The organism is Fibrobacter sp. UBA3629 (assembly GCF_002374005.1).
In the GTDB taxonomy this organism is placed as follows: Bacteria; Fibrobacterota; Fibrobacteria; order Fibrobacterales; family Fibrobacteraceae; genus Fibrobacter.
Window position 1 is genome coordinate 1 of the sequence record NZ_DFLC01000010.1, and the last position, 108,062, is coordinate 108,062.

General features: G+C 55.2%; 78 protein-coding genes and 1 tRNA gene. 20 read left to right on the forward strand and 59 right to left on the reverse strand.

Annotated elements, in window-relative coordinates; all coding sequences use genetic code 11:
* Positions 1 to 159 precede the first annotated feature (159 nt).
* From B2310_RS03065 to B2310_RS03080, 4 genes are all read right to left on the reverse strand, one after another.
* Positions 160 to 1,665 (reverse strand): LTA synthase family protein, encoded by a 1,506-nt coding sequence (locus B2310_RS03065; RefSeq protein ID WP_290728582.1) that lies wholly within the window; start codon positions 1,663 to 1,665, stop codon positions 160 to 162.
* A gap of 15 nt (positions 1,666 to 1,680) precedes the next feature.
* Positions 1,681 to 3,786, reverse strand: coding sequence for a hypothetical protein (locus tag B2310_RS03070; protein ID WP_290728584.1), 2,106 nt, complete (start codon positions 3,784 to 3,786; stop codon positions 1,681 to 1,683).
* Between the two features lie 94 nt (positions 3,787 to 3,880).
* Entirely contained in the window at positions 3,881 to 4,375 is a 495-nt protein-coding gene (locus B2310_RS03075; protein WP_290728586.1) for a type IV pilin protein, read from the reverse strand.
* A gap of 385 nt (positions 4,376 to 4,760) precedes the next feature.
* A complete protein-coding gene (locus B2310_RS03080) occupies positions 4,761 to 5,117 on the reverse strand; it encodes an integrase core domain-containing protein (protein ID WP_290728588.1) in 357 nt (118 codons plus the stop codon).
* Positions 5,118 to 5,120: 3 nt separating this feature from the next.
* Between B2310_RS03080 and B2310_RS03085 the strand changes: the two genes are divergently transcribed.
* Positions 5,121 to 5,303 carry a hypothetical protein gene (locus B2310_RS03085; RefSeq protein WP_290728590.1) on the forward strand — a complete coding sequence of 61 codons (183 nt, stop codon included), beginning with the start codon at positions 5,121 to 5,123 and terminating at the stop codon, positions 5,301 to 5,303.
* A 5-nt stretch (positions 5,304 to 5,308) separates the two neighbouring features.
* Here B2310_RS03085 and B2310_RS03090 read toward each other — a convergent pair whose 3' ends face one another.
* The 9 genes from B2310_RS03090 to B2310_RS03130 form a co-directional block, all read right to left on the reverse strand.
* A complete protein-coding gene (locus B2310_RS03090) occupies positions 5,309 to 5,740 on the reverse strand; it encodes a transposase (protein WP_290728592.1) in 432 nt (143 codons plus the stop codon).
* A 207-nt stretch (positions 5,741 to 5,947) separates the two neighbouring features.
* The gene (locus tag B2310_RS03095) at positions 5,948 to 6,922 is read right to left on the reverse strand and encodes an Rpn family recombination-promoting nuclease/putative transposase (protein ID WP_290728594.1); all 975 of its coding nucleotides are present in this window, start codon (positions 6,920 to 6,922) and stop codon (positions 5,948 to 5,950) included.
* 233 nt (positions 6,923 to 7,155) lie between these two features.
* On the reverse strand, positions 7,156 to 7,347 hold the full coding sequence (locus tag B2310_RS03100; protein WP_290728596.1) for a hypothetical protein: 192 nt from the start codon (positions 7,345 to 7,347) through the stop codon (positions 7,156 to 7,158).
* Positions 7,348 to 7,388: 41 nt separating this feature from the next.
* On the reverse strand, positions 7,389 to 8,336 hold the full coding sequence (locus B2310_RS03105; protein ID WP_290728599.1) for an Rpn family recombination-promoting nuclease/putative transposase: 948 nt from the start codon (positions 8,334 to 8,336) through the stop codon (positions 7,389 to 7,391).
* A gap of 242 nt (positions 8,337 to 8,578) precedes the next feature.
* Positions 8,579 to 12,076, reverse strand: coding sequence for a glycoside hydrolase family 2 TIM barrel-domain containing protein (locus B2310_RS03110; RefSeq protein WP_290728601.1), 3,498 nt, complete (start codon positions 12,074 to 12,076; stop codon positions 8,579 to 8,581).
* A gap of 112 nt (positions 12,077 to 12,188) precedes the next feature.
* Positions 12,189 to 14,210: a M6 family metalloprotease domain-containing protein gene (locus tag B2310_RS03115; RefSeq protein ID WP_290728603.1), complete on the reverse strand. Its 2,022-nt coding sequence runs from the start codon at positions 14,208 to 14,210 to the stop codon at positions 12,189 to 12,191.
* Positions 14,207 to 16,258 (reverse strand): hypothetical protein, encoded by a 2,052-nt coding sequence (locus B2310_RS03120; RefSeq protein WP_290728605.1) that lies wholly within the window; start codon positions 16,256 to 16,258, stop codon positions 14,207 to 14,209. Before B2310_RS03120 ends, B2310_RS03115 begins: the two co-directional genes overlap by 4 nt.
* A gap of 210 nt (positions 16,259 to 16,468) precedes the next feature.
* A complete protein-coding gene (locus B2310_RS03125; protein WP_290728607.1) occupies positions 16,469 to 18,511 on the reverse strand; it encodes a hypothetical protein in 2,043 nt (680 codons plus the stop codon).
* Between the two features lie 24 nt (positions 18,512 to 18,535).
* Complete coding sequence (locus B2310_RS03130; RefSeq protein WP_290728609.1) at positions 18,536 to 20,680, reverse strand: glycoside hydrolase family 9 protein; 2,145 nt, start codon at positions 20,678 to 20,680, stop codon at positions 18,536 to 18,538.
* A 368-nt stretch (positions 20,681 to 21,048) separates the two neighbouring features.
* Between B2310_RS03130 and B2310_RS03135 the strand changes: the two genes are divergently transcribed.
* On the forward strand, positions 21,049 to 21,990 hold the full coding sequence (locus B2310_RS03135) for an aldolase catalytic domain-containing protein (protein ID WP_290724934.1): 942 nt from the start codon (positions 21,049 to 21,051) through the stop codon (positions 21,988 to 21,990).
* A 96-nt stretch (positions 21,991 to 22,086) separates the two neighbouring features.
* On the opposite strand, the gene B2310_RS03140 is transcribed toward B2310_RS03135, so the two are convergent.
* On the reverse strand, positions 22,087 to 23,562 hold the full coding sequence (locus B2310_RS03140; protein WP_290728611.1) for a M16 family metallopeptidase: 1,476 nt from the start codon (positions 23,560 to 23,562) through the stop codon (positions 22,087 to 22,089).
* 50 nt (positions 23,563 to 23,612) lie between these two features.
* Entirely contained in the window at positions 23,613 to 24,542 is a 930-nt protein-coding gene (locus tag B2310_RS03145; RefSeq protein WP_290724930.1) for a cation diffusion facilitator family transporter, read from the reverse strand.
* A 130-nt stretch (positions 24,543 to 24,672) separates the two neighbouring features.
* Between B2310_RS03145 and B2310_RS03150 the strand changes: the two genes are divergently transcribed.
* Positions 24,673 to 26,031, forward strand: a complete 1,359-nt coding sequence (locus B2310_RS03150; protein WP_290728613.1) for an efflux RND transporter periplasmic adaptor subunit — start codon at positions 24,673 to 24,675, stop codon at positions 26,029 to 26,031.
* A gap of 2 nt (positions 26,032 to 26,033) precedes the next feature.
* Here the strand turns inward: B2310_RS03150 and B2310_RS03155 are convergent, their stop codons facing one another.
* From B2310_RS03155 to B2310_RS03200, 10 genes are all read right to left on the reverse strand, one after another.
* On the reverse strand, positions 26,034 to 28,862 hold the full coding sequence (locus B2310_RS03155) for a CotH kinase family protein (protein WP_290728615.1): 2,829 nt from the start codon (positions 28,860 to 28,862) through the stop codon (positions 26,034 to 26,036).
* Positions 28,863 to 28,949: 87 nt separating this feature from the next.
* A complete protein-coding gene (locus B2310_RS03160; RefSeq protein WP_290728617.1) occupies positions 28,950 to 29,786 on the reverse strand; it encodes an EamA family transporter in 837 nt (278 codons plus the stop codon).
* Between the two features lie 3 nt (positions 29,787 to 29,789).
* A complete protein-coding gene (locus tag B2310_RS03165) occupies positions 29,790 to 32,144 on the reverse strand; it encodes a lytic transglycosylase domain-containing protein (protein WP_173381656.1) in 2,355 nt (784 codons plus the stop codon).
* Positions 32,145 to 32,158: 14 nt separating this feature from the next.
* Positions 32,159 to 34,006, reverse strand: a complete 1,848-nt coding sequence (gene ptsP / locus B2310_RS03170; RefSeq protein WP_290728620.1) for a phosphoenolpyruvate--protein phosphotransferase — start codon at positions 34,004 to 34,006, stop codon at positions 32,159 to 32,161.
* Positions 33,978 to 34,250 (reverse strand): HPr family phosphocarrier protein, encoded by a 273-nt coding sequence (locus B2310_RS03175; RefSeq protein WP_173381654.1) that lies wholly within the window; start codon positions 34,248 to 34,250, stop codon positions 33,978 to 33,980. Before B2310_RS03175 ends, ptsP begins: the two co-directional genes overlap by 29 nt.
* Before the next feature lie 7 nt (positions 34,251 to 34,257).
* Positions 34,258 to 35,166 carry an MlaD family protein gene (locus B2310_RS03180; RefSeq protein WP_173365856.1) on the reverse strand — a complete coding sequence of 303 codons (909 nt, stop codon included), beginning with the start codon at positions 35,164 to 35,166 and terminating at the stop codon, positions 34,258 to 34,260.
* 84 nt (positions 35,167 to 35,250) lie between these two features.
* A complete protein-coding gene (locus B2310_RS03185) occupies positions 35,251 to 35,913 on the reverse strand; it encodes a TrmH family RNA methyltransferase (protein WP_290724918.1) in 663 nt (220 codons plus the stop codon).
* Positions 35,910 to 36,953 carry a hypothetical protein gene (locus B2310_RS03190; protein ID WP_173381653.1) on the reverse strand — a complete coding sequence of 348 codons (1,044 nt, stop codon included), beginning with the start codon at positions 36,951 to 36,953 and terminating at the stop codon, positions 35,910 to 35,912. The genes B2310_RS03185 and B2310_RS03190 overlap by 4 nt, the downstream gene beginning before the upstream one ends.
* A 3-nt stretch (positions 36,954 to 36,956) precedes the next feature.
* Positions 36,957 to 38,489 carry a M16 family metallopeptidase gene (locus tag B2310_RS03195; RefSeq protein WP_173365858.1) on the reverse strand — a complete coding sequence of 511 codons (1,533 nt, stop codon included), beginning with the start codon at positions 38,487 to 38,489 and terminating at the stop codon, positions 36,957 to 36,959.
* A gap of 305 nt (positions 38,490 to 38,794) precedes the next feature.
* Positions 38,795 to 39,823 (reverse strand): vWA domain-containing protein, encoded by a 1,029-nt coding sequence (locus B2310_RS03200; RefSeq protein ID WP_290728623.1) that lies wholly within the window; start codon positions 39,821 to 39,823, stop codon positions 38,795 to 38,797.
* 134 nt (positions 39,824 to 39,957) lie between these two features.
* Here B2310_RS03200 and B2310_RS03205 point away from each other — a divergent pair, with 134 nt between their 5' ends.
* On the forward strand, positions 39,958 to 41,076 hold the full coding sequence (locus tag B2310_RS03205) for a GGDEF domain-containing protein (RefSeq protein WP_290728625.1): 1,119 nt from the start codon (positions 39,958 to 39,960) through the stop codon (positions 41,074 to 41,076).
* Positions 41,077 to 41,078: 2 nt separating this feature from the next.
* Here the strand turns inward: B2310_RS03205 and B2310_RS03210 are convergent, their stop codons facing one another.
* The 5 genes from B2310_RS03210 to B2310_RS03230 form a co-directional block, all read right to left on the reverse strand.
* Positions 41,079 to 42,182, reverse strand: coding sequence for a vWA domain-containing protein (locus tag B2310_RS03210; RefSeq protein ID WP_173381649.1), 1,104 nt, complete (start codon positions 42,180 to 42,182; stop codon positions 41,079 to 41,081).
* Between the two features lie 152 nt (positions 42,183 to 42,334).
* The gene (locus B2310_RS03215; protein WP_290728627.1) at positions 42,335 to 44,602 is read right to left on the reverse strand and encodes a glycosyl hydrolase family 8; all 2,268 of its coding nucleotides are present in this window, start codon (positions 44,600 to 44,602) and stop codon (positions 42,335 to 42,337) included.
* Between the two features lie 172 nt (positions 44,603 to 44,774).
* The gene (locus B2310_RS03220) at positions 44,775 to 46,646 is read right to left on the reverse strand and encodes a cellulase family glycosylhydrolase (RefSeq protein ID WP_290728629.1); all 1,872 of its coding nucleotides are present in this window, start codon (positions 46,644 to 46,646) and stop codon (positions 44,775 to 44,777) included.
* A gap of 184 nt (positions 46,647 to 46,830) precedes the next feature.
* Positions 46,831 to 48,531: an endo-1,4-beta-xylanase gene (locus B2310_RS03225; protein ID WP_290728631.1), complete on the reverse strand. Its 1,701-nt coding sequence runs from the start codon at positions 48,529 to 48,531 to the stop codon at positions 46,831 to 46,833.
* Between the two features lie 255 nt (positions 48,532 to 48,786).
* Positions 48,787 to 50,664, reverse strand: coding sequence for an endo-1,4-beta-xylanase (locus B2310_RS03230; protein WP_290728633.1), 1,878 nt, complete (start codon positions 50,662 to 50,664; stop codon positions 48,787 to 48,789).
* Positions 50,665 to 51,036: 372 nt separating this feature from the next.
* Between B2310_RS03230 and B2310_RS03235 the strand changes: the two genes are divergently transcribed.
* Positions 51,037 to 52,518, forward strand: coding sequence for a PHB depolymerase family esterase (locus B2310_RS03235; RefSeq protein WP_290728635.1), 1,482 nt, complete (start codon positions 51,037 to 51,039; stop codon positions 52,516 to 52,518).
* A 26-nt stretch (positions 52,519 to 52,544) separates the two neighbouring features.
* Here the strand turns inward: B2310_RS03235 and B2310_RS03240 are convergent, their stop codons facing one another.
* On the reverse strand, positions 52,545 to 52,763 hold the full coding sequence (locus B2310_RS03240) for a hypothetical protein (RefSeq protein WP_290728637.1): 219 nt from the start codon (positions 52,761 to 52,763) through the stop codon (positions 52,545 to 52,547).
* A 260-nt stretch (positions 52,764 to 53,023) separates the two neighbouring features.
* Here B2310_RS03240 and B2310_RS03245 point away from each other — a divergent pair, with 260 nt between their 5' ends.
* Positions 53,024 to 53,479, forward strand: coding sequence for a hypothetical protein (locus B2310_RS03245; protein ID WP_173365235.1), 456 nt, complete (start codon positions 53,024 to 53,026; stop codon positions 53,477 to 53,479).
* 6 nt (positions 53,480 to 53,485) lie between these two features.
* Here B2310_RS03245 and dacB read toward each other — a convergent pair whose 3' ends face one another.
* The 3 genes from dacB to aroA are packed head-to-tail and all read right to left on the reverse strand — an operon-like array spanning position 53,486 to position 58,586.
* On the reverse strand, positions 53,486 to 55,627 hold the full coding sequence (gene dacB, locus B2310_RS03250) for a D-alanyl-D-alanine carboxypeptidase/D-alanyl-D-alanine endopeptidase (protein WP_290728639.1): 2,142 nt from the start codon (positions 55,625 to 55,627) through the stop codon (positions 53,486 to 53,488).
* 23 nt (positions 55,628 to 55,650) lie between these two features.
* Positions 55,651 to 57,246 carry an extracellular solute-binding protein gene (locus B2310_RS03255; protein WP_290728641.1) on the reverse strand — a complete coding sequence of 532 codons (1,596 nt, stop codon included), beginning with the start codon at positions 57,244 to 57,246 and terminating at the stop codon, positions 55,651 to 55,653.
* Positions 57,243 to 58,586 carry a 3-phosphoshikimate 1-carboxyvinyltransferase gene (gene aroA / locus B2310_RS03260; protein WP_290728643.1) on the reverse strand — a complete coding sequence of 448 codons (1,344 nt, stop codon included), beginning with the start codon at positions 58,584 to 58,586 and terminating at the stop codon, positions 57,243 to 57,245. Before aroA ends, B2310_RS03255 begins: the two co-directional genes overlap by 4 nt.
* Positions 58,587 to 58,634: 48 nt before the next feature.
* Here aroA and B2310_RS03265 point away from each other — a divergent pair, with 48 nt between their 5' ends.
* Positions 58,635 to 59,381 (forward strand): acyl-[acyl-carrier-protein] thioesterase, encoded by a 747-nt coding sequence (locus B2310_RS03265; RefSeq protein WP_290724890.1) that lies wholly within the window; start codon positions 58,635 to 58,637, stop codon positions 59,379 to 59,381.
* Here B2310_RS03265 and B2310_RS03270 read toward each other — a convergent pair.
* The gene (locus B2310_RS03270; protein ID WP_290728645.1) at positions 59,378 to 60,301 is read right to left on the reverse strand and encodes a ComEC/Rec2 family competence protein; all 924 of its coding nucleotides are present in this window, start codon (positions 60,299 to 60,301) and stop codon (positions 59,378 to 59,380) included. The genes B2310_RS03265 and B2310_RS03270 overlap by 4 nt on opposite strands.
* A gap of 66 nt (positions 60,302 to 60,367) precedes the next feature.
* Here B2310_RS03270 and B2310_RS03275 point away from each other — a divergent pair, with 66 nt between their 5' ends.
* Entirely contained in the window at positions 60,368 to 60,730 is a 363-nt protein-coding gene (locus B2310_RS03275; protein ID WP_173365230.1) for a hypothetical protein, read from the forward strand.
* Positions 60,731 to 60,817: 87 nt separating this feature from the next.
* Positions 60,818 to 60,891 (forward strand) — tRNA-His (locus B2310_RS03280).
* Positions 60,892 to 60,952: 61 nt separating this feature from the next.
* Here the strand turns inward: B2310_RS03280 and B2310_RS03285 are convergent.
* The 4 genes from B2310_RS03285 to rpsB form a co-directional block, all read right to left on the reverse strand.
* Positions 60,953 to 61,396 carry a hypothetical protein gene (locus tag B2310_RS03285; RefSeq protein WP_290728647.1) on the reverse strand — a complete coding sequence of 148 codons (444 nt, stop codon included), beginning with the start codon at positions 61,394 to 61,396 and terminating at the stop codon, positions 60,953 to 60,955.
* 34 nt (positions 61,397 to 61,430) lie between these two features.
* On the reverse strand, positions 61,431 to 65,003 hold the full coding sequence (locus tag B2310_RS03290; protein WP_290728649.1) for an EAL domain-containing protein: 3,573 nt from the start codon (positions 65,001 to 65,003) through the stop codon (positions 61,431 to 61,433).
* Between the two features lie 325 nt (positions 65,004 to 65,328).
* Complete coding sequence (gene tsf / locus B2310_RS03295) at positions 65,329 to 66,210, reverse strand: translation elongation factor Ts (protein ID WP_290728650.1); 882 nt, start codon at positions 66,208 to 66,210, stop codon at positions 65,329 to 65,331.
* Position 66,211: 1 nt separating this feature from the next.
* Positions 66,212 to 66,952, reverse strand: a complete 741-nt coding sequence (gene rpsB, locus B2310_RS03300) for a 30S ribosomal protein S2 (protein ID WP_088636615.1) — start codon at positions 66,950 to 66,952, stop codon at positions 66,212 to 66,214.
* Positions 66,953 to 67,179: 227 nt separating this feature from the next.
* On the opposite strand from rpsB, the gene B2310_RS03305 reads away from it, so the two are divergent.
* The gene (locus B2310_RS03305; RefSeq protein ID WP_290728652.1) at positions 67,180 to 68,916 is read left to right on the forward strand and encodes a nuclease-related domain-containing DEAD/DEAH box helicase; all 1,737 of its coding nucleotides are present in this window, start codon (positions 67,180 to 67,182) and stop codon (positions 68,914 to 68,916) included.
* An 18-nt stretch (positions 68,917 to 68,934) separates the two neighbouring features.
* Here B2310_RS03305 and B2310_RS03310 read toward each other — a convergent pair whose 3' ends face one another.
* Complete coding sequence (locus B2310_RS03310) at positions 68,935 to 72,051, reverse strand: SbcC/MukB-like Walker B domain-containing protein (RefSeq protein WP_290728654.1); 3,117 nt, start codon at positions 72,049 to 72,051, stop codon at positions 68,935 to 68,937.
* Positions 72,052 to 72,054: 3 nt separating this feature from the next.
* Positions 72,055 to 73,329, reverse strand: a complete 1,275-nt coding sequence (gene sbcD / locus B2310_RS03315; RefSeq protein WP_290728656.1) for an exonuclease subunit SbcD — start codon at positions 73,327 to 73,329, stop codon at positions 72,055 to 72,057.
* 168 nt (positions 73,330 to 73,497) lie between these two features.
* Here sbcD and B2310_RS03320 point away from each other — a divergent pair, with 168 nt between their 5' ends.
* Both B2310_RS03320 and B2310_RS03325 read left to right on the forward strand, forming a co-directional pair.
* Positions 73,498 to 74,253, forward strand: a complete 756-nt coding sequence (locus B2310_RS03320) for a flavodoxin family protein (RefSeq protein ID WP_173365218.1) — start codon at positions 73,498 to 73,500, stop codon at positions 74,251 to 74,253.
* An 18-nt stretch (positions 74,254 to 74,271) separates the two neighbouring features.
* Positions 74,272 to 76,020 (forward strand): LTA synthase family protein, encoded by a 1,749-nt coding sequence (locus B2310_RS03325; protein ID WP_290728659.1) that lies wholly within the window; start codon positions 74,272 to 74,274, stop codon positions 76,018 to 76,020.
* Positions 76,021 to 76,129: 109 nt separating this feature from the next.
* Here B2310_RS03325 and rpsI read toward each other — a convergent pair whose 3' ends face one another.
* From rpsI to sppA, 4 genes are all read right to left on the reverse strand, one after another.
* The gene (gene rpsI, locus B2310_RS03330; RefSeq protein ID WP_088636612.1) at positions 76,130 to 76,534 is read right to left on the reverse strand and encodes a 30S ribosomal protein S9; all 405 of its coding nucleotides are present in this window, start codon (positions 76,532 to 76,534) and stop codon (positions 76,130 to 76,132) included.
* Positions 76,535 to 76,557: 23 nt separating this feature from the next.
* Positions 76,558 to 76,986 (reverse strand): 50S ribosomal protein L13, encoded by a 429-nt coding sequence (gene rplM / locus B2310_RS03335; protein ID WP_173380878.1) that lies wholly within the window; start codon positions 76,984 to 76,986, stop codon positions 76,558 to 76,560.
* Between the two features lie 192 nt (positions 76,987 to 77,178).
* Positions 77,179 to 78,237, reverse strand: coding sequence for a hemolysin family protein (locus B2310_RS03340; RefSeq protein WP_290728661.1), 1,059 nt, complete (start codon positions 78,235 to 78,237; stop codon positions 77,179 to 77,181).
* Between the two features lie 15 nt (positions 78,238 to 78,252).
* Positions 78,253 to 80,565, reverse strand: a complete 2,313-nt coding sequence (gene sppA / locus B2310_RS03345) for a signal peptide peptidase SppA (protein ID WP_290728663.1) — start codon at positions 80,563 to 80,565, stop codon at positions 78,253 to 78,255.
* 65 nt (positions 80,566 to 80,630) lie between these two features.
* Here sppA and B2310_RS03350 point away from each other — a divergent pair, with 65 nt between their 5' ends.
* From B2310_RS03350 to B2310_RS03365, 4 genes are read left to right on the forward strand one after another with little or no spacing between them, the layout of a single operon-like run.
* Positions 80,631 to 82,727 carry a polysaccharide biosynthesis tyrosine autokinase gene (locus B2310_RS03350; protein ID WP_290728665.1) on the forward strand — a complete coding sequence of 699 codons (2,097 nt, stop codon included), beginning with the start codon at positions 80,631 to 80,633 and terminating at the stop codon, positions 82,725 to 82,727.
* 2 nt (positions 82,728 to 82,729) lie between these two features.
* A complete protein-coding gene (locus B2310_RS03355) occupies positions 82,730 to 83,455 on the forward strand; it encodes an IspD/TarI family cytidylyltransferase (protein ID WP_173366360.1) in 726 nt (241 codons plus the stop codon).
* Positions 83,456 to 84,766 (forward strand): CDP-glycerol glycerophosphotransferase family protein, encoded by a 1,311-nt coding sequence (locus B2310_RS03360; RefSeq protein WP_290728668.1) that lies wholly within the window; start codon positions 83,456 to 83,458, stop codon positions 84,764 to 84,766.
* Positions 84,759 to 85,505, forward strand: a complete 747-nt coding sequence (locus B2310_RS03365; protein WP_290728670.1) for a glycosyltransferase domain-containing protein — start codon at positions 84,759 to 84,761, stop codon at positions 85,503 to 85,505. Before B2310_RS03360 ends, B2310_RS03365 begins: the two co-directional genes overlap by 8 nt.
* A gap of 3 nt (positions 85,506 to 85,508) precedes the next feature.
* On the opposite strand, the gene B2310_RS03370 is transcribed toward B2310_RS03365, so the two are convergent.
* The gene (locus B2310_RS03370; RefSeq protein WP_290728672.1) at positions 85,509 to 86,423 is read right to left on the reverse strand and encodes an ATP-grasp fold amidoligase family protein; all 915 of its coding nucleotides are present in this window, start codon (positions 86,421 to 86,423) and stop codon (positions 85,509 to 85,511) included.
* A 12-nt stretch (positions 86,424 to 86,435) separates the two neighbouring features.
* Positions 86,436 to 87,515 carry an NAD-dependent epimerase/dehydratase family protein gene (locus B2310_RS03375; RefSeq protein WP_290728674.1) on the reverse strand — a complete coding sequence of 360 codons (1,080 nt, stop codon included), beginning with the start codon at positions 87,513 to 87,515 and terminating at the stop codon, positions 86,436 to 86,438.
* A gap of 100 nt (positions 87,516 to 87,615) precedes the next feature.
* Here B2310_RS03375 and B2310_RS03380 point away from each other — a divergent pair, with 100 nt between their 5' ends.
* Complete coding sequence (locus B2310_RS03380; protein ID WP_290728676.1) at positions 87,616 to 89,163, forward strand: lipopolysaccharide biosynthesis protein; 1,548 nt, start codon at positions 87,616 to 87,618, stop codon at positions 89,161 to 89,163.
* A gap of 55 nt (positions 89,164 to 89,218) precedes the next feature.
* On the opposite strand, the gene B2310_RS03385 is transcribed toward B2310_RS03380, so the two are convergent.
* On the reverse strand, positions 89,219 to 91,117 hold the full coding sequence (locus B2310_RS03385; protein ID WP_290728678.1) for an LTA synthase family protein: 1,899 nt from the start codon (positions 91,115 to 91,117) through the stop codon (positions 89,219 to 89,221).
* Between the two features lie 82 nt (positions 91,118 to 91,199).
* Here B2310_RS03385 and B2310_RS03390 point away from each other — a divergent pair, with 82 nt between their 5' ends.
* On the forward strand, positions 91,200 to 92,102 hold the full coding sequence (locus tag B2310_RS03390) for a glycosyltransferase family 2 protein (protein ID WP_290728679.1): 903 nt from the start codon (positions 91,200 to 91,202) through the stop codon (positions 92,100 to 92,102).
* Between the two features lie 29 nt (positions 92,103 to 92,131).
* On the opposite strand, the gene B2310_RS03395 is transcribed toward B2310_RS03390, so the two are convergent.
* Positions 92,132 to 92,971, reverse strand: coding sequence for an endonuclease/exonuclease/phosphatase family protein (locus tag B2310_RS03395; RefSeq protein WP_290728681.1), 840 nt, complete (start codon positions 92,969 to 92,971; stop codon positions 92,132 to 92,134).
* Positions 92,972 to 93,021: 50 nt separating this feature from the next.
* On the opposite strand from B2310_RS03395, the gene B2310_RS03400 reads away from it, so the two are divergent.
* Positions 93,022 to 94,326 carry a hypothetical protein gene (locus B2310_RS03400; RefSeq protein ID WP_290728683.1) on the forward strand — a complete coding sequence of 435 codons (1,305 nt, stop codon included), beginning with the start codon at positions 93,022 to 93,024 and terminating at the stop codon, positions 94,324 to 94,326.
* A 1-nt stretch (position 94,327) separates the two neighbouring features.
* Here the strand turns inward: B2310_RS03400 and B2310_RS03405 are convergent, their stop codons facing one another.
* Genes B2310_RS03405 through B2310_RS03440 form a run of 7 tightly spaced genes read right to left on the reverse strand, consistent with a single transcriptional unit; the run spans position 94,328 to position 102,490 of the window.
* Positions 94,328 to 95,110 carry a LicD family protein gene (locus B2310_RS03405; RefSeq protein WP_290724828.1) on the reverse strand — a complete coding sequence of 261 codons (783 nt, stop codon included), beginning with the start codon at positions 95,108 to 95,110 and terminating at the stop codon, positions 94,328 to 94,330.
* A 2-nt stretch (positions 95,111 to 95,112) separates the two neighbouring features.
* The gene (locus B2310_RS03410; protein WP_290728685.1) at positions 95,113 to 96,105 is read right to left on the reverse strand and encodes a stealth family protein; all 993 of its coding nucleotides are present in this window, start codon (positions 96,103 to 96,105) and stop codon (positions 95,113 to 95,115) included.
* A complete protein-coding gene (locus tag B2310_RS03415) occupies positions 96,105 to 97,178 on the reverse strand; it encodes a pyridoxal-phosphate-dependent aminotransferase family protein (protein ID WP_290728687.1) in 1,074 nt (357 codons plus the stop codon). Before B2310_RS03415 ends, B2310_RS03410 begins: the two co-directional genes overlap by 1 nt.
* A gap of 3 nt (positions 97,179 to 97,181) precedes the next feature.
* Positions 97,182 to 98,528, reverse strand: a complete 1,347-nt coding sequence (locus B2310_RS03420; protein ID WP_349678231.1) for a Gfo/Idh/MocA family oxidoreductase — start codon at positions 98,526 to 98,528, stop codon at positions 97,182 to 97,184.
* On the reverse strand, positions 98,525 to 99,349 hold the full coding sequence (locus B2310_RS03430; RefSeq protein ID WP_290728689.1) for a LicD family protein: 825 nt from the start codon (positions 99,347 to 99,349) through the stop codon (positions 98,525 to 98,527). The genes B2310_RS03420 and B2310_RS03430 overlap by 4 nt, the downstream gene beginning before the upstream one ends.
* Before the next feature lie 34 nt (positions 99,350 to 99,383).
* Complete coding sequence (locus B2310_RS03435; protein WP_290728691.1) at positions 99,384 to 100,454, reverse strand: glycosyltransferase family 4 protein; 1,071 nt, start codon at positions 100,452 to 100,454, stop codon at positions 99,384 to 99,386.
* Positions 100,451 to 102,490: a heparinase II/III family protein gene (locus B2310_RS03440; RefSeq protein WP_290728692.1), complete on the reverse strand. Its 2,040-nt coding sequence runs from the start codon at positions 102,488 to 102,490 to the stop codon at positions 100,451 to 100,453. Before B2310_RS03440 ends, B2310_RS03435 begins: the two co-directional genes overlap by 4 nt.
* On the opposite strand from B2310_RS03440, the gene B2310_RS03445 reads away from it, so the two are divergent.
* The gene (locus B2310_RS03445; protein ID WP_290728694.1) at positions 102,372 to 105,221 is read left to right on the forward strand and encodes a TIGR02171 family lipoprotein; all 2,850 of its coding nucleotides are present in this window, start codon (positions 102,372 to 102,374) and stop codon (positions 105,219 to 105,221) included. The two genes, B2310_RS03440 and B2310_RS03445, sit on opposite strands and share 119 nt — an antisense overlap.
* Before the next feature lie 2 nt (positions 105,222 to 105,223).
* Here the strand turns inward: B2310_RS03445 and B2310_RS03450 are convergent, their stop codons facing one another.
* The 3 genes from B2310_RS03450 to B2310_RS03460 all read right to left on the reverse strand — a co-directional run.
* Complete coding sequence (locus B2310_RS03450; protein WP_290728696.1) at positions 105,224 to 106,420, reverse strand: glycosyltransferase family 4 protein; 1,197 nt, start codon at positions 106,418 to 106,420, stop codon at positions 105,224 to 105,226.
* Between the two features lie 7 nt (positions 106,421 to 106,427).
* Complete coding sequence (locus B2310_RS03455) at positions 106,428 to 107,741, reverse strand: nucleotide sugar dehydrogenase (RefSeq protein ID WP_173380866.1); 1,314 nt, start codon at positions 107,739 to 107,741, stop codon at positions 106,428 to 106,430.
* 21 nt (positions 107,742 to 107,762) lie between these two features.
* Positions 107,763 to 108,062: UDP binding domain-containing protein (locus B2310_RS03460; protein ID WP_290728698.1), on the reverse strand; the 300-nt coding region annotated here is incomplete at its 5' end.

Consider the following 108,062-nt stretch of genomic DNA (forward strand, 5'->3'; position numbering starts at 1 on the left):
GGCTCAAAGTACGCCGGAATAATCACCAAACGTTATCTTTGAAACAAAAATACCTCTAATAATATTCATTGCATTACTTGGAGAATCTTTTGCCATTTCATTTTTGTTGGAATACGTAAAGAAAAAACTCAGATTTTACTCCCTACAAGACCTAATTCGTCATTTCCTTCGATAATAAAGAAAATAATCGTACTCTACGCTACGTTTACCCAGCGCTTTGTTCAGGGAATCTGCTCCATATTTCTCCAAAAGAGTCGGTTCTTTTGAATATAGCGAACGTCCCAGGCCAAGGGCTCCATTAGGTATTTCTGCGCCCATTGACTCCAAAATAGTAGGAAACATATCAAGCGAGGTAAATTCTCGGTTATAACTTTCTGCATTCCGCGACGAATTAATAAAGAAATCTAACCAATAATGCGTAATATTCGCATCTTTAAAGCCAATAAGTTCCGGCGCAGCCATCATCGCATGGTCTCCCATAACGGCAATCACAGTATTGTCATACCATTCCTGCATCTTTGCCCACTTAATAAATGAGTCTATCTGGCGAGACGCACAACGTATTGCAAAGGGCATTTCGTCTTTCTTTTCCACAATGGCATCTGCAAAGCATCTTGCATCAAGGAATCCAGGTGTATGCGTATCAATAGTAAAAAACCATATTGCCCACGGCTCTCCGCTATTAGACAATTTTTCAATATGCTCCTTTACCAATTCATATAACATCACATCCTTGACCCCCCAATGAGATGTAGAATCTTGTCGCACACGTTCATCTCCCAAATAGCTCATCATATCATAATACATCGAAACACTATGCGTTCTTAAGAAGCCCTCCATAGAAGCAAACTTCATATTTGAGCCTTGCGAAACAACAATATCATATCCATTTTCAGCAAGAATGTCGGTTAAGCACGTCACTCCCGGCAAAAAAGACTTTAATGGAACAAAGCTATTTGATATACTCGGGGGGAACATCAACGGGATTCCACATGTCTTAGCAACAGCATCGGCCATAGTCCACCCCATCCCCGTAACTTGAGTCCCTCCCGGCATAAAACTTTGTTCACTTTTTAAATACTCTGTTACTTCGGGAATAAGATTCTTAGAAAGATTCCCTCCATTTACAGAGTCCTGGAAATTGTATTCGATGGACTCAAGAAAAACTAGTATCAAATTTTTCTTTTCTCCAAATTCTATACGTACAGAATCCGGATTAACATACTCTTTCCCGTAAAAATCCGAATGTTTTGGAGTCGCAAGAGAGTCTTTCCAAACAACATAATAATCAGCAATGGGAATATTCGAATAAGCACTGCACGCAAGTATGCAAAAACAAACCATGTTTGTGAGGATTATCAGCCTTCCGTATGTCACACGAATTCTTCGTAGCAATCCTATTTTTTTTTGAAAATAGCGAACAACCCAAAGAAGCGCGGCAACACCGACAAGAACAAGCAAGAATACAATCAACGATTGCTTCAAAACCTCTACTGTCAACATTATTGCAAAATCGCGAGAGCCATCAACATTTTGGGTTAACGTGAACATTACAGCATCTGCATTTTCCAGCGGGAACGTCCGTCTTAACACAGGAATCATCTTAATAAAAACAATTCCCACACCAAGCAAAACTGTAAAAAGAACAGAACTATTTTTTTTCATAGCCAAAAAATCCTTCTAGTCAGAAGGACACGCATATAAATATATTTTTTCATCATCCACAGTCATCGTAGAATCTTCTAAAGCATAAGGCAACGCGACCTTATCCGTAACAAGATGCGAAATTTCTTCTTCTGCGCAAAGAAACGTAACACGGTCCATTAATGTATCTACATCCGCCAACTTATTTATTATCTCCGTAAAGGTATAGAATTTTTCCGATTGCAAATCACGTTCTTTTTTATAAAGCAAATGAGACCGTTCCAATGCTGTTCTATAATGATTTCTATTGAAAATTCCTCCTATATCAATGGATGCTGTAAAATAGCTGCCAGTCATAAATTGCAATCTGGGTTCACTCACATAGTCACCTGATACATAAAAAAGCATCTTGCCCCTTTCTTTTACTTGAGGGAATATTGTTTCATGTAAATAGTCATCCAAATGTAATTCTCTCCCTAAACACTGGTTAATCGAAGACGAATAATTCCAAGTGGCCACAATGCTACATATCAAAAGCCATACCACTATTCCAAAATATGACCACCGCTTTGACAAATAAATTACTACAAAAGAAATGGTTGTAGCAAAGCAAATCCAAGGAAAACTCAACGGCATCCCTCCAAGCATAGTTTGTCGTCTTGTTTCAACATCAATTAACCCATCAAACAGCGAAAGGACAAAAATAATGGAAGCACCGCCCCAATATCTGAGCTTATTCTGACGTGGAACGAAATACAAAAATAAAGGGAGCAATGGGAGCAACATAAAACGCGACATAACAACAGAAACGACTAGGAACAAAGCATACATTATCTTTCGTTGTTTCAAGAAAAGCACTATAAAACCTAATGAAAAAACAAACTGATACACCAGGAGAGAATCTCTAAGACGATAGATTTCTTGATAGTCATAACCAATAAACTGAGAAAAACCTTGCAAGCACCACGTATGGTACTGTTGTACAAGATACCCTCCTAGCAAAAAAACGGCAAATGCCAACGCAAGGCCTTTTAAATCCACCGTCCTTTTCTCTTTCAACAGCAACAAGCCCGCAACAACAGATACAAGGACAACATTACGCGGAGCAACAAAAGAAACAATCAACAGAATCAAGGCCAAATCATGCGTCGTTATTTCTTTTTTCCTTTTTACTTTTCTAATAACATCTTTTGCCAAAGACATCGCCAAGGGGACCGCAACAAGCGATGGAAGCCAGACAGCACGCCATGGTTGCACTTGATACAAAAGTACATGTTCTCCATATCCACCCCATACATCCCAATAAAAAGCGATTATCGACACCAGGAACAACGATATGGATATTCTTCTCACCTGTCCATTCAATGAACGCCAAGCCAAGACTCCCCAGAAAACAACCAACTGCACAAAACGGGAAATAGTTTCGTAGTTTGGAGCAAACGCCAAAGGTCGAGGCAGCCAATCTTCCGACAAGAGGTCGAATCTGCCAAAATGCAGCAGAAACGAAAAAGGAAACAAAAGCGAAGATAATAAAATAGGAATTCTTGTTTTAGGAAAGAAATAGAACAACCAAAAAGGCAAACACCATCCAGCTGTAATAGGATGAATTGAAGTGCCAACTAAAATAAGCAGCAAGCTCAGTACCCTTTTTTGAGCAAAAAGAAGAGCCAAGGCGCCCACCCCAAAAACAGCGGAAAGAGAACGAGAACATGCATATAACGGCACATACTGGAACCAGCGAATATGCGAAAACGGCATTCCATTAGCCAAAAGAGCAACAAACAAAATCGTTATCGGAAGAAACCATAGTCGTTGAGATGTTAAACGCAACAACTGTTTTATCATAAGCACGGCAATTAGCATCCATGCAAATTGAGCCACAAACGTATAGACCAAGCAACCCTTGGCAACACCAAAATACTCTATAAATATTCCAAAAATCGGTGAAAAAAAACCAAAAGAGTCTTGATTACCGAACTCAAAAGCAGGATCCCCCACAAAACGGGCTGGATCAACAGAATACACATACTGTGTCACATATAAAATCGCATCCATCACAATTCCGCTATAACAATACACACAAAAAAATAACGGCATTGCGAACAAAAAAGGCGAACTACCATTTTTTAGAATTTTTTCCATATTCAAAATCGATCCCAACTTCTATTCTTGTAAAAATAAAAAAAGTCGATTTCCATAAAAGGAAACCGACTTCAAAAAGAGACCTGTCAACTAATTAGAGAGACTTAGCCAACTTGTCGAATGCAGGGGTCAAGCCTGCACATTCCGCAGAGCCGTTAGCACCCACGGTATATTGGACATTCCCCTGGTTATTGCCCGTGCCAATCTGAATCGTCAGGTTCCAGGAACCTTCCTTTGCGTCGCAATCATCAAGCTTGTTGATGTTCACGGCCTTCCAGGCATCCGCAACAGCCGTTGTCTTTTTCTGCGGATCTGCACCAGTATATTCAAATTCCGAAGAAGCATACTTAGAAGCATGGCTCTTCTTACCCGGAGCAGAGTAACCGATTTCGGTCCAGTTACCAACAGTGTTGCGTTCGAGAGCGAAGGCATCCTGCATGTTGATGTAAGAACCGGCGGCGGTCGGGATTTCAGAGGCCTTGGACTTGGCGATCATGCCGAACAGCTTAGGCACTGCGACGGCGGCGAGGATGCCCATGATCACGATCACGACCATCAATTCGATAAGGGTAAAACCTTGTTTCTTCATAGTGTACTCCTTGTTGTTTGTGACACACTTGTTTGAGTCCTGGCCCGGAATTGAGCGTTCGACTCGTTTACTTCCCTAATATACACAATTTTTTTCGGAAAAGCAATAGTTTTGTCAAACTTTTGTCATTTTTGTGTCATAACAACCTGGAGCAGACGCAAAAATTGCTTTTTTCGACCAAAATCGCCGTTTTAGGGGTGTTTCGGATGCTTACAATTATAGATTTTTTTCGCAAAAAAGGGGACTTCCGCCGAATTTTTTTATTCCAATGTGGAATATATCACACCCCTTTTGTCACGGTTTTGTCATTTAAAAGGGAGATCCCTGACCATCACTGAAAAAGGTTGACACTTTTTAGGTGATTTTACTGACCGGGTTGACAGTTTCACTGTTTTGGTTTACACCATTTTGCCTCCCGTCTTTCGCGGTATGTCTTCCAGCACCGTTTCTGTGGCCCTTCCTGCCCGTGAACCTCGTCTGGAGTCTGCATCCCGATACTCATGTGCGGGCGCTGGCTGTTGTAGAACTGGATGATCCGCTCCAGTTCGGAGCGGCATTTTTCGCGTGTGGGGATGACGCCCTTTACAAGGTTCGGGTACTTCCTGTAGTTGTGCTCCGAGTACGTTGTCCTGTAGTGCTTGCGCCGCCGCATGCGTACCATCAGGTCGTTCTGCCGGAGCAGTTCGATGAACGTGTCGCGGCCGGGCATCCCGCCGCAGTCGCCCAGGCTATCCGATATCATCCGGTGCAGCTTCGTGCATCCTATGCCCGGATTGTCCCTGCGCAGTTCGCGTGCGGCCTCGATGACGATACCCTCGACGGCATCGTCGGCGAAGTCATGGTCGCCGCGCTTGTAGAACGCCTGCCTGCTATAACCAAACAGCCCGCAGAGGGCATCCAGGGACGCGCCCGGGAGCCGGCTGCGTAGCAGGCCTACCGTTTGGTGCCAGATTTTTTTCTGATGGGTATGTTAAACTTGCTCTCGGCAAGCTCTATCATTGTGTCGAAGGCCTTCGCGCGCAGCGTCTCCGTGTTCAGAGCCTTCTGCAGGCGCCGGTTCTCGAGTTCGAGCTCGCGTATCCTTTCTTCGGGGTCCTTGGCCATGCTGTTAGCCTCGCTTGCCCCCAAAGATAGCGATTCTTCGCGCAGGTAGCGGTCCATCCAGCTGAACAGCACCTGCTTGCTGCTCAGGCGGTATTTCTTCACGATCTCTGCCGCGGTCATCTTGCCCGCCTGGTATTCCGCGACGATTCCCGTCCTGTCCTCGTCCGTAAAGACGGTTCTCTCCTTGACGATTTTCTTCCAGTAGATTGACCCGTTTGTGTCACGGGCCGGGACGGTTCTTACGACCTGTTTTGTCTCCATTTGCACTGTACCTGCCTTTTTGTACAGTGCCAACTTTTTTCAGTATAAGACACGGGGATGACAGAGGAGACCCATTTCTTAGACGCGTTATACCTAATTCGTCCCGCCATTCTGAGACTGGAATAGCGCATTATGGATAAAATAATTCTTAAAAGAAACGCGGCGACCGCTCAGCGGCCGCCTTATGTTAGTTTGAGTAGTCCTTGATTACTTTTTCGAAAGCGCAGACAACCTAGCTTTCGCTTCGGCAATCTTCTCCGGAGAAACACCCAGTTCCTCGAAGACGCTGATAGCATTAGACACTCCCTTCGCCTCGCCGGCATTGAAGAAATGCTCGCCGAAGGTCTCGTAACCCTTGTTCGCGATAATTTCAGGCCTATCCATCTTGATTACCTCGCTCTTGTAGGGCCACTTCCAGAAAAAGTACGAAAGCGACTGTTTGATGAAATCTCTCCCTTCCTCGGTGTTCTGCATCTTAAGCAGGTGCATCGCCGCCTCACGGAAGGACACGGAGAACTTCTCCATATCCCAAATATACTTCATTGCGGTCAAGGCGACAAGGGTAATGGGCGAAAGGCCCTTCAACTCCACATCATTGATACCATGGCCGACATCCAAATAAATCGCCTTGAAAGGGTAACCGATGTCATGGTAGAACTCGGGATATTCCGCAAAATGAACATCAGCAAGCGGATCCCACCCCTTCTCGCCATTATAGACAATGAAGGCGACCACGGGAACATCCTTCTTGCGCTCCAGGAACAGGTGATGGTAATATTCCGAAATTTGGTTCATGACCAGATCGTCCTCATCAGACTTATGCTCGGCAATAATACCCACGTAGAGTCCGGTGACTCCGCCATTCTTGAGATTCGCCTCGAAAACAAGGTCCGCAGAGCCGGCATGCTTATCATTGGAGTGGTTTTCGCTGGCCCCGCGCAAGCTCGCAAGGTCAATGGTATCAAGGAACGCCTTGAGCGAGGGGTTGTGGCGCGAGAACAGCGTCAAGAGTTCCGCCATACGGGAGGGTTTCGCAAAGGCGAACCTAAAGTAACGATCGTGAACGAATTTACTATCGCCTTCGTTCACAGAGTCCACAATTACGTTGAATTCGTGAGCAATATCGCGAACAGCCGTTTCAACAAGGTTTTCATTTTCAGGGTATTTTTCTTTTTCAGTCATTTTTCCGTTTTATGGCGGGAACGCCCCCGCAAAGGCGGATAGAGATGGCCCTATCTATACTATAAAACGGTTTCGCGAGGAAAATGAGCCAAATGGGGCGTGAAAATTTTGTTTACACAAAAAGATCCCCGGTCAAGCCGGGGATGACGAGAAGAGTCGCGAGGATGATAAAAAGACCCTCGCCTGCGCGAGGGTGACGAGAATGGTCGCGGGGGTGACGATTGTTGCGCGGGTCATGTATCCGGCGAATCGATTTCCTTCTTGAGTTCAAGGACGGTTGACTGGGGGAGCCCCGTATAGTAGACAACCTTTTCGACGGGATACCCCTCTCGAAGGAGATTCCTCGCGATTTCCTTGGCCTTTTTCCGGGCTGCGCCGTACTCCCAGTACGACTTGTCGATGTCCTTCATCATGTTGCTAAGCATATGAATTATTTTGCCGAATAAGGACGAGACGGTTCGTTTTGTCATTTGATGGCGAGAGCCGCATCCACTTTTTCGGCGGGAACGCCAATGGAACGGAGGTATTCCGCAATCCTAGCCTCACGGGCGGCGTTCTTTTCGCGCTCTTTCTGGGCTCCGAGCTTTTTACCGCGACGAAGGCCGTTGCGCTCCGCAGCACGGCGGCGGTCGCCGGCAGTAACAATACCCAGTGCCTGTCCTATACTCATGCGCATACGCAACTCCTCTACGACGTTTTCGTCGATGTACTCTCCTAAATATAGTTCAATTTTTTCGACAAGGGTAGCCCTCGATTCATTTTCCATCTTCGAGAGCATCCGAACAATTTGTTTTACGACACCTTTCAACTTTTCACCATTGAACGCGTACTTCATCACCAGTGCACCAACGGCTGCTTCAATGTTCTTTTCGGCAAAACACTTGCTGTCGGGAATATCGGCAAGGTTCACAAGGACGCATTCAAAAGGCAATTCGCGACCGTTGAACTCACCCCTGAACTTCGCACGAAATTCTGCCATAGGGTCCCAGTCCTTCTGGCCGTTGTAGATGATGATAGCCTTCGTCGGATACCAGCCGAAATCGGACGAGCCCTTGTTCACCATGATCTCGAATACATAGCGGTAGATTTGCGAGAGCACGTCCTTCTTGCGGTAGGACTTATGTTCAAGAAGAATACCCACGAAGATTTCGGGACCGTTCTTGAGACTCGCCTTGAAGGCGAGATCGGCCTCGCCCCACTCCTTCACATTGCTGTAGTTACCGGGAATGAGTTCAAGGGTCTGCATATCAACTGACGCAAGCATCCTGCGGAGTTCGGGGTTCCGGTACTGCGCAAGCCGCAGGAGGGTACGAGCATTCTCAGGAACAGCATAGATGTAACGGAAGAAGGGATCGTGCTTACGACGCACGGGCGCCTTCGGTTCTTTTTTCAAATCGGCTTTGTTCTCAGCCATTTTATAGTCCTTTTGCGCGGCAATGCGACCGCTTCGCGGATAGAGACACCCCTATCTATACTATAAAACGGTTTCGCGGCGAAAATGAGCCAAACGGGGCGTGAAAATTTTGTTTACATAAAAAGATCCTCGCCTACGCGAGGATGACGAGAATGGGCGCGGGGGTGACGAGAATGGGCGCGGGGATGACGACAAACGCCCCGGCAAAACCGGAGCGTTTATGCTTTGGGGTGTGGAATTCCCTATTTCACGATAATGCGGAACACGGAGCCTGCATTGCCGCGGACGAGGTAGGAGCCTGCGCGCTTGACGGAGTTCTTGGTGAGCGCGCGGAGGTCTTCGACGCCGTGGGTCGTGAATTTCGCCACGAGGCGGCCCTGCATGTCGAACACGCTGTAGTTGCGTTCGTTCTCGGGGAGCAACACCATGGGGCGGCGCGGAATGTCGGTCTTGTCGCTCGGGCCGATATCGGCCGTTTCCGTCACGTCCTTCTCGGGCTGGTTCTCGTAAATCTCCTTAATTTCCTTCTGGCCATACGGTGCTGGCGGAAGGTCGTTCGTGCCAAAGTTGCGGAAACCGAGCAGCGAGTATTCGGTCGGGTCGTTCAGTTGCTTGCGGATAGGCGCAATGCGGAACTTGTGAGAGTATTCGCGGTTCGCATTCAGGCGGTATTCGTTGAGCGGTTCCGCACCCCAGCTGTTGATGCCGCCGAGGCCCATCTGACGCAGGTCGACACGCATCGTGATATCCTTGTTGCGCTTGAGTTCCCACGGAAGCTTGGTATCGGAAAGCTGTTCCGGAGTGTAGTGCTGCGCGTTGAATTCCATGCGCGGGGAGCCCACGACCATCACGCCCTTGCCCGATTTTTCGTTGGTGAGCGTCGCCCACTTCACGTCGGTGCGCTGGCCCGTTTCGCCGATTTCCATGTACATGACCGTCATGGAATCCACGAGAGTCGAGTAGATGCCCATGAAGCTGCCGCGGTTACGACCGATGTAGTTCTCGTCGGGGCCGCGACCGAAGTAGCGAACCTTTTCGTAGCCGCCCGGCACGGTGAATAGCGTACCCACGTTCGGGATGTAGCTCCTGGAGCCGTCCGGAGTAAATGAGTATTCCACCACGATATCGCCGCTGCCGTACACGTAGTAGGTCATCTTCATCTTGGAACTGCCCACGTCCGGGAAACTGAAGTTGAATGTCACCCGGGTTTCCTGCGGAGAGACTTCGTCGACTTCGGAGGTCACGTTGCGGCTCTTGCTCGCCTTGCGCCATTCGCCATGGCCACGTTCCATGTTGTAGCCCTTGTCGTTGTCGGTCGGGGCGCGCCAGAAGTTCGGGATACCGCCATTCTTGATGATGGTATCGCCATCGAGAACATAGCTCGCAAGCGTACCCGCCTTCTCGTCGAAGGTAATCTTGAAGTCGGTTCCTTCGATGGTGAGGCCGCTCCCCCTAGAAACCCTGTGACCATCCAGAGTGCTGATATCCACTTCGGTAGACCAGAGCTGGCCCAGGTTGATGCCGAACTGTTCATGGGCGACGCTGTGACCCGCCTTGGCCCAGAGTTCATCCTTCTTCAGGCGGAAATCGATATCCAGGAAGTACTCGGCACCGATTGTCGTCTCGATATCCGGCATTTCGATGGTCACTTCCTTCTTCTGCAGAGGCCCGATATTCATCTGCGAGCCGCTCAGCTTGCCGTCCTTGATAACCTTGCCGTTCTCGCGAATCTGCCAATAGGCATCGAGGAAGTCGCCGAGGTTCTTGAACAGGTAGCGGCTCTCGATTTCGATCTTGCCCTTCGCGGCGTCGACGTTCTTCACGCGAAGCTGGCTATACTGGTACTTGACCTCCCACATTTCGGGCTGAATCTTTCTATCCGGGAACACGAGGCCGTTCGCGCAGAAGTTGTCGTCGTTCTGCCAGTCGCCCCACATGCCGCCGAATTCCCAGTACGGAGTACCCTTGTGGTGCAGTCCCTGGTCGATGAAATCCCAGATGAAGCCGCCAAAAGCCCGCGGGTTGCCGTAGAAGGCGTTCATGTATTCCTGGAGGTCGCCCACGGAGTTGCCCATGGCGTGTTCGTATTCGCAGAGCATTACCGGCTTGTTCGCATCCTTGTAACCGGCGATGTAGTCGTAGCCCCAGTACATCTGGCTCGTCACGTCGGCATTGTTGTTGTCGCCTTCGTAATGCACGTAGCGGGTAGAGTCGATTTCGTGGGCACGCTGGCGTTCGGAGGCAAACACATTGCCGTTACCGGCCTCGTTGCCGAGCGACCACAGGATGATACTCGGGTGGTTCTTGTCGCGCTGCACCATGCTGTTCAGGCGGTCCACCACCGGAGCGCGCCAGTCGTCGCTGCTCTTGGGCAGGTCGCCGTTTGCGCCGTGGCTTTCCACGTTCGCCTCGTCAATCACGTAAATACCGTACTTGTCGCAAAGATCGTACATTACCGGGTTGTTCGGGTAGTGCGACATGCGGAGAGCGTTGATATTGAACTGCTTCATCAGGATGATATCCTGTTCCATGCGCTCGTAGTTCACTGCGCGTCCGTTATCCGGGTCGAGCTCGTGGCGGTTCACGCCGTGGAACTTGACCGGCATGCCGTTCACCAGCAGGCGCGGGGCTCCGTTGTCCTTCTTGATTTCGACCGTGCGGAAACCGATCTTGTTGCTTTCGACCTGGATGATCTTGCCCGCGTTATCCTTGATGGTGAGCACCGCCGTGTAGAGGTACGGAGTTTCTGCAGACCAGCGGTTCGGCTTGGCATACGGGATTTCGAAATGCACGCTCTTTTCGCCACCGTTCGCGCCGATACCCGAGACCTTCTGCGCCGTCGGGGCAATCACTTCGCTGCCGGCATCGTTGTAGAGCGAAAGTTCGACGGTATATTCGCCCGAAGAGGAACCCGTGGAATTGTAAATCCAGGCAGTCGTCTTCAGCAAGCCATCGGTATAGTTGTTCGTGAGCGTTGCGTCAATCTGGAAGTCCTGAATATGGACCTCGGGCACGGCGTAGATGTACACGTCACGCATGATGCCCGAAAGGCGGATGAAGTCCTGGTCTTCGAGCCAGGAGCCGTCGCACCAGCGGAACACCTGCACCGAAATGTTGTTCTCGCCCTTGCGCAGGTACTTGTTGATATCGAACTCGTGACCCGTGAAGGAGTCTTCGGAATAGCCCACGTAGTTGCCGTTCACCCACACGTAGTATGCGGATTCCACGCCCTCGAAATGCAGGCGGATGCGCTTGCCGGCCCACTTGTCGGGCACGGTGAAGGTGCGGCGGTAGTGGCCCACCGGGTTAAAATCGGTCGGGGCGCCCGGAGCGGACACGCGGTTGTTCTGCGCCCACGGGTAAACCACGTTGGTGTAAATCGGGTGGTCGTAGCCGAGAATCTGCCAGGAACTCGGCACAGGAATCTCGTCCCAGCCGGACACGTCGTAGTTGTCCTTGTAGAAGTCGTTGTTGCGCTGGCTCGGCTTGTCTACGTGGTAGAATTTCCACTTGCCCGAAAGCGTCTGGTACCATTCGGATGCATGGCGGTCGCCCTTGATGGCCTCCTGCACCGTAGTGTAGGGCATCGAGGTCACGTGCGGGTTAAGCCGGTTCACACCGAAAACGCGCGGTTTGCCGTTCCATTCGTCGTTCGGGCCGCTCTGCGCAAAAGCGGAGCCCGCAAGCGCGGCAAAAATGGCCGCACACGAAACAACCTTGGCTATTTGGGAATTCTTCATAACATCCTCTTTGTTTATTCTACACCATAAAGAAAAATACCCCTTTTTGAGGGGCATTTAAATGTCATTTCGGCAAGTTCCGTGGATATTTTATCAAGAGGGGATGGGCTTTTTAATCAAAATTCAGCCGCAAAGTCCGGATTCCGAGCGATTTTCCCCGAACCGAAACCATGATAGCGAAATGCCCCCTGCCGAGTCCGGAAAGGTCCATCACGGCCGATTCCCCGGCAAACGCGGAGCGCATCACCTCGTTTCCCTGCATGTCGAATATGCGGACCGTCTTTGTCCCGCCCGTTCGGGCATTCACGGCCAGGCGGCGGCCATCTAGTGACATGGAGAATTGCGGAGGCACCTGCGTCTGCACGGCAAACGTGGCCGACGAAACCGCTTCTGCCGAGCTACTGGACTTGGCCGTCTCAGAACTGCTGGAGACGGCCTCCACCGAGCTGCTGGACTGCGACGACGAAGATCCCGCAGACGAAGCCGGGACCGGCGATTCGCATTTTGCGACCTTGACGGATGCGTCCAGAGTAAAACATACAAACGAATCATCCGCCTTCACGAAGTTGAATACGCCCGGAACCGGAGAGGCCGTTCCCGACTTGTAGACCAGCGGCGAATAGGAAGTCTTGGAGCCCCACGAACCACTCAACAGCGACGCCTTGATATCGACGCGGTTAAAATTGCCCATCCCGTTGATATTGTTGTTTTCCCAGGCCTCCAGCTCGTACTTGATATACCAGACCCAGACCCCGTTGTAGGCGTAGTCCTGCCCATGCGTAATGCCGGTATCGTATCCCTTTGCCGGGCGGTATTCCACGATAAAGTATTCATCCTTGTCGGACGGGTTCGTGACCGAATACGCCTGGCCCTGGTCGATATCGCCAAGCATGATTACGCCCGTATCCGCGGTCGTGAGTTCCGAAAGCGTCATCCAGCCCATCGTCTCGCGTTCGAACGCATTGAACTTTGCAGGGATCCGCCCGTTTTCATTATACATTCCCAACGACATCAGGTCGTAGGAGGCGGCGCCCAGTTCATCTTCGCCCGAATCCCTTACCCCGTAATGGTCCATAAGCCCAAGCACATGCGCAAACTCATGGACAAAGATGCCGAACTTGTTCAAGTTGCCCGCCCTGTACAAATCGTTGTCGGCGTCTTCGAGCTGGGCGATCAGGAGATACTTGTCAAAGACATAGCCGAAGTTGTTCGGCTTGTATCCGAAAGGAGCACGGAACACGTTGTTCGAACCATTGGCCTGCATCCAGAACTGGTGCGCCCAGAAGTCCTCGCTGTAGACCAGGACATCCTCTTCGCGTCCGGGGAACAGGAAAATAAAGCCGTCCACCAGCTTCTTGTTCCTGTTCGACACGTACTTGTCCACGTCGAAATCCGCACGCTTCACGAGCAGGTCAACCCCCTCCTTCGTCAATTCGTTTTCGTAGAGCGAGTCATTTGCCGAATTCACATACTGCACAAGCTCTTTCGAAATCGTGATGGGGAAAATGTCGAAATGCGGGCTGAAGTTCCCGTTGGAAGATTCCAGATAGAAATCGCGCACGCTGCCGATGTTCCCTTCGCTATCGGAATAGCCTTCCTCGTTAAAAAAACGCCACATCCTTGCAGAATCGACGGCAGCCTGTTTCGGGGTCGAGACCAGCAGCACGGGGAACCACCTCTCGCCCATCACCCAGTTTTCGGCACGCGGGCGCTTGCGCTTGACGGCGGTACCCGTCGCATCGTAGGAATAGTCAGCCGCGACAGCGTCGTATGCCACGTTCTGATTCCGGAAGCGTTCTCCCTTTTTTGCCCTGTAGGCCTCGCGGGCGGCCGCCTGGTCAATACCGGCGACAAAAGCCGTTTCGCGGGAATCGCGGAGCGCAGGGTCCTTCGCCTTCACTCCCGAACGCAGGCCGTCATTGCCGACGTAGACGAAATCCCCCGCAGAATCGCGTTCCACGAGCAGCCCGTCGGCGGTCTGCACAAAATGATAATGTTCATCGCCCAAGGTGCGCACGCTCAGCGTCGAGCCGTCGGACTGCACATGCTTTTTTACAAAGGGGTTTGCCGGATGCGCGAGAGCACCCGTCACGCACAAAGCGGATACAAGCAACGTTGTCTCAAGCAGTTTCATCGGATACCTACCATTCTATAGCCCAGCGATTTCCCTGCCGCATCCACGCGCACAATCAAGAAACCGCTCCGTGAAACAAGCGAACGCGACTTACGGAGGTTTACGCCATGCGACATTCCATCAAACGATTCCGCAAAGACCAGGTGCCCCTGCATGTCAAAAAACCGCACCGTTTTCGCTCCCGCCACCGGGGCAAGCACATTCAGCATTCCGCCTTCGTAGCGCACCTCGAAACCCACGTGCGGCACGGCGTCCGCGGCAATCCGTTCCGTAGCCGAAGAAGAAGCCACGTCCGTCGACGAACTGCTGCGCCACGGCCACCGGAAAGAAGAACTCGACGAGGAACTCATTACGGCGCTGCTGGAACTCTCCACAGAACTGCTCGAAGCTATGGAGCTGCTAGAAACCACGAAACTGCTCGAGCTTTTTGCAAGTTCGCAGTTGCCGACAGCGACGGATCCGTCTACGGCAAAGCACACTAGGTCGTCCTGTTCCTTTATATTGAAGAGTCCCGGAAGCACTTCCACATTCTTCCACGAAAGCACGGGCGAAAGTTTCGTCACGTTCTGGCTTCCGGGGAACGGGTCATCCTTCAAGTGCGACCCGCCGTAGGATGAAGAGGCAAAGCCGTCGTAGTAGTCCGTCACGCGCTGGTTTCCCGCTTCCACGACATCCACGCGCTGGTGCCTCGGCACATCGTTGAGGTTGTCATCGGTCCACGAATTCGCATCGTAGTCGATATGCCACACGAGCAATCCATGGTTCGGGAGGGCGGCGTCCCACTTGACCTTCTGGCGGTTCTCGAACACGAACCACTCGTTTTGGCTCGCACCCGCATGGTAGGCAAAGTTGCTCGTACCGAGCGGCGGGAGCGTTTTCACTTCGGAATCTTTTTCGAGAGTCGTGTATTCGAGCCAGCCCATGAAATTCCGTTCGAAAGCGCTATAGTTCGGAGGATTGTTCTGCCCGTTATACATGCCGGTCGCCATCACGTCCCACGCGTGCGCACCCGGAGCCTGGGTATCGGAATTGGAATAACTTATGTAGCAACTGTCGCTCCATACGCAGTAATGGTCCCTGAGTCCCATGGTATGGCTGAACTCGTGGATAAACCTCTCGAAGATATCACCGACCTGGTTCAAAATAAAGTAATTGTTAAATCGTTTCCCGTTTCCGGCATTCAGCCTTCCGCAAGCGTTCCACCGAAGTTCATACTGGAACCCGCCCAGGTGAGAATCGCCCGACTCGACGATGTTCCCCGCATACAGGACCGCAAAGGCATCGACCTCGCCATCATTATCGGAATCGTAGGCACCCGCATCGAACGACGGATATTTCGACAAGACCGCGGCAATCGTCTTTTGGATCAGCTGATATTCCACGCCGATATAATTCCGGAAAGAATCGCCGACCTTGACGATATAGAGGTCGAAAGACGGAACGAATAGTCCTCCCGACTGGTCTATGAAGTAATCGCGGATCGAGCCGACGTAGTTCTTCGCCTTGTAATTTTCCTGGTTCATGTAGGCATACATACTGGCGGAATCCGCATTCTTCGTGTTGTTGTCTTCTACCAGGAATACGGGAAAGCGGTTCGTGCCATTCGCATGCGAATATGCCGCCGGAAGCCTCAGGACAGGCGGGACATCTTCTGCGGCGGAAGCGGATGCATTAGCACCCCCAGCGGCGTCCGGACTTTTCGCCGTGGGCACCCAGGAAGCGCGTTTCGATTTCTGCTTGGAATCGGGCCGTTTGTACCTGTCGGGGTGCTTTTCCCTGTGCCTGTCGCGGACCTTCTGGTTGTCGAGGCCGTTCAGGAACGCCTTTTCTTCGGCAGTGCGCTTTCCAGGATTTTTCGCCTTGAACCGGGAACGTTCGGCATTCTCGTCCGCAAAGAAGAACACTCCGTTCGAATCGCGCATCACGAGGAAGCCGTCTTCTGTCTGCGTGAAACGGTAATGTTCGTCGCCGAGCGTACGGACAGAAAGGGAATCGCCATCGTTATCGATAGTCCTGAGCACGGGATTCGAGGGATAGGCAAACGACATGGCCGTCAGCCCAGCGCACAAAGCCGAGCAAAAGAAAAACTTGTCAAGAGAATGGGTTCCCATTACCAAACCGCTCCTTTACATTCATCAAACAGCATTATAAATATATCCTCGGATACGTGCAAAAACAATCGCACGAAATGATTTTTTCGTGTAAAACTTGTGTTTGTCGCCTGTTTTTTACGATTTTCGAGCGGGATGGTCCCGTTTTTAGCGCACTGCGGGTGTCACCCTGAAATACCCGGCAAGCCGGCCGCCCAACTCGAGACGCACCACGAGGGGAGAGCCATGAGCCACGCGGCCGAGGTCAAGTCGATGCAATTGGCCCGCGAACGAAGCCGAAGCGAGCGCATTGCCCTGCATGTCGAAGACGCGGACAATTTTCATTCCGGATTCGGACACACGGATTTCGAGCGTGCGACCATCCATCGCGATATGGAAGCCAGCCGCTCCCGGAACGTCGCGCCCCGCGAATGTCGTCGAGAAGCTGGACTCCGGTTCGAATGACGAACTCGACTGGACGCTGCTGGAGGATTCCACGCTCGAGCTGGATTCGAATTGCGCGCTGCTGGAGCTTTCCTCGCTGGAACTCGACCCAAGCAACGAACTGCTCGATTCGGGCGCAGAACTGCTCGACGAGACACGGACAAATTCGCAGTTTTCCACGGCAACCGTCGAATCGAGAACGAAACACACGTTCGTATCGGGCTCGACAATGCCGAAGAGACCGGCAAGCACCACGGAACTGTCCCACGCGAGCACCGGCGAAAGCTTCGTCACGTCCAGGCTTCCGGGGAACGGATCGTCCTTCTGCCGCGCACCACCGCCCTGGCTCATGTAACCGCCCGTCTGGCTGAGAACGCGGATATCGCCCGCTTCGACTATGTCCACGCGCTGGTGCTCCGGGACATCGTTCATGGCATCGAGAGTCCATGCGCCGGAATTAAATTCGATATGCCACACAAGCATCCCGTGATTCGGGAGACCGCTATCCCACTTGACATGCTGGCGGTTCTCGAAAACATACCATTCCTTGTCATTTACGTTCACGTAGTATGCAAAGTTGTTCGTACCGAGCGGGGGGAGCGCCTTCACCTGCGAATCCACTTCAAGGGTCGTGTAATCGAGCCAGCCCATGAAATTTCGCTCGAACGCGCTGTAGTTGGGCGGCTTACGGTAGTTCCCGTTATACATGCCGGTCGCCATCACGTCCCACGCATGTGCTCCCGGAGCCTGGTAGGCGCTGTCGGCATAGTAGGCGCTGCAACCGCTCATCCTCACGCAATAATGATCCTTGAGACCCATCGTATGGCTGAATTCATGGATTAGCTGCACGACATGGCTTGCACCTTGGTCTATGATAAAGCAGGTGTTGAATTTTTTCCCGTCCGGCGTCTCGACAACCGAACTGTATTTTTTGAGTGTAGTCTGGAAGCCGCCCAGGTGCTTGGTCCCCAGCTTGTAGCGGGAACCCGCATACATCACGCCGAACGCATCTATCTCGCCATCGTTATCGTAGTCATAGAGCGAGGCATCGAATGACGGGTACTTTTCGAGCATCGAGAGGACGGCGCGCTTCATGAATTCCGCCTCCTTCCCGATGTATCCGCTGAAGGGTTCACTCTCGCTCACCAGGAAGATATCGAATTGCGGTTCGAATACGCCCGACGACTGATCGACAAAGTAATCCCTCGCCGACCCCAAATAGCCATCCTCGTTATAGCCTGCAACATTCAGCCGCGCATACATTCCCGCAGAATCTAGATTTTGCAATCCATTCGCTTCGCCTGCCACAAGGATTATCGGGAATCGAAGTTTCCCTGCCGAATGGTGCGACTTCGGGAGTACCTTGGGAACCCACGGTGCAGGCGCCACCCGATGTTCCATATCACGGTCCGCAAACCGGTCCGGAGTCCGGCGGCGATGTTCCCTGAACGTTTTTTCACGGTTGAGCCCGTTCAGAAACGCCCTTTCTGCGCTCTTGCGCCTGTGCGGATTCCGCGCCTTGAACTTGGAGGGTTCGCCATTTTCGTCGGCGTAGTAGAAGACATTCTTTTCGTCGGCAACCACGAGGTAGCCGTCTTCCGTACGCGTGACGCTGTAATGTTCGTCGCCCAGGTCCTGGAGCGTTAGCGTATCGCCATCGTTGATGACACTGCGACGTTCGCTAGGGTCCAGCGGCGACGCAAGCACTGCAGCCGGCAACAATGCGCATAGCAAGGCCATCCCAGCAGTCAGGCGAAATTCACCCATCAAACACTCCCTACAAATAATCTACTAGTGGACAAGCACCTTCTTCGCGCCGTAGCCGTCGACCTTCACCAGGTAGGCACCGCTCTTCACGGATTCCAGATTCAGCGTCGCGCGGCCCGCATTCAAAGTACCCGAGGCGACCTTCGAGCCGTCAAGCCCGAGCACCGTCACCGTAACGCCGTTCCTTGCGCCGGCAGCGTTCACCGTGAGCATACGGCCGGAAAGGTGCACGCCAAACCCTGCGGCAACGACATTCACCTTCGGAACAGAGACCTTTTCCGGAACTGCGATAAACGGTTTGTTCTCGTCGTAACGGGCGACAAGCGCATTCATGAACCACGTGGTATGCGGGAGCCACTGTTCGTCCCAGCGCCACACCTGCCACGATTCTTTCATCGCATCGAAGCCCACCGCGGCGACACCGTCATCGGTCCAGGCGATTCCCGAACCGTCGTTGTTCTTGCCGGTAATGCCGTTCGCGATACCGCCCTTGAGCGTCGCATCGTAATTCGACTGGCCGTCATAAATATTGGGATTCTTCTTGCCGATACCGTACATCATGCAAGTTGCGTAAGGGTTCTTGCCCAGAATCCAGTCGAGCTGGTCGGCAGCGTATTTGTTCACGCCGTCATCAAGCGACTTGAGAGCATTTGCAGCATACACCGCAGCAGCGGCAAGGCTTGCAATTCGCGCATCTTCACCCTGCCACCAGTAGTTGCTCTCGTTGTCGTGCGGAATAAAGAAACCGTCCTTGATGGCATTGTTCGTCTTGTAGGTCTGGCGAGCATAACCGAACGGGTTTTCTACCTTGTTCGTAATGGTGACAAGCCATTTCAGGTGCTTTTCGATGGCAGTCTTCGCGGCTCTCATGATATCTGCCCCAGGAATAACGCACTCTACGTCAGGCGGACACGGTTCGTAATCCACCATGGCTTCCGCTTCCAAGTAGCGCACCAACGCCATCAGCGGGAGGCCAGCATCGCTCGCATGCCAGAACGGGCGCGTCTTCGCGTCGTCGCTCCAGAAATACCCGTCATCGCTCAAGCGACCGACAAGGTGCTCCGCACGCGCCTGCATATCCTTCTGGTACTGGCTATTGCCTGTAGCCACATAGAGTTCCGTCGCTGCGAGGAGAGCCGTGTAGTCGTCGATGATGTTTTCCTTGCCGTCGTCACAGTAGGCGCAGTTGCCGCCCATGCTCTGCTTCGAGGTCAAATGTTCGTAAGCCTTCTTCGCCGCATCCAGGTACTGCGCCGCAGTGTAGTCTCCCTTGGCCGCAATGTTCATCCCTTCGAGATGCGCCACGCGGGCAAGGCCGGCAATCGCCATGCCACCGCCTTCACGGAACGCCGTCTGGTAATCGGCACTCTTTATGCCGTCGGAACCCTTGAACGCACAGAGTTCGCGCTTGCCCATCGGGCTTCCCCAGTTGTCGAACACCGTCATGTAGAAGAATCCCTGGTCGTCGAGCATGCGCACCAGGAAATCCGCACCGAACGCCGCCTCGTCGGCAGTCTTCACCTTGGTGCTCGTACTGCCGAGCAACTGCGGAATGTGTTCTGCCGCAAAAGCGAGCGACCACACCGTGAGCGGAATCTGCTGCGGGTTCAGGTAGTTCGCATAGGAAAGGTGCGAAAGGTACTTGCTCACGTCGCCGCTCGCATCGTACCAGCCGCCGTGGACATCGCGGGTGGCGCCGCTCCCGTACACGGGAATCTTCTGGTCCATCGCCACAATTTCTTGCCGGCTCGCGCGGTCGTTGTAGAAGTAATCCATCACCATGCCAAGAGTCTTTTGCGCAAGGGCCTTGTCACCGATGAAGAACTTCTGCGAAGCCGACGGGCTACCCGCAGACACTTCCACATGGAAACTGCCCGACTGCAGCGGTTTGTCCGTAAGCTTGATGGTGTAGAACTTCCCGTTGTTCGTCCAGTTGTCCGGATTTACGCCCGCACCGAACGTGCCTGTCGCCACGGAGGCGCCGGTCATGTCGCCATCCGGGTCAAACCACAGGGTCCACTTTTGCCCTTCGAGGTTGTCGGTGCTCTTGACCACGATAGAAATCGGCTGGTCGGAGTCGTAGCCCGCCTCGTTAAAGTAGAAGGTATTGTCCGCGAAAGCGGATGCCGCAATCGCGAGGGAAAGGGGTATAAACGTTGTTCTCTTCATGGTATTGAATATAAGTTTTCGGGGCTAGTTTATCAATAAAGAAACTATTAGGTGTGCTCCCCGCCATGTCCTTTTGCTTTGTTTTCTACGCGAATTTAGCGTTAAATAACAAGGCGGATGTAAGTCCCGACTTCTTTTCAGACCTTGCATTCTCAAATTACAAGCCAAAAGCAAGTCTTTCCGTAACGTAAAGGCTTAGGTTTTCAAACAAAGCAACCGCCTATGGCTGTCGAATTTCACCATTTCACCACTTTTCTACGCTTGTTTTGCGTTAAATAAGCCATTTTCTTTTTCAGCCATACTTTTTTCCTTGACCGGCGCTTTTGCAGAACCTATCTTTGCGGAGCAATTAAAAAAGGAACCCAACCATGTACTACGAAAGCATCAAAGTTCTCGACTGCACCATCCGCGACGGCGGACTCGTCAACAAGCACGACTTCTCCCTGGAATTCGTCCGCCGCCTCTACACCCTCCTCACCGCAGCCGGCATCGACTACATGGAAATGGGCTACAAGAACTCCCCCGAACTTTTCGACCCCAAGGAATACGGCCCGTGGAAGTTCTGCGACGACGACCTGCTGTGGAAAGTGAAGGACGGCATCGATTCCAAGATGAAGATGGCCGTGATGGCCGACGTGGGCCGCGTGAACATGGACGCCGTGAAGCCCGCATCCGAAAGCCCCTACCAGATGTTCCGCGTGGCAAGCTACGTGAAGAACATCGACAAGGGTATCAGCATGGTGAACGCCTTCCATGACATGGGTTACGAGACGACCCTCAACATCATGGCCGTAAGCCGTGACCGCGGTCCGGAACTCGACGAAGCGCTCCACCAGGTGCAGGAAGAATGCAAGGCCGACGTGCTCTACCTCGTCGACAGCTTCGGCGCATTCTACCAGGAAGACATCGACAAGGAACTCGCGCGCTACAAGGGAATCGTGAAGGGCAAAAAATTCGGCTTCCACGGCCACAACAACCAGCAGCTCGCCTTCTCCAACACGATCCAGGCCATCATCAACCACGTGGACTACCTCGACGGTTCTGTTTCCGGCATGGGACGCGGCGCGGGCAACTGCACCACCGAGCTTCTGCTCAGCTTCCTCAAGAACCCCAAATACGACCTGCGTCCGGTTCTCGACGCCATCGAGGAACTGTTCCTCCCGCTACAGCAGAAGTACGAATGGGGCTACATCATCCCGCAAATGATCACGGGCATGCTCAACCGCCATCCGCAAGACGCCATCGCCGTGCGCAAGACGGAAGACCGCGACCACTACCGCAAGTTCTACGAAAAGATGGTCAACGACTAATCCAAAAGGCGAATCCAGCACGAAAACCTGCTTTCGTATTAGTGAGCCGAAGGATTAGGGACTGCGAAGCAGGCCCCTAGGAGCCGAGCGTCGCCCCTACTTCTTCAGCAGGAACCCGGCAACCGACTTCTCGCGGACGAAAGTCTGCTTCGCAGCCTCCTGAACGGCGGCTGCGTTTACTTTTTCCAGTTCGTCGGCCCAGTTGAGGAAGATGTGGTAGTCGCCGAACATCTCGTACCAGGCGAGCATCGTCGCGACATTTTCCATATCGGTAAAGCTGCGGACGAGGCCCGCATAGGTATGGTTCTTCACCTTCTGGAATTCGCGTTCGCTCACGGGTTCGTTCTTGAGCTTTTCAAGTTCTTCCCATACGATCTTCTCGACCTTCTCCGCATCGGCATCGAGCCTTAGGCTCACCATCACGGAGAATTCGGATACATACTTGTTCGGGCTGTTGCCCGCCTTCACGCTCACCGCGAGCTTTTCCTCTTCGACCAGGCGCTTGTAGAGCCTGCCGGAACGCCCGTTCAGCACGCCTTCCGCGATATCGAGCGCATAGAGGCTCGGGTCGCCCACTTCGGCCGTCTTGAACACGAGCGAATAGAGGTTCGGCGCATCGGGGCGAATCTGCTTGAAACGCTTCTCGCCCACCTGCTCCGGGTCACGCACCGTAATCGGCGGGAACGCCTCGCCCGCAGGGATATTGCCGAAGTACTTCTTCACCATCTCCATCGTGGAGGCAGTATCCAGGTCGCCCGCCAGCACGAGAATCGCGTTGCGCGGCTTGTAGTACTTGCGGTAATGCTCGTCGGCCATTTCGCGGGTCAAGTTCATGATGTCGGACGGCCAGCCGATAGTCGGCACGCGGTAGGGGAACGCCTCGTAGATAAGCGAATTCATCGTCTCGAAGAAGCGGCCCGTGGGCTTGTCGTCGTAACGCATGCGGCGTTCCTCACGCACCACGTCGCGTTCGGAGTAGAATTCGCGCAATACCGCATTCTGCATGCGGTCGGATTCCAGCCACATGAAAAGTTCAATCTTGTCCTTGGGGAGCGTGACGATGTAGGCCGTCATGAGGTCAGTCGTGAACGCGTTGAGGCCCGTGCCGCCCACGGACTGGTAGGCGCCCCAGAGTTCATCCTTCACAAATAGCTTGCGCTGTTCATTCAAGAGGGAATCGTGTTCGGCAGTGAGCTTCTTTACGGTAGCGGTATCGCCCGCAAGCTTTGCCGGACGGATAAGCGCCTGCAGGCTGTCCTCGCGCGCCATGAACGCCGCATCGGCGATGCTGTCGGTGACGCCCACCTTGTTGGTGCCCTTGAAGAGTTCGTGTTCCAGGATATGCGCAAGGCCGGACTTTCCCGGAACCTCGTGCACCGAGCCCGTCACGTAAAAGAGGCGGCAGCTCACCGTGGGTGCCTGCTTGTTCGGGTGCAGCAGCACCGTGAGCCCGTTTTCGAGAACTTCCTTGTGGACGGGGAGATTCACGCCCGCCTGGGCAGGGGCAAACAGCATGAGCGCACCCGCAATACCGGCAGCAATACCAGAAACCTTTCGCATAAGACCTTTCATAGCCATGAATTTAGTAAAACTTTTCCCGAGGGTTTCGCCACACGCGCGACCTAGCGTTCGAGCGTCTTGATTTCGCCGCGCCTTACGCGTTCTTCGCTGTACGGGTCGATGTGCACGAGCGCATCCACCACGTTCTCGCCCGCGTCGATGAGCCTGCGTTCCACATCCTCGGCCAAATCGTGCGCCGCAAGGAGGGTCATCTCGGCAGGCACCACCACGTGCAAATCCACATGCAGGTCAGAACCCACGTAGCGCGTGCGGAACCCGTGTATGCTGATGACGTTCGGGCAGGCAAGCGCCACTTCCTTCAGCTTCTGCGCGACCTCCTCGCTCGCCCCCACATCGGCGACGCGGTGAATCCCGGGCCAGGCAATCTCGTAGCCGGAATGCAGGATAAAGCAAGAAACGATAATCGCGCCGACGGAATCCGCGAACCAGAGCGTCGGGAAAATTATCCCGAACAGGACCGCAATCAAAACAGGAATAGAACTGTACGCATCGCTCCGGTGGTGCCAAGCATTCGCTTCCACGGCCTCGCTACGCATGGCACGCCCTTTCGCCCGCGTATAGCGGAAGAGGGCTTCCTTCACGACAATGGAGACCGCAGCCATCACGGCCGCAATCCACTCGGGGTGCGACTGTTCGCCGTTTACAAGGGCCATTATGGCATTGTAACCGAGCCCGATACCCACCGCGCATACGGCAAGCCCGATACCCACCGAGATGAGCGTCTCGAAACGCCGGTGCCCGTACGGGTGGTCCGCATCGGGGGGCGCGTTCCAGAACTTGGAACCGATGATTATCGCGATGTCGGTAATGAAATCCGATGCACTGTGGATGGCGTCGGCAACAAGCGCCTGGGAGCCCCCAAAATAGCCCGCGAAGAACTTGCCCACGGAAAGAACCACGTTCCAGACAAGCCCTACCAGCGTTACGCTGCGGACCTCGGAGCTGTCGTCTTTCTTTCTGATGCGCGTCATGCGACCTAATATAAAATTTATTTTATAAGCAAATGAAGGCGTTTTTCGCTTCCCATGCAACCTTTTTGGCCCGCAGGGCATCAAAATACCCAGAAAAAGGGCAATACTTTCTATTTTTTAGGCTGCATCTATGAAAATCTTGAAGAAATTGCTGAAAATCGCCATCGTGCTCGCGGTACTTGCGGGAATCGCCTACGGCGTGAAGTTCTTCTTCTTTACGGAGAAGGCAAGTGACGCCGCAGGCCCGCTCGTGAGCGCGAAGGTCACGCAGACTACGATTTCGACGACAATTTCGGCAACGGGAACGCTCGAGCCGGTCGACCAGGTGGAAGTGGGTACGCAGGTCTCGGGCGACATCGCGAAAATCTACGTCGATTTCAATTCCAAGGTCAAGAAAGGCCAGGTGATTGCCGAACTCGACAAGTCGAAGCTCAAGGCGACGCTCACGCAGGCAGAAATCGCCTACCGGAGCGCAGAAAACGACTACAAGTACAAGGAATCGACCTACAACCGCGTGAAGAAACTCTCGGAGAGCAATTCCGCGAGCGCCGTGGAACTGGAAACTGCCGAATACAACATGAACGCGGCAAAGTTCGCCGTGGAACGCAGCAAGAACGAGGTGAACCAGGCAAGGCTCAACCTGAGCTACGCGACCATCAAGAGCCCGATTGACGGCGTAGTCCTGAAGCGCGCGGTAGAAGTGGGCCAGACGGTGGCCGCCTCCATGAGCACGCCCACCCTGTTCGTCATCGCGAAGGACCTAAGCCAGATGAAGGTGATGGCCGCCATCGACGAGGCGGATATCGGCCAGGTGAAGCAGGGCCAGAAAGCGACATTCACCGTCGACGCATTCCAGGGAGAATCGTTCAACGGCGCGGTACAGGAAGTGCGCCTGAACCCGACGACCACGAGCAACGTGGTGACATACACGGTGGTGATTACCGCGGAGAACCCGGAACAGAAGCTCTTGCCCGGCATGACGGCGACCTGCACCATCGTGACGCAAGAGGTGAAGGATGCCATCGCGATTCCCGTGAAGGCACTCAAGTTTACTCCCGCAGACGGGACCCCGATGGCCGACCCGAAGGACATGCCGCGCCCGCCGCGCATGGACCGCGACTCGCTCGCAGGCGACAGCGCATTTGCGAAGGGAGATTTCCCGCCTCCGCCTCCAGGAGGTTTCGGCCCGCCGGGTAGCGGAACCGGCGGCTCCGGAAAGTTCGGGCCTCCGGGCAAGGGAGTTTTCAAGAAGCGAGCCGGAGCGAAGAAACCCGCGGGCGACCACGTGTGGGTCAGCATCGACGGGAAGGCGGCCCCCCGCAGGGTCAAGACCGGCATCAGCGACGGAGTGAACATCCAGATTCTGAAGGGGCTATCCGTCGGCGATTCCGTCGTGGTGAGCCAGGAAAGCGTCGGCGCCGCCAGTACCGAGAAGGCAAAGGCCTCGAACCCGTTCATGCCCAGCCCTCCGGGCCGGAAAAAGAAATAACGTTATTTGAACAGCGCCTTCACGGCAGCGACTTCGCCCGGAACAATCGTGCGCGTCGCATCCGCGACTCCATCTTCCCATCCGGCAAACACGCCGCCATCTACAGGCTGAGCCGTGAGCCTTACCGGGAATCCTTCGAAGAACTGCACCGTCAGCGCGGGGGAATCGAGCGGCAGGCCATGGACAAGGATACGGCCCTTCCCTTCCGTCCGCAGGTCGACCGCGGCGGCCGCCCCCAATTCAAAATGAGCCTGCATTTCCGAAGCGAGCTTCGCCGGGCGCTCCTCGATAAACTTCTCGATAAGCCCCAGCTGCCGTTCCATCCTAGACGCGTTCAGTTTCCAGCGTTTCTGGTCGCGTGCGATTTCCGGTTCGATTTCCGACATCATTGCGTCGAGACGCGCACGGACGCGTGAACTTTCGAAGTTCATTGCTAGCAATGCGGACATGCGGTTGATGAACGCGGCCTTGAAGCCCTCGTTTTCGAGCAGGCGGCGCAACAGCAGCGTATGCTCGGGGCCATTGGGCCAGCCGGGACCATCTTCCGCCGTCACGAAGTCGAAAATGTTCAGATCCTTGTACTCGCTGTACTCGTTGCCCATGCCGAAATCCAGGTCGTAAAGGAACCACTTCCACTTGGTCTGCGGATTGGTGCCGCGCCACTTCTTCATGTTGTTTGCCGGCCAGTCGCGGTTGTCCGCATAGATTTCGGTTTGCATGTAGTTGAGGTAGTTGTCGATATCTATCTGCGAGGCCACCTGCGCATAGTTTTCCTCGTCGTCCAGGCTATTCGCCTCCAGCCATTCCATGAGCCTTGTGTAATCGACCGAAGAGCCCGCCGATGCGGCATTGTCCGCCTTGAGCAGGTCGATAGCGCCCGGGTCGATTCCATAATGAGTCTCGAAATAGTATTCGGTACTGCGTTCGCGGATGCTGTGGATGCCGTAGTACTCGCCATTGTAATAGACGACGGCAAATCGGCCACGCTGGTAATCGACGCCGAGACCCTCGCTTACGGAACTTGCGAGGCGGTCGCGGACGTAATCGTTCCCGAAGTTGCTTCCGTTGTTGCGGAGCAAGAAGACCTTGAACTTGTCGAGTTCCGGAAACTCCGGGAACAGCGCATACTTGAGGCGGCTTTCGCCATACTTTTCGCGGAAGGTGATGGCGACCGACTTCTTGGAGTTCTGGCGGCTGTAATTGCCGAAAATCTTGAGGCCCGCGTTGTGCGCGAAGGCAGGTGCATTCGTTCCCGGCTCCATCAGTTCGACCGTCACGGGAATTTCCTTGTCGAGCCAGTAATTCGCACCGTAATGCGGTTCCTTTTCCTGTGCGAAGTTTCCTTCCATGTAGATTCCAGAATCCGGGTCAAAAAGCGAATTCGGGTCGGCCGACAGGAACACCGCAGGGACCGCCGGCGCATTTTCGAATACGTAGGTGCGCGTCATGGTTTCGCCCGGAAGCTTGTAATCCACAAAGCTCGCGCAACGGACCGTCACCGTGGAGTTTATCTGTAGCGAAGGTGTCAAGGGGCTTTCGTCCGTGGGGACCGGGCCTCCCGTTTCGCACCGGACCGAGGCATCTTCGGGGAAAACAATTTCGAAAGGAGACGCATAGAATCCCGAAGGCGGAATTTCGGCGAGCGATTCTACGGACGGAGATCTAGAAACCAGCACTCCTCCGGAAACATCTCCATACGGAGACGGATCCGCGTAGCCCCACTGGTACCCGAAATCGGAAAACACCTTGTCGCCGTTTTCCGTTATATGGGTTTCCGCTCCGCGAGGGCCGTAGTTCCAGGTTTTCCCCACGGGCATTTCCGGGTAGGCGACAGAATCCACAATCGCCGTATCCGCATTCACCAGGTAAAGGCTCCCGCCCTTTTTCGATAGCTTGAATCCGGCATGAGGTTCGTGGCCACGGTTCCGCACAAAGTAATCAAACACCTTGATGGTCATCTCCTGCGACTCGTTGGATTCAGGGCTAATCCGCGTGCCATAGATATTTTCGAGATCCGGGAGCGTCAAGCCCGCCGGTAGCCTTGCACGGTAGACCGTCGAAGAATCTCCGGTGCCGGTAAAGATGAACTCGTAGCCTTTCCAGTCGTCGACATCGGGCTGTGCCAGGCGGAAGGAGACCTTCCTGTCCTTGGTGATGTAGGCTCGCAAGAACAGTTCGTTCGCCACCGAGATATCGAGCACGTCATCGGTACTCGAACTGCGCGTCCCGACAAACATCGCGATCGAGGACCAGCCCAGTTCCTCGTTTTCGCCAAGTTGCATCCGCGCCCCGACGCGCCGCTTCCCGTCTTCAGAAAAGCAATTCTTCTTCTGGCCTTCCAACGGGTCGGCAAAGCTGTAGCCCGGCGGGTCGCTCTGCGCATCGGTCCATGTCCAGCATCCGGGGCCAATCATGTTGAGCGTATCATGCGGCAAGACGTAATCGGGATAATCCTTTCCCGACATGAACACGAGCAGCAGCGAATTCGGTTCCATCTTCACGTTCCCGAATTTCCATTTAAACGGGTCTTCCTGCGAATCCGTCAGGTACATTCCGGACAAATTCACCGTATCCGTCGAGCTGTTGAAAAGTTCCACCCAGCCCGCATCGTCGCCCTCGTGATCTTCGTAAACGACATTGACAGGATCTATCTCGGTAAACTTCAGCAGGCCGTCCACAAACGGCAACGTCGCCCCGGTATTCGCCGAAGAACTGGATTCCTCGTCAACAGCCGGAGTCCCATGCGAGCCGCCGTCGTCGGAACACGACGCGAACATCCACGCCACGAGCGTGCCAAGTAAAAACGTTATGGAAAATTGCCTATACACCATGAATTGAATCTATATTCTGAATCCGAAAAAGCAAGTTTCCTGTGCGGCAAAGCAAGCGATTCCGCACAAAAAAGCGTGACCGCGAGGCTAGGGATGCGATTTGCGCGGCCTGCGGACAACGAAGAGCGCAGCCCCCGTGAGCACGAGCACCGTGGAAACGATTTTCCCAATCGGGAAGACCTCCGAGAAAACGAGCGCACCGGCCAGGGTCGGCACCGCGGCACCGACCGCCGCACTGAACGGGATGATGAACAGCGCGCGGCCACGGGAGAACGAAATCTGCGAATAGAGGAACGCGATGCCGTAGGTCGCCACGTAGCCGAGCGTGCGGAAATCGACCAGCAAGTTCGCGACGGAAGAAACTTCGATATGGTCAAGATCGAAATCCATCGCGAGGCTCTTGTAGAACGCCGCCGAAAGCCCGAAGCCAACACCCATGATGAGAGAATCCACCATTTCGCGGTTCTTCACGAACAGGTGCAGCACAAGCGTCACGCCACAGAGCACTCCAGAGTAGATCCAGAGCATGGAGACATTCTGCACCGCCGTGGATTCGCCGAGGCTCTCGACCGAATAGAGGAGGCCCGCCACCACAAAACAGATGGCGACGACGATACGCTTCGTGAGCGCCTCCTTCAGAATGCAGAAACCCATCAGGGCAGTAAGCACCGGGTTCAAGACCATCATCGGCTGCACCTGCGAAAGGTCGTAGCGTGCCATTGCGATGTAGTAGCCGACAGTCGCAAGCACGGAACAGCCAAACCCGAGCCACCAGAACTTATTCGTAATGACACCCTTGAAAAACTCCCAGGGTTTCGACGTCCCGCCCGTCCGCTTGCCGACCGTGGACACCCCGGACTTTTCCAGGATGTTCCCGCACGCAAAAAGGAACGCAGGGCCTATCGTGAGAAGGAGAAACAGCATCGGCTAGATCTCGTCGTAGATTTCCTGGTAAATCCAATAGTTGCCCATGACGCGCTTCACGTAGTCGCGGGTTTCCCAGTAGCTGATATCCTCGGCACGGATATCCCACGGAAGCCCGGCGCCTGCCGCCTGCCAGCGCCTTGTCGGCTTGGGGCCCGCATTGTAGTTGCCGAGCACGTACATGTAGTCATCCTTGTATTCGGCCTTCAGGTCCACGAGGTAGCGAATGCCGAGGCGAATGTTCAGGTAGGCGTTGTAGAGCTGGGACGGATCGAAATTCGCGAGGCCTTCCTGCTTCGCGAGCATCCTGCCGGTCGCGGGCATGATCTGCAACAGGCCGCACGCACCCGCCGGGGAGACAATCTGGAAGTTGAAAATCGATTCCTGGCGCATCACGCTGTAGACAAAGAACGGGTCGATGCGCGTGCCGGAATGGAACTTGACCTGGTCCTTGTAGGGCACCGGGAACAGGTAATGCAGCACGTCGAGAGGAGGCTCCATCAGCTTGCGGCGGTCGATTTGCGCCTGGAACTGGCGGGCAAGCCTGTAGCCCGCAGCCGTCTCGCCCATCTCGTAGAACAGCTTGCCGAATTCGTAAAGGAAGTCGAGGCGTTTCGCGTTCTTCTTGCGCAGTTCCTCGTAGAGGGTGAATGCCTCTTCGGAAAATCCGTACTGGAACAGGTTCTTGATCCGTCCGTAGTTTTCGGGCGAGTAGCTCGCGTCCTTCTTGTCGTTTTTCTGGACGCTGCGCACCCAGGCGAGCGTCGAATCCGGCGACATGGGGATGCCGTGCGCATAAGGGACTTCGGATGCTTCCATGAGCTTGTATTCCACCAGCTTGATGCGGCTCCTGTGCGCGTAGTATCCGAGCGGGAAATCGCGGATACAGTCGAGGTAGGCCTCGCGGGCGAGCGAATCCTTGCCCATCTTCATGTAGGTATCGGCAAGGAACATGCGGCTTCCGCTTCCGCTCCAGAGGAACGGATCCTTCGCGGCATCGACAAACGCCTTCTCCGCCTCATTCCATTTTTCTTGCTTGAAATAGATGAGACCGATGCGGAACTTGGCCCATTGACGCTTCTGGTTATTGCCGAAGCGGCTGTTCGAAAGTTTCTTGAAGCAGACGATGGCGCTATCGTAGCGCGCCTGCTGTTCATGCTCGAATCCGCGCACCCAAAGGTTGTTCGCGTTTTCCTTGCTGAACTGGCTCACGTCCTGGAGTATCGCGTCGAGCCTGCGGATTTCCTTCGTATTCTTCGTCGCCGCATTTCGCATCATGCGGAGGGCGGCCTGGATCCACACGGGGCGCGCTTCCACGGAATCGATCAAGTAGACATACTGCGCAATCGCTTCCTGTTCGCGCTTGAGCGCCTTGAGCGCCACGACACGCTTCTCCCAGAGGGCGATGCGGGCATTCAAATCGAGCGTGCTCTTCGGAAGCAGCATCTGGAGCGAATCACCGGAAGGTTCCAGGGCGGATTCGGGATGTTTCGCGACCGCGCGTTCATCCATCACCCGGATGGAATCGAGCAAGTCGAGGCATGCGGATGCCTCTTCCTTCCCGCAGGCCATCCTCGCATAAGCGACCTTCTCGGCGAGCGATTCCGGAGTCGTACGGACCTTGCGCAGGCGCTGGATAGCCGTGAATGCGGAATCCTTGTACGGGCTCGACATCGCAAGCACCTGCATGTAGTAACGCTTCGCCTGCTTCTGCTGCTTGATCTTTTCCAGATACACCGCATAGCGGAACCTGAGAGCAGCCACCTTCTCGCCCTTGGTGTTACGGTCCAGGTAATGCTTCAGGGAATCCGCACGGGCCGCTTCCGAAAGCGTCGAATCGTCAAGGGCCGCATCAATGCGGAGGTCGGCCGCCGTCTTTGCAAACAAATTATCTTTTTCAAATTTCGCCCCCTGCTTGAGGACTTCGCGCATGCCCGCAAAGTCGCCCTGCATAAAGCGGGATTTCGCCATGCGGAGCACTACCGCCGATTCGAGCTTGGGGTCGCGGGTGCGGAGCGCCTCGTAGGCCACGAAGGCGCTGTCCCACTTTTCGGTATAGTAGTAGTAGGCGGCCTTCGCAAAGTCGCGGACATCCGCTGAAAGCGTCGTGTCGGAGAAGGCGGCCTTCGCAAGGTCCGCATGCACGATGAAGTTCTGGAACTTGTCCGGTTCCACCTGTTCGAGCTCGGCGTAGGGATTCACCGGGACTGCCGGGGCAGCGGGAGCCACGGAGGCCGAATCCGCCACGGAATCCTGAGCGGCCTTGTCCCCATTCTCGCCCGAAGCGTTACATGCGACAATCAGCCCGAGCACTGGAATAAAACGGCGGAAGAAAGCCGACCTACACAAATCCACCATGCACCTCCAAAAAATCAATCCTTGTCACTTTTCAGTTTGTTCGCCACAGGCCCGACAAAACTCGAAATCTCGAGGTCGGTAATGGTCTGCGCGTACTTCTTGTACATATAATCGTTGACGCGGTCCGCATCGTCCATCTGGAGGACCGAAAGCGCAGTCTCGTGCACGTCCTCGAAGTTGATGGAACGTATAATCTTCTTTGTCGCCATCACGCACCAGGGCGTCATGGAAAGTTCGTCGACGCCGAGGCCCACAAGCAGGAGTACGCTCAGCGGGTCAGAACTCATTTCGCCACAGACTGCGACCGGGATTCCCTCGCGATGGGCCGCCATGATCGTATTGTAAATCATGTTGAGTACGGCCGGATGGTGCGGCTGGAACATGTCCGTAATGAGTTCGTTCGTGCGGTCCACAGCAAGCGTGAACTGGATGAGGTCGTTCGTCCCGATGCTGAAGAAGTCCACCTCCTTCGCAAGCAGGTTCACCATCATCACGGCGGCGGGCACTTCAATCATCACGCCCACCTTCACGGCGGCGCACTTGTGGCCCTTCGCCTCCAGTTCCGCGATGCAGCTGCGGATGCAGGCCTTCGCCTTGCGCAATTCGTCGAGGCCCGAAATCATCGGGAGCAAAATCCTAAGGTTGCCCTTCTCGTTTGCAAGGAGCAGGGCCTTGAGCTGCGTGCGGAAAATATCTTCGCGCGAGAGGCACACGCGGATAGAGCGCCATCCCATAAACGGGTTCGCCTCGTTCGCCGCGGAAAGGCCTTCGACAAGCTTGTCGCCTCCGGCATCCAGGGTTCGGATCGTGACGGGGCAGGGCGCCATCGTATTGAGGATACGCTTGTAGGCTTCCGTCTGTTCCTCCTCGCTCGGGGCGCTGTTCTGGAAGAACAGGAACTCCGAACGGTAAAGGCCGATGCCGGTCGCACCGTAATCCATGACCTTCTCGGCTTCGCTCGGAAGTTCGATGTTCGCATGCAGCGTGATGTACTTACCGTCGCGGGTCATGGGTTCGAGCCTGCGCATGGTAAACAGTTCCCTGCGCTGGCGTTCGTAGACTTCCTGACGTTCATGGAACTTGCGGATATCGTCGTCGTTGGGATTGACGATGACCCTGCCGTCCGTACCGTCCACAATGACCGTATCGCCGGACTTCACGCGCGAGGCTACATCGCGGAGGCCGGACACTACCGGAATCTGCAGCGAGCGCGCAAGGATTGCCACATGGCTTGTTCGGCCACCGGTATCCATCAGGAGCGCCTGCGCCTGGCCCGGCTTGAGCGACATCAGGAAGCTGGGCATGATCTCGTGCGCAACGAGGACCGCACCGTTCTCGCTGGATACTTCCGCCAAGGCCGGTTCGGAATTTTCCATAGCCGCCATGAGCCGGTTGTACAGGTCCCGCAGGTCCGCGGCCTTGTCGCGCATTGCAGGCGAATCAATCTTCCCGAACCGGTCGATGTAGTCGCCGAGAACCACATGCACCGCCCAGCGTGCATTCTTGTGCCCCTTGCGAATCATGTCCAGGACGCCGTTCACGAGTCCCGGATCCTGGAGGATCATCAGGTGAGTCGCAAAGATGAGGCTGTCGTAGACGCCCGTCCGCGTCTCGGATATTTCCTTGATCTGGTTGATTTCCTTGGAAGTGCGTTCGACGGCCTTCAAGAAAACCTGTTCCTCGGTCTCCACCCTCGATTCCGAAATTGTCTCTTCAACGACCGTCAGTTCGCGGCTGATAACCTGAAAAGCGCGCCCCATGGCAAAGCCGGGAGACGCAGGCACGCCAACCAGGACAAGCCTTACGGAAGAGCGTCCGCCAGACACCCCCGTCTCAGTTGGGTTCTTCGTTGAAGTTGTCATGGAATAACTGTTCCAGCTTTTGCACGACTTCCTGTTCGTCTTCGCCGTCGACTTCGAACCGGACTTCGGAGCCCAGCGGAATAGCAAGCATCATCACGTTGAGGATGCTCTTGGCGTTCGCCTTCGTCCCTTCGAAAACAATATATACATCACTCTTGGCCGGGCCGGTAATATCGACAATCATGCCCGCCGGACGCGCATGGATGCCCAACTTGTTAGTGACCGTTAGAGTCTTTTCGATCATTGTTTCCTCAGAAAATATCCACGTTGATATCCAGCCCGTCATGCAGGATGACACGGAACAGGCTGTCGGCGGAATGAATCGTCTTGACGAGGTCGTCGTGCAGGGCCCTGTCCGACAGCAGGATGCCCATCGTATTGTCCTTGGACTGAACCTTCGCAATCAGCTCGTCCAGGTGCTTGGTAACGCCTTCCAGTTCGGACACCAGGTGGTCGGCATTCCCGACGACCTTGTCCGCATTGGCAAAAAGATTGTCCATAGGGGGCTTCACACCGTCGACAAGAGTCTCGACCTTCCCCATCACATCGTTAAGGCCGTTCAGGCTCTTCTTGATTTGCGGGTCGGTGGTGTTGACCATGGTCATCAGGCGGTCTTCCAGGGATTCGGCCTTCGCGAGGATGGTCCTGAAGCGTTCCTGGAAATCGGGGTTCGCAATAGTGCCGTTGAGGGCCTCCTTCACTGATTCAAGAAGCACCTTCGTGCTGTCGCAGACTTCGCCCGCAAGGCCAAGCGCCTCGGCGATACCGGCATCGAACTGCCCGTTGATGGTGTCACCCGGAGCCCAGTAGCTTTCGGCGTCACCCAAGATCATGCCAATTTGGCGTTCGCCCATGATACCGATGTTCTGCACGCGGATTTCGGAATCCTTCGGGATCTTCACGTCGGTGCGGAGACGGATGCGCACGACCACGCGGTGACCGGCGAGGCTGATGTCTTCCACCTTGCCCATCTTGACGCCATTGACCTTGACCGGGTCATCGAGCACCAGGGTGCTGACCTGGGAGAAGCGGAGGTAGAACGTATTGAAAGTTTCCCGGGGGTCCTTCTCGTTCAGGAAGAACATGCCGAAGACTAGAATCACAACGGCCAAGAGAACAACGAGGCCAACAGAAAAATATAGGGCAGAATTCTTTTTCATTCTTGCTTCAAATTAGTTTTTTCTACGAAGGTTTCCGGCCCGGGATTCAAAAATCGGGCTTTTTTTCGCACTTTTCGAGCAGAATCAGGCATCTACATGCACGATGGGGCTGTTGTTCTCGATCCCGTTCACGTGACGGTCGAGCCAGTCGCGCAGCAGGGCGTCGCGGTCGGCAGGCGAAAGCAGGAACTTCTCGCGCCCTTCCTTCTGCATGTACACGTCGAGGTAGGTCATGAGCACGCCACCGGCAACCGAGACGTTCATCGATTCGGTAATGCCGTATTGCGGCAGCTTGAACTCGTAATCGGCATGCGCGAGCGTATCGGGATGGTTCCCGTGGAATTCGCTCCCGAGGTAGAACGCCGTCGGCTGGCTCAAATCCAGGTCGAGCACGGAATTCGTGGTGTTCGTGCTCGCGACCGCAATCTTGTAGCCCTTCGCACGGAGCTTTTCCATGCAGAGCATGCGTTTCTTGTAGAGGTAGAGGCTCATCCACTTGTAGCTGCCCTTCAATATGGACTTGTTCACGCTGTAGGCGTTGTCTTCTTCGATGATGTGCACGTCCTGTAGGCCGAACACTTCCGCCGTGCGGATAACCGCCGAAATGTTATGCGGGTCGAACAGGTCTTCCAACACCATGCAGAAATGCCTCGTGCGGCGATTCACGACTTCCGTCAATAGTTCCCTGCGCCTGTCCGTCACGCGCGCCAGGAGGGATTCCAGGCTTTCCTTTTCGCTTTCACTCATTTTTGCTGTGTCCTCACGTCTTCTACTTTCAAGGGAATCGCATCGCGCTTCTGCTTTTCGCGTTCCCTGCGTTTCTTTTCAAAATCCCCAAGTTTCCACGGAGCGCCATTCACCACGTTTTCGAAATCGAGCACATATTGCACGTTGTCGAACGACTTGAGCGAGGCGCTCTTGAGCATCGGCTCCTTGTCGCCGCCAAAGTAGCGGCCAGACGCCTTCTTGATATCCTTCACGATGTCGTCTATCTTTTCGTTCACGACCGCCTTGAACACCTGCATCTGCATGATGGAATTGAGAACCGAATTCCCGGGGAAGACAATCGCAGTTAGTTTATACTTAATCTCCTTTTGGGGAGTTTCGTCCATGTCGAGGAACGCAATGGCGGTGCCGTGCAGCGACCACTTCAGGACCTTGGCATGCCCGTAGCCAAAGAACAGGTTCCGCATGCCGAGCCTCGCGCCCGCGCTATCCTGCAGCGCCCAGTAGAATTCTCCCGATAGGCTCCTGCCGTTGCTCCCGTTGAAGTAGCGGCGGTTCGCACTCGTGTATTCGAGCTGGTAGTTGGAACCGAGGTAGGCATTAATCAGTTCCGCCGTAAAGGGCATGTTGTCGAAAAGGTAGCTGATGACGCTTTCCCCGAGCGGAAGCGTCCCCTTGTTCTCGTAGATGGCCCTGTACCTACGGCCGAGGCGCGCAAAAATCTGCACCCCCATCGGCACTCCGGGCCTGGGTTCGAATCCGCGCTTCACGACTTCGCGGTAGACGCCACAGTATTCGTCGTCATACTTCAGTCTCGGCCACGGATGCTTGTCCCCGGCGGAGCACCCCGGGTAATCGATATCGAGGCATTTCTTGAGACCCGAACAGAGCGAACGGAGGTCGTCTTCGTTTTCGAGTTGCTTGAGGAGGCTGTTGCGGACAACCGAATCCGCGCCGAGCATGTTGTCGGAATCCGCAGCATGGGAGCATACGCCCACAAGCATCACTAGCAGCGATGCGACAGACAGACGGGAAAGATATTCCGAAACAACCCTGAACATGGATTACCTGAATTCGAGACTGTCAATCGGGACAACCGTAAAGGGCTTCAGGGCCTCGAGCTTTGCGACCGGACCCACTACAGATATCGTCATCTTGTCCTTCGCGTAATACTTCTTGATCATCGCCTTCACCTGTTCGGCGGTCACGGCGTTGATTTCCTTCACGTAGTCAAGGTAATGGTCCGGGCTCTTGCCCAACAGTTCATCCCCCGCGAATATTTCCGCAATCGAGGACGGGGAATCGAACAGCCCGGGCAGGCTCTCGACAAGCGTCTTCTTCGCCATCGCGAGTTCCTCTTCCGTGGGGCCATCCTTCGCGAGTTTCTCTATTTCCTCGTACACGAGTTTCAACGCGAACGCGGCGGATTCCACCTTTGTCTGCAGGCTAATCGAAATCATCGCCGTATCGCGGTAGTCGTTGCCCGCGCGGCTGCTGATGTGGTAGGCAAGGCCCTCGTCGCTACGCACGCGCGTCATGAGGCGCGAAGAGAAGCTGCCGCCACCGAGAATAAAGTTCGCGACGGCCGTCGGGTAGTAATCCGGATGCGGACGTTTCACGAAGGGCTGGTTCATCGAGATGTTCGCCTGCGTGATATCCTTGTCCACCACGTAGGTACCGGGCCTGTTCAGGAACACAAGCGGCTGCGGCGCACTGTAGAGCGCCTCGGAACCGGCCTCGTCACCGGACTGCTTCATGAACAAGGCCATGATAAAGCCCTTGAGCACGGTCAGGGCAGAATCGCGGTTCACGTCTCCCGACAGGGCAAACACGACGCGTCCTCGATCAGGAAGATGCATGCCATTTATGAAGGTCTTTGCAGAAAGACGTTTCAGGTCGTCGACACCCACCTTCTTGTATTCTTCGAGCGTAGCATCCCACAGCCGCGGATTCGGGGCGTAGTTGACCTTGGTCCTCAATGCGGAAAGCACCTTCGCCGGAGTATCGTAACGCTGCTCGTGAGCCGTCACAAAATTCGTCTTGACAATTTCGAGCTGTTCCTTGTCAAAACCCGGAGTCGCAATCAGCTCCCCTGCAAGAAACAGCGTGGTGAGGAAATCCTTCGAAAGGCAATCGATGGAAAATCCCGATTTCCACGTCCCTACGGAAGTAGAAATCCCGGCGCTAATGAACTCGAGCGAATCGTCAAGGGCGTGCGCCGACGTGTTCGTGCTACCGCCACGGCGGAACATCGAGCCCAGCATCTCGGAGGCGGCCTCGTCCTTGATATTCGAAACCACCTGCGGGTTCTCGAAATACACGGAGAGGTTCACGAGCGGGAGGCTCGAATCGGGAACGATATAGCCCGAGATGCCCGGAGCAAGCTCCACGCGGTAATCCTTCGGGTAAGGCGCCACGTACTTGTAGTCGGGATACCGGATATCCTTGTAGCTAGCGGGTATATCGGATACAGCCGCAGTTTCGGCAACGGCGGGAGCCGCGGCAGGGGTCTCGGCCTCGGGCTTCGGGCCCGAGGAACATGCGGCAACAACCGCAGAGAAGGCGGCAACGGTCAAAAGTCTCATCTCTTTTTTCATCTCGTTCTAAATATAGATTTAATATGGAATTAAAATAGATTTATAAATGCCGGAATCGGCAATCATCCAACTTGGAGTAGTCATTTTGAAGATCGGGCGTCCGCAACTGACTTTTTGAGTTATATTAGACAATGAGCCCTTCCGGTGGATCACTTCGGCATCGCCTCGGCGAGCCGCCCGTCTCCAAGAGAGACATACCCACCAGAAGGGCTTTTCCTCTATCCTCCAAAACCAAAGGGACAGTGCCGGTGCGCTGTCCCTTTAGTTATTGTCGACTAGGGAGGGCACAGCCCTCTCTAATTATATCAACTGAAGCGGCCGGCGAGTTGCTTGCGGCGGCGGCCACGTTCAGAAACCAGGGCCTCGACCAGGAAGAGCAGGGCCGAAAGCGCGAGGAATATCTGGTAGCGGTCCTGGTAATTTTCCATGCGGTCGGAAGCCTGTTCCTTCTTCTCCATGCCCGCAATCTCGGTCAATACCTTCTGCAACTGGAATTCGCCCGGGCTCGCGTAGAAATACAGGCCTCCCGTCACGCTCGCAATCTCCTGCAGCGTTCCTTCCTCTAGACGCGTCGTCACGATGTTTCCCTGGATATCCTTCTTGTAGGCGACGTCGCCGTTTTTCGTCTTCACCGGGATAGGCACGCCCTCGCGGCTGCCGATACCGATGGTATAAATCTTGATGCCCATCTCTGCCGCTTCCTTCGCGGCATTCACCGCGGCGTCCTCGAGTTCTTCGCCATCGCTCATGAGAATCATCACCGAATACTGTCCTGCGCCACCGGAATTCTTGAACAAGGTCATCCCCTTGCGGATGGCGTTTTCGAGGTTCGTGCCAGGCATGAGCCAGCCCGGATTCAGCTCTCGCAGCATCATCTGTACCGTGCCGTAGTCAAGCGTCAGGGGCACCATCACCTGGGCCTCGCCGCTGAACGCGACAAGCCCCACGCGGTCGCCCGAAAGCCCTTCCAGGAAAGCGGAAATCTCGTGACGGCTGCGGACGAGGCGGTTCGGCTTCACATCCTCGGCAAGCATCGAAAGCGAAATATCCTGCAACAGCACGAGGTCGAGGCCACGGCGTTCGACATGTTCCATCTTGCGGCCCCACTGCGGACGCGCGAGCGCCACAAAGAGGAAGGCGATGGCCAGAAGCAGGATCGTCACCTTGGCAAGGCGCCTCCACGGGGAAACGCTGGTCGAAAGTTTCGGGAGCATCGAAAGCGAGACAAAACGCGCGGCAAGCTTTTTTCGGCGGTGGTAGGCATAGTAAAACAGGAGCGCAAACAGCGGCAGCGAAAAAAGGCACCAAAGAAAGTTCGGTTCGGCAAAACGCATCAAATCCTCCAGGATCGGCTCGGGAATCCACCCGCAAGCACCTAGAATATACAAAAAAACGGCCCCGAAGCGTTTTTTTCAAAAAATTTTCCCCTTTCTTAAAATTTTATTATATTCAGAACAAGAAGGTTGATATGGATTCGGTCCTTTTCGCAATAGAGGTTGATGTCATCTGCATCTTGGTCCTCCTCCTGATCCGACAGGGCAACAGGGAGGCGGCATCGCTTTTGCTCTGTGCGAGGGCACTCGACAGGCTGCTCGACTTTTTCATCGTATTCGCCGCCCTCGAGATTGCCGGGAAAATCCTCTCGCCGGAATTCGTCATCGCCTGCAGAATTATCGAATGCCTCAAGATTATCGCATGCCTCGCCATCGCGGCAGCATGGTTCTACATGGTATCCTACGCGGTCACATCGAGCAGCTACAGGCTGCAGAAATGGGCCCTTCTCATCCTGGCTCCCATATTCATCACGGGCGGTTACGCCATCATCGTGGCATTCATGCACCTGCACGACACGGGAACAGCCCTGAATCCCGTCCTGTGGATCCTCCTGAACCTGGTCTCCGTCGGCTACCTCCTCGGCGCGAGCGCCGTAGCCCTCCGCAATTCGTTCAAGTGCAAGAACCGGTTCCTGCGCAGGCACTATAACCAGCTCGCCATCATCGTCTTCGTTCCGCTTGCCGGCATGGCGATCCAGACCCAGTCCATGGAAATGCCGATTACCTCGCCCGCGCTCATGCTCACGATCCTATTCATCTACCTGAGCGACCTCAAGGAAAACTCCTCCACCGACCTTACCACCGGGCTCAACAGCACAAGTAAGTTCGCGACTTACCTTAGCCGCATCACGCAGACACTGGATGCAAGCAAGAGGCTCTTCCTCATCCAGATCCACATCGATGACCTGGTCACTATACGCAAGACGCACGGCAAGCACGCCCCCGACATGGCCCTCCGGCAGATGGCGCAATTCCTGCGCTCCCAGTGCAAGGACAAGAACCTTTTCCTCGCCCGGTACAGCTCGGACACCTTCGCCATCGTCTACGAATGCGGCAACTTCTCCGAAGTCGAGGAACTCTGCAACGGGATTGTCCGCAAGAGCACGCAGAATAGCCAGCTCGGCCAGATACCCTGGCCGCTGTCCTTCAGCATCTACTGGTCCGAATACGGGACCAAGTCCACGCAGAACATAGACTCCTTCCTCGACAACGCCAAGGAAAACTGCTTCAAGCCGCCAACGGCCAAAACCTAGCGCTAGGGGATGCGCACGAAGCGCGTGTTCGCAAGCAGAAGTTCCAGCAGGATCAACAGGGCGCCCGCCAAAAGCCACGGGTAGAACTTTTCGGCATAGCGCGCATAGACGACCGTCTCGATTTCGGTCTTTTCGAGCTGGTCGATTTCGGAATAGATTTCTTCGAGCTGTTCCTTGTTCTCGGCGCGGTAGAACTTGCCGCCCGTCTTCTGTGCCACCGCCACGAGGGTCGACTCGTCGATTCCCTCCTCGGGAGTGATGTCACTTTCGGCCCACGAGATTTCGCCCGTCCACGGGTTCACCTGGAACCCGAGAATCTTGCCCTTCTTCTTGCCGACGCCGACCGTATAGACCTTGATGCCGAGTGACTGGGCAACCTCGGCCGCGCGCACCGGGGATATGACGCTCGCATTGTCCTTGCCGTCGGTGAGGAGGATGACGACCTTCGATTTCGCCTCGGACTTCTGCAGTCGGGCAAGCGCGTTCATGAGGCCATCGCCAATCGCGGTCCTCGACGCCACCACGGAATCGCGAGCCAGTTCGTCCGTCGCGCCCAGGATTTCAAGAAGGCTTCCGTAATCGAGCGTGAGGGGGCATTGCGTCATGGCCCGACTTCCGAACGCCGAAAGCCCGATGCGGTCACTGCGGCGCTTCTGGATAAACTCGGCAATCACATCCTGCGCATAGCCCATGCGGCTATATTTCCAGAAATCCCCCGACTTGTAGATGCGCTCGGCATTCATCACGCCGAGTTTCGCCTGTTCCACGCGGGTAAGCATGTCGAGCGTTCCCATCGATCCCGAAACATCAAGTACGAGCATGATGTCGACGCCATCGGTATTCGTGTATTCAATTTCCATCGCGTTTTGCGGGCGGGCTAGCGCCACAATAAAGCAGCAGAGGGCGGCAAGGCGGAGCGCAGGCACGATATGGCGGAGGCGAACGCGACGGCTCGGGACTGCCTTTTTCGCAATCGCAAGGGCGGGAAACTTGATCGTGCTCTTGCGGCGTTGCTGCCTGTAAACGTATAAGGCAATCAGAACCGGAACAAGAATAAACAGCCAGAAGGCTTCGGGATTCTGAAAATGATACGCACCAATATCCATTCTAAGCTCCAAAAATTTCCGGGAACTCGTTCCCGCACTGAGAATATACAAAAGCCGAGAGTCATGGGCAAGTTTTATGCGGCATATGCGAAGCCCATATACAAAAAACCGAGGCCGCAGAGCCCCGGTTCTGGATAATTCTTTAACCCTCGCTACTTGACCGTCACGGTATGGATCTTGCCATCGACACGGACAAGGTAGATTCCCTTGTGGGGAACTGCAATGCCCTGGTCGGCAGCGCCGATACGGCCAGAAACGACAGCCTTGCCCTGGACGTCAAAAACGGCATAGGAGGAGCCGAGCCTTGCGCCGAGCACGCGGACCTGCATACCGGAAGTCACGACCTTGAGCGATCCGACGGAGGCAACCGCATGGATGGCGTCGGGAGCCGAGCTGGAAGATTCCGGATTCACGGTAGCAGAGCTGGAAGAACCCGGATTCACGGCAGCAGAACTGGAGGACGCCGGGACATCCGAAATGACGATGCCGGTAAGCTTGACAGGGTCAATCGCCTGCTTGTTCGCATCGAGGAATTCAATCTTCTTGATGGAGATTTCGCCGATGCCACCCTGAGCATCCTTGACTTCCCACTTGAAACCCTTGATTGTCTTGATGATGTCTGCTCCCGGAGGTGCATTCTTGTTCACCCAGTCAAGGATGGTTATCTTCGTGCCGTTCGCACCCTTGAAGCCCCATTCATCCGGGGTCATATCATAGGTGACGGCAACGTAGTCATCGGAGTTGTCGACATAGATACCCGGTTCAGAGCCGGCACCCAAATTTTGCAGTCCCTTTTCGGCATTTTCATCCGTAATGGTATTCAAGACGGCCATACGGATCGGGCCAGAAGTCTTTGCTGTCACGCGGACATACTTGATACCGAGAGCCGTGAAATCGACCCCGCAGGTCTTTGTCTGCTTGCATTCTTCCTTCTTGAACGACACCGCAATACCGGCAGACGGGTACTTGAGAACCACATTCGGAACATAAGCCGGTTCCGGGCCGATTTCCATGGAAGCTTCGGCATAGATAGAGCCGTCGTCCTTCCTGAACAGCGGAGAGGAACCCGAATCCGGGACCATCTTGGTGCCGATACCGAGCTTGTCATGGTAGGCGCCCCAGTTCCAAAGACCCGAGACACCGACCGTCGTATCGCCGCGTTCCATCTGGATACCGCCAATCTGGTTCACGGACGGAGCCTTGGTAGTATCCGGCGTGAATCTCGTAAAGCCGGAAAGATCATAGAGGTTAGGCATATTGCCCGTCAAGATGAGGAGGTAAAGCATGTTCAAGGTAGCCGGGTAATATTTTTCACCCGCGATACTTTCGCCGCAACCATCCACAGATGCACAGCTCTTCTTTTCCTTGAGGACCTTGAAAACCGTGTTAAGATAGGATTTCGCCTCGTCAGTGTTTATAGACGAAGTCGCAAGGCCAAGACCGCCGGAGAAGGTAGAAGAGACAAAGTTGCGCGAATCGCTTTCGTCCGCTATGTACGAGTTCATGTAATCTTGCCACTTGTAGCCAGAATTCACGCCACTAGCAGTGCGGGTTGTCGGAATGAGCCATTTAGTTACAGTTTCGTTGAACTTTTGCGCGTCGCTATCACCATACCAGTAATAGGCCCAAGCGGTACGCCACGGGGTACGTGCGGCGTCATCATAGAAACCAATATCATTGGATACGGCTGCACCCGGAGAAGAAATCGTCTTATGGTCGCTCCAACTGCACCAGTCTCCCACTAGACCGGTCTTGGAATCCTGACAAGCAAGCAAATCCTGCATTGCCTTAGAACGGATGGTAGACCACTTACTGTTATTCGTCACTTTTTCGAACAGGCGGTAGTGCCCCGGCACCACATAACTCGGGTTGAGAGCCGGATTCCAGTTGCTGCCCGGCTTGAGGGAGTTATTGCCATCAACATCGTTCTGGGCAATCCAATTAATAAGCGCCGTCGCATCGCTCAAATAACCAGCATTGTTCCACTGCTTGGATGCCATCACGAGGGCGAGAGCGGCATCTTCGTCGGCATCCGTAGCCGAACCGTTGTCAGCCTGGCAACCAATACGCCAATTCATGCCAGCGTTTTTAGCGCTACCAACCGTATTGGACGTCCAAACCTTATAAAGGTTCTTGAACACTTCTTCTTCGTCCATGTATACAGTAATCAACATACCGTATGCAATAGCTTCAGAAACGGTAGAGCATTTTCCTTCCGGTGCATACACCCAGCCGTTGCTGGCATTGTACCAAGCCTGCTTCCACAGTTTGTAATGTTCCTTGATCATGTCCGTATTGGCATATTCAATAATCGTGCCATGCGGGTATTTCATGTTCTGCGGGAAAGGGTACTGCCCTGCATTACCCATGGCTGCGGTCAAGAGAACCGCGCAAGCTGTCGCTTTTAGAAAAGTTTTCATAAACATCCTTGTTTTTGTGTTTTCCCACCCGGTTTAAATATAACTTGGCGCACCCAAAAACAACACCCCCGGACGTGTAATAAATAGATTGCAAATTGCCGAAAAAACGTCAAAAAAGCCCCCGGAAATTTTCCGGAGGCTTCGGGTGTATGGATTAGGATTCTTTTTTGCCTTAGCGGGTCACGCGGACCTTCTGCATTTCGCCGGTGAAGCGGTTGCGCAGCATGTAGACTCCCGAGGACTTCACTGTACCGGAAGTCTGGAGCATCCGGGCGGCAGCATCAAAACCGTAAGCGGAGAGTATGCCCATGTTTACGCCGTGCATGTCGAACACGTAGTAATCCTGGAGTGCGCCCGCATCAAACTTGACATTCGCAATGGAGGTCGTACCCGGGTCAATCGGTTCGGGGTCGGTCGCGTCCTTGCCCTTCACGAAGGTGAAGTAGTCCACATCGAACCAGGCGCCAGTCACGTCCATGCGGAGTATATGCTTACCCTCCGGGAGGGTCACGTTGGCGCTGACCTTGTTGTAGTCATCGTAGTTCTCCTCGCCGGACTTGGCTGCAGGAACCGAAATCACGTCGGTCAGGGCCTTGCCATCGAGGGAGAGCTGGAAGCTGGAGGTGGAACCTGCGGCAGCCACGGCGGCAAACATCGTGTAGTCGCCCGCTTCCTTCACGTTCACGGTCCATTCGAGCCAGTCGCCTTCGCTGTTGTAGCCCACAATCACGCCGGTAGCCTTCTTGTAGAGGTCAACGCCCGTATCCTTGCGGTAGTCGCTATCGCCGTGGTTTTCGGAATCGTCGCTGTAGGACTGGTTGCTCGTGCCGTCTTCGTTGACGCCCTTGCCCGGGATGTCGAAATCTTCGGCTTCCACCTTGCCCGGGAGCGCAATCGGCTGACCCTTGAACGGAAGCTGCGGTTCGGGCTCGACCGGAGTGAAGGTCACTTCATTCTGGCCCTTGTTGAGGTTCTTCGCGAAGTAGTCTTCGAGCCAGTTCATGGAAGCGCGCTTGCGGCCATCCTTTTCGATAAGGCCGGTGTTTGCCACCCAGGTAGAGCCGTTGATATAGCCCCAAATGGTAATGCCTGCAACCCACGGAGTTTCCCACATGAACGGAACCTGGTTTGCGTAATCGTTTTTCTGTTTGGTATCGTCCGCTTCGCCGATATCGTATTCCGAAACGAGAAGCGGTAGGCCCGTCTCGTTATGGATTCGGGTCATCTTGCTTTCGAAATCGTTCTTGCTCATGCCCTTGCAGTCGTGAGCCTGCTGGCCGTAGGCATCCACCGGAGCGCCATTCTTGAGAATGGTCTGGATAAGTTCGATACCTTCGTTGATCTGCCAGGAGAGCGTGTTGTAGTCGTTGTAGATAAGCACAGCCTTCGGCCAGCGTTCGCGGGCCATCTTGAAGGCGTTCGTGATAAAGTCGTACTGGTGTTTGCCATTCACCACGCGGTCGCCACCGAGGGCCTCGATAATGTAGGAGCCGCCGCATTCGGTATCGTCGGTGCTGTGGCCTTCGGCACCTGCAGCGGGCTTGCCGTAACCGGAGTGGTAGTTGTCGCCCGCCCAAATGGCTTCGTTCACCACGTCGATGTATTCGAGGTCCGGGAACTTGGCCGCAACGGCATCGAACCATTCGGTGATGTACTGCTTGGTTTTTTCTACCGTGATGCTCGGATTCTTCTTCTTGCAGAGGAAGTTCGGGTACTGGGAACCCCAAACGAGGGCGTGGAACTTGAAGTGACGCTCACCGGGCTTTTCCTTGGCCCACTTGTAGGCGCTTTCGCACTTGTCGAAGTTGTCCCAGGCGAACTTGCTTGTACCGCTGTTGCCGTTAGAAAGGGAATGGATGGAACCCCACTTACAGCCATTTTCGGGAGTAATCTGATTCCAATATTGAGCAAAGTCGCTACGGATCTGACCACCCGTAGTAATATTGCCCACGAACTTGGCGCCACCATCGGCGAGAGCTGCGTTAGCCACGGTTGCAAGGCCAGCGATGGCAGCGACAGCGAGAGAGAGAGAAAGATTTTTCATACACCACATCCTTTTTTATTGCCTATATTCCAAAATTACCTTGAAAAAGGTCAAAAAAAGCATGTCGGGAGGGTGTTTTCATGGACAATCTATCCATGAGAACAAGGCAAACGCATAAAGAAACGAATCCCGAAACTTTCGTTTCGGGACCCGTCTCTAAAATGCTAAACTCTTGGGTTTGCTATTAGCGGACCACGCGGACCTTCTGCATTGCGCCGGTAGCGCGGTTACGCAGCATGTACACGCCCGAGGACTTCACGTCGCTGGAGTTCTGGAGGATCTCCGCGGCCGCTTCAAATCCGTAAGCGCTCAGGACGCCCATGTTGACGCCGTGCATGTCGAACACGAAGTAATCCTGACGGCTGTTCGGGTCGTAGCTGACCTTCTGGGCGATAGCGTCCGGAGGAATTTCGCCGGCCTTCGTAATCTGGAACCAGTCGACATCGATATATCCCTTGGAAATTTCGAGAGTCAGGATCTGTTCGCCGGCATCGAGCTTGATGTTACCCTTGACCTGGTCGAAGGAAGTCCAGGAATCACCGGTAAATTCAAGCGTATCAGAAACAACCTTGTCGCCGACCTTGAACACGATGGAGCCAGTTCCGCTAGCAGCCACGTTTGCCGACACGACATAGTCGCCAGCCGAAGCCACGTTGATAGTGTATTCGAAGTAGTTTCCTGTCGGGTTGCAACCAAGAACAAGGCCGCCATTCTTTTCGCCAATCTTTACAGATGTACCCTTTCTATATTCCGTATTCCAGGAATCATCGCAATCGCCAGAAACGGAATAGGAGTTATTGCCCTTGCCCTTGCCCGGGATGTCGAAGTCTTCAGCTTCAATCTTGCCCGACAAGTCAAACGCCTTACCCTTGAACGGAGTCTGCGGTTCAGGTTCGACCGGCGTCAACTCGCCCGTCGGAAGGCCGGTATCGTTAGCGCCCTTGTTCGAAGCGAGGTATTCCTTCAACCAGGTCATAGCCGGACGGTCCTTGTTGTCCTTGATAATACCGGACGTACCATCATTCCATGTAGCGCCGTAGATATAGCCCCAGATGGTGATACCGGCAATATGTTCGTTCTCCATGAAGTAGGAAATCTGTTCGGAGTAGCACTTCTTCTGAACGTTATCATCGCTCGTGAAAATATCGTATTCACTGATGAACAGCGGAATCTCGGTCTTGTTCCAGATTTCTTCGATAGTGCTCTTGAGCGTATTGATGCTCAAGCAGGAGCCGCCACCGCCGGTACCGCCCTGGCCACCGCCCTGACTCATCATGTCATGGGCCTGCAGGCCGTAGGCATCCACCGGAGCACCGCCCTTCTTCAGCTTCTGAATGAGGTCGATACCTTCGTTCTTGTTCCACTGGACCGTGTTATAGTCGTTATAGATGAGGATCGCTTCCGGCCAACGTTCGCGGGCCATCTTGAACGCCGTCTGCACGAACTCGTAATTGCCGTTATCGCCGCCGAGAGCCGCGACAATGTTGTTGCCACCCTGCGAGCCGTAATTGGAATGGTACTTGCCACCCGCCTTGATGGCTTCGTTCACCACGTCGATCATTTCGAGTTCGGGGTAATGGTCCTTGACTGCATCCATCCAGGCGGTAATGGCCTTCTTGGTTTCATCGGCACTAAGACCGTTCAGCCAGTTCGGATACTGGGAGCCCCAAACCAGGGCGTGGAACTTGAAGTGGCCACCGTTGTTCTTCGCCCAGTTAAATGCAGCATCACAACCGCCCCAGTTGTAACGGCCACGGGAGCCTTCGATGGAAGCCCACTTGCACTCGTTTTCGGCGGTAATCTGGTTCCACAACTGCGTAAAGTCGCTGCGGACCTGGCCGCGAGTCGTAATGTTGCCTACGAATTTTGCAGCACCATCGGCCAAGCCGGGTCCTGCAAAAGAGAGAGTGGACGCTGCAATAGCAAATACAGCGGCCCTTTTAGCCCTAGAGAGAATGTTTTTCATGTTACACACATCCTTTTTTGAAGTTTCCCCATTTTAAAATATCCTCAAAAAAGGGCGGCTTCCCCTACAAGTGAATATTTCCCATTGACAAAATGTCCATAACCTCCAAAGGCAGGTTCCGGAGAATCCCGGAATCTGCTCTTTTTTGTAAAATTTCGTTAATTTATTTGATTCTTACTTAATTACACGGACCTTCTGCATTTCGCCGGTGAAGCGATTGCGCAGCAGGTACACGCCCGAGGACTTCACGTCAACGGAGGAACGGAGGATCTCCCGAGCGCCATCGAAGCCATAGGCGCTGAGGACACCCATGTTCACACCATGCATGTCGAACACGAAGTAATCCTGAAGGGCATTCGGGTCGTACTGGACCTTATGACCGATGAACGTCGTGGAATCATCAACAAACGGCTCATCCTTCACGATCGGTTCCGGGTCGGTCGCATCCTTGCCCTTCACGAAGGTGAAGTAGTCCACGTCGAACCAGGAACCGGTCACCGTCATGCGGAGGATATGCGTGCCGGCCGTGAGGGACACGTTAGCCTTGACCTTGTTGTAGTCGTCGTAGTTTTCTTCGCCCTGCTTGGCGGCCGGGACGCTGATGACATCGGTAATGGCCTTGCCGTCGAGGGACATCTGGAAGCTGGAGGTAGAACCGGCGGCAGCCACGGCTGCGAACATGGTGTAGTCGCCCGCTTCTTTTACGTTCACGGTGTATTCGAGCCAATCGCCTTCGCTGTTGTAGCCCACGATGATGCCGGTCGCCTTCTTGTAGAGGTCGACACCCGTCGTGTCCTTGCGGTAATCCTTCACGTCGCCGTGATTTTCGATATCGCTTTCACTGTAAGAAACGTTGCTCACGCCATTGGTTTCGCCGACACCGGAAATATCAAAGTCTTCGGCTTCGATTTTGCCCGGGATGTCGAATGCAGAACCCTTGAACAACTTGCGCGGCACAGGTTCGACCGGAGTGAGCACACCCGTCTTGAGGCCAGTCGTGTTCACGCCCTTGTTGCTCTTGAGGTACTCCCTCATCCACTTCAAAGCGGCGCGGTCCTGGCCATTCTTGACAATGCCGGAGCAGCCACTCGCAGTGCCGTTACAGTCGAGCCAAGTGCGACCATAAATGTAGCCCCAGATGGTAATGCCGGCAATGTGTTCGTTTTCCATGAAGTGAGAAATCTGTTCGGAGTAGCACTGCTTCTGGATATTGTCGTCGGTAGTTGCAATGTCGTATTCGCTGATGAACATCGGGGTCTGGGTCTTGTCCCAGATTTCCTTGGTAATGCTCTTGAGCGTATTGATGTTCAAGCAGACGCCGCCGCCACCGGTACCGCCCTGGCCACCGCCCTGGCTCATCATGTCGTGGGCCTGCAAACCATATGCGTCGACCGGAGCACCGTTTTTCTTGATGGTCTGGATAAGCTGAATGCCCTGATCCTTGTTCCACTGGACGGTGTTGTAGTCATTATAAATGAGGATAGCCTTCGGCCAACGTTCGCGCGCCATTTTGAAGGCCGTCGTCACGAAGGTGTAGTCACCATTGTTGTCGCCGCCAAGTGCCGGAATGATATTGTTGTTCTTGCCGTAAGGAGAATGATAGCTGTTGTTGCCCGTACGGATAGCCTCGTTCACCACGTCAATCATCTCGATTTCAGGGTAGTGTTCCTTAACAGCATCGAACCAGGCGGTAATCGCCTTCTTGGTTTCATCGACGCTGAGGCCGTTCAACCAACCCGGATACTGGGAGCCCCACACCAAAGCGTGGAACTTGAAGTGACCCCCGTTCTGCTTTGCCCAGTTATAGGCAGCATCGCAGGCACCCCAGTTGTAACGGCCACGAGTACCTTCGACGGAACCCCACTTACAGCCGTTTTCGGCCGTAGCTTGGTTCCAGAGCGCAGTAAAGTCTGAGCCGACACTATTACTCTGGGTAATGTTACCAATGAACTTTGCCGCGCCATCGGCCAAGCCGGGCCCTGCGAAAGAATACGCTGTTGCCGCAAGAGCGACAGCAGCAACCTTTGTTGCTGTTGAGAGAATATTTTTCATATCCACATCCCTTTTATGTTGATGTGGCAAGCACATCCCATGCAAGCCATGAATAAAACTATCTTGCGCACGGGCATAAATCTCACGGTCCGCCTACTATTCTATGGACAGTTTATCCACGGACAAAAGTTTACAGGGCGGCATTATCCAAATGTCCACAGGCGGTGAAAAAAGCCATTTTTAACGAAAATCGGGAATTTTCCACCCATCAGAAAATGTCAACACGCGGAATGGCCCTTTTTTGCGAAATTTGCCATTACCAAAATGTCAACAAACAAAACTTTACACAGGGCACAAGCCCCGACCGACTATAAAAGGGTTTAAATTATGTTTCGGTAAGTATGTGGTGTTTGGGAAAAAAAGGAGTCAAAAATGCATTTTCCCAAACTTTTAGGCGTTGCTAGCGCAATAGCAATGTCGAGCAGCCTGGCTTTTGCCTGGAGTATCGACGGAGTGGTAAAATCCAAGGTCTCCGGCCGCTTGCTCGCCGGCGTAAAAATCAGCACCTTCAATTTCGGAGGTTTCGAAACCACCAGTGCCGAAGACGGCACGTTCAGCCTCAGCGGCGGAAGCGATGCGCTCGCCGGAGCCAAGGCCGCGGACATGTCAATCCACATGGAAGGCACGACCCTCACCCTCTACAACGTGTACGCGAATAAGCTCAAGGTATCCGTAATCAGCGCCCTGGGCAAGGTCCTCAAGGAAAGCAACCTTCAGACCGTCCAGGGAATCGTCACCCTAGACATGGGCAAACTTGCCCGCGGCACGAAGTTCATCCGCATCAGCGCGGACAGCCAGAACAGCACCTTCATGGTGAACGACAAGGGCGTCACCGCACTCAAGAAGGAAGGCGAAACACTGCCATCCCTCCAGTTCTCGCTTGACGGCTACGCCAACTTTGTCTACCAGATGCAGGCCGAAACCGAGACCGGCGTGACCATCGAGATGGTCCGTCCCTCGAGTTCAAGCTCCAGTGACAACAACCCGACCGTATCTTCTTCTTCCGAAAAGCAGGTCGTCTCTTCCAGCAGCAAGACTCCGGACGACACACCGGTCGATTGCTCCAGCAAGACGGCCAAGGCCGGCAAGCAGAACATGAGCGTGACGGTCGACGGCAAGAAGCGCACCTTCATTATGTACATCCCGGATTCCTACAAGGGCGACAAGCCGGTTCCCCTGTTTGTGGACTACCACCCGGTTATGGGTAGCGGCTCCGGTCAGTTCAACGACACGAAGTACAGGTCCCTTACGGAAAAAGAAGGCGTAATCTCGTTGTACCCCGATGGCACCAAGTCCGCGGACGCTAGCAAGATGGGCCCGGGCTGGAACGTGGGTCCCTGCTGCTCCGACGATGACGACGTCAAGTTCTCTCGCGAAATGATCGCTGCTGTCGAAGAAATCGCCTGCATCGACAAGAAGCGCGTGTACGCAGCCGGCTTCTCGATGGGTGGCGGCATGAGCAACCACGTGGCTTGCTTCATGTCCGATGTCTACGCCGCAGTCGCTCCTGCAGCTATGGACTTGAACAAGACCAACAGCGCCCAGTGCAACCCGACTCGTCCGATTTCCATCATCATGTTCCGTGGCACAAACGACCCGGTCTGCAAATACCAGGGTGGCGACAGTGGCTATGGTGACGGTCTGAACTTCTTGGGCGCCGAAGGTAACTTCAAGTTCTGGGCCCAAAAGAACGGCTGCACGGGCAGCCCGAGCAAGAACTCCAATGGTTGTGACGAATACTCCAACTGCCAGGATGGCACGAAGGTCGTGCTCTGCACCAAGCAGGGCGGCGGCCACGACCAGGGCGACGGCAACGTCGGTTGGCCGTTCCTGAAGCAGTTCACCCTCCCGTAACATTTTCGGATTAGATGTACTCTCTGCTAAATCCCTCGGTGCATGCCGGGGGATTTTTCATGGTGCCTGTGCAGCCACCTTTCGAAGGCGATTTCCCATTCTTCCTTCTTGTGCTTGACGAAAGGCTTTTCCTTGTGAAGATGCGCGAGCAAACAAACAAACGCAAGCGTCGCCACTGCAAACCCCGCGATGCAGCACAGCTTGACAACCTGCAGCATCAGACTACTGTCGTTAATCAGTTCCATTCTAACCCCAAGCAACCGCTTCGAAAATTTCCAAACCAACAGATTTTCTCGTCGCAGTCAGCGCCTTGTTTTCACAAGGGAAAATTGCCAACCTTGTTGAACAAACATCCTAAACCGCGCGCAAATATAAAATCAGCCCATTGGACTGTCAACGAAAAATGGCTCCGTCACAAAATAAAAATCATTTATTTTTCTTACTTCGGCAGAATCGGAAGGCTTTTTTTTTGTTATATATGAAACAATCTCGCACAGGAAAACACATGAATTCACGCCACGCAGAAGCAATCGCCCTGATCAAGCAACTTTCCCCGTTGCTGGACGAGGAGTCCGAAGTATTCCGTGAACTCGCCGTGTTCTTTGGGCACGATGCGAAAATCGAAGTCCACCGAGGAGACCTTTCAAAATTCCTGGGGCGCAAACGTCTCTACCGCGTCATCCGTCTTAAAGCAGAAAACTTCAAGGCCTGCGCCTACAGGCTCGTCGACGAGCATCCCGAAGCGATGGACGCGCTCGGCATGCTGCGCTACTACAAGGCAGCCTCCCCCATCCGCTGGGAAGAAATCGAGAACGCCGAAATTGCCCTTGGCAAGGAACTCACGATGGGAGCCTACGGCTGGGCGCCCGATGCGTGGACGGCATTCGAAAGCAGCGACTGCGCGGATTCGCCTGACAAGTACGAGATGGTCGCCATCCTCGCTTTCGATTTTGGCGACTAGGACAAGCTACTGCTTCACGAATTCGAAGAACGAGACACCGAGAGCTTTTTTCTTGGCGGTTTCGAGGTATTCGGCAAAAGGCAATTCCACGGTCTTTTTGAGGATTTGCGATGCATGCCGCAGCATGGGGACCTGCCCCGGCCTCAGCACGATGAATCCTGTATGGTAGGCGTCAATGATATCGAGCTTGCTGATGAAGGCGACTCCAAGCACAGTCAGGTTCCCTTCGTGCACGGCAGAGGCCCACGCCTTCGCCTTTTCGAGGGTCAGATAATTTATCTGCACCTGCGGCTCGGGGTCATCGAACTTGATCTTTTTAGACGCGAAGAACTTTTTCTTGGGCATAGTGCGCACGATTGTCGTATCTCCATTGATGCGGATTCCGCGGGAGAACTTGCCTTCGCCCACCCAGTCCGTAAGCAGGTAGTGCTTACGGGTGCGGTAAGAAATTTTGCCATCGAAATAGCGGATGCGCTGCAGTACATTAAAGAGAGAATCCTCGTGGGATGCGTTCGCAAGGGCAAGCGCATGCTCCATGTATGTCACGCAATCGACAGAGTCCAGATAAACTAGCGGTTTTGGTTCGATAGGGTCGAACGTTCCTTCGCCCATGGGACCAATACGATAGGGAATCTTCAGGAGCATGCGGGAGAAGTATTCGAGCCGTTCATGAAAACCCGAAATTCCCTGCGCCGCAATCCACATGTCCTTCATCTTCATGTACGAAGCGTTGCCGGCGTTCGCCCAGCGGACAAGCGAAACCCAGATCGAATCCATCATGTCCTTGCAGTCGGCATCCTTGTTCTTGCCCGTCTCGTTCAAGTATAGCGCAACGGAAAGGGTATCGCCCATAGCGAATATGTAGCCCGCGAGCCCGTGGACCTCGCTGATGTAGCCCGTCTTGAACTTGGTAAGCCATGTTTCCTGCAGGTCCATCATGCGCTTGCTGCCCGAACCGATGCCCGGGCGCGCGAAACTGTTGATATAGAAGTCTCCCTTGGGGTGGCGCGCCATGGCGGCAAGCATCTGCGTTTCCGACGACGGCTTGATCTTGTTCTTGCTCGATAGTCCGCAGCCGTCGAACACGACAAAACCGCTGGTGTCGACGCCAATCTCGTTCAAGAACTTGGCCTCCATGGCCTTCGCCTTTTCGACATTTCCTTCGCCCGTCATGAAGGCGGCCATGTTGCGGAACAGGGATTCGGCATGCAGGTTCTGGCTTTTCTGGTTGATTTCATCCATGACGCTCAGCAACGGCGCCGCGGAAAAACTGAACTGCTGGAGCTTGGCGCCCATGGGGGCGTCGGGAGCTTCGGCATAGCGGATGCCGCGCTTTTCAAAAGCGGTCAGGAGCGCCGCCTTGAAATATCCGATGGCGCCACGCACGGGCACGGTAATCTGCGTCGAATCCGACTCGATGTCGAATTCCCCTTCGAGCTTGACGACAGGTTTATCGGGGTCCATCTCGCGTGTCCACTTGAGCTTCTGCTTGCGTTTGCGCTTGTTCCGGGGAGCCACTTTCGTGACGAGCTTGTTTTCGATCCGCACGTAGCCCACGTCCGGATGCACGCTCACCTGGACCAGGTCGCCTTCCTTCGCACCAGGCTTGATGCGTATCAGTGCGCAGTTGTCGTTGAACTGCAGCGGCGTGACCTCGGCCCCGTACCAGAAATCGTAAAAATCCTTGCGCCAGTGTTCCGGTTTCCACGGGCCGCTATAGTAGGAGGAATCCAGGTCGATGCGTCCCTGGATGAAGTCGATTCCGAGAGCCCTGATGGAATCGGCTACTGCATAGAACCAGTAAAGCGGATCCTTGTAGTAGCGCGCAGAGAGGTTCGGGTCGCCTTCGCCGCGTACGTTCAGCACGCCCCGGAATGTGCCCCCCTGCATGTTCCCGTTGAGCGTCACCTTCGTTTCGGGAGCGTAGTCGAGCGGAAGCCAGTGGAGCGCCGTCGCCGTCGAGAGCGTCTTCATGGTGCTTGCCGGAGTAAAATACTCGTCTGCCTGGATATTCAGCAGTTCCTTGCCCGTACTCACGGAGCGCACGGAAAGTCCCAGCTTGGAGCCCGGAAGCAACGAATCGACATAGACCTGGAACGAATCCAACGGGATGTCTGCAAAGAGCGAGGATACAGACAACGTTATCAAAAATGCAATGTATCGAGCGAATCTCACCTGCCGGATCTCCCGCCCGACCGGCGATTGCGGATAAACTTTACTAGCAGCCACAGAAGCAGCGCAAAGATTGCGACCACGAGGATACAACCGACGACAAGCACCACACGCCACACGGGGAACGGAGGTTCCTGCGGTTCAAAGCTGAGATTCTCGGGCGTCACTTCCTCGATTTTTCCTGAAAGGACGCCCTCGATCCAAGGACGGAGCGCTCCAGCATCGACTCGCGGCGCGTTCCCGAGGACACTGTCGATTTGGCGGTCGGTTTCGAGAAGGAGCCCGGCCATTTCTCGGGCACGAGCAACGGGATCCGCCTCCCCGGAGAACATATTGCCCATGTTGTTGGAAAGGCCGATGAGCAGGTTTTCAATGGCGCCCCACTCCGGAATATTCGGGAAACTACGGCCATGTTCAAGATCGTTGATCAGCTGCGAATACCGGCGGTCCTGCATCCAGATACGCATGAGGCCGCGGTCCGAAGGAGGGAATCCGACGGAACGGCAGAACGCATCCAGGTTGTCGACCCGCAACAGGTAGGCAAGCAGGGATTCCGCCTTCTCAAATTTCAGGGAATCCGCATTCGAGGGGAGCGTGAGGTGGCTACCGCCCACGAACGTGGAGCGGCCCTGCGGGCCGGCAGGGAAAGGCACAATCATGATTCCGTCATCGGCAATAGCGGTGGAACGAAGCCCGCCCGCAGAAGCCGGATACTCCAGCTGGCGGATCAGTTCCGAGGTGCTGTAGTGGAGCAGCTGTTCCGAATGGACGAAGCGCGCAGCACTGCGTTCGGAATTGTCCTGCAGAGCGAACGGAGCAAGTTCCGTATCACCCAGAATTTTCGCATAGGTCGCCACGCCCTTCAAGGTGGCCGTATCGAGCAAGCCGCTCCTATAGCGCTGGCCATCCTTGACGATGAAATCCCCGCCCTGGTTCCAGACAAACGGAGCCATCATCTGGGGCCCGGTCCAGTCGTCCTTTCCGGGAAGCGAGAACGCGGCCACCGGTTTCATCTCCGTATTCTTGAGCCCGCCCCTGTTGATTTCGCGGAGCGCACCCATGAACTTCGGGAAATCCTCGATATCGGATTCCAGGATGCCGAGGCTGTGCCACAGCCACTCATTCACGAAAAGCGCGCGCACATCGAGGAACCACGGGAAGGCGTATATCCCGGGCCTGTCCGCAATATGGCCTGCGACGTAGGTCTGGGGGTAGAACCTTGACGAATCCATCTGCGCAAGCATGGAATCGAGGACGCGAATCTTGCCCGTCGCCGCGAAATGCGGGACCCATGTAGAACCAAGCTGCAACAGGTCTGGAGCGGAACCCGACGTATCCGAAAGCGCGCGGGAAATTTCGACAAAGGCCTCGCCCCAGTTGAGCACGCGAACCTTCACGGGAGTTCCCGTTTCGCGCTGGAACTTCTTCACTATCTTGTGGATGGACTTCTGCGAGCCGAGCCCGTTGTCCATCACCCAGAATTCAAGCGTATCGGCCCCAACCGGCCTGCCGATTACAGATTCGGCATGCACCGTGACGCAAAGCGACGTCGTGAGAAAAACAAAAGCAAGAAGATCCTTCAGCAGTTTACTCATTTGGCAAATTTCTCAAAGTCCTCGAAATACTGGGGGTAGGTCTTGTTCACGCAGGCGGGGTCCATGATCTTGACGGGGACTCCTCCAAGCGAGACGAGGCTGAAGCACATGGCCATGCGGTGGTCGTTGTAGGTCTCGATGGTCACCGGCTGCAATGTTTCGGGCGGCGTAATCGTTATGGAATCGTTCGATTCGCGGACCTCGGCCCCCACCTTGCGGAGCTCCGCCGCCATTGCGGCAATGCGGTCGGTCTCCTTCACGCGCCAGCTCGCGATTCCGCGGATTGTCGTAGGCGCATCGGCAAACAGCGCAAGGACAGCAAGCGTCATGGCGGCATCGGGAATCTCGATGGCGCTGTAATCGCCCAGGCTCTTGAGCTTGCCCTTCGGACCGACACACTCGATAAAGTCTTCTCCGTTCTCGGAGCCATAGCGGATATCGGCCCCCATATCCCGCAGGACCTCGGCGAATGCGACATCGCCCTGGATACTGTTCCTGCCCACGCCGAGCACCTTCACGTGGCCACCCGAAATAGCGGCGGCCGCAAGCGAATAGGAGGCAGAACTCGCATCGCCTTCGACAAAGAAATCGCCGGGGCTACTGAAGACTCCGTGGGGCACGTCAAATTCGTAGGGGTATCCGGCAGGCCATTCTACATTCAGCCCGAAACGCCTCATCACGGAAAGTGTCATCGCGACATAGGGTTCCGAAATCAGTTCGCCCTCGACGCGGATTTTCAGATGCGACTTGCAGTAGGGCGCGCAGATCAGGAGCGCCGTCAGGTACTGGCTCGAGATGTTGCCGCGGACGGAGACCTCCCCGCCTTCAAGGCCGTGCGCGCGAATCGTCACCGGAGGGTACCCTTCCGTTTCTACATACCTGATTTCGGCACCGAGAGTGCCAAGCGCATCGACCAGGTCGCGGATGGGACGCTCGCTCATGCGTTCCTCGCCGGAGAGGCAGAAAGTGCCACTGCCGAGAGTCAGTGCCGCGCAGAGCGAACGCATCGCCGTCCCGGCATTTCCCAGGTAAAGTTCGGCCTTCTTCTCGCCCGATGCATCCGCGGGGGCATCGATCGGGCCGCCGTTGCCGTAGACGGTCGCTTCCGAAAAATCTTCCGAAAATTCGATTTTCACGCCCAGCTTCTGGAGCGCTTCGCCCATGTAGCGCGTATCATCGCTCCTGAGCAGGTTGTGCAGCCTTGTCGTTCCGCAGGCCAGCGCCGCAATCAAGAAGGCGCGATTCGTGATGCTCTTGGAACCGGGGACGCGGACGACGCCGCTAAAAGACTTAGAAGGCGGCAACAGCTTGTAAGAGGGACGGAACTGAAAATCTTCCATGCTTCAAAATTATAAATTATTGAAAGGAACAAGAAAGGAAGGTGCCCCATGGAACAGGAAATCACGACCAAGGACTTCGAAGTTCGCTTTTCGGACTGCGACCACCACAGCCGCCTCAAACTGTCGAACCTTTTCCTGTTCATGGAAGAGACCGCCATCGCCGACGCCGAAAGGAACGGATTCGGACTCTGGAAAATGATGCAGGCGGGCTACACCACCGTCATCACGCGCATGAAAATCCGCATCCTGCACACGCCCGTCTGGGGCGAGAAGATTTCCGTATCGACATGGGCGAAGGATTTCTACAAGGACAAGGTCTGCCTCAAGGACTATTCCATCCTCGATTCACAGGGGCACTCCATCGCTCAGGCCACGTCGAGCTGGCTTCTGGTGAACCTCAAGACGGGGAAATCCGAGAACCCGGCCAACAGCCCCTTCCCCATCCCGCTTTTTCGCGGCAAGGATGCGCTTCCCGAAATGATGGAAATCCTTGATCCCGAAATCGAGCCCAAGGTCATCCGCACCGAAATCGCAAAATACAGCGACCTCGACATGAACAAGCACGTGAACCACTGCCGCTATGTCGACTGGGTCATGGATTCCCTTGACAAGGAAGAAATCAGGAGCCGCCGCATCCGTTCCATACAAATGAATTATGTCACGCAGGTGCCGCTCGGAGGCGAAGTAAATATCGTCCGGTTCAAGAACACGAACCACCACGCCTATATCTTCGGCATGAACGCGGGCGACATGACACAGTGCCACTTCCAGGCTCGCATCGGATTCCAGGACTAGTCACCGTCAGCGACAACCCCAAGACCGGGCCACAGTTCAAACCGCACGCTTCCGTCCCTGTCCGTACGGAAAAAACGCGCCGAGTCCCCGAGGACATATTCGAACTTACGGACAACCAAAGCGGAAGGATGGCCGTAGCGGTTTTTTTCGCCAACGCTCGCTACCGCATATTGCGGAGACACCCGAGCAAGGAAGGGAAGCGAGCTGCTCCCCGCAGAACCATGGTGCGCCACCTGCAGCAGGTCGGCCGAGAGCGTCGGGAACAGTTCCAGCAGGCGGCGCTCCCCCGCGGAATCCAGGTCTCCCGTCAAGAGGGCCGTTCCTGCGCCATACTCCACGCGCACGACCACGCTTGCCGGATTCCCGCCCTCGCGCACGTAGGCGGGTGGCCAGAGCACGTCGAATCGGGGAGCAGGTGCCGATTCCGGCATGTCGCCGCACAGGGCGAAGGACACCCCGCGCATCAGCGTATCGACGGGGATAGAGGCGCGACGCGCCATCGCTAGCACGCTGTCGCGTACGAACCCGCCCGACGTATCCGGCCCCACGAAGAGGTTCCGGACGTGGACTTTCGATCCGAACTCGAAGAACCCTCCGCCGTGGTCGCGGTGGTAATGGCTCACGAGCACCCATTCGAGCGAATCTATGCCGCGCGCACGCAGCGTGTCGGCGACTCCCGCGGAATCGGGCCCCGAGTCGTAGAGAGCATGGCGCCCCCCGCACTCCAGCAGCACCGCGAGGCCCTGCCCCACGTCCAGGACCGTCACGACAAGAGGCGAAGGAGGCGCCTCCCCCTCGCGGATAATTTCGGGCGAGCATCCCGCCACGAAAGCAAAAAGCAAAATGCCCATAGGTCCAAAGAACGTTCTGGGCAGGAACGGCAGGAAAAACCGGAATTTCAGGAAAAGAAAGTATCTCATACCTATAAAAACGATTTCGCGGCGAAAATGTGCCAAATCAGTCGTTTTTTTTATTAAATTTGCAGTATGCAGTTACCCAAATACAAGAAAAAGAAGCGTATCAAGCTCAAAATCTGCCAGGAGCCCGGCTGCGGCCGCGAATTCTGGGGCCACCCGATCGCCAAGTACTGCGAACTGCACCGCGACATCAAGTTGCGCCAGAAGCAGAAGAAGAACGTGGAAAGCATCGAGTCCAAGAACATCATCTTCCGCCACAACTACACGGAGTCCATGGACCTCACCTTCAAGTGCTGCCTCGAAGGCTGCGACGGGACGTTTACCATCAAGGTCTTCCCCAAGCAGACCGTGTATCCCCGCTTCTGCCTGGAACACAGGAACGACTTCAAGCGCGAGAATTTCATCCGCATCATGCAGAAAAAGAACGGCTAGGCGCCCGACCCGGCCTTTTTTGCGACTTTTTTAATGCCATCCCTTGAAATTTGGGGTGGCTTTTTTATATTTGGGCTCACACTCATGGTGGGTGTAGCTCAATTGGTTAGAGTCCCAGATTGTGATTCTGGATGTTGTCGGTTCGAGTCCGGTCACCCACCCTCAAAAAATCCCGCGATTTCTCGCGGGATTTTTTCATAGGTTACACGACGGGGCCCAGCCTTACAGCATCGAATCGACATCTTTCTTTGCATCAAGCCACATTTGCAGCAACTTGACAAGTCCCTTGTTGTCGGACCAGCCGCCCGGAATGTCGTCCGTATCCTGCAGTTTGACCGTAAAATTATCAAATATAATGGCCGCATTGGCATTCGCATGCGAATAATTTTTCGTCGTCGACTTCAATCTGGCGATAGCCTTCTCGATATTGCTCTCGGTAATGACTCCATCGATCAGGGTATCCTTGTTTATCTCCTTCAGGCCCCATTCGTTTTTCACAATATCTTCATCGGCCCAGAGCAGCAGCTGTGCTTCCGACGATATGCGTGTCACATTGTCGAGATTGATATGGCCGCCTTCAATAGGATACCAGCATGCCGTGCTCTTCTTGCACCCAGCCAGGGCAAGTATACCAATGATCATTGTCAGAAGGATTGCTTTTTTCATTAGATGTTCCTTTGTTGATGTTTATTAAAATGTCTTATTCCTTGGTCGTCTTGATGCACTCGTTCACGAGCTTCAGGACAATGTCGCCCGAATCCGGGTCCATCATCATGTCGAAGGTCGAACGCATGGTAAAGCAGTAGCCGTCGATGTCGTAGCTGATATCGAGCGGCGGCACGATGCACTTGTTCAGGTAATCGAGAATCAGACGCTCGCGGGTGTAGTCCATCGATTTCAGGATGTTTTCCTCGCTCTTGAGCATCAGGGAGCTCAGGTAGCTGTAATGGAGGTCGTAGGTGTATTCCGCGAGGAGCTCCTTGGGGATATACGATATGCCGTCCATCCTGAGCACCGGGGAATTCTTCGTCAGGTTCCAGAACAGGAACCCCTTGTAGCCCATGTCGTAAGATTTCGTATGCGTCGCCTCGCCCGACTCCATGAACTTGGCGAACGCATCCTTGCGGGTAAAGAAATTCTTCATCGCCACGTCGTCCTCGGAAATGAACGCCGAGAATACATGACCGTAGGGCGTATCCTTGTAGACGCGGCCCACATGGTAGATGCGCTTGACATTGCCCTTGCCCGTCCTGGTGCGGTAGGAAATCTGCTTCGTCGAGCCGTCATCGGCCTCGAACTGTTCCTTGAGTTCGTTGCCAATCTTCTCGTAGTCTTCCGGAAGGATAGCGTTCCTGAAATTCGCGCCGACGAAGTCGCGGAACTCCTCAGGGCTCCCGCATTCGAAGATATCGAGCGCACGGGCATTCACGTAGAGGATTTTCCCCGTCATGACGTTGATGAGGACCACGCCGCCGGGAACATACTCCATATAGTTGAGCGCCATCTGGTGCTGCAGTTCCGCATGCCGGATTGCGCCCGCCACCTTCGCCTTGATCATTCCCTTGTCCGTGATGGGCTTGAGGATAAACTGGTAGGCGCCCAGGCGGATGCTCTCCTTCGCAAGTTCCAGGTTGTCCGTCATCATGACGAACGGAATCTGGAGATCGCGCCTGCTTCCCTGGAATTCCTGGATGATCCTAAACCCGTCCATTTTCGGGAGGCCCGCATCGAGCAGCACGAGAGAAATGTTCCTGCGGTGTTCCAGCAGGAGTTCATGCGCCTGCGCACCGTCGCTTGCGATCAGCATGTTGTAATCCGCCCGCAAGACACTTTCAAGGAACGCCCTGTTCTGCGGGTTGCTGTCGGCGAGCAGTACCGTCTTCGTCCGCACGGGAGCAGTCACGCTCTCGTTGTTGGGCAATCCGTCAAACGCGCTCACGTGCGTATTGCGCAGCATCAGGTTGTATATGTGGCAGCCGTTGATATCGGCAACCAGGCTCCCCCTCACGAATACATAAACCCCGTGAGTCGCATACGTCATTTCGCATGGCGACATGTAGGCCATCCTCTCCCCTTCGCGCAGCGTGTAGTACACCGGGTTCTGGGGATTGTTGGAAGCATCTTCCACGTCCTTCCTGCTCATAAACCCGAGGCTCCGGAGCTGTTCCTCGTACTGCCTGTTCGCAAACAGGAACTTGAACACCCCGTTTTCGTAGGTCATTATCGACATGGGCGTTTCCACCAGGTAGTCGAGGCTTCCCAGTTTCGAATAGACCGCCCTCATGTTGGCGTCCTCGACGACGATACCCCTGGTTTCCATGTGCTTCATGGTATCGGCCAGGGGCTGCGGCTTGCCGTAATAGTAGCCCTGCGCCTTCTCGCACCCGATGCCTTTCAGGAAATCCATCTGCTCCTGCGTCTCGACTCCCTCGGCAAGCGTCTTCAGGCCAAGGCGTTTCGCCATGCGGACCATCGAACTGATGATGATGCGCGAAACATCGTTCAGGTTCGAGAGGAACGCCATATCGATCTTGAGTTCGTCGAACTTGTAATCCTTGAGCGTGTTGAGCGAGGAATACCCGCTCCCGAAATCGTCCATCCAGACCTCGAAACCCGCCAGGCGGAAGCGCTCGATTTCGCGCTGCACGTAAGGGTCCGACGCCATGATGCTCTCGGTGATTTCGACACGGATGAGTTCGTGGCCTATCCCGAACCTCCTGAGCGTTCCTTCGACCACCTCGAAGATGTCGCAGCCAGTAAAATCCAGACGCGAAAGGTTGAACGACACGGGGACCACCGGGCGGCCGTGTTCCAGTTCGTCGCGCAGTTCCCTGCAGACAAGCTCTATGACGTGGCTGTCGAGCTTGTGAATCTGGCGGGAATCCTCGAGCGCGCCGATGAACACTCCCGGATTCAGGAATCCGTACTGCGGGTCTATCCAGCGGGCAAGCGCCTCCATGCCGCAGAACGTTTCTGTAATCGTGCGGACGACCGGCTGGTAGTAAATCTTGATATAGCCTTTCGCGATCGCCTCGTCGATATGGCTCACCACGTAGTTCTGCAGCAGGAGATCCTTGTGCAGGCCATCGTCGTAATAGCGGATAAACTTGTCGCCCTGCTTCTTCTGGAGGCTGCAGGCGAGTTTCGCCTTTTCGATCGCTTCCAGGAATTCATCGAGTTCCTCTATCCTGCAGATTCCGACATAGAGGTCCATCGATATCTTCGACACAACCCCCTTGACGCACTTGCGGATTTCGGCCAGCTTTTCCTCGATGCCGTCGATGTCCGCGATTACCGCGAAGTGGTCGTTCGCGAGTCGGCAGATCAGGTTATTCCCGAACTGTTCCCTGAGGCAATCCGCAAGGTTCACCAGGAGTTCGTCGCCCCTGCGGAACCCGTTCGCGCTATTGTAGAGCTTCATCCCCACGATATCGATAAACGCAAGGACCGGGGCGCCTCCCGACTCCCTGATTTCATCGATATAGTTCTCGCCGCACAGGCGGGCATATTTCAGATTCGCAAGTCCCGTCAGGGGGTCGAAATAGCGGTCGGCATGTTCGCTCACGGTCAGGAATATGGAGCTCTTCCCCTTCCACGAAATCTGGGATACGTTCAGTATCAGGTATTTCCCGGAACGCGGGCTCCGGATAATCGCCTCGCCCCTTTCTAGGATGCCGTTGATAGACGGCAGCAGGGTCAGTTCGTCTTCGTTGAAGAAGTAATCCGCCAGCTTGATTCCCGAATCAAAGGCCTTCACGGGTTTCCAGACGCGTTCAATCGACGCGCTGACCATATAGATCTCATACGTTTTCGCATCGAAGATGACAAACGGGTCCACCTTGTCCGTACTCAGGAACTCCACGACGCTGCCTTCGAAATTCTGGAGGGATTTCCCGTTCGCATCGAGCGCGTCGGTAACATCGTCGTAGACGACCACGGCGCACTTCGAGCCGTCCTCGAGATGGCGATGGTAGCCCACCGCATGGATGGTACGGTATGCATCCTCGCCGCGCAGCTTCTGGCGGTAGACGACCTCGTAGCGGCCACCTTCGAGTTTCGCGAATTCGGCAGCCCTGGTCGCGACGTAGACGGTATCTTCAGGGTGAACGCCCCTGTACATGTCCGTGTCGAGAAGGCGGATGACGTCTTCTCGCGAGGAACCGGGAACATGCAGGCGCACAAGCCCGTCCGAAACGAGGACTGTCCGGACGCAGCCGCCGGTAAACTGGTAGACGGCTAGCGGAATTTCGGAATTCTCCAGTTCCCGACGCAATATCTCCGGAAAACAACCAATCTCTTGCACCGCCATAACCAAGCCACCTGATAAAACTTCATCTTCTTTACCATTAAACTAATCTTTTATTTTCGATAATGCAAACACTTTCTTACATTTTTGTCACAAAAACCCCTGGATTTGCGTTTTTTCATAAAAAAAAAGGACCGTCCCGGGAAGGGACGGCCCATTTAATGTTTGAAGATCCTCGCCTACTCCCCAAAGAGGATAACTCTACTATGGCAACAAGTTGCCAAGTATCGTATAGCGAGGATGACATCCTTTGTGCGAGGATGACGCCCTCTACGCGAGGACGATGTCCAAACTAGTTACCGCGTTCGAAGCGGATGAAGTTCACGACCTTCAGGCTTGCAAGACCGAGCTGCTTGGCGACGACTTCCTGGAGGTAGTCCTTGACGCTGAGCTTCTTCGGGTTCTTTTCGGACATGAAGAATTCCTGATCTTCGAGAACGATTTCCTTGAGGACCTTAGCCACGCGGCCATCGATCTGGCGCTGCATGAACTCAGGCTTGGTCTGCTTGCCGGAAGCTTCGATCTGAGCCTTGGCAATTTCCTTTTCCTTCTCGATCGTTTCGGCCGGGACGGAAGCATCGTTCAGGGCAACCGGAGCAAATGCGGCAGCCTGCATAGCGATGTCCTTGGCGGCAGCCTTGAGGGCGGCTTCGTCGGCAGAGCCTTCGAATGCGAGCTCGGTAATCACACCGATCTTGCCCTTCATGTGGCTGTAGACACCGAACACGGAATTCGGGACCTTCTTGAGTTCGCCGAACTTGCGGAAGTCGATGTTTTCCTGGATCTTCACGAGAACGTCGGCGAGGCGGTCGGCAATCTTCACGCCGTCGACGACAGCGTTCTTGAGGTCTTCGACGGAGGAGATAGCCTGGGTCTCGACTGCCTTCACGGCGAGGTTCGCGAGAGCGACGAAGTCATCGTTGTTGGAAACCGGTTCGGTTTCGCAAGAGAGTTCGAACGCAGCAGCCTTGTCGGCAGTTTCCACGAGGTAGATGCGGCCTTCCTTGGCAGCCTTGTCGGCGCGCTTTGCAGCGACGGCGGCACCCTGCTTGCGGAGGAGCTCGACGGCCTTGTCCATGTCACCGTCAGTCTCGGTGAGGGCCTTCTTGCACTGCATCATGCCCACGCCAGTCTTCTGGCGGAGTTCGTTAACGAGGGAAGCGGTAATCTGCATATTACTTGTCCTCGCCGTTGTCGAACTTCTTGGGTTCTTCCTTGTCGGCCTTCTTGTCGTTGGCGACGCGGGCCTTGACGTTGGCGGCGATGTAGTCCACGATGAGCTTGATGGACTTCACGGCGTCGTCGTTAGCCGGCACGGGGTAATCCACGAGGGTCGGATCGACGTTCGTGTCGCAGATGCCGATGATAGGAATGTGGAGGCGACGGGCTTCGGCCACGGCAATCTTTTCGTGGGCGAGGTCGGTCACGACCAGGAGACCCGGGAGGTTCACCATTTCACGGATGCCACCGAACACGGAAAGGAGCTTTTCGCGTTCGCGGTTCTTGTCGAGCACTTCCTTCTTGGAGAGGGCCTGGAACGTACCATCCTGTTCCATGGCGTCGATCTTGTCGATCTTCTTGATGGACTTGCGGACCGTCTGGAAGTTGGTGAGCATACCGCCGAGCCAGCGGTTGGTAACGGAGAACTGGTTGCAAGCGGCAGCGGCGTCGAGCACGCACTGACGGGCAGTCGGCTTGGTGCCAACGAAGAGCACGGTCTTGCCAGATTCAGAAATCTTGGCGGCGGCCTTGGCGGCTTCTTCGAGGAGGTCGCGAGTCTTGGAGAGGTTGAGAACGTAGATACCGTTCTTCTCGGCCAAGATGTAGGGTTTCATTTTCGGGTTCCAGCGCTGAGTCTGGTGACCAAAGTGGGAGCCTGCTGCAAGCAGATCTTCAACGGAAGGCAGATTTGCCATAATGTATTCCTTTTCGGTTGTTACTACCCGGCATGCAAATAAGCCGCGAAGCGATGCCCTGACTCGGGGTGAACCTCAGGCCCAGGACCGCGCCACCGAAGCGACTCTCGCAAACCGGTGATTGGTTTTACCCGGGCGAAATTGCCCGAGCGGGTGCAAATATAGAAAATCGAAGGAGTGGTGTCTAATGTATATTTGAACGAAAAAGCCGTAAAAAGGCCCCAAAAATGTCCACTATCCGCAAAAGAATTTCCTCGAATTCCACGTCCCGTTCGGAACAAACCCTCTTCGACACCGCCGTCTGCCTGAATGACGCCTGGGATGTCTGGATGAACGTCCAACTGAACTTCGCCGTCAAGAAGAGCGGCACGAGTATAGACCACGAGGTGGACTGCATCCTGTACCACCGGAAATACGGGATGCTCCTGATCGAATGCAAGGACGGGCACATATCCACGGAGGGAGCCCAAGGCACCGAAAAGGGGGTCATCTGGAAACAGGGGAACCGCATCATGGAGCGCTCCCCCATCGAACAAATCAAGGCAAGCACCCATCCGCTCCACGACTACTTCAGCGAGATGTTCCCCAAGGCCGGCCACCAGTACAACAGGATCCGCGTGCAGTGGGCGGTATGCTTTCCCGACATGGACAGCACGGGAAGGATCGGCAACAACGCGCTGCAGCCCCGGCACGCCATTTTAAAGTCCGACCTCAAGAGCTACAACACCCTCGAACGCAAGGTCAGGAAGATTCTCGAGACAGGGGAACTGTCATATGGCGGAAAGCCCTTCCCGAACGACGAGCTGAGCGACGAAGACTATGACAGGCTTATCAGTTTCTTGGGCTGCTTCGACGAACCCAGCTGGCCCGAACTCTGGGAAATGGAATCCAGGGCCCGCGTGGCACCCACCGCCTTCCAGGAAATGCTGATGGAATCCATCACCCGCAATCCGCGCATGCAGATCGAAGGGGTCGCCGGATCGGGCAAGTCCCTGCTGGTGCAATGGGAAACCCGCCGCCTCGCACGCGAAGGAAAGCGCGTCGCCGTGCTCTGCTACAACGACCTGCTGGCAGAACAGATGCGGCAGAACTTCAAGAACCTGGGACTCGACGAGAGCCAGGCAGTGGCGACAAGTTTCCACAAGCTGGCCGCCAAGTACGCACGCATCGCAAAGGTAGCGGGAGTCCCCCGCCGCGAACCGGAAGACGATGCCGCCAAATCGGAATATTACGACGCCGTCGTCGCAAGCCTGCCCGGTGCGCTAAAGACTCTCCGGGACAAAAAGAAGAACCTGTTCTTTGACGCGCTCGTCATCGACGAGGGGCAGGATTTCGAGAACAGGTGGCTCGATTCGGTCCTGCAACTCCTGAAGGATCCGCAAAAGGGAACCGTCCGCTTTTTCTACGACCCGAACCAGACCATCTACAAGGACCGGGACGTGCTGGGAAACAGGACCATCGGCGCAATGCCCGTGATGGTACTCAAGCGCGGTTTCCGCTGCACCAAGCGAATTCTGGAATGGGTCCACGACACAACCGACATCAGGATTCCGTGCTACGAGAACACCCCGGAAGGGCGGCCCGTGGACGTGCGGACATACACCGAGCCCAAGGAACAAAAGGAACTGCTGCTCAAGGAAATCGAGCGGCTCCACAAGAAGGGAGTAACCTCCGAGGACATCCTCGTCGTCTCGCTACGCAGCCGCAGGAATTCAGGACTTGCCTCCCTGAACAACGACGCTTTCCGATGGAGCGACATCAGCGATTCCCTGAACGGGGCCGTCATCAACATCGTATCGGCCTACCGCTACAAGGGACTCGACAAGCGCGTGGTTATCCTGACGGACCTGGAACCCTCCAAGAACGGCCCGGGATACCCCCACAGCAACGCACACCTGATCCTGGTCGGAGCGACAAGGGCCAAGGAGCACCTGGTCGTGTTCCGGCAAAGGCACAGGATATAGGCGCCAGCGCAGGCTCCGTTACGCCACCCGAGTGACGCCGGGGCCGGTTATCGTGCTGTGGCCCTTCTGGCTGGTACTGCGTTCCAGCATGATTTTCTGGCTGATGCTGTTCACCACCGATTCCACGTGGGTGATGATTCCGAGCATCTTTCCTTCGCGTTGCTGGCAGCGGAGGCAGCTCATCACGTCTTCCAGGGTGACGTCGTCCAGCGTGCCGAAGCCTTCGTCCATGAAGAGTGATTCCACGCGCACGTTGCGGCTCGCGAAGTCGGCAATCCCGAGGGCAAGCGAGAGACTCACCAGGAACTTTTCGCCACCGGAGAGGTTCGAGATACGGCGGGCACTGTCGAATTCCGAATCGACCACCTTGAAGCCGAGGTTTCCTTCGGCGACAAGCCTGAAGCGGTCCTTGACAATCGCCAGGTGCTTGTTGGCGAGCTTCAGGAGCGACTTGAAGGTTAGCCCCTGCACGAAAGTGGCGAAGTCGCTGCCGTCCATTACGCCGAACCATTCACCCATCGCGTCCCAGCGGGAAAGTTTCGCCTTCTTCGCGTCGAGATCCTTCTGCAGAATCTGCAACTGGGCGACGTTTTCTGTATAGGCTTTCACGCGGGCGCGTGCGGCACCCGATGAGCCTTGCAGTTCGCCGAGTTCCTTTTCGACGGCAGCCTTCCCTTCGGTAAGGGCCTGCAGGGGCGTCTCGTCGGAGCGTTCCGCCTTCAGTTTTTCGAGGGCCTCGGTTGCCACCTGCTTCTTGCCGGTTGCAGTGGCGATGGCAGCGTCGATGCGCTTCTTTTCGTTCTGCAACTTCGTGAATTCGGCTTCTTGCAGCAATGCGGCCCGGAAGGCAGCTTCGTCGGCGAAACCCTTCGCGGCGATTGCATTTTCGAACTTTTCGGTTGCGGTCTTGATCTCGCCCGCGGTCTTTTCGAGTGAACCCTTGAGCGCCAAAATCTGCGTATTGAGTTCATTGTGCCTGTTTTCGATATTGCGGAACGCCGTATCGGCAGCAGTGTAGGCAGAGTCCGCTGCATTCTTGCGGGTAGCCGCTTCCTTCGCGACAGCTTCCACGTCCTTGTCGCCGAACTTCTCGCTGCGGGAACTGCGGAGTTCATCCAGCTTGCGGGAGACATCATCGAGGGTTGCGGTTTCCTTTTCGAGATGGTCCTGTTCATGCTGGACCTTCTTGCTGTACAGTTCCACGTTGTTGCGGGCGATGGCAAGATCATTCGAAAGTTTGTCAAACTTGGTCTTGTTTGCGGTGAACTGCTGCAGGCGCAATTTCAGGTCGGCAAGGGTGCTGTCCGCGTTTGCAAGGTCAAATTCAGCCCAGGGTTTCCAGAGTTCCGCCACCTTTTCGCTCGCCTCGTTTTTCTGGCTGTTCAGCGATTCGATGTTTTCGCTTGCCGCATTCCCGGCGGTCAACGCGCGGCTCTTGGCATTTTCGTACTGCCCGAGTTTTGTATCCACGTCCAGCATCTTCGTGTTCAGTTCGCGAATCTTTTCGGCGGTGTTGCGCACGCGGGATTTGTCGGCTTCCGTTTCCTCCGAGTGTCCGCAGGCGGGATGTTCCGTAGAACCGCATACCGGGCATGCCTTGCCCTCTTCCAGGTGGTTCTGGATGACGTTGGCGAGCGCGAGGATATCGTTCCGGAACAGTTCGTTCTGCTGTTCGAGAAGTTCCTGTTTGAGCGCGTTTGCGTCATTGAGACCTTCTTCTGCCTTTTTCAAGTCTTCTGCGGCGACCTTTTTCGCCTTCTCCTCGTCGGCGATTTTCTTGTCGAACCCGCGGATGCTTGCGACAAGCGTTTCGCTCTGCGGGATAATTCCTGCGAGTTCCGCGTCCTTCGCGTTCGCTTCCTGGGTCTGCGCGAGGGATTCGACCTGCGGTTCGAGCGACTTGATGGCATCCTGCGCCTTTTTCAGTTCCGCTTCTGCTTCGGAGAGAGACTGTGCGGCGGTGGCCTTGCGGTTTTCGGCTTCGGCCTTCACGCTTGTCGCGTTTTTCACGTTCTGGTCGAGTTTGCGGATTTCGTTCCAGAGCGCTTCGTTTTCGGCGATAAACTGCTCGGTGGCCGTCTTCTCCTTTTCGGCGATGGCCTTGTTATCGCCTGCAGCTTTCAGCTTGCCTTCTACCTGCGGGAGCTGCTCCTGGTAGGTAGCGAGTTTCGCCTTGTCGGAAGCCTCATGTTTGCGAAGTCCCTGCAGTTCCGTATGGAGCGTCGCGCATTCGCGGGCCTTCTCGGCATCTGCAAGCCGCTTCTCGTTGCCGGCGAATTCGCTCTTGTCCTTGTTCGCGCTTGCAAGTTCGGTTTCCGCACTTTCCAGGCTGCGGATGCATTCGTTCATCGAGTTGCGCCAGGCGATACGGGCTTCGAAGTCCTTCTTCTTGTCCGTGAGGGCCTTTTCCTTATCCGCGACTTCTGCAAGCAGGGCTTTGTCCTTCTCGATGTCCTCGGCCTTGGGCATGATGTTGTTCAGCGAATCGAATGCCGCCTGCGAAGCGTCCTTTGCCGCCTTCGCCTCGCGCCTGTGGTCACCCACCTTCTTTCCGATGCGGCGGTACTTTTCGGTCCCGTTCAGTTTTTCGAGGATGTCGGCGCGTTCTCTTTCGTCGCTGGTGAGGAACTTGCTGAATTCGCCCTGCGCGAGCATGATGGAACGGCAGAACTGCGAGTAGTCCAGCTGGATGACTTCGGCATTCGCCTTGCCCAGTTCGCCGTTCTTGCCGGTATTGCCGTCAAAAACCGGGTTTTCCGGACTCTCGATAGACCAGACTTTTCCATGGGCGGGCTGCAGGTTGCCATCGGCCTTGTCGCGGGCGCGGCGCTGGTTCCATTCCGACACGTAGGTGCCCTTGCGGCAGCGGTACGTGACGCGGGCGAAACAGGTGCCCTTGTCCGATGTCATGACGGCATTACCGTCATTGCCGCTGTAGATCGTTCCCTGGCGCGGGGTGGCGCCGTAGAGGGCAATCGTGATGGCATCGAGAATGCTCGTCTTGCCCATGCCCGTCTTTCCGCTGATGACGAAAAGGCTGTGGTCCAGTTCGCTGTAGGAGGGGTCGGTAAAGTCGATGCACCACTTGCCGGCGAGACTGTTGATATTTTCGAATTCGACTTTCAGAATCTTCATGTACTAGACCTCCTCGCTGCCGGTTTCGTTGTTGACTTCTTCGACCACTTGCCTGAAGAGCGGGAGGTATTCATCGAGGGCCTTCTGGATACTTTCGTCCATTTCGGGCGCACCCATCCTGCTCATCACGAGACGCTTGAACACTTCCTCGTCGGTAAGGACGTCGACCGATTCGAGCGTATCGTCCGAGAAGGCGTCCGCCGCAAGGGTGTCGGCGCGTTTCACCTTCTTGCTCACGACCTCGAACGGGGCGCCTTCCAGCACGGATTCGAGCGCCTCGTTGATGCTCACGCCCGGAGCGTAGTCGTACACGACTTCGACCTTCAGGGGCTTTTCTGCGGGCGCATTTTTCAGCTGGTTCAGCTGCATGACGATATCCGCGACAGAGCCCGATACGCGCAGGAACTTGAAGTACTGTGGGGTCTCGATTTTCTGCACGGCGGGTTCTGCGCCCTTCTGCAGGTCGACACAGAGGATATGGTGCGGGATGTTTGCCTCGTCGAACCCGAGCACGAACGGCGAACCCGAGTATCGCACCTTCGGATTTTGTGCCACCATGGTGGTGTAGTGGATATGCCCGAGGGCCACGTAGTCGAGGCCTTCCGGGAAAACGGAGACGGGGATTGTCCCGAGGTTCCCGACAATATCGCGCATGCCGTGTTCCTTCGCGTCCCTGCCCTCGTCGTTTTCGGGGCGGCCTTCCAGCCTGGAGGCGTACAGGTGGCCCGTTGCCACGATGGGGATGTCGCGGCCGGCGCGCAGCTTTTCGGCGGCCTCGTAAACGACGCTGTAGAGCCCGCTGTATGTACTCTGGGCGAAATCCACTGCGTCTTCGGGCTTGAAACGGCGCAGTTCCGTTTCGCGTACATACGGGACTGCGGCGCTGATGCCCACGACGTTCCCGCTGGCATCCGTAAGTTCCTTCACAAGTTCTTCTACGGGGCGTTCCCCGAGGGAGCCTACCATCTGGATATTGAGGGCGTCGAGCAGGTCGCGCGGGGCGTCGAGCAGTGCGCCCGAGTCGTGGTTCCCGCCGATGAGGACGATGTTCTTGCAGTCCGTTTCGAGCAGGGAGGCGAGAAACCGGAAATACTGCCTGCGCGCCTCGACGGGCGGGTTGGTGGTATCGAAGATGTCCCCCGCCACCACAAGGCACTGCGCCCCGAGTTCCACGACGCGTTCCTTGAGCCAGGCGAGGAACAGCTCGGTTTCTTTTTGGCGGTCGATGTCGTGCATCGAATTGCCCAGGTGCCAGTCGGCTGTGTGTATGAACTTCATGTTCTTCCTTTCCGGCCCGGAGCCGGAGTTCTTTATCACTTCAAATATAGTATCGTCAGGATGTCATAAAATGTCAAATGACTTTTGCTTTTTTTCAAACCTCTAAAAAACACTCGGGAACCTGAGCATACAATCTTCTCCTTGCTGTTTTTTTCTAAATTTGGGCGCATGGCAGAAAAGAAGAAGATACTCGTAATGGTCGCAAGCCCGAAGAACGAACGCAGCGGGACGCTTATCCCCACGAAAGCGTTCGTGCAGGGGCTCGAAGAGAACGGCGACTACGAAACCGAGTACCTCTTCATCGACCGCCTGAACATCAAGCCCTGCCGCGGGTGCCTCAGCTGCTGGGGCCGCCCCGACGGAAGCTGTTTCATCAAGGACGACGACATCCCGATGGTGCGCGAGAAGCTCATCAACTCGGATATCGTCATCTGGAGTTTCCCGCTGTTCCTGTTCAGCATCCCCGGGCAGATGAAGGTCCTGATGGACCGCATCGTGGGCATGGTCCACCCCTACATGGGCCAGAAGCTCAAGGATGGCGCGAACGCACTCAACTCGCACCTGCATGGGCTCCAGTTCCAGAAAGAAGGCCAGAAAATCATCCTGCTTTCGAGCTGCGCCTGGATGGACATCGACGTGGTTTACGAGCCCATCCGCAAACAGTTCGACATCATTCTCGGGCACGAGGGATACACGCTCATCGCCTGCCCGCAGATGCGCGCACTCGACCACCGCGGTGGCCCGCGCCGCCTCAACATGCTTCGTGAAAAGTACCGCAAGGGCGGCGCAGAACTTGCAACTACCGGCAAACTCTCGCAGGAAGCAATCGACCTGATGCAGAAGCCCATCTTCAGCGACGATGCCTACGTGACGCTCGTGACCGAGTTCGTCACGCACATGTTCGACCGCCCGGACAACTTCTAGAAACTCTGGTTTTTAGCGATGAAACTGATTGCCGCCTATATCTGCGTTTCGCTCTTTTTCGTGCTGCTCCGCGGCAAGCTGTTCTACAGGTTGGAAACCCGCAGGCAGACTGCATTCAACAGTATCCGCGTTTGCGCCGAGATGCTTGCGCTTACCTGGGTAATGTCGTACTTCACCGGGAACCCGCCCCCCTCGACAAAGCACGTGCTGTTCGCAGCAATCCTCTGGGGCGCCATATTCGCATGGAAGTTCGTCACCTTCAAAAAAACCGGTGCGCAGCCCTCATGCAAGTGGTCGTTCGCGTTCCCGGTTGCACTATTTACAATCCTGTTCATCCGCGTTTCGGCCATCTGGACATTGCGCACGTTCCCGGTAAACGACGTGGAGTCGGTCATTACCACACTCAACCTTCCCCTTGACGGCTTCACCGTCATTTTCATCAAGAGCTACCTACTGCGCGTCCTGCTGCCCATCGTCCTCATGACCGCGGCACTTTCCTACTTCTTCGGCGAAATCTGTTCCATTTTCAAGAAGCCCAGGATTACATGCGCAGTGCTGACCTCCGCCGGCGCCATTGTTTTCCTCGCATCCTTCATCAACAAGATTCCCGTCTCCAAGTATATCGAAGCCATCCAGAACGAGACCGCAGTCACGGAAAGCGACCTCCTGGAAAAATATTTCGTGGACGCCGATTCCCTGCACATAACCTCGCCCGAAAAACCGCGCAACCTCATCTGGATTTTGATGGAATCCATGGAAAATACGTTCGCGGACACGGCAAGCGGCGGCGAGGCGGCAACGAACTACATTCCCGAAATCACCCAGCTCTTCGAAAAGAACACGGGCTTCTCGCATTCCGACAGGTTCGGCGGCGGACACGACATGCTGGGTTCGTACATGACCATTACCGGAACATTCTCCAAGGCGACCGGCATCCCGCTGCTGTCGCGCCTGCGCCTCAACAACAAGTTCGTTCCCGGGGCGAGAAGCATCTGGGAAACCCTGCGCCGCTACGGCTACGAGAACTACTTCATCATGGGTACGGATTCCAGGTTCACCATGTTCAACTGGTTCCTGGAGCAGCACGGCATAGACCGCATCTACGACGTAAGGACTCTGCAAGGAACCAAGCAAGAAGTAGACGAAAAACTGAAGAACATCCATTCCTTCGATGCCGGGCTCACAGATAACAGCCTCTTCACCGCATCCAAAAACTATATCGATTCCATATCGAAAAACGGCAAGCCATTCTCGGTTTCCATCCCGACCATCAGCACGCACTTCCCCTACGGATTCTACGACCCAAATTGCCTCGAAAAGCCCGCCTCGAGTTCGGACGAGGACTACTACAAGGCGACCCTGCGCTGTTCCTCGCGCGAGGTGAACGAATTCGTGGAATGGTGCCAGAAGCAGGACTTCGCCGAAAACACGCTCATCGTCATCGTCGGCGACCACCTCTTCATGAATAATTTTCCCGGGAAGTTCCTCGCCCATGCGCGTGAAGAAAATCGCGGTTGGGTCACCATCCTGATAAACCCGACCAAGAATCCCGAAACCAGGCGCAGGCAGTTCACCTCCATCGACATCGCGCCGACAATACTCGAGGCCATGGGCTTTGACATCGCCGAGCACCGGTTCGGGCTGGGAGTATCGCTGTACTCGGAAGAGAAGACCCTGCTCGAAATCTTCGGCGCGGATTCGCTCGAAAAGGAACTCCAGGCTCTTGCCCACGATCCCAAGTTCTTCAAGCGGTTCGTCCTGGAATAACTATAATAAAGAACTTCGGCAAGCAAAGCCTGCCTCGCGCACACCTGCGGTGTGCAAAAAGAAAAACCCTGGCGTCTGCCAGGGTTTTCCGTAAAAGCGATTTCGCAGATTAGCGCTTGCTGAACTGGAAGTGCTTACGGGCCTTCTTGCGGCCGAACTTCTTACGTTCAACGGCACGGGCGTCACGAGTCATGAGGCCTTCCTTCTTGAGGGCGGGCTTCACTTCGGCGTCGTTGGCGACGAGAGCGCGAGAAATGCCAAGACGGACAGCGCCCATCTGGCCGGCGATTCCACCGCCGCGAGCGGTGACTTCGACGTCCCATTCTTCCGCGTTGCCGAGGATGGCGAACGGAAGGTTGGCAATCATGTTCTGCACTTCGGAATGGAAGTAATCCTTGAAATCACGACCATTGATAGTGCGCTTGCCGGTACCCGGCTTCAGGATCACAGCGGCGATGGCGTTCTTGCGGCGGCCCGTGCCACGGTAGATCTTCTTGTTCTTTGCGGTAGCGATAGAGGTATCCTCCGTTCTAAAGATTAGAAGTCAACGACTTCGGGGTTCTGCGCAGCGTGCGGATGTTCGGCGCCGGCATAGATTTTGAGTTTCTTAACCATCTTGTGGCCAAGAGCGCTGTGAGGGAGCATACCCCAGATGGCAGCGGTCAGCGGGGCGGTCGGATCCTTAGCCATGAGGTCGGCAAAGTTGATCCAGCGTTCGCCGGCGATGTGACCGGTGTGGTGGAAGTATTCCTTCTGCAGGTTCTTGTTGCCGGAAACGGCAACCTTGCCGGCGTTGATGACAACAACGAAGTCACCAGTGTCGACGTTCGGGGAATAGATGGCCTTATGCTTGCCCATGAGGAGGCGAGCAACTTCGCTTGCAACGCGTCCCATCGGCTTGTCAGCGGCATCCACAAGCTTCCACTTGCGGGTGACGGACTTCGGGTTTACCGTAATGGTCTTCATGTAAATCCTCTAGGTGAATTAGATTCCCGGACATCGGCGCCCAGGAAAAGCAAGACAAATATAGATGGATTCGGCAAGGGAAACAAGGGTAAAAAATCGAATTTTTCAAGAAAAGTCCGTAAAATCGGCAATTTTTATTCTACTAATTGCATGAATTAGTAGAATTATATCAACATTTTACAAAAAAAAACGTCATTTCTTAGGGCGGTTCTTGCGGATGAACGCGAGGGCCTTGGAGCGGCGGCGGGCCGTCTCCTGGAGGTTCACCGCCTCGTCGTACTCGTCCACGATTTCGCGGCCGAGGATTTCTTCGAGCACGTCCTCGAGACTCACGATACCCGCGATGGCGCCGAACTCGTCCACCACGCCCACCATGTGTCCGCGCTGCTTCAAGAACCGGAGCAAGAGCTTGTCGAGCATGACACTGTCGGGAATGAGCTGCAAGGGACGCATGAGCTTGCGGAGCTTCACGTCGCGGTTTCCCTCGGCAAGCTGGTTGTAGGCATCGCGCCTGAGCACGATCCCGATCCACTCGTCCTTCTTTTCGCCATGGAGCGGGATGCGGGAGAAAGGCCAGTTGCCGCGCTCGTCGAGCGTCTCGCCGATGGTCTTGTCGGCAGGGAGGCTGAACACCACCTGGCGGGGCGTCATCACCTTGCGCGCGGGCACGGACTTGAGCGACAGGATATTCTTGATAACGGATGCCTGCTGGCGGTCGATGACATCTTCGCGGAGCCCGAGACTCACGAGGCTGTTGATGTCCTCGACGCTCACGTCCTTCTTCTCCTCGTCCTCGTGCGTCCAGTGCTTGGTGAGCGTAAGGCACAGCCAGATGAGCCCCGTCCACCCGAGAATCTTCGTAATGTAGTAGAACGGCACCGCGACAAGCGGGGCGAACGTCTTCGCCTGCTTTACGCCGAGCGTCTTGGGAGTGATTTCGCCAAAAAGCAGGATGAGAATCGTGAGGACAATCGGGAGTGCCATGGCACCCGTCGGGGAAAGCCGTTTTACCGCGAGCGCCGTCGCAAGCGAGGCTCCCACCGTATTCGCGACAGTGTTCACGATAAGCACCGAGGCGATGTAGCGGTCGATGTTTTCCTTAACATGCGTGAGGTACCTGGCCGTAAACTTCTTGTTCTTCTGCAGGAACTCGACCGTCGCGGGCGGCACACTATAGAAAGAAGCTTCCGTCACGGAACAGAACGCCGAGGCGGCAAGGCAACAGAGGACTGTAACGACAATGGCTAGCATATTCGCGTCCGGCGGCTAGAGGCCCCCTCCCAACAGCGATTGTTCCAAGAGCGCAGGATCAACCGCCCAGAACTGCACACGATCCAGGTCCGAAAGCGTTTCGAGGAGAGCCTTCGCGGAGACGTCCGGCACGATGTCCGATTTCCCGGTCGAAAGCGAAACAAGCTCTATTTCGGAGCGCTCGCTAATTCCTGCGAGCCTACGGGCTTCTTCGATGGCATTTTCGATGCCTCCGATTCCCTGCACGAGGCCGTATTTGTGAGCCTTCCAGCCGACAAACACGCGGCCACCACCATAGGCGCTATCGACAGTTGCGTCGGCAATCCCGGTCGCCTTCGAGACGACGCCCACGAACCTTGCGTAAAACTCGTCCATGTAATCCTGGAGGGCCTTCCTCTCGTCGTCCGTCCACGAGCGCGTGAAGGTTTCGGCATCGGCATGCTCGTGCGTCTTGACCGTTTCCGCCTTCAGGCCAAGCTTGCTCATGAGCCCGGAAGCGTCGATCTTCCCGCCGTAGATGCCGATGCTCCCGACAATGGAAAACGGCTCCGCGAAAATCGCGTCCGCACCGCAAGCGATATAGTAGGCGCCCGAAGCCCCGACACTGCCGATGCTTGCGACCACGGGAATCCCGCGGGCCTTCACGGCTTCGAGGGCGGCCCAGATTTTGTCGGACGCAAGTGCGCTCCCACCCGGGGAAGAGATGCGGAGCACAAGCGCGTCGGCCACGCCGGGCAGGCGGTTGAGCGCCGCCGAGACTTCTGCTTCCATGCGGGAATCGATGGTGCCGTCGATATTCAGGAGCGCGATTTTCGAGCGGCGCGACCAGCTTTCGGTAAAGATCTTCCTGGATGTCGGGTTCCAGTCCCTGTAGCGCGCCTGCGGGGCATCGACATCGAAGAAAGTCTTGAGCGCGTAGGCGGGGACCTGGTCGATGTAGAGGAGCGTATCCACGAGGCCGGCCTTTTTCGCCGCCGAAGCGGAGATTACCGGAATCGAGGCGAGAGAATCGAGCGGTTTCTTCGTCGCGTAGGCATCATGGGCATTGTTCGACTTGCGGCCCGCAACCAGCATGGAGGTGAAGTCCCAAAGGTCCTTGTAGAGTACGGTCCTGTTCTCGCGGGCTTCCGCAGACATGGAATCGGCCACGTAGGGTTCCACCGCCGACTTGTAGTCACCATGCTTGAGGAACTCCACCTTCACGCCCAGCTTGTCGAGGAGGCCCTTGTAAAAAAGCGTATTCCCGCCGAGACCGCGCCAGGTCAGGTGCGCCGAAGGTTCTGCAACAATGCGGTCGACCGACGCCGCAGCCACGAGCACAGACAAACGAATATCATCGACATAGGCGACCACCTTCGTGCCACGGGCCTTGAGTCTCATGACGTAACCATAGATTTCACTCGAGACCCCCAGGTTCCCGCGGTAGCCCGAAAAGTCGAGAATCACGAGACCAGCAGCCGGGTCGAGCATCAGGTGTTTGAACAAATTACGCACCTTGGAAAGTCCGATGTCGCGGCTCCCGATAAACGGTATGGCTTCGCTCTTTTCCACCACGTCGGTATTGAGGGGAACGCGCACGACCTGCGCAAAGCGCGACGCCTTCGGGTTCCTTGCGGAATGGTAGCCCCACGCCCCGCGTTTCGGGAGCATGTCGTCGAAGAAGGTGAGCGCAAAATCGTTGTAGCCGCCAAGCGACGTGGCAACCGTCAGTTTCCATTCGTCATCGCCATAGAGGGGCATCCGGAAACCGAAACGGAAACCGTATATTCCGAGTTCCAGGAGCAGGCGGTGGCTTTCCCAGTTTTCCCAGTCGTAGCTCACGGAGAAATGACTTCCAAGGCGGATAGTCGCGCCCAGGTTGTGGATGCGTTCCTGCGACTGCGGCCCCAGATAGAGCAGGTTCTCGCAGGAATATCCCAGCGAGAAGAACCGTAGCGGACGGAGCAGGAACCCCTGCGTAAAAGTCCACTCCGTGCCTTCGAAATCGGCGCTGCGGAGCGCGGTCACGCGCGATCCGGAAAAGAGCATGCGGCTAAACATCGGGAACGAAAACGCGGCGTTCCATCGCGATTCGTCAAAGCCTTCTCCATCGGTGCGGTAATCAAATCCGACAGCGAGCCGTTCGAGGTTTCCCCCGACGCGGAATGCCGAAATCCCGTTGTCGTATTGGTAGTCGAGCAGGGCTCCCCTCGAATCGAACGAGGAAACACCGGCGGGGTTCCCGAAGATGCCGTGTTCGTATTCAAGCGACACAAAGCCCGATTCGCCGGGGATGTAAGCAAAAGAAAGCGCCGCAAAGGCGAAAAACAGTGCAAGGAATTTCTTCATCGCTTTTATTTTAGCAATTTTTCTATATTCATAATTATAACTATCTAAAAATTAACGGTTGTATCATGGCGTCATCAAAGAAAAAAGAAGATTCGGACTACGTCGAATTTTTCAAGGACATGGTGAAAAACTGGAAAATACTCCTCCCCTGCCTATTCATCGCAGGAGTTGTCGGTGTATTCGTCGCATTGTGGATCCGCCCCGTCTATAAGGTCGACGCCCTTTTACAGATCGAGACGAAAAACAACAAGAACATGGGAATGATGGCCGGACTCGGGAGCCTTTTCGCGACAGCCAGCCCGGCAGAGACGGAAATCGAGCTCATCATGAGCCGCCAGATTATCGGCGAAGCCGTCGAGAAGATGCACCTGCAGTATGACGCGGAACCGCTGAACAAGCTCGACAGGCTGCTCCACCGTGAAGGCAGGATGGAAGTGCACCAGTTCGAAGTCCCCTGGAGCAAGCTCCCCGCCGAAGAAATGGGCAAGCCCTGGTTCGCCGTGGCAAAGGACAGCGTGACCTTCGACCTTCTCGACCACAATGGAAAGAAGGTCCTGACGGGAACTCCCGGGCAGACCTACAGGACTCCCTACGCGGGCGACACCGTCTCCTTCAGCGTCTATTCGATGGAAGTCCAGCCGGGCCAGAAGTTCGCCATCACCAAGAAAAGTCGCCTGAATGCCATCGGTTCATTCAAGGGAGCCTTCTCCGTCAAGGAAAAAGGCAAGAAGACCGGCATCCTGGAATTCAGCTACCAGGATATCTACCCTGACCGCGCGACCACCATCCTGAACGAAATCGCCACGACCTACCTGCGGCAGAACGTGGAACAGAGGAACGCCGAAGCACAGAAGACGCTCGAATTCCTGGAAAAGCAGTTGCCCGAAGTCAAGGCACAGATGGACAGTTCGCTCCTGAAGTTCAATACCTACAGGAACAAGGTCGGCTCCGTCGATATCAACGCGGAAACACGCCTCGTTCTCGAGAACAGGACCAAGTTGCAGCAGGACCTGCTCGCGCTCCAGCAGAAGAAGCAGAGCGCCATCAGGCTTTTCCAGCCGGAACATCCGACCATCAAGACGCTCGAAGAGCAGGAAGCGACGCTCAAGCGTGAACTTGCCGCTAACAGCAGCGCGACCAAGAAGCTCCCCGCCACCCAGCAGGAAGTTCTCAAGCTCACGAACGAAGTGGAAACGAGCAAGATCCTGTACACGACGATGCTCAACAACATCCAGCAGCTGAAACTCGTATCTGCCGGAGAAGTGGGTTCCGTCCGTATTATCGACTTCGCGGAACAGGTAAACAAGCCATCCAAGCCGAACAAGAAGATTATCGTGCTCATCGCCCTCGTCATCGGCTTTGCATTCGGCGCGGCCCTCGTCCTCCTGAAAAGCAAGCTCAGCAACGGCGTCCGCGATGCGCACTTCATCGAACGCGAGACCGGGTTCAGCGTCTACGCAAAGGTCCCGAAAGGAAACCCGAACGGGACCAAGGGCACGCGCCCGCTCGCCGTGGTGGAACCCGACGACGTGGCCGTGGAATCGCTACGCGCCCTCCGCAGTTCGCTTGAATTCTCGATGAGCGAAGGCAGCAAGCCCATCATCGGCGTGAGCGGACTTATCCCCGGCGTGGGCAAGAGCTTTATCTCCGTGAACCTTGCCGCCCTCTATGCGGGTCTCGGCAAGAAGGTCCTCCTCATCGACGCGGACCTCCGCAAGGGCCGCCTGCACAAGGAATTCGGCATCAAGCGCGGCAACGGGCTTTCGCAGATCCTCCTGGGCGAAGCCACGGCAAGCGATGTCGTGAAGCCGACCGAAGTGGACAACCTCTTCATCATGCAGTGCGGAAACGTTCCCCCGAACCCCTCCGAACTCCTCGGCTCGAACCACTTCACGAACCTGATTTCGTCGATGGAAAGCGACTACGACCTCATCATCATCGACACGCCGCCTATCATGCTCGTCACCGACGCCGCCCTCGCCTGCCGCGTCGCATCGCAAATCGTGATGGTCATCGAGTACAACAGGCACAGCATCGACGCCATCCAGGACGGCATGAACCAGCTGCTCAAGGGCAACAGCACCGCCCACGCAAGCTTCGTCATCAACAAGTACGAACACGGCCATAGCGACGGTTACGGCTACAAGTACGGAAAATACTAGCGATGAATATCGGGCTCATTTTCGCCGGCGGAGTCGGCTCCAGGATGCACAGCAAGGAATTGCCCAAGCAGTTCCTGCGCATCCATGACAGGCCCATCATGGTCCACACCATCGAGCATTTCGAGCGGAATCCCGAAATCGACGCCGTGGTCGTGGTCTGCGTCGCCGAATGGATGGACTACTTTGGCAAGCTGGTCGAACAGTACCACCTGACCAAGGTGAGGAAGGTCGTTCCGGGCGGAAAGACCGGCCAGCTTTCCATCTACAACGGGCTTGTCGCCGCAAAGGAAGTCGCCGGAAACGAGAAGAGCATCGTGCTCATCCACGACGGCGTGCGACCGCTCATCAACAGCGAACTCCTGACAAAGAACATCGAATGCGTGAAGAAATACGGGACCTCCATCACGAGCGGAATCGTGAAGGAAACCATCGTGGAAATCGACGACGAGGGAGCCATCAAGCTGGTGCCCGACCGTGCGCATTCCAGGGTAGCTAAGGCGCCGCAGTGTTTCTGGCTCGACGACATTCTCGGAGCGCATCAGAAGGCTCTCGCCGAAGGGCGAGAGGACTTTATCGATTCGTGTACCATGATGCAGCACTACGGATTCAAGCTCCACATGACCGACGGCCCGTACGAGAACATCAAGATTACGACCCCGGACGATTTCTACACGATGCGCGCAATCCTCCAGGTCAAGGAAGACGCCCAGATTTACGGAATCGAGTAAATGTCCCTCAAGGCTATCCGCAATAGCGTCAGGAGCTCCAACTTTCCCCTGATAAAAGGACTGCTAGGGCTCCGCAAGTCCATCCACCACGCAGCGGACAGAATCTCGCTTACGACATCCGGCATTGTCTATTACCTCTGCAGGCTGCTCCCGCTCCAGGACAAGATTGTCGGCTCCACTTTCTGGGGGCGAAAGTACGGCGACAACACGCAGTTCGTGCTCGAAGAACTGCACCGGATTAACCCCGGCGTAAAGATTGTCTGGATTCGCAATTTCAAGTACAAGTACGACATACCGCAATACATGCGCGCCGTTTCGCACTTCGCTCACTGGCGCACCGCCTATGAATACGCGACGGCCAAAGTCTGGCTCGACACGCACCGGTTCCCGGGCAACGCCCGCAAGCGCAAGGGGCAGCTGGTTATCGAGACATGGCACGGCGGGCTCGGCATCAAGAAACTCGACCTCGACGTGCCCAAGTTCCGCGAGATGAAGCGAGTCGTTCGCGAGGTCAACAGGACATCGGCACTGGCCGACCTGTTCATTTCCAACTCCACGCACCTCACGAAGATCTACCGCAGCGCATTCAACTATCGCGGGAAAATCTGGAGGGCGGGATACCCAAAAAACGACGCCCTGTTCCAGGAACGCGGGCCATTCCGAAAGAAGATCCGCGACCTCTACGGCATCCCGCAAGACACGAGAATCCTGCTGTACGCCCCCACGTTCCGCGACAGCTTCAACGAGGCAGGTTTTGACCGGGGGCCATTCGACATCCATTTCGACAAGCTGCAAGGCGCGCTCCAGGAACGGTTCGGCGGCGAATGGAAAATACTTGTCCGCTGGCATCCGGTCATGGCGAACAGCATGAAGGATGTCGCCGAGATATACGGCAGCTCGGTTATCGACGCGACACGCTACCCCGACATGCAGGAACTCATCATGGCGACCGACGCGATGCTCTCGGACTACTCCAGCGGCATATTCGACGCAGCGATGCTTGCAATGCCGTGCTTCATGTTCGCGACCGACTTCGAGGATTACAGGCAGGACCGCGGCGTGTATTACGAACTTGAGGACCTTCCCTTCCCCTGCGGCAGGAACAACGATGAGCTTTTGGAACGTGTGCGGAACTTCAACGCAGAAGAATACAACGCCACATGGAAGGCCTTTACGGAAAGGGTCGGCCTGCACGAGACAGGGCATGCCGCAAAGGATATCGCGACCGTAATCAACGAATTCATCAAGGGGAATTCTGCGCCCCTGAACGAAATTCAGAATGACGAAATTCCGGGAGGCGGCAATGGCTAAGGTCGCCATCTACACGGTTCTCACCGGCGGATACGACACGCTCGAACAGCCCAAGGTCATCGACGAGCGCTTCGACTACTTCTGCTTCTCGAACGACATCGAGAAGGATACCATCGGAATCTGGAAGGTTCGCAAGTTCGAAGGCGAATTTCCCTCGAAACAGATCGAGTCGCGCTACCCGAAGATGCACCCGTACACAGTGCTGTCCGATTACGAATACAGCGTCTACATGGACGCGAACATCCGCATCGAGACTGCCGACTTCTACAATGCCGTGATGCAGAAGATCGATGCAGGCGTAGAACTTTCGGGCGTGAAGCACCCGTTCAGGAACTGCTGCTACGTCGAAGGCTATGTGGTATTCACCTACGGGCTCGACAAGTTTTCGACCATCGTGAAGGAGATGCGATTCATCCGCAAGGAAGGCCTGCCCAGGCGCTTCGGCATGTTCGAGGCGAACATCATCTTGCGCAGGCACGACAGCGAAAAGGTACGCAGGCAATGCGACATGTGGTGGAAGATGATAAACACGTATTCGCGCCGCGACCAGCTTTCGTACCCCTACACGCTCTGGAAATCGGGAATAGCGTTCGACTACCTGCTCCCCGAAAACGAGAACGCGCGCAACTGCCCGTGGCTCTACATGGAACAGCACAAGCGCGAAAAGAACATCTGGGGAAAAAGTCTGAACCGTATCGGGCGATTTGTCTACCGCAAGCTGGTCGGGTTCGGGAAGTAGGGGTTAGCGTCTCTTGGGCGGGAGCGTAATCATGTCGCCCCATTTCAAATCCGCTTCTTTCAGGAAAGTCGTATCGTACCCGCTATCCGGGAAAAACGTGATTTCTCCAAAATAGACTTTCCCGGAAACACAATACAAATCTATTCGCGAAAACGGGAGACCTTTTGAAAGTTTCGCAGCGATACCGAACATCTCGTCAATGCAGGGCGGCTTCGGAATCGTGAAGTCATCGGGCAAGTTTTGCGTTTCGATATTCGGCTTCAGGAATTTCCAGTCGCGGTCGAAAAAGTAGAACTTGACATCGTGCAGGTGACGATCTACGCAGACCATCACGCAATCAACGCGTCCGTCAAAGCAGAAAAACTTGTAATCCGGAAGCCCTCCCAGAAGGTCGTCTTCCATAAATTGTTCTGCAATAATACGAGGGCGAATATTCCTATAGGGCCACTCACGCCAACGGTAGTAATAGTTCCGTGCGAGGCTCTTCCCAATCTTTTCTCGGGCAGCATCCTTGTCGAGTTCATCCTTGTTGCGGCAGATGACAAGGCCGCCAGAATCATGTGTACACTTCAAGACAAATTCTTTCGGCAGTCTACCGAAATCGATATCGTCGAACTTATCCCATACGCCGAGAAGCGGAATGAGGTAGTCCTCGCCAATGGTCTTCTTGACGTATTCGCGGACTCCGTACTTGTCCACCATTTCCGTATATTGCGGATTTTTGTTGTAGAACTTGAGCCACTGCAGTTTTTCGTTGAGCGTCCGCGGATTCTTCCAATTCAGCTTGTAGCCCATCTTTATGCGGAACATCCAGGACAGGAACAGCTTATCCGGCAGCCAATGGAGCCTGTCTTCCTTGACCATTTTCAGGAACTTGCGGTCAAGACGCTTTCGTATCTTTTCAACTAGGGAGGACATTGCCGAACCGTATTACACCCGTTCCAGTTTCATGCTTTCAATGGTGCGCCGGAACATCTCTTCCAGGCCGAATTCCGCCTTCCAGCCGAGACCTTCGAGCTTCGTGGTATCGAGACAGATTTTCACCACGGGATTGTAGCCGAGCTTTGTGGCGTCTTCGGCGATGTCGAACACGACCTTGCTCCTGCCGCCCGAGAACTTGTCGCACACGAGATGCGCCATGTCGGCAATGGAAATCGCGGTATCCTTGTTCGCGACGTTGTAGGCCTCCCCGACCGTACCCTTCACGAGCACGAGTAGGAGCGCCGTCACCGCGTCCGCCGTGTAGCAATAGTTACGGAGCGTCTCGCCCTTCGTCTTGAGGACGATATCGGTTCCTTCGATGGCACTGCGGGCAAACTGTGCGAACACGCGCCCGTCCGCATACGCAACCCCCGCACCGAATGTCTGCGAAAGGCGCACGACCTTTATAGGCACGCCGTATTCCGAGGCGTAAGAGGCGCAGAGGCATTCTACCATGCGCTTGCCTTCGGAGTAGCAACTGCGGACCTTCATCGAGTCGATGTAGCCAGCCTCGGATTCTTGCATCTTCACGTGGCCTTCGGCCGGGACGCCATAGACTTCGAGCGAAGAGAGGTAGAGGAATCCCTTCACCTTGCTGCGGCGTGCAAGTTCCAACACGTTGCGCGTGCCGTCGATTGCCGTCGCGATGGTTTCCACGGGGTTCGTCACGAAATACTTCGAGCTTGTCGCGCTCGCCGTATGGATGACATAGTCGACATCGCCGGCGCCTTCAATGGGCGCGGTCACATCGCCTTCGACAATCTCGAATCCGGGCCTGCCAAGAAGGCTCCCGAATATGCGTTCGGCCTTTTCCCTGTTGCGGGCGAGAGCCTTGATCCTGATATCCTGATTGAACAGCCTGTTGCGGCAGGCAAGAGCCTTTACGACCAGGGAGCCGATGAGGCCGGTAGCGCCCGTCACGAAGACGGAGCATCCGCCAAGTTTGTCCCACGGGATGCACGCAGAATTCGCGATGCGTTCTACATCTCCCTGCAAGAAACTGTCCCGAGAAGATTCAATTCCTGTCATAAGCTATCGGCCCACCTGCTTTATTTCAAAAGGACAATATAGCATTTATCCCCCGTTTACAAGTGCCCTGCGGACACGGAAAATTCTATTATTATATGCAATGGGTTCGAAGAAACGATTTGCCATCAACGGCTTTGCGCAAGTGTTTGCCTTCCTGGTGAGCATCGGCATCACGTTTTTCCTGACCCCCTACATTGTCGCCCGCCTGGGTGCCGCCGCATACGGTTTTGTGGGCCTCGCGAGCAACTTCGTGAGCTACGCGCAGATTATCACGATCGCGCTCAACTCGATGGCGGGGCGCTTTATCACCATAAGCGTACATAAGAACCAGATCGAGGACGCGCGCAAGTACTTCAGTTCGGTTTTCTTCTCGAACATCATCCTCGTCCTGTTCATCAACTGCATCGCCATAGGCGTCCTCTACAAGCTCGAATACATCGTCAAGATTCCGGAAGAACTTATCGGGGATGTCAAGCTGCTCTTCGGTTGCATTTTCCTGAACTTCTTCATCAGCCTGATCTTCAACGTCTATAGCGTAAGCACCTTCATCCGTAACCGCCTCGATCTCTCTTCTACCAGGTCGATTGTCGCCCACGCCCTGAAGGCCCTGTTGCTCATCGCGCTCTTCTACTTCTTCGACCCTGCGGTATGGTTCATCGGCCTAGCAACCGTCATCAGCACAGTCTATACCATCGGCACAAACATCATGTTCAAGCGGAAGCTCACTCCGGAGCTCCGGATTTCGTTCAAGTACTTCGACGCAAAGTCCATCAAGGAACTGCTTTCGGCAGGCGTCTGGAACATTGTATCGAAATTCAACACGATTCTCGGCACCGGTTTCAACCTGCTTCTCGCGAACCTCTTTATCGGTGCAGGCCCCATGGGGATCCTCTCCATCACGCGCCGCATCCCGGAGCTCACGCTCACGTTCTACGAACGCATCAACTCCATCTTTGCACCGCCCTGGACCAAGCTCTATGCCGAAGGCAACACGAAGGAACTGCACAGCGGCATTATCTCCTCACTCCGCTTTTTCGGCATCATCAGCATCATCCCCACGGCGTTCATTTTCGTGTTCAGCGATCACTTCTACCAGCTATGGATGCCCACGCAGGACGCGCACCTGCTCTATATCTTGACAGTTGGCGCCTGTGTCGACCTACCGATTGCGATGCCCCTGCAGCCTATCTACAACATCTACCCCATTGTAAACAGGATTAGGGCAAATTCGCTGTTCGGGCTCGGGCTCTTTTCGCTCACCTTCGTAGTCGTGGTCATCGGTCTGAACGTTACGGAAGGCGAGACGACACACCTGATGATTATCGCCTGCACAAGCGCCGTATTCAACGCCATCAAGGCACTCACGTTCCTGCCGCTCTACGGAGCACACTGCGTGGGGCTCAAGGCACGCCTGCTCTACGCCTGCACCATACGCAGCCTCATCGCGTTCGCCGTCACGCTCGCTCCGCTGTTCTACATCAAGCAGTTCATCACGGACCCGAGCTGGGCAATGCTCTGCGTAAGCGGGCTTGCCTGCTGCGTGGTGGGCGGCGCGTTCGGCTACCTGATTATCCTCGACGGGGATTCGCGCAAGGAAACTCGCAAGATTGCAGGCAAGCTAATCGCGAAGATTACGCACAGGAACTAGTACAGGAAAGTGCGGGATTCCGCCTCGCAGAAAAGCGCCGGAATCAGGACTGCGGCTATTCTTCGGGCATCAGCAAATTCTGGTCGAGAACCCACATCCAGGCATCCGCCGCATCCAGGAGGCTGTCCGCAGAGACCTTCACATCGAGAGGGCATTTTTCTTCAGCGACAAAACCGCCCACCGTCTCGGTCGTATCCCAATCGACGGCACGGCTCTGCCTGCGCGCATGCGAGAAAGAAGCGTTCCCCGCGCGGGCAAATACCGCCACGGAATCCCCGCGCATCACGGCGTCGGAATGCCGGAACGAGAACACCCTCCGGTGCGATTCGCCAAAGAGGTTCTCCCCGACGAAGTGGTTTGTCGCCCGCAGCCCCAGCTGTGACAATATGGTGGGCGCATAGTCTACGTGCGAACGCGGTTCCAAAACCAGGCTGTCGGCAGGGATCCCGGCGCCCGCCCAGATGAACGTGGTCCACGTGTAGGTGCTGTTCGCCTCCCCGAGTTCATCCTGCTTTTTCTGGGCCTTCGCATTGGCGATGGAGTGGTCGCCCGTAACGACAATGATTGTCTCGTTCGCGCGCGGGCCATTCCGCACTGCATCCAGCACAATCCCGATGGCACTGTCTAGGTAGGCGACGGCCTGGGCGTAGCGTTGGTCGGATGTCGCAGCCGGCTCCGCATAGGATTTCGGCACCGTGAAGGGAGTGTGCGTCACGAAGTTTATCCACTCGAAGTAGAGAGGCTTATCCTTGGGGCGACCCGCATAGACTTCCCTGAACCTCTCTGCAAGCGGAATATCCGCAGACCTTTTCGGGTCGTATTCGGCAAAATCGAACCACTTGCTAAACCAGGGCGTAAAGTTGTCGAAGCTGGGCTCGGCGGCGGTAAGGACGACACGGTAGTAGCCCGCCTCGCCTAAGATATCGGGCAGGGAGCGGGTTCGCGTATTCATGAGGCTGCTCAGGAACACCTTGCTCGGATGGCTCCAAATTCCAAGCTGCAGGCCAAGCATACCTTCGGTCGAAGGGTAGCCTACGCTGTAGGTATAGGGGAACGTCGTGCCAGCCTTGCCAAGGGCGCAAAGGTTCGGCATGCGTTCGCAGTTCTGGCCAATGCGGAAGTCTCCCACCCAGCCGCGGAAGCTTTCCAGGGAAAGGAGAATCACATCCTTCTTCTGGTCGAGCGGACGGTTCCTGAATTCTTCCATCAGGGAATCCTCATTTTCAACTGGATGGTAGAAAGGGTATTCCGATTCTGGGTTCCCGCCCAGCATCGAGATTCCCTGCTCAAGGCGCTGCGGGCGGACGCTGTGTTCGCGCTGGTAGATGTACTCGTCCAGGATTGTCAGGTACGTGGGCTCGATAGTCTGCCAGCGGATGCGGCAGGGCTTGTAGTAGTGGTGCGCATTCCCGCTCGCGACGGCAATTACCACAAGGACGCCCGCAAGCACGCAGGTCACCCACAGGGAAAGCGGACGCTGGCGCAACTTTGCAAGCATCACGAAAAACAATGCACCCGCAAGCAGCACCAGGAACACGGACAGCAGGAAGTTCGGGAGCCCGTCGAGCGCAACGTTCGACGCCATCGTCGGATCCAGGCGGAAGACCGAATACGTGGAAAGGAAGGACATGGTCAGGTGCTGCCCCATCCAGCGCATGATCTGGTCGTCGATGGCGCATATGACCAGATGGAACCAGGTGAGCGCGGCCACCAGCACGCACACCCATCTTGCGGCCTTTCCCTTCAGAAGCGTAGCCAGGGAGAATAGCGCTCCCAGAAATGCGAACGCGGCGATGTTCACGATGGTCGCACATATAATCCCGTTCACGGGACGTTCGATAAAGCTTCCGCCCGACGGCGTCTCGGTAAAATACAGTTGCAGAATTTGCAGGAACCTTATCCCGAAGGCAATCAGGATAAACAGGACAGGCTTGCTAAAAAGAAAATTCTTCACCACAGCAAAGATAGTTTTTTCCAAAGCAGGAACTGCGGCTGCACAATAATTTATACATTGTACCTACAAACAGGAATTCCGCATGATATCCGTCGCGATGGCAACATACAACGGCGAGCGCTACATTCGACAGCAGCTCGACTCCATCCTGAACCAGAACGTTCAGGATTTTGAAATCGTAGTATGCGACGACTGTTCCACCGACGGCACGTGGGACATCCTTCAGGAATACCAGTCCAAATTTCCGTCCATTCGATGTTTCAGGAACGAGAAGAATCTCGGGTTCAAGGCGAACTTCGAGAAGGCCATGCGCCTCTGCGAAGGCGAATTCGTCGCGCTCTCCGACCAGGACGACATCTGGAAAGAAGACCACCTAAAAACTCTCGCGGAAACAATCGGCGACCGCGACATCGCCTGCGGAGATGCGGAACTCATTGACGGCGAAGGCAAGCTTCTCGGGGCAAAGCTCAGCGAAGTAGATTTTCTCTACCATTGCCCGAAGGACTACCGCAAGATTCCGCTCCGCATCTTCTACAACAACGGATGCTTCCAGGGCGCATCGATGCTCATCCGGAAATCGCTGCTGGATGTTGCGCTCCCGCTCCCCGAAGGAATCGACTATCACGACACGTGGCTCACCGTCATCGCCTGCTATAGCAAGGGTTTCGCCTTCACGCCGCAGGTCATTACGCAGCACCGCCGCCACGACATGAACGCATCGCGCCGCACGCACTGGCCGACCTATCTCGGGTTCATCCACTTCAAGCGCAACCCCGTCCGTCCGGACAGGCTCTGCATCGCCGAATCCGTCAAGACAAGGCTACAGGGCAAACTCAACCGTTCGCAGTTGCAGCAGCTGGACCACCTGAGCGTCTACTACAAAAACCGCAAGTCAAAATTCGGGAAGTTCAAGAACCTCGTCTTCCGATTCCTGAACTACGGTTCCATCTACACGACGCATACCAAGTTCTATATCGAGTGGTAACCGGGCCCTGCGCCAACCCGATTCCATTCTTAGCGCACTTCTATTTCAATCATGACCGGATGATGGTCCGACGGGAACCGGTAATTCTCGCCGTCGAAATACGTCTCGCGCAAGATTCCGTAACGCAGGATATCGACCCCGCCGCGACAGAACATGTGGTCGAGCGTTTCCTCGCTGTGCCTATCCGTACGGAACTTCGTGAAGGAGCCCTCGGGAATAGATACTACAGGAGATGTTTCCAGCGCTTCGCGGAAAAGCGAATCCTCCTTCAGAATCTGGATAGGTTTCCTTCCCGGCTTGATGTTCAAATCCCCCATAAAGATTGTCGGTGCGTCGCCCGCAATGCGCGGGACAAGGTTTCTTGCCATGCGGGCACTCTCCATCCTCGCCGTATCGCCCTTGTTGTCCCAGTGCGTATTGAACACGAACAGTTCCTTGCGGGTCTCCTTATCGACCAGGCGGGCCCAGTTGCAATAGCGCGGGTGTTTCGAGTCCCAATCCTTCACGCCGGGAACCATCGAACGCGAATACCAGAACACCCCGTTGTCGAGAAGCTCAAGGCGGTCCTTGCGAAACGCGATAGGGTTGCCTTCCGTACTGCGGTCGAGCACCCATTCATATTCCGGCAGCAGGTTCTCGAGCATGGTCCTCTGCGTGGAATCCACCTCCTGCATGCCCACCACGTCGAAATTCCTGAACCGCACGACCTTCGCGATTTCGGGGGCACGCTTGCTCCAGGCATCACCCCGAAGCGAATCCTTGACATCGACGCAGCGGATGTTCCATGTCGCGACAAGGAACGGTTCCGCACGGGATACCGTCACCAAAAACAGAACAGCTAGCAAGGCAAGCGCTTTCAACGACTTCATACGGCAATATTAGTTTTTTCAGACCTCTTTTTTTTATCTTTTAGACAGAAATGAGATTCGTATTTCTAGGTCTGATGCTTGTCCTTGTCTTCGGCAAGGTCCGCTACCTCCAGGACGCCTTGGGTTTTGGAGGCGAAGTGGTCAATATCCCGCCTAAAATCATTCTCATCGTCATTCTCTTCGGCATTTTCCTGCGCGCCATCCACGGCAAGCGACTTATCAACTTCTCTCTGACAGAAAAACTCATGTTCGTGGCTTTCGGGCTATTTATCGCCTGCGGATCCCTGAGTTCCGTTTTCTCCGACGAGCACATGAAACTCTACCCGCAAATCATGGACGTCGTGAACTACAGTTCGTTCATTCTGGGGTTCTACGGTACCATCTGCTATTTCCAGGACACGCCGAAGGAGCGGCTGAAGGAATGGCTCGAGCCGACGATATTCTTCGTCAAGGGGCTGACCGTCGCAACTCTGCTATTCTGGTTCCTCGAACAGGCTTTCGGGCTCGGGATGACCTCGCACGACGCAGCGCACCGTCTCTTTCCGCCCTACGAATTCATTTACTACCACGGCACCTACCTCATCACCGTCGTCGCCTTCTCGTTTCTGCTTCTCTACAAGGAACGCAATCTCTACACGTTCATCCTCTGCGCGCTCTGCCTGCTTTCGGCCAGAGACCGCGGCTACATGTTCCTGCTGCTGTTCATCGCCTTTGCGATCGTTTACCGGAGCAACACCTTCAACATAAAGCTGTTCATCCCGTTGCTATTCCTCATCGGGATCATTGCCGGCGCGATTTCCTACCAGAAGATTCTCTACTACACCGACGACGACTCCATCCGCGCCACGTTCTACGTGGTGGCAACAATGCTCGCGCTCAAATACAACCCCCTGGGAGCCGGATGGTGCACCATCGGAACCTGGAACGCCTACCGCTATAACTCGCCCGTCTTCAGCGACTACTACTATTATTTTCTCTGGGCCGACGAGCGCGATTCCGTCTATGGCGACTCCGGCTTTTCTTCGATTATAGGCCAGACAGGTTTTGCAGGCACCATCTGCTACCTGCTCTTCATGATACTCCTGTTCTTTGCCATCTCGCAGAAGTTTACCGGCAACACGAAGCTCCGAATGGTCGTCAGCTGCTGGCTCATCTTCAACATCGTGAGTTTCTTCATCAGCGATTCGATGGTATCGAACTTCTCCATCATCAGCTCGTTCTTCATGGGAATTCTCTACCTTAGCCAGAAAGAGGACCCGGACGAACCGAAAGCCCCGGCGCAAGGTGACGACGGCAAAACTGTGCCGGAACTGGAGAACATGGCAGAAGGCGAAAGCGCCTCCGACGAAAACTAGACTACTTTTCCCACACGAGCAACCCGTGCGTACGGCGTTTCTCTTCGGGAGGCAACTTCATGTAGTCGCCATACAAATTGTGCAAATACTTGTCGTAGGCGACGGGCGCGTTATACATCTTGCCCTCGAACTCCACCTTCACGGCAGATTCCAGGTCGGCGCGTTCCATACGCTCGTGCGGGCCGTAGCCCCAGTTGATGCCGCCGAGATAGCGTCCCTTCTCGTAGCGCCGTATCTTGCTGATGCGGTCGATGCATGCCGACGCGAAATCGTTCACGCGCTCGGGAGAGATGTGCAGCACCTTGAGAATCGGGAGCGCAATCTTTCCGAACAACCCAGTGCGCGGGCGGAAACCGAAATACACGCCCTTGCGCAAAAAGAGTGTCACCTTGTAATGCAACCTGTTGAGGAAATTGTTCTCGAACAGGCTGTCAATCGCAAATACATCAATCCAGAGCGCCGTGCGGGAACGGTTGTTCTTCTCGCACGCCTCCGTGTTCGCGTTCACGACCTTCAAGAACGGCTTGTGCGACTTCCCGTTCTTGTAGAAATGGATTTCAAACGGAGCATCCATCGTCAGGTTCTGGATTTTCTCGAAGTCCGGGCGGGGCATGAACACGTCGATGTCGTCGTCCCACGGGATAAAGCCCTTGTGACGAATTGCACCGAGCAGCGTGCCTCCGCAGAGGTAATACTGCAGGCCGTTCTTTTCGCAGGTATCGACAAAAGCATCCAGGATTTCTATCTGCTTCTGCCTAATTTCATCACCCGATAATTCACGCATAGTTACTTCTCGAATGTTGACTTCTGGGGCAGGATCTGCTCGAACGCGGCGACAAGTTTTTTCTGGATGTTCTCGAACACGTCCAGGTTCTCGTTTTCGTCCTCGTTAATGCAAATCGCCTTGTACTTCCTTTCGCAAATCGCCTTCGCGATATCGCCCGCATCGTCGACATCCAGGTCGAAGCGCTGCCGCACCGAATGCATGTTCACAGGTGCAAAACGTCCCTGGGCGATCTGCCAGTACCTGAACAGGTACTGGTTCACGTTGAAGAACGACCTGAACTTGCAGGCACATGTCGCATCGAGAACCTCGGGTTCCTTTTCCCAGAGATCCACGAATGTGCTCTTCAAAAACGACTGCGCCGTATGCGTCCGCTTGAAACCCGAGAAAACGGGCGACGCCATCGTGTAGAGGGTATAGAGATTGTTCTTCAGGCCGTAAGCGGGATGAAAGAACTTGAACGGATGCTTGCGAACAGACTTCTTCTTCGAAAAATTCCTGTTCAGCACACCCATGTTGTGACCGTCGATGGACTTGGAAATATTGTAACGCTTGGGCAGCAGGAACTGCATGGAGGCTTCATCGCAAGGCAGGCCGTTTCTGAAAAAATCCGTCGGCTTCGCCGGAGCGACAAGGAACATGTCGTCGTTGAAATAGACGAACTCTTCCGAAAGATCCTTTATCCTGTGCAGGTTGAGCTCAATCGTGTGCGAATTGAATGTCGGCAGGTATTTCGCCGGAATATACTCCGAATGCCTGACAAAGTTGATCTTGGGGTGATCCAGGTTTAGCCACGCGGGCGTGTGTCCGCACGTCACGAAATGGACCTTGTCCACCCAAGGGGCAAACTGTTCCACGCCCCGGAACCAGTACTTGAGCAGGCCCCAGTCCCTAAAGCGCGCCGCGGCATTGTCGACAGGCGTGCCGGAATACTTGGCCTTTTCCTTCAGCCACTCCTCGTCACCGCCGTCAACCCAAATCAGGACAAAATCCATCAGATGAATCCCTTCTTCTGTAGGTCGGCAAAGGCGGCGAGCAGGCAATCGTAATCCTTCTCCGTCAGGCACCCGATATGGCCGACGCGGAAAACCTTTTCCTTCAGGTCGCCGCCGTTGGGGCAAATCCAGATTCCATACTCGTCCTTCAGTTTCAGGAACAGGTCGTTCGCCGAAACCGTCGTCGGACAGAGCGCCGTCACCGCGTTGGAGGGGGAACAAGAAAATTCCTTGAACGGGAACGCCTTGATTCGGTCCCTGAAGTACCGAGCAAGATGCACCGTACGGGCAATTTCAGTTTCGACACCGCCTGCGGCATCGATTTCCTTAAGTCGCGCGTTTATCTGCAACAGTGTCCCGACAGCGGGCGTCCACGGGGTCTGACCGCGTTCCGCGTTCCTGAGCGCAATCTGCAAGTCGAGATACTGGCAGACGCACTTTGTCTTCGACACGCGTTCAAGCGCCCGCGGCGAAAGCACCATGACGGAGATTCCCGGCGGGCAGGCAAGCGCCTTCTGCGAACCCGTAATCATAATATCGGCGCCCAATGCCCCCATATCGAACGGATCGGTCAAGAAAGAGCTGATGCAGTCCACAATCAGAAACAAACCGTTCCTCTTGCAGAACGCACTTATCATGTCCATGTCGTACAGGATGCCCGTCGACGTCTCGTGCATGTTGACGACGAACGCCGTGAAGCCCTTGTTCTCGAACGGTGCCAGATGATTCGCGGCAAGCGGAGTCCCGGCCTCCAGCGCAATCTCCTCGAACGGCACCTGGTGCAGCTGGAGCAATTCCACGAAGCGGTGGCCGAAGCTTCCGCCATTAACAACGAGCACCTTGTCCGCAGAGGCAAGCGTATTCATGATGGACGCTTCCATCGAGGCCGAACCCGAACCCGTGATGAATACGACCCGGGAGCCTTCCGGAGCCTTCGCGAATTTTTTGACCAAGGCTTCGTTCTCGAACATGACATCGGAAAACTCGGCCGTCCTGAAATAGGGAACCTGATGGGAGCCAATCTCCCTTACGGTTTCGCTCGACTGCACCGGACCTACTGTAAAATTGAGCATCCGTCAAATCTCCGTAAAGTTTTTCCTGTCGGAAAACTGCTCCATGACTTCCGCCATGGCGATACTTTCCCTGCGACGCAGGCGAGCCGAAGAGAAACGCCTGTTCACGATACAGCTGACAAATTCCTGAATTTCGTAGCGGAGCCCGAAGCCATCCCACTTGTAGAAGAACTTCTTGTTATCGTTCTGGTCTTCGTAGCGGAGCTCGAAATAGTCCGTCTTCCACCAGGGAGCCGGCACATAGGCGTAGCCCTTCGTTCCCGAAATCACCAGGTTGCCTTCGGTTTTGACGCCAAGCCCGACCTTGAAGGAGCACACCGCCTTCGGGTACCTAAAAATTCCGTGCGTATAGACGTCAATCCCGTTCTCGATGCGGGAAAACAGGCGCAGTTCCTCGTAATCGATTCCCATCAGCTTGAAAATGGGGAGCAGCGGGTAGCTGCCTTCCTCGTACAGGGAACCGCCCGCCTGCTTGCTGTCAAATTCGCGACCGCTCTTGTCGAGCAACTGCGAAAGCGAGGCCTCGATATCCACCACGTCGCCAATCAGCCCGGATTTGATCATTACCATCAGGTGGTTGAACGCCGGGCAGTGCGCCGTCTTGTTCGCTTCCATCAGCACGAGGCTATGTTCCTCGGCGTACTTGTAGAGTTCCTTCGCCTCGTCCTTCTTCAGGACCATCGGGGTCTCGCAGAGTACGTGTTTCCCCGCTTCCAGCGCCTTCTTGATGCATTCATAGTGCGAAAGGTGCGGAGTCGCGATATATACGGCGGAAACCCTGGAAAGCAATTCGTCGTAAGACTTGCAGCAAGCGCCATCGGCCAAGTGGTTCTTGCAGAATTCCCTCGCGACTTCGATATCGGCATCGTATGCGGCAACGACGCGCACGCCATTCACCACGTCGGCTTCCTGCGGGAAGCGCTGGGCAACACGGCCGCAGCCAACAATGCCGACAGGCACCGTTTCCTGGTCCTGGTCGCGCAGCTGCGTCGAGGAAATGCCTTCCGTGCGGGGCAGGTACACGACATCGCAGAATTCATTGAGGTAATCGAACTTGCCTTCCCAATCGGAACCTATCGCGAAGATATCGACATCGTATTTCTGGATATCGTCAATTTTCTGCCCGACATAGTCCTCGATAATCACCAGGTCGGCAAAGCCCGTAGCACGCACGGCTTCGACGCGTTCGAGCACGTTGTTGCGGACATTCAGCTTTCCGCGTTCGCGGTCGAAATTGTCGTTGGTAACCCCGACAATCAGGTAGTCACCGAGTTCCTTCGCCCTACGCAACAGGTTGATATGCCCCTGGTGCAGCAAATCGAATGTGCCGTATGTGATGACCTTCTTCATTCTTCGTCCCGCCAGTACATGGAAACAATGTGGTCATGCCGTTTGTCTTCGGGCGGCAGCGTTTTCCAGTCCCCGTAAAGCGACGTGAGGTATTCCTCGGGCATGGCCACTCCATAAAACTGAGTATCTTCGAACTTGTAGAGTCTGGGTTCGCCCATGTATTCCCTGGGCATCGTTTCGGCCTTCGCGGTCCCGCCGTATGTATTCGCGATGAGGTCGCCCTTCTTTTCTACCAGGTGGCGCTCGATGAAATTGTAAATCATGTCCCTGCTGACAAAGAAGAACACCGTCTTGATTAAATAGGCAAGAATCTTCTTCGAAAGCGAGCGATTCCTCGCGCTCAGCACCCTGTAGCCGCGCATCTTCAAGATAAAATCCTTGATGCGCCCGCGCGTCTTGCTCGTCGCAGGGTCGAGCTGGAAGATGTCGATATCGACACCGTAATCGCGTTCCTGTCCGTCCGTCCAGCGATACACATGCAGGGTTCGCTCGTCGGAAATTTTCAGGAAGCCGGTGACGGACGCGGTATCCTTGCGGGTGAGCATCCTGTAGGGCGCGGGCAGCCGCTCGGGCAGAATCTTCAGCAGGCGTTCGAAATCCTTCCTGGACACGGCGAAATCCATATCGTCATCCCAGGGGATAAAGCCGCCGTGACGGATGGATCCGAGCATCGTTCCGCCCACCATGTAGTAGGGGATATTCTCTTCTACGCAAATCTGGTGGAAGACCTTGGCTATACCCAGCAAGACTCCCTGAAGTTCCTTCACGGACTTGATCGGCCTGAGTTTTTCGACATCTATGTTGCTGGTTTCTTTTTTCATCGGGCTTCCATCTAGTACCATAGAAATATAAAAACTATTTCAACTGCGCATACACCGATTCGAGTCCCTGCAAAACTATTCCACCCGCAAATCGTTCCGTACAATCCTTCCAGGCGGCCTTACCCATCTGCATGCGCAGAGCGCGGTCATTCACAAGTCGCTCCAGCGCGTTCTGCAACGCCGGCAGGTCACCCGCCTCGAACAATATGCCGTCTTCGCCGTTGCGCACCACGTAGGGAACGCCGCCGGAGAATGTCGAAATCACGGGCAGGCCCTGGCCCATCGCTTCCACAAGGCTCATGCCGAAAGTCTCGGAATACGAAGGCAGGGCGAGCAGGTCGTAACCGCGAATCATCTCCAGGTAATCGCCACGGCTCACCCAGCCCGAAACAGAAATTTTCTTGCCGCAATCCGCAAATTCCGCATTGTCGCGTTCGGCAATCTGCTTTACCTTCTCGACTTCGCCGTCACCGAACAGGCACAGTTCCGCGGGAACATTGAAATTCGCATTCTTAAATGCGGCAAGCAAGTCGTAGACCCCCTTGCGGTGGCCGTAGCGGCCCGCAAAGAGGATGCGGACCGGAGAGCCTTCGGGGCGTTCCAAGTTTGCGGGAGCATCCGCCAGCGTATCGCATGGATTCGGGACGACACTGTAGCGGCAAATTCCCTTGCCGACAAATTCATCCAAAAATTCCTGCATGTCGGGTGTAATGCAGATGACCATCGCGGAATGCCTGAAGTAACTACGGATAAAACCCTTCACTATCGAAGGCGCCGTCGAGCACATCCTCTTGAACTGGCTTCCGTGAATGTGCGCGATGTAGCGTTTGCCGCGCAGGCGGAGGCAGAGGCTAATCAGGTACTTGCGAAAAAAGCTCCCATTGAACGACGTATGTATCTGGACAAGCGGAGCCTTCGGCGGGCACAGCAAAAGTTTTATGCAAAGCAAGGCGAACATCGGGAGCGACTTCACGAACGAACCATTGTAGCTCGCGATGAAGTTCTTGCGCGGAAGCCCGAACAGTTTCGTATAGCTCACCAGCACGGAGCTGATGCCGCCCTGCACGTCGAGCGCAGGACCTATGTGACAAATACGTTCAATCATCCGAGCACCTTAATCCTGGTCACGAATTCCATTTCGCCTTCGCAGTCGGCTTTTGCATATAGGTATTTCGTCGGGACCTTTTCGCCAAAGTGTTCCGAATACCAGCCGTCTTCGCGGACGGCGTATGCGAGTTTTCCATCAAGCACAATCGAAACGCGGCGGCTCCCCGGCACGGAGACCTCGGCGACCGTCCCGCGCAAATCTACAACGGCGGCCGGATGCAGGTGGAACGAGATTTCGAGAGTCGCCGACTTTGCGCAGCGCAGCTTATCCGTGATAACAAATTCATCCGCATCTCGATTGAATTCTACACGGCGCGTATGCGAAACGCCCTCGGCCCTGTAACCGTCGTGGGTCGCCTCGACAAAGCCCTTCGCCTCGTCGTAGCTTAGCACCGTCGCCTTGTAATGGTTGAGCCACATCGTGGGGCCCGCCTGCTCGGCCTGGTTCTTGCCGTTCACGCAAACCGTGTTGTGTGCAAGCGTGCTCACGAAATAGGCGCGCAGTTCCTTGTGCGTGTGGTAGGTGAACGTACCGGGGTCAACGATGACGGGGTTTCCATCCACATGCAGAATAAACGAAAGCGCATCCGCATGGCCATGCGCCGCAATGCTCAGGAACCCGAGCGGGGCGGCATCGAAATGCAGGTAGGTTTCGCGGCCCTCATTTTTCCTGAATATAAAATGCCCGCTCCCTGCAAAGAACCTGTTGCCATCCGCAAGCGGGGTCACCTGCAAGGCGTCAAACTTCTCGCGGCCCGCACTGCCGAACAGGGCCTCGTTTTTCTCGTCCCATACGAGGCCCGCACGCTTGAACGAGGAATCGCCGAAGTATGTCGCAAACGAGACGAGCAGCGACTTGAAGTTGTTGAAATGCCCGCCCGCATCGGGGCGCAGCACGAACCCGTCGTCGCCGTCACCGTACATAGGGTAATTGAAATTCACGTCGAGCATGGCATTCATGTAATTTGCCATGGCGTGCAGGCGTTCCTTGTATGTGGCAGAGAACGGATGCCCCGTCGCATCGCCCACCACAGCGGCAATCAAGAAGAAGTCGTCGATAAACTGGATGTATTCCGCAGCCTCCTCGCGGTTCACGCCCTCCGGCGTATTCTGCTTGAGAATTTCGCGTTCGAGCCCCGCCTTCGCATATTTCAGGCGCGCATTGCGGTGCGGGATATTCCACACGCAGGCCGCGACGAACAGGCCCGCATATTCCGAAATCAGGTGGTTATTCGCCGAGGAACAGAGCGACGGATGCCTGTAGGAATATTCCGCATGTTCACAGATCATCGGCCACCACGCTTCCGTTACGAACTCCTCAACGGCGCTATTTATTTTGCGCAGGTTATCAATATCCAGCACCTGCCAGCAAAAAGCCCAGCAGATAAGCCGCAGGTTCACCTCGATATTGCTGTACCAGTTCACGCCCACCATGTAAGGGTTCGCATTGCGCCACATTCCCAGATGGTGGCAGAACAGCACGAGATGTTTTAGGTCACCGCCCGACTTGTAAAGCCCAGCAAGGTAGAGCAGGAACTGCATGCGATTCACTTCCCACACGTGCTTGGCACTCCCGTAGCGGTCACTGCGGATGTCTATCTTGTGGGCAAATGTCTGCGGGAACCGTTTCCCTGTCGAAAGATCAAGATGCCAGTCGATTTCCTTGAAAATATCGAGTTTCTGGTCAAAAACCGGATAATAGCAGTGCGCGTCAGGATTCTTCACGATTTCGGAATCGGGAATCGACAACTGGGTGCCAGAACCATCCTGCCTTAAATTGTCCAAAATATGGGTCCGGACGCGTTGGCGAACCCGAAAAAAAACTTCGCCCGCAGAAAATGTCCGCAGCCGCTTTAAATACCACGATAGACTCACAGGATAAATATATATTATTACAACGAAGAAGGATGTTCGTATGAACCGTTTCCTAGCAATATACCTGAGCTCCCTGTTGCTCCTCGCATGCAGCAACAGCACGCAAGAATATTTGGAAGAAGGCTGCGCATCCGAAGCCCTGGAAGGAACAACGGACACTCCCGAAATGGACGGTATGATTCTCGTCCATGCAGGCACGGCAACGCTCGGCAGCAACGATTCCAAATACAGGACATCGGAGCGCCCAGCCATGAAGGTCATCCTCGACTACGATTTCTATCTCGGGAAGCACGAAGTCACTTGCGGGGAATACAGCGAAATCGCAACGAAAATGAGTCTCAAGGATTTTGGCAATTGCGACGGCGACAGCCTCCCGCTCGCCGACATCACCTACTACGACGCGGCGCTCTTCGCAAACGCCAAGGGCAAACTCGAGAATCGCGACACCGCCTACACCTACAGCAAGGCGGCCTTCGACAGCGAAGGCCACTGCACCTATCTGGAAAGCTTCGTGTTCCACCCCAAGGCCAAAGCCTACCGCCTGCCGACCGAGGCGGAATGGGTTCTCGCCGCATCGCAGGGATGGAATCCCGAAAGCAAAAGCTGGAACGCGGACAATTCCGGATTCCGCACGCACGACGTCTGCAGCATCGGCAAGGACACGCTCGGTTTCTGCGACCTTGCGGGCAACGTGAAGGAATGGGTCAACGACTGGGCCGGAAGTTTCCGCGACACGACCGTCACGAACTACCTGGGCGCTCCCGACGGCGGCGACCTCGGCGAACGCGTGCTGAAGGGTGGCTACTTCTCGGACCGCGCATCCGAACTGAATATCGTCGCACGCGGGGACGAATACACCGTAGAGGCGTCATCGCACGCCGACCGCATCGGCTTCAGGCTTGCTTTCGGCGCCATCCCGAATCCCGTATGGCTCGACGCGAGCGGCAACGTGAAAGGAAGCATCGTCACGCCGCTTTCCAACGTGGCCACGCTGAAATCCTACACCGGAACCTACAACATGCGGCTCGCCTTCCGCAACGATGTCAGCGGGAACCTCGCCTACATCGACTACGGCGAAGGCAATCTATCCGTGACCGAAATCGACGACACCCTGGAAGTCTACCACCCCGACATTTCCCCCGACGGCAAGCTCGTGGCGTTCTGCACCAAGCCCGAGGGCGTCTCGGGAAAATCATCGCTCTACGTGCGCGACCTCAACGCCGAAGGCACGAACCTCAAAAAGCTCGACGTTGAAAGCGCAGCCATCCCGCGATGGCGCGTGCTCAGGAACAGCGACACCGTGATTGTCTACGTAACCGACGCAGGCAACAACAAGGACGAAGCCGCCTTCAAGAACTCATCCACCTGGCAGGTAAAATTTGCAGGAGGCAAGTTCGGCACTCCGGAAAAGCTCTTCGACGGAGCGTTCCACGGCGGCATCAGCGAAGACAACATGCTCGCCGTAACGGGAGCGCGTCTGCTCCGCGCACGCATCGCCGATTCCGCCTCCACGCTTACGGGCAAGGCGGCAAACACCATCTGGTACGACACGGCCCAGGCCTGCAACGCATCGCTCGCCCAGGACGGCAGCAAACGCACGCTCTTCCTCGACTTCGGCGGAAAGCCCGGCAGGACATTCGCCGGCGAAAACTATGCCACGCACGAGCGCATTCTCATCGCCGACAGCAACGGCAAACTGCAGCAGACCATCAAGGCGCCCGCGGGTTTCACCTTCGATCACAGCGAATGGGCCAGCGACGGCGAAACCTCGAATATCGTCGCCACCATCACGAATACGGACGGCGCGCATACGAAAATCGTACTCGCAAGCCCATCCGACAGCAGCACCATCGAACTTGCCGAAGGCGATGAACTCTGGCACCCGTGTCTTTGGGTCGAGCGCAAAGTAAAAGGTCCAGCAGGCAGCGAAGATTCCTCGCAAACAACCGAAACTCCCGAAGCGGGAATCGACTTCGAACTCGATCCGGACAGCGCAGGAATATACTACACCGTCGGAGGAAGCGAAGACGCCGAAAAGTTTAGGTACAAAATGCAACTCCTGTGGCAATACAGAGATTCAGCCACCGTCGTCATCCTCGGTTCTTCCCGGACATTTCACTCGGTGATCCCCGAACTAATCCGAAAACCGCATTTCGCCTTGAACATGGCAAACGACCACAACACGCTCATAGGCTCGTTCTTCCTCTTCAAGAACTACGTATTGCCGCATTTCTCGAATCTCAAGTGTATCGTCGTCGAAGCCGGCATGGACAGGCTCAAATACCTCGACAGTTTCTGGGATTCGGAAGCATGGACCTATCCCGGATGGGTCTATGACCAGAGTCACGATTATTGGAAAGACGGCATCCCCCAAAAAATGCTAAAGGCAACAGAACAGTCCCTAGGAAAATCCAAGACAATGAAAGAGACGATTCTCCAGACAAGAGGCTACAAATCACAAAAAAACCGCGGATGGGGCGATTCCATCCCGTCCGTCAATGGCGACAGCAGTTGGCACGTCAACGACCCGACACCTTTCAACGAGAACCTCGAACTGCTCAAAGAAATTGCACGCCTTACAGCCGACAAAGGAATCCGTGTCATCATCCTGGAGCCACCGCAGAGTCCGTCATTTCGAAATACCGGGGCATACGGCAAGAACGGAATACTTAGAAGCGAAGCCCCCGCATTGCTAGAATCAATCCAAAACATTTCGCAGGACTATCCCCACGTCGTATTCATGGACGAAAACAAGATGGGCGAACACGACTATACGGACGACATGGCCTATGACAGGGACCATCTAGGATCCCTAGGCGCCGAAAAAATTTCCCGCCGTCTAGATTCTCTCATCCAGACGCTGGACATCGACTTTTCAAGCAAAGAGTAAAACTACAGCCCGAGCAGCTTCTTGTAGGCCCCGATCAGCTTCGGCTTCTCGTAATCCCAGCTGAGTTCGTTCACCACGCGCTCGCGGCCAAACTTGCCCATCTCGGAAGCCTTCTCCGGATTTTCGAGCAGCCACAGGATCTTTTCGGCAAAGTCGTCCGTGTCAGTATTCTTCGCATAGAGCGAGGCTTCCTGGGCACTGAACTTCCCTTCCTTGAGCGTGAACTGCACGATGGGCTTCCCGAACGCCATGTATTCCATGATCTTGTTCATGGTGGACTTGTCGTTCATTTCGGATGGCAAGTCGGGATTCACGCAAACATCGGCGGTATTGAGCACATCGGCCAGATATTCGTCCGACACACGCCCCGGGAACTCCACATAGTCCGTAAGCCCCATCTTCTCGTTCATCTCGCGCAACTCGTCAAGCGCGGGGCCTCCGCCCATGATGCAGAAGCGGATATCCTTGCGGCCCTTCCTGTTCACGATGTAGTCGACGGATTGCAGCAACAGGTCGATACCTTCCTGCTTGCCCATCACGCCAATATAGCCCACCAAGTGCTTGAAGCCCTTCTTGACTTCGGGTTTCGCCGGGCCCACCTTCAGCTTCGAGATGTTCGGGCCGCTACGCACGATGGTCACATCCTCTTCGCGCTTGTGCCCGCGGCGCATGGCGATTTCCTTGTAGGATTCGTTCGTCACGATGGCATGCCTTGCAAAGTGGTACGTGAGGCGTTCCACCAAAAGCATCGCCTTGTAGCCCAGCCCCTTCCTGCCGAATTTCGCAATCCAGAGTTCCGGGTTGATGTCGTGGTGGTCGAAAAGGAACCGGCAGCGCGTAAAGAAGAAGAACGGGGCCGCCGCAATGAAAATCAGGTCGGGCGGGTTGCAGGCATGGATCACGTCCTGCACGCCCTGCTTGCGGAACACCTTGAACAGGAGGCGGGTTTCGTGATAGAGCGCCCCGAGGTATTCCTTGATATACTCGATGGAACGGTTCGCCTCCGGCAACGGATGACGATAAATCCTGATGCCTTCGAGTTCCTCGTATTCGAGCGGGTAGGTCTTCGTCTGAGGGCAGATGACCGTCACTTCGGCACCCGCCTCTTTCAGGGCGAGCGACTCCTGCCACACGCGGCGGTCAAACGGAACGGGTAGGTTTTCGACAACGATACAGACTTTTTTATTCGCAAGTTCCATGACACTATTACCAGCAGAATCCTTCGTAGTTCGGGAGCGTTTCCACGGACGAATCCTTCAAGCGGACCAAATCCAGGAAATGGATTTCCGGATACTTGCGGATCAAATCTGGTATTTCGGGATTCTTGACTGTCACGATCACGAGAGAGACCTTGCTCACCACCGATTCTACGTCCTTGTCCAGAAGCGGAAGCAAATGCGGAATGCGATGGTTCAGTTCCTTCAAATTCGTTTCCTTCTCGCGCGCGATATTCAAGTAGCGGTCATAGATGCGGAGCGCACAGCCCTTGCCGAGCACCGCTTCTGCCAGGCGTATGGCGGCCGAATTGCGGAGGTCATCGGTCCCTGCCTTGAAGGTGAGACCCACGATACCCACGGAGCGCACGCCAATCTGCTGCACGCGTTCCAGCACGCGCTGGATGTGGAGGTTGTTGCTGTTCTCGATAGAACCGAGGATAGGCACTTCCACCTGGTTCGATTCGGCAAGGAAGTTCAGTCCGCGCAAATCCTTCGGAAGGCACGAGCCGCCATAGGCGAAGCCCGGCTTGAAGTAGTACGGAGAGATATTGAGCTGCGTATCCTTGCAGAACAGGTCCATCACCTGGTGGCTGTCGATATCGAGCTTCTTGCAGATAGCGCCAATCTCGTTACCGAAAGCGACCTTGAGCGCATGGTAGGAATTGTTGACAAACTTGATGATCTCGGCGACCTTCGGGTCGACTTCCACGATCTCGCTGCCGAGGCCGGAATAGAGTTCCTTGAGCTTGTTGAGGGCGCGACGGTGAAGACTGCCGATAACCGTGAGGGGCGGGTTCAAGAAGTCCGCGACGGCCATGCCTTCGCGCAGGAACTCCGGGTTGGAGACGACCGTAAAGTTGATGCCGTCACGCTTGCCCGAAACCTTCTCGATAATCTCGCTCACCATGGCGTTCGTTCCGGGAGGGACCGTACTGCGGATAACCACGATATGGAACGTCGACTTGGAGCGGATCGCGTTCGCAATGGAACGAACCGCCGAAACAAGGAACGACGTATCCAGGCGGCCATCCGAAGCATTCGGAGTGCCGACACAAAGGAACGAGATTTCGGACTTGAGCACGGCTTCCTCGGCAGAAGACGTCGCCGAGATGAGTCCGGCCTTGAAGCCTTCCATCATCACTTCGTCGATATCGCGTTCGACAATCGTCGGAAGTCCCATGGCGATTCGCGAGACCTTGTTGAAGTCCACGTCACAGCCAATGACGCGATGGCCGAGCTTGGCCAAACAGGCAATACCTACGCATCCAACGTATCCCAACCCAAAAACACTAATAGAAGCCATACCAGTCGTCCCGGTTAAAAACTATTCCGCCTTGCCCTTGCCGATGCTGGACACTTCAAAGCCGATCTTGCGGAGGGCGTCGGCATCCAGGATATTGCGGCCGTCAAACACGAAAGCGGGCTTCGCCATGCCCTTGTAGATGCGGTTCCAGTCAAGTTCGGCAAAGCACTTCCATTCGGTGCACACAACCACGGCGTGTGCGCCCTCGGCAGCCTTGTAGGGGTCTTCCTCGAACTCAACCTGTTCAATCACGTCCTTCAGGTCGCGCTTCGCATCGGGAATAGCCTTCGGGTCGGTCACGACCGGCTGTGCATGTTCGGC

Bases quoted from the DNA above. Each gene is read 5' to 3' on its own strand.
- B2310_RS03065 (WP_290728582.1), bottom strand. From the start codon at position 1,665: ATGAAAAAAAATAGTTCTGTTCTTTTTACAGTTTTGCTTGGTGTGGGA.
- B2310_RS03070 (WP_290728584.1), bottom strand. From the start codon at position 3,786: ATGGAAAAAATTCTAAAAAATGGTAGTTCGCCTTTTTTGTTCGCAATG.
- B2310_RS03075 (WP_290728586.1), bottom strand. From the start codon at position 4,375: ATGAAGAAACAAGGTTTTACCCTTATCGAATTGATGGTCGTGATCGTG.
- B2310_RS03080 (WP_290728588.1), bottom strand. From the start codon at position 5,117: ATGATATCGGATAGCCTGGGCGACTGCGGCGGGATGCCCGGCCGCGAC.
- B2310_RS03090 (WP_290728592.1), bottom strand. From the start codon at position 5,740: ATGGAGACAAAACAGGTCGTAAGAACCGTCCCGGCCCGTGACACAAAC.
- B2310_RS03095 (WP_290728594.1), bottom strand. From the start codon at position 6,922: ATGACTGAAAAAGAAAAATACCCTGAAAATGAAAACCTTGTTGAAACG.
- B2310_RS03100 (WP_290728596.1), bottom strand. From the start codon at position 7,347: ATGCTTAGCAACATGATGAAGGACATCGACAAGTCGTACTGGGAGTAC.
- B2310_RS03105 (WP_290728599.1), bottom strand. From the start codon at position 8,336: ATGGCTGAGAACAAAGCCGATTTGAAAAAAGAACCGAAGGCGCCCGTG.
- B2310_RS03110 (WP_290728601.1), bottom strand. From the start codon at position 12,076: ATGAAGAATTCCCAAATAGCCAAGGTTGTTTCGTGTGCGGCCATTTTT.
- B2310_RS03115 (WP_290728603.1), bottom strand. From the start codon at position 14,210: ATGAAACTGCTTGAGACAACGTTGCTTGTATCCGCTTTGTGCGTGACG.
- B2310_RS03120 (WP_290728605.1), bottom strand. From the start codon at position 16,258: ATGTCGTTTGCCTATCCCTCGAATCCCGTGCTCAGGACTATCGATAAC.
- B2310_RS03125 (WP_290728607.1), bottom strand. From the start codon at position 18,511: ATGGGTGAATTTCGCCTGACTGCTGGGATGGCCTTGCTATGCGCATTG.
- B2310_RS03130 (WP_290728609.1), bottom strand. From the start codon at position 20,680: ATGAAGAGAACAACGTTTATACCCCTTTCCCTCGCGATTGCGGCATCC.
- B2310_RS03135 (WP_290724934.1), top strand. From the start codon at position 21,049: ATGTACTACGAAAGCATCAAAGTTCTCGACTGCACCATCCGCGACGGC.
- B2310_RS03140 (WP_290728611.1), bottom strand. From the start codon at position 23,562: ATGAAAGGTCTTATGCGAAAGGTTTCTGGTATTGCTGCCGGTATTGCG.
- B2310_RS03145 (WP_290724930.1), bottom strand. From the start codon at position 24,542: ATGACGCGCATCAGAAAGAAAGACGACAGCTCCGAGGTCCGCAGCGTA.
- B2310_RS03150 (WP_290728613.1), top strand. From the start codon at position 24,673: ATGAAAATCTTGAAGAAATTGCTGAAAATCGCCATCGTGCTCGCGGTA.
- B2310_RS03155 (WP_290728615.1), bottom strand. From the start codon at position 28,862: ATGGTGTATAGGCAATTTTCCATAACGTTTTTACTTGGCACGCTCGTG.
- B2310_RS03160 (WP_290728617.1), bottom strand. From the start codon at position 29,786: ATGCTGTTTCTCCTTCTCACGATAGGCCCTGCGTTCCTTTTTGCGTGC.
- B2310_RS03165 (WP_173381656.1), bottom strand. From the start codon at position 32,144: ATGGTGGATTTGTGTAGGTCGGCTTTCTTCCGCCGTTTTATTCCAGTG.
- ptsP (WP_290728620.1), bottom strand. From the start codon at position 34,006: ATGACAACTTCAACGAAGAACCCAACTGAGACGGGGGTGTCTGGCGGA.
- B2310_RS03175 (WP_173381654.1), bottom strand. From the start codon at position 34,250: ATGATCGAAAAGACTCTAACGGTCACTAACAAGTTGGGCATCCATGCG.
- B2310_RS03180 (WP_173365856.1), bottom strand. From the start codon at position 35,166: ATGAAAAAGAATTCTGCCCTATATTTTTCTGTTGGCCTCGTTGTTCTC.
- B2310_RS03185 (WP_290724918.1), bottom strand. From the start codon at position 35,913: ATGAGTGAAAGCGAAAAGGAAAGCCTGGAATCCCTCCTGGCGCGCGTG.
- B2310_RS03190 (WP_173381653.1), bottom strand. From the start codon at position 36,953: ATGTTCAGGGTTGTTTCGGAATATCTTTCCCGTCTGTCTGTCGCATCG.
- B2310_RS03195 (WP_173365858.1), bottom strand. From the start codon at position 38,489: ATGAAAAAAGAGATGAGACTTTTGACCGTTGCCGCCTTCTCTGCGGTT.
- B2310_RS03200 (WP_290728623.1), bottom strand. From the start codon at position 39,823: ATGCGTTTTGCCGAACCGAACTTTCTTTGGTGCCTTTTTTCGCTGCCG.
- B2310_RS03205 (WP_290728625.1), top strand. From the start codon at position 39,958: ATGGATTCGGTCCTTTTCGCAATAGAGGTTGATGTCATCTGCATCTTG.
- B2310_RS03210 (WP_173381649.1), bottom strand. From the start codon at position 42,182: ATGGATATTGGTGCGTATCATTTTCAGAATCCCGAAGCCTTCTGGCTG.
- B2310_RS03215 (WP_290728627.1), bottom strand. From the start codon at position 44,602: ATGAAAACTTTTCTAAAAGCGACAGCTTGCGCGGTTCTCTTGACCGCA.
- B2310_RS03220 (WP_290728629.1), bottom strand. From the start codon at position 46,646: ATGAAAAATCTTTCTCTCTCTCTCGCTGTCGCTGCCATCGCTGGCCTT.
- B2310_RS03230 (WP_290728633.1), bottom strand. From the start codon at position 50,664: ATGAAAAATATTCTCTCAACAGCAACAAAGGTTGCTGCTGTCGCTCTT.
- B2310_RS03235 (WP_290728635.1), top strand. From the start codon at position 51,037: ATGCATTTTCCCAAACTTTTAGGCGTTGCTAGCGCAATAGCAATGTCG.
- B2310_RS03240 (WP_290728637.1), bottom strand. From the start codon at position 52,763: ATGGAACTGATTAACGACAGTAGTCTGATGCTGCAGGTTGTCAAGCTG.
- B2310_RS03245 (WP_173365235.1), top strand. From the start codon at position 53,024: ATGAATTCACGCCACGCAGAAGCAATCGCCCTGATCAAGCAACTTTCC.
- B2310_RS03255 (WP_290728641.1), bottom strand. From the start codon at position 57,246: ATGAGTAAACTGCTGAAGGATCTTCTTGCTTTTGTTTTTCTCACGACG.
- aroA (WP_290728643.1), bottom strand. From the start codon at position 58,586: ATGGAAGATTTTCAGTTCCGTCCCTCTTACAAGCTGTTGCCGCCTTCT.
- B2310_RS03265 (WP_290724890.1), top strand. From the start codon at position 58,635: ATGGAACAGGAAATCACGACCAAGGACTTCGAAGTTCGCTTTTCGGAC.
- B2310_RS03270 (WP_290728645.1), bottom strand. From the start codon at position 60,301: ATGAGATACTTTCTTTTCCTGAAATTCCGGTTTTTCCTGCCGTTCCTG.
- B2310_RS03275 (WP_173365230.1), top strand. From the start codon at position 60,368: ATGCAGTTACCCAAATACAAGAAAAAGAAGCGTATCAAGCTCAAAATC.
- B2310_RS03285 (WP_290728647.1), bottom strand. From the start codon at position 61,396: ATGAAAAAAGCAATCCTTCTGACAATGATCATTGGTATACTTGCCCTG.
- tsf (WP_290728650.1), bottom strand. From the start codon at position 66,210: ATGCAGATTACCGCTTCCCTCGTTAACGAACTCCGCCAGAAGACTGGC.
- rpsB (WP_088636615.1), bottom strand. From the start codon at position 66,952: ATGGCAAATCTGCCTTCCGTTGAAGATCTGCTTGCAGCAGGCTCCCAC.
- B2310_RS03305 (WP_290728652.1), top strand. From the start codon at position 67,180: ATGTCCACTATCCGCAAAAGAATTTCCTCGAATTCCACGTCCCGTTCG.
- B2310_RS03310 (WP_290728654.1), bottom strand. From the start codon at position 72,051: ATGAAGATTCTGAAAGTCGAATTCGAAAATATCAACAGTCTCGCCGGC.
- sbcD (WP_290728656.1), bottom strand. From the start codon at position 73,329: ATGAAGTTCATACACACAGCCGACTGGCACCTGGGCAATTCGATGCAC.
- B2310_RS03320 (WP_173365218.1), top strand. From the start codon at position 73,498: ATGGCAGAAAAGAAGAAGATACTCGTAATGGTCGCAAGCCCGAAGAAC.
- B2310_RS03325 (WP_290728659.1), top strand. From the start codon at position 74,272: ATGAAACTGATTGCCGCCTATATCTGCGTTTCGCTCTTTTTCGTGCTG.
- rplM (WP_173380878.1), bottom strand. From the start codon at position 76,986: ATGAAGACCATTACGGTAAACCCGAAGTCCGTCACCCGCAAGTGGAAG.
- B2310_RS03340 (WP_290728661.1), bottom strand. From the start codon at position 78,237: ATGCTAGCCATTGTCGTTACAGTCCTCTGTTGCCTTGCCGCCTCGGCG.
- sppA (WP_290728663.1), bottom strand. From the start codon at position 80,565: ATGAAGAAATTCCTTGCACTGTTTTTCGCCTTTGCGGCGCTTTCTTTT.
- B2310_RS03350 (WP_290728665.1), top strand. From the start codon at position 80,631: ATGGCGTCATCAAAGAAAAAAGAAGATTCGGACTACGTCGAATTTTTC.
- B2310_RS03355 (WP_173366360.1), top strand. From the start codon at position 82,730: ATGAATATCGGGCTCATTTTCGCCGGCGGAGTCGGCTCCAGGATGCAC.
- B2310_RS03360 (WP_290728668.1), top strand. From the start codon at position 83,456: ATGTCCCTCAAGGCTATCCGCAATAGCGTCAGGAGCTCCAACTTTCCC.
- B2310_RS03365 (WP_290728670.1), top strand. From the start codon at position 84,759: ATGGCTAAGGTCGCCATCTACACGGTTCTCACCGGCGGATACGACACG.
- B2310_RS03370 (WP_290728672.1), bottom strand. From the start codon at position 86,423: ATGTCCTCCCTAGTTGAAAAGATACGAAAGCGTCTTGACCGCAAGTTC.
- B2310_RS03375 (WP_290728674.1), bottom strand. From the start codon at position 87,515: ATGACAGGAATTGAATCTTCTCGGGACAGTTTCTTGCAGGGAGATGTA.
- B2310_RS03380 (WP_290728676.1), top strand. From the start codon at position 87,616: ATGGGTTCGAAGAAACGATTTGCCATCAACGGCTTTGCGCAAGTGTTT.
- B2310_RS03390 (WP_290728679.1), top strand. From the start codon at position 91,200: ATGATATCCGTCGCGATGGCAACATACAACGGCGAGCGCTACATTCGA.
- B2310_RS03395 (WP_290728681.1), bottom strand. From the start codon at position 92,971: ATGAAGTCGTTGAAAGCGCTTGCCTTGCTAGCTGTTCTGTTTTTGGTG.
- B2310_RS03400 (WP_290728683.1), top strand. From the start codon at position 93,022: ATGAGATTCGTATTTCTAGGTCTGATGCTTGTCCTTGTCTTCGGCAAG.
- B2310_RS03405 (WP_290724828.1), bottom strand. From the start codon at position 95,110: ATGCGTGAATTATCGGGTGATGAAATTAGGCAGAAGCAGATAGAAATC.
- B2310_RS03410 (WP_290728685.1), bottom strand. From the start codon at position 96,105: ATGGATTTTGTCCTGATTTGGGTTGACGGCGGTGACGAGGAGTGGCTG.
- B2310_RS03415 (WP_290728687.1), bottom strand. From the start codon at position 97,178: ATGCTCAATTTTACAGTAGGTCCGGTGCAGTCGAGCGAAACCGTAAGG.
- B2310_RS03420 (WP_349678231.1), bottom strand. From the start codon at position 98,528: ATGAAGAAGGTCATCACATACGGCACATTCGATTTGCTGCACCAGGGG.
- B2310_RS03430 (WP_290728689.1), bottom strand. From the start codon at position 99,349: ATGAAAAAAGAAACCAGCAACATAGATGTCGAAAAACTCAGGCCGATC.
- B2310_RS03435 (WP_290728691.1), bottom strand. From the start codon at position 100,454: ATGATTGAACGTATTTGTCACATAGGTCCTGCGCTCGACGTGCAGGGC.
- B2310_RS03445 (WP_290728694.1), top strand. From the start codon at position 102,372: ATGAACCGTTTCCTAGCAATATACCTGAGCTCCCTGTTGCTCCTCGCA.
- B2310_RS03450 (WP_290728696.1), bottom strand. From the start codon at position 106,420: ATGGAACTTGCGAATAAAAAAGTCTGTATCGTTGTCGAAAACCTACCC.
- B2310_RS03455 (WP_173380866.1), bottom strand. From the start codon at position 107,741: ATGGCTTCTATTAGTGTTTTTGGGTTGGGATACGTTGGATGCGTAGGT.